The organism is Methylomonas sp. 2F7 (assembly GCF_057126975.1).
The window spans coordinates 1,498,616-1,612,627 of record NZ_CP195203.1 but is presented as its reverse complement, the minus strand read 5'-3'; the positions used below and the strand labels follow the sequence as shown (position 1 = coordinate 1,612,627).

Here is a 114,012-nt window from a genome sequence, read left to right as displayed (position 1 = left end):
CTTTACCGTGCCTTATAAGGACACGCTTGAGTTGTCGTTTAGCATAGACCGGGACACCTACAGCGGGGCAACGCCGGCATTTAGTATGCCGGCAGCCATGGCAAACCAGCTCAATTACGATGATGGCGTGTTAAGCCTGGTGGATATTGTCTCGGCCGCTTCGGCCGGAGTTAGCGCGGCAACACTCACCACCCCAGCCGGGCTAAACAATTTCCAAGCCTTTAAGGATGTTTACGATCCAGGACAGGCGCAAATTTTATCCACGATTAATGCACTTAAAGATCAGGCGGGGCTTTCGATAGCGCCATCGCCCAGCAACGGCACTTTAAACTTCGATGGTATGAGCCAAGCGGCTTACGGCGGTCATGCCAATATTGCCGCAACGGGCGTCTGCACGGATTGCTACGCAGAGTCCGGGTTTGTGACTGGCGTGGTCAGCGATGCCAATCCAACCAACCATCTGCATCAGGAACTGAATAATTTTGCCGCTGACGGCGTCACTCCACTCTATGAAGTGGCTTATCACAACGACTCTTCAGGAATTTATATTCGCGCTCAGGACGGACAGGCGTTCGATTTAAACTCCATGAGTTTTTCCGCACCTTGGGGGATAGCAAATGGCAATAGGAGAACAGGTGCTTGGGAAATTTTAGGCTTCAGCCAAGCGCAAAATGTCAATTTATCCAGTGGAGACGGCACCAACTATGCGACACGGGCAGCTTACAAAAGTGTTAACAATACCAGCGCGGACAGCTTTAACGGCATCATGGTGCTTGGGAACGACTTTAAAAACATTTACGCGGTCTGGATTCATTTTGTTGGCGAGCCTGATTCATTTGTAACCCCCGGACTGCCCTACAAAATGCGCCTCGATGACGTCAGTTATTCCCGGCTGACTGGGGCCGACGCCGCGACAATTGCCCAATACAATCAACAAGTCTCAGCGATTAATGCCATGCAGGCCAACTTGTTTCAACAGTTGGTGATCGATGCGTATAGAAATGTCCTGAATCGGATGATTCCGCCGATGTCCTCCATCGTCCAAAAATATCAACAACAACCGCTGGAAACCCGCACCATGCCGACTTTCAGCGGCAAATATTATTTTGACGACAACACCCTGGCGTTTTCCGGCGGCATGTCCGAAGAACCTGACTTTATTTCCAATTTCGGCTCAGTGACTTTAAGCCACGAATTTAACAACAAACTAAGTACCGTATCCGCCGGTTACAATGTTTCCAGCAATCAAATTACGCGAAGCACTGACGCCGCCCACGGCGCAGCCGACGAACACACGCATGGCGACAATGACAATTCCCCCAATTATCAAGCACTGAATGAGACCAGCGCATCCCATGGTTTTAATCTAGGTTTTTCGCAAATTTTAAGCAAAAACACACTGTTCCATTCGTCTGCCAGCTACACGCGGCAAAACGGCTATTTGAGCAACCCGTACAAATACGTGTACATCCGCGGCGAAGTGACGCCGGAAGAATACTATCAAATCTATCAAGGCTCTAATGGTGCGTCCATCGACTGGAACGCCATCACCAAACTGGAAATGGTCGGTACCGAGCTGTTTCGGGAAGTCAGACCGGACCTACGCAATCAATGGTCTATTTCCAACCGCATCAACCAATATATTCCCTCCCTGGATGCCTCGGTGCATTTTGATTACCGATTTTACGCGGACGACTGGGGGGTAAATTCGCACACCGCGGAGCTCAAATGGTATCAATCCTTACCGATGGGCATTACCGTCACGCCGAGCTTTCGTTATTACTCACAGTCGCAAGCCGAATTTTTTGCGCCGTATTTTTTGGCGCCGCGCGCTGATGGACATTATTCCAGCGATTTTCGCCTGGCGGATTTTGGCGCGTTGAGCGGCGGGATTACCTTCAGCAAACAATTCAATAAAGGTGTGACACTGGATGCCGGCTTTGAGTATTACACCCGGCAAAGCAGTTTGAAATTAGGTGGAGGTCTGGATAACAGTTACGCCGACTACAGCTATTACATGGTACACGGCGGATTGAACGTCAACCTGTCCGCGCTAAGCTCGCAAGCCGGCGAACATGCCCATCACCTGCATCATAACCACGGCGCACCACTACCCGCCGGCGTTATGTTCGGCCATATGATGAATACGCCCGGTGAGCTGATGGTCGGCTACCGGTACGCCTACACCAATCAAACCGGCGGCATGCAATTTGGCTCGAGCACGGTGGACGACGCATCTTTGTTGAACTCAGCCTGCGGCAACTACCAATGCGCCTCGCGTCCCAGTGAAATGAGCATGAATATGCACATGCTGGACATCATGTATGCACCCACCGATTGGCTGAATTTGATGTTGATGCCGCAAATCATGGACATGAAAATGTCGCTATCGAACATTCCCGGTTCCACCGCTAGTAATGAACATGGCAGCGGCCATAGTAGCGGCGGCCTGGGCGATACCATTATGACCGCCATGTTCAAAGCCTTCGACACGCCCAACCATCACCTTCATGTAGGACTCGGCGTCAGCGCTCCCACCGGCAGTAACGAAGTCACCGTCGATGGGCAAGACGCCCTGACCAGCCAAGTCCAGGATTATGGGATGCAGCTCGGCAGCGGCACTTGGGATTTAAGACCCAGCTTGACCTACACCGGTCAATTTGCAGACTGGTCTTGGGGCGCACAAATGAGTGGCATCAAACGCCTGCAAGATAGGAATCGTGTTGGTTATGCTCTGGGCGACGCATTCCAATCCACCGCTTGGGGTAGTTACAAAATATTAGATTGGCTTTCTACATCGGTTCGCGGCATTTATTCCGAACAAGGTGCGATCAAGGGTCAATTCAACCGCAGTCATTCGCTGAACTCGACAGTGGACCATCCCGGCAACTATGGCGGACGCTTTTGGGACGTCGGTTTGGGTTTAAACGCCACCCTGCCAGACGGCCCACTTGCCGGCCACAGTTTCAGCATCGAGTGGCAGCAACCGATTGCTACCGATTTCAACGGGCACCAACTGGAAAGGGAAGGCACCTTGAATGCGACGTGGACTTTCGGCTTTTGACCGTGCCGCCCGATTAGCCCCGTTTTACACCCTGGGTCAGATACCCCGATATTTCTCACAAAAATCATAACCGTTCGCTAGGCAGCTTGCTAAAACACCCTTCAGCGAGAACATGAATAGCGTTCCTGTTGAAATTAGGCCATTTCACGCAAAGTGCGGCATATCACACACCTCAAACAGCAAAAGGCGTTTATTTTCTTATATTTCATTATGTTACGAATGGCACACTATGTGCTTTGAACGCAATGTGTCTAACCCAGACACATTGCTTAGAAGACATAAATTGTTCGTCGTTGTTAATAAGCTTTTACAACAGCTTCAGCGCCGCCATACATGCTTCTAAATATACCTAAGGCCGGCACACCCTCCCCCTTTCCAGTCGGCAAACATATTTTATTGCGAGGAATTACATGCTAAAAACCAAGTTATCTCAGGCCATTGCTTTTGCTATGACCGGCATCGCCATCACCGCTGTTTCCAGCTCAGACGCCGCCGCGGCCACTGTCTCTTATAACGCGTTCAACCATGACCGTTCCGCGCCTAACGCGCTGGTGTCCGGTGGCAACGGAACGGATGGCTGGATGAGAACCGGCACTAATGCGTGCGGTACAGCCGGCAGCACCTGCGGCAATGGCCCTACTACCAGCAACAACCCAACAAAAATCACCTCTGGAGGCGCAGGCAATGCGGCCGTGCCCTGGGTTGGTAACGATGCGCGTACCGATGCGAACTTCAATTATTCAGGCACACAGACATTAAACTGGACGGCGGTCATCGGTGCCGGCGAAACCGCAGTAGTATCCAGACTGGATTCCAACACCCGTTACGGCGGCACAGTCCTGTCGGACGGCACGACGTTCAACTACGCGGATATCGATACCGCAAAAGGAGCTTGGCATGACGGCGCCAGCGACGGCTGGAAACACGACACCGACATCGGTTTGTTCAAGTCCAACGTCACTCAGACTGTTACCCTTTCGATTTCCAGCCTGCTGGGTAACGGCTCCCTTAACGAAACGCCCGATTATGGCTTTACGGTGTTTGAAGGCAAAAATACCGGAACTACCAACTATTCTCACCACGGTGCATGGCATTCGATAGACCCAGCCAGCGCGCAAGCCGTAGGTAATAATGCTACCCAAATTACCGACCCCAATCCATTTGGCGGCAGTGGACTCACCGCTCTGATACTGGATGATGTTGTAGGAAATAGTGCTACATTCACCGCCGAGGCCGGCAAAATATACACCATCATGTTGGGCGGCTTTCAAGCAGGCGACTGGATAGAAACCCGCAACGACTATCAGCTGACAATTGCGGCCGTTCCTGTGCCGGGCGCGGTATGGTTATTTGGTAGCGCGTTGACTGGTTTTATTGGCCTGCAACGTCGTAAACGCGCACTGGCATAACACTAAAAGCCATTAGACGGTATAAACCTGTTCGGCCGGCCCCATGCGCGGCCGAGCAGGTATCTGCGCAAAAATCATGACATAACAAAGTCGTCAGAATCATTTTTCATTGGCTCTTACGCCTGAGTGACACACGCTCCCGCCCCTAAAGTAAAATATCAAAAACAAATGGGAGGTATTCACCGAACGCCATCTCACAAACCTTTTTTGAAGCTTGAATTAGCAAACCATACTCATCATGACCCCATTCATGCAACTCGGCCAAGCCGCCGTCCAACAGAAGAACTTCAGCGAAGCCGTGGCATGGTTTAGCAAGGCGGACGAGGATAGCCCTAAAGATCCGCAAATCAAGGCTTGCCTGGGACAATCGCTATGCTGGCTAGGGAAGCGCGAGGAAGGTTTGGCACACCTTCATCAGTCCGGGCAACTGCTTTTAAAAAAAGCCCGGAAAAGCCGCGACATCGGTTTGGCCCTGGATATGGTCGACCAATTGCAGTATTGGAATGACTTTCCCGGTGCGCTGGAACTATGCAAACAAGCCGTGCAAATTAATCCGGGGCAATTGCGCGGCTATCAATTGCTGGCCTTGACCTACTCTCGTCTAAATCAGAAAAAACCCGCCCTCGCAGCCGGTAGACAGGCATTGAAATTGGCGCCGAACAGCGCAGTACTGTCGATTTTACTCGCCACTCTGGAAGCTGCCGATGGCCTGAACCAAGAAGCCAAACAACGTTTGGAAAAGGTATTGCAAAACGCCTTATTGACCACCGAAGAAAGGTTCCGAGCCAATAAAGAGCTGGCTCGGATTCTGGACAAACTTGGACAATATGATCAGGTTTTCCCGCATTTGCATGCAGCCGCCGAACAGGCGCCGCGCCTGCCGGAAGTAAAACGCCAAGACGCCAGCTTAGTTCCAAAAATGCTGGAAACACATAAGACGGAATTTGATAGCGAACTACTGGGACGCTGGACCCATACCGAGTTTCCAGCCGACCAACCCGCGCCGGTTTTTCTGTTGGGCTTTATGCGTACCGGCACTACCCTAACCCAGGAAGTGCTGGCCGCCCATCCGGAAATTTTTGTTGCGGACGAAACCGATCTGGTTATCTCGATGGCGAAGGAACTTAAGCGAATGTCGAATGGACAAGGTCACGTCGCCGAGCAACTACGCAAACTTGATTTAGCAGGCGTACAACACTTACGTGCGTTTTACTGGCACCGGGCCCGCGCCTTGTACGGCGATAAGATCGGCACCCGATTATTGCTGGATAAGACGACGATGAACACCATCGATCTAGGCTTGATCAACTGCATTTTTCCGGACGCCAAACTGGTATTTTTGCTGCGCGATCCGCGCGACGTTTGCTTGAGCTGCTTCATGCAAACCATGTTGCCGACGCCATCAACGGTGCAATTACTAAGCTGGGAAAGTACTGCCCGGTTTTATGCGCAAGTCATGGACTGGTGGCTGACTATCAGACCGAAATTAACGATGCGTTTTATCGAGTTCCGATACGAAGACGCGGTATTTGATTTCGAACCGGCATTCCGAAAGGTGTTTGATTTTATTGGTTTGGAGTGGGATCCGGCGGTCGCCGAATTCCATAAAAAAGCAGGCGGCAAGTACATCGCCAGCCCCAGTTTTAGCCAGGTCGCGCAACCTTTATATTCATCATCAGTTGGCCGTTGGCAGCATTATCGAGCGGAATACACCACCATCCTGCCTGAGCTGCAACCATTCATAAACGAGTTTGGCTACGAAAACTAGCTTAAATTAAGGGCTGGGAAACGGGATTCATGTCCCGAAACCCCGGCCTACTCAAAGCGATTAATTTTCCAGCCATTAATCGGGAACAGCCGATCCACGTCCACTGAAAACAGTTGCGCCGCAAGCCACTCAGTCCGACCGCAGAACTTCGAGCATCTGTAATTTAAGGTAAATAACCCATTTTCCGACACGCTAAATAGCCAAAACGCGCCTACCGGAGGAGTCCACACCCAAAAACCGGAGAAATCATGCTGGAATTTGCAATACAAAAAAATATTTCCTGTCAAAAGCCTCTAAAACATACTGTTTAGCGAAAGCTTAAAGTACTTATAGCGTCGGCAATCTAAATGACTGTGTCATATAACACAGATATAGGGCATATGACCCATTTATCCGAAAGCTAGAAGTTTGACATATCGAAAAAATCATCTAGCGACCCGCTCATGCTTGTTCACGGCTGATAAAACCAGAACTCAATAACTTCTTATCATTGATTTATATGGTTTTTTTCTATCGGCTTACTATAAAACACAATCAGGCATAGCTATTGCTTTTGCCTGGGGGATGCCGCGCTGGAACACAATTTAATTGGTTACCATGATCAGAAACATCCGGAACCGTGCTTTCTATCAAATCCCGTCGTTGTCCGCCGCATCAGCCTTATTTAGCTCAACCCAGGATTATAAGCATGAAAAAACAATTAAAAATTCCTTTGGCTTTTGTCGCCGCAATCGCCTTGGGCTACGCTCTCACCCCCAAACCGGAAGCCCCTTTCACCGGCCACGGCAATGTCGATGCGTTAAGTAAAGTCTACGAGCGCTGGAAAAGTGCGCACGAACAACAAGGAAACTTAGAGGTTTTGCGTGTCGGCTTGGGTTTTTCGCGAGCGCAATCCAGGCAATTTACCGCTGCCAATGGTGAAGCGGCATTGAATCTGGTGAATGGCCAATTAAGAGTGGCGGTCAGCGGCTTATCCAATCAAGAAGAATACGATGTTTGGCTGCTGGATAACCACAAATCCGGCAATAACCTAAACGACAAAGCGGTCAAAATCGGCCCATTGTCAGCCCATGAAAATAAACACTTACTGACAACCCAACTGGACCGCGACCGCTTCACCGGCTTTACGATGGATGCCGTCGCGATTGCCAAGGCCGGAGAGACACCGCAAACCGGCGGCCTGTTATTCGGCTCGCCAAGCTTACTGCAACGGCTATATTACACCGAGCGCTATTGGCCGGCGGCAACGGTAGGCTCCGTAACGACAGAAGAGAACGCCCGTCCCGCACAAGCGGCGTTCGAATTTTTATTACCCAAAACCGCGCAAGCGGCTGTGACTGCCTCGGCTGCCACCTCTCCAGAACAACTGACACAACTGATCGCCGCCGGGCAACAGCTGTTTACCGAACAAACCTTTAACGGCAACGGTCGTACCTGCGCCACCTGCCACAGGCCGGACAACAACCATACCATCGATCCCAGTTACATCGCCAAGCTGCCGAAAACCGATCCGCTGTTTGTAGCCGAAACCAATCCGGTATTAGCCGATCTGGAAAAACCTGCGCTGCTCAGACAGTTTGGCTTATTCGTGGCCAATGTCGATGGCTTCGATAGACCACCGGTACTGCGTAGCTCGTCGCATCTGCTGGGTATAGCCAACACCTTAACCTTTGAAAAAACCATCAACCCAGGCTACGGCAACGGCGAATTCACTCAGGATACGGATTATTTCAACGCTCACGACCCCGAAGCACAGCAATCCGGTACACATACGCATGCTATTGGTTGGTCGGGAGACGGCGCACCCGACGGCGGGTCGCTGCGAGATTTTGCTAAGGGCGCCATCAAACAGCACTTACCGAAAACCCTGATTCGCGCTGAAAACATCGACTTTAGAATGCCTACCGAAGCCGAGCTGGATGCGTTGGAAGCTTATATGCTGTCCCTGGGCCGCAGCGAAGAAATCAATCTTGCCAATATGTATTTCAAGTCGCCGCTGGTGCAAAACGGCTTGTTATTGTTCAACACTAAAAACAATCCGAAACTTGCCGACGGTACGGTGTTATTCGGCACCACCGGCAACTGCAATGGCTGCCACTCCAACGCCGGCGGCATCAGTTCCACCACCAATGCCAATCCAACGCGCGACACCGGCGTAGAGCGCATGCGCGACCAGTTGCATCATTTGGCCGATCCAAATCTGGCATACGATGGCGGTTTCGGACAAACACTACAAACCGATTGTGGTCCGAACTTTAACGAAACCTGTTACAGCGACGGCAGTGTCGCACCGGCCGGCACCACCACGCGCCCCGCAGGTCACCATGGTTTGAATCGCTTCAACACCCCATCACTCATCGAAGCTGCCGATACCGCGCCGTTCTTCCACAATAACAGTGTGACCACACTGGAAGAGACTGTGGCGTTTTACAGTTCCGATGCATTTAACAGTTCGCCGGGCGCATTCACCTCGAGTAAAGCCAACCGCCAAGGCAAACTGGATTCGTCGCAAGTGATTGCCGTCGCTTTATTCCTGCGCTCCATCAACGTGCTGGAAAACATCCGCAGCTCTAATCTTTTGGACCAAAAAGCGATGGCGTTGAGCGGCGATCAAAGCGTCAAAACCTTGAAACTGGCGATTGCCGATACTCAGGACGCTATCGACGTGCTCAAGGAAGCTGTGATCAATCCCTATCCGGATGCGTTGGACAAATTGCAGCAAGCGCTTTATTACGAAACACAAGCAACGAATAAGTTTTATCCAAACCGCTCTACGCTCATGCAAAACGCGATTAATCTGAAGAATCAGGCGCGGGCCATGATAGTCAGCGGCGGTTAGCTTCTGCTGCCGGGACTGACATGTTCCAGTCCCGGCATTACGGCAAGCTATTCACCTGACCTTTAAATAAAGTCTCCTCTGCGAGCGCCAAAGCCTAGTTGCGGACCTGGATTCCAGTTTTTACGGGAATGGCGACACCAGGGAATTTAAAGACCGACTTAGCAAAACCCACTCGCCCGGCAACTGCTACGCCCGCCGGGCCGGAGTGGTCTCCTATTCAATATGAACCAAAACAACGATGAATAAGCAGCTCAAAAAATTAGTTAGAAACAGCCTGACCGCACTTATCCCGTTATGTGCAGCCAGCAACGCTCACGCCGCAATACTTACTTTTAGCCTCGATTACAGCGGCTTAGCATTCGGAAACGCCGCCACAGCGCAAGGCCTTATCAGCTTGGATGACCAATTCATTCCCAATCCAGGCTCGACTTTTCTTGATTTCAGCAACAATGATGTGATCAAGGCTTTCACATTGACCGTTTCCAACGCCACGGGAGGCCTAGGAAACGGCACATTTCAGATGATGGATTTCGATTTTGCCACCTGGGATAGCGCAGGCGAAACACTGGACTTTAGCCAACAATTGATGGGCCAGTGGACGCAAGGTGGCGGTTGGGGAACAAGCGCCAGATGGGACGGCGGCGCGGGTGAGTTTAACCTTTACGCCAAAGCCGGCTCCTCGGCACCAACCAGCTCCGGTTACTTTACCTTGGCGGCGAACAACGATTTTCTAAATGGCGATTTGTTGAGATTAGTGTCGTTCAAGCCCGTGTCCGGCTCTGTTCAGCCAGTTCCGCTGCCTGCACCAATTTGGTTATTCGGTAGCGCTGTCGGCGTGTTCTTGAGCAGAAAAGCAGTGAAGAAAGACCGTTGTTGATTTGCCTGTTAAACGTCGCTCCCGGGAAGGCGGGAGCCAATCGGCTACAATGATGCGCCAGGCAATTTAAAAGCTCCCGCCATCGCGAGAATTTAGAGGTATAAACTTGGAGATTTTCAACAGACATAAAAAAACCGGATGGAGCACGACTCCATCCGGTTTAAAAAGCCCAAAAATTTTAAGCTTGAACGGCCGTTTTACGACGACCGGTATACAGGAAGCCCATCAAAGCGCTTGTCATAAACCATACCGATGCGGGGAGAGGTACGCTAGTGACAGGATTTTGATTAGCAGCGGCTTTCAGATCGAATCCAAACAGAAAGCTCAAGTTGCTGGTGACCACGCCTGGTTTTACAAAGGTCAACAAGAACGTATTAGGAGCACCCAATTCATAGTTACCGACTTCGCTAACCCAACCGCTTGCTGTCCACAGACCCAATTTAAACGGGCTAGCAGAGGCAAATGTGCCTACACCGTTAAAAGTGTAAACAGGTGCATCAATAGCCAGATCAGCGGTAGCAGAAAAGATACCGAAGGTGTCACTTGAAGTAAATGGGAATGAACTGGAACCGAAGGAGATAAAATTGCTATCGCCGTCAGTAGATTCCCAAATGATGCCTGCCGAACTTACAGTCGAAACTGCAAATAGGCAAACAGCAAGCCAAAGTTTTAAAGATAAAAGCGTTTTCATGGATATTCCCCATTTAAATTAACGTTAACAATTGGTCATCCTTTTGACCACCTTACTCCGTAGTTGAAATTGTTCCTCAATGCCAACTAAGAAGGGGGGTGGATATATACAAACACCCACCCAAACAGGTTAATGCAAATATAATGCCATAATTAAAAACATTTTTTTTCAATAAGTTATATCCACAACAATCGCAAAGTGTAAATATTACCGACACGTTACGAGTGATTTTTGCCTTTTGCGTAAAAAAGTCACCAAATCGGTGCGTTACGCGTCTGGAACTGAGACAAGGTAATTTTTCGGACATAAAAAGTCGGATGAAGCTAAATTTGTTTCATCCGGCGCAACGACCGTCAAAGCATCTGTAGCAAATGCGGTCAGCGTCGGGCGCTTATTTCAACGCATTTCCACAGTCTAAATCGGCCACACGCGTGTAGCCCACGTTCTTGAAAATTGCGCCATGGCCCCCGACGAAGCGAATAAACAATTCATCCCGGAGTTTATTGCGCTGCCTTATTTCCGCTTTTACGCCTTGCTCGGCCAATTGATTTTTAAATAGCGTTGCGCGCTGCCGATCATTGAACACGCCGAGCGATATTGCCCCTTTGATATCACCGTCGGTTACCGGCCAGATATCGTTAAATCCTTTGGCCTTTAACATCATTTTATTGATACGGATTTGCTCGGCATCTTTTCCAGCAGGGTAATAAACCTGGAAGTCCGACGCCACAATGGTCGACTTGTTTACCGCTTTGAACGCAGTTAAACGCTCGGTATTGGCCCATCGCCGCAACGCTTCCTGATCGCTGAACGGCCCAGCCTCGTAGCAATGATGGATCTCGGCTTTCTGCCTTTCGGAAACAGTTGGCTTAGGCGTATGAGGGCTTGTTTTGAGGATCAAAGCAGCTTGGGGCGGATTCAAGCGCTGCAAAATATCCTTCGCTTGCTTAGCTTGTATTTCAGCGGCGGCGTTGTCCAGATAAGCAGAAATTTGTGCTCCACGCCTAGCCGATTGTCTTTCGCTGACCGTTAGCAAGGCCGGAATGTGGCTGACTGGCTCGAGCGATGGCGTCAGCGCACCAAAATGTAGCTTCCAGAAAAAAAACAAGACATTCAGCAGACATAACAAAAAAAACAGCGCTTTCATGAGACGTTTTCATTTCGGCAATAATTGAGCAAGCCTTTAAAGACCAAATCGCCGTCTACAATGCTTGGAACGGCCAGGTGTCGAGCTAAGGTCTCCCCATCGCCGCCGCTCAATACCAACTGATACGCTTTGGGCTGACGCGCCAAGGCAGCCTCTACCAAGCCAGTCGCAGCTAACAAAGTACCGTTATTGATAGCTGCAGACGTGAAAACCGCCAAACTTGTATCTGCCTGATCTTCGCTAAACGGTAGCGCGGCGGTATTGTCTGCCAAGGATTTTTTCATCAGCAACAACCCCGGACTAATTAAACCACCCAGATGCCTGCCATCGCTCTCGACGAAATCTATTGTGATAGCGGTGCCACAATCGACGACACACGTATCCCCGGGATAATAACGATTTGCCGCCTGCAATCCCAACCAGCGGTCCACACCCAACTTCTCCGGCTGAGCATATGCATTTTTGACGTTAAAAGCGGTTTGCGAAGACTGCGGAATGATTACTTCAAGACCTGGCCATATTGACCGCGCCATTTCGACCAGCAACAAGATCAAAGAATTTTCCGATACCGACGCAATAGCGATTTGCTTGGGTGCTGGGATATTCAGCCAATATTCACGCAAGCCTTCAGAGAAATCCGGCTGCCGATAATCCATGAACTGAGTCGGCTGAAGCCGACCGGCCTCAGCCTGGGTCCATTTCAGCCGGGAGTTGCCAATATCGACCAGTAAAATCATAATCGCCGGAAACTGACTTCGCCGGACGCAAACACGCGGGTTTGGCCGTCCGCGAGTTCCAGCAACAACAGGCCTTGATCATCAATGCCCGCCACCACGCCGCTAAAGCTCTGCTCGTGCATAAAAATATCGACCTGTTTGCCCTGCATGGCATCGTAGCCACGCCATTCGTCGAGATAATGCCCCAGCGCACGGGTCTCGTACTCTGCCAGCACGGGTAACAACTGATTTAATAACTCGCCCACCAACCGATTGCGTTTACCATGAAACGACTCGGCCAAAATGGCGTGCAAATCGACCCAATCCTGCTCGATAGCTTGTCCTTCATGGGCCGGCAAATACACATTTAAACCCAAACCTATCACCGCGTGGCAAGGTCCGCTGGTTTCTCCCGAGACTTCTATTAAAATCCCCGCCAATTTACGTTGTCGCCAATAAATATCGTTCGGCCATTTCAACCCCACATCAACAATCCCGAAACCTCGCAACGCGCGGATTACCGCTACCCCGACCGCCAGACTCAACCCGTTGATCGCAGCCGGCCCACCCTGGAAGCGCCACAAAATCGATAAGTAAATATTGTGACCAAACGGCGAAACCCAATACCTACCGCGCCGCCCTTTCCCGGCGGTTTGCCGTTCGGCCAGACAGACTGAGCCGATGCCAGCGCCCATCCGCGCCTTTTCCAATAAATGAGTGTTGGTAGAGTGAATCTGATCGTGAATTTCCAGCTCACCCAACAATGATTTTGCATTTCCATCCAAGTGCTGATCGATCTGCTGCTCATCTAACAACTGTAAAGGGTGTTGCAAGCGGTAACCTTTACCCGAAACCGCTAGTAACTCGATACCGAATTCGGACAACGCACTTAAGTGTTTCCATACAGCCGAACGACTAGCGCCCAGCAAGCCCGCCAATTCGGTCCCGGAGTGGAATTGACCATCCGCCAGGACGTGTAACAACTGTTTGAGTTTAGGAGAGATCAATCGCCAACCTGCCGAACGCTCTGTAAAACTGCACTACGCAGCTAAAACTCGTTTTTATCACGCAATTGTTGCAGTTGTTTCTTGACGACATGCTTGATCAAAAGTTCTCTATCGTCTTCAGTGAGATTGACGTACTCGACGCAAATGGAAAACGGCCGCTCCGGGCTTTCTCCTGAAATATCCTTACACTGTACGACGCTCGCGTAGGCCACGATCACCGCCATACACGAAGTCAACAGCATCCGCAGTTCCAGTAGCTCGCCAACCTCTATGGGTGTTTCATTACTAAAAGCCAAGCCAGTCGCGCTGAGACTTACTTCGCGGGTATCGTGTTCGGAAAACTCTTCGCTCTGCGCGCTAATGGCTTGCGCGATCAGGTTGATTTTGGTGTCGATGATCTTCAGATATTCGAACATTTCCGGATCGCGTCGTTCCAGGCGCGGCGACAACATTCGTGCTTCCTGCGCCAAAACGTCCAACGCGGATGTCAATGAACAATTTCCCAATACATCATTGGAGACATGACTCAAGGCATCGACATGTTTTTTGTCGATGACTTTATGCAGCAGATTTATCGTGTCGTTGACTCGAAAATAACGCCTTTTTTCTTCAATTTCATCCGCCATGGTGTGCTCGTCCTCGATCTACTTAAGTGGGGTAATATTACGAATAAAGAATTTTAGCTTAAGCGGCTTTAACTGTTTAATTCCGCAGCGTCAATCGGAAATAGTAAGGTCGTAACTACGCATCAAGCCGCTAACTTCTGCGCGCGGCAGACGGACGGCAGGCAAGATCAAATCCATGGATGTTAGTCCGGCCAGCTGCAAAGATTCTTCTTCTACGTACAAATCGTTAACGTCGTAAATTTGCAAGGCCTGGAAAATTGCCGAGGTATCCTTTAAATCTAATCCAGCAGGTTGCTGCTGATTTTTCAATTGCCAAACGGCATCGTCGACAAATAGTAATGCGACGTGCTGATCAAAGGCCGCGGCCGTCAAAATTGCGTCCAGAGTTTCTTGCAGATGACCACCGCTGTAAGGCAAGCGGCGCATGATGAATAAATAGCGTTTCATTGCACAGTTAACAGAAGACAATACTGCGGTCAGCCAACAATGTGGCTTCCAGCCATTGCCCTAAACCGGCTATCCGAAACCCTGGCGCCGTGTCGTCATCCTGCTTACCCTGCCGCGCTGCCTCATCAAGACACAATAAACCCCGGCGCTGTGCCGCCGAGATGCATACCACTAAATCCACGCCATATTGCTCAGCTAAAGCCGACCAATGTCGAGTAATCGAGAATTCGTCCTCCGGAGGCTGAGCATACCGAAAAGCATGATAGACACCTTCTTTGTAAAAAAATACTCGCAGAATTTGGTGCTCGGCCGCCAACGCCGCCTGAATAAACCGGTAGGCATTCAGGCCGGCATTGCTGGCGTAAGGACTGGCATTAACTTGTACGGCATATTTCATCGCGCTGTAAAATAATCGTTAAACTCAATATTCGGCGTATTTTAATACGAGCACACTCAAGCTGCCCGTTTTTGCCGCACATTGTTTTGCCATTGAACCAAATTTACTGCTTCCAGTCCGAGCTTCCATGACAATTAAGCCTCTTATTTTCAGCCTTGGCCTGATCCTGTTCTGTTCGTCGCCGCGCGCCTTGGACATCGAAAAAATCCAACTGCCGGACATGGGCGATTCGGCAGGGGCCATCATTTCACCCGCTCAGGAAAAGGAATTCGGCGAAGCATTTTTTCGTAATTTGCATCAACAAGCCGAGATTAATCAGGATGTGGAAATTCAGCAATATATCCAAAGCATAGGTCGGCAATTAGCATCGCATAGCGACACGCCGTCCAATCCCTTCCACTTTTTTGTCGTGATGGACCCCAATATCAACGCGTTTGCCGGCCCGGGCGGATACATCGGCGTCAATTCCGGCTTGATTCTGTTGACCGAAGCAGAAAGCGAACTGGCGTCGGTAATGGCTCACGAGATTGCCCACGTTACTCAACGCCACTTATACAGGTCGATTGAAAAAGCCAGTAAATTGTCGATCCCGACCGTCGCCGCCACGTTAGCGGCGATTTTAATCGGCACCCAGTCACCCAATATGGGTCAAGCGGCTTTAATGGCAATCCAAGCCGGCAATATTCAATTTCAAATCGACTTTACCCGCGACCACGAAAAAGAAGCCGACCGGGTGGGCATGCAAACCCTGGCAGGCGCCAATTACGACCCGCGCAGCATGCCGACTTTTTTCGAACGCTTGCAGCAATCCACCCGTTATTACGGCAAAGGCGTACCTGAATTTTTAAGAACGCATCCGGTATCCGAGAACCGCGTCGCCGACACCCGCGGCAGAGCTGAAATCTATCCGTACCGACAATATCCGGACTCATTAGCGTATTTGTTGACCAAAGCCAAGCTTGCCGTACTATCTGCGCAGGACAAACGCACTCCGCTACAGCATTTCACTACGCTCGAAATGCAAGGCACGCCGGAGCAAAGAGCAGTTGCCCGCTACGGCATGGGTTTGGTGTATTTGGAAAATCAACAATACGCCGCCGCCAGCGAAATTTTTCAAAAACTCACCGAGCAATATCCACGGCAACCGCAATATATATCGGCGCTGGCCCGCACGGCCATGGATGCACACGACTACGAAAAAGCCGGCAAATTATTTGAAAAAGCGATTAATACCTTCCCCAGCAACGACGCGCTGAAAATCCAATATACCCGCAGCCTGGTCAAGAACGCTCAACCGCAACGCGCAAAACAAGTGTTACAAAGCTTGTCGGACAGCGAGAAAGACCAGCCGTATTATTACGAACTGCTCGCGCAGATTTTCGCAGACCTCAAACAGCCTGGGGAATCGCATCGCTACATGGCCGAATACTATTACGCCAGCGGCGAAACCGAAGCGGCAATCATGCAAATCAGATTGGCAAAACAACAGAACGATCTCAGTTTTCAACTACAGGCCATCCTCAACGAACGGCTAAATTTCTTTCTCAGCGAGGAAGAATCGCGCCGAGCGGAGCGCTAATTTTCAACATTAGAAAAACCTGATGCTAGCTAAGTTTCTGTTTAAGAAAATTAATTTCGTGGCGAAACCATTTCCCGAAATAAAACTGTTTTTTTTGTTGGACACCCGGTTTTTTTTAAAATACACTTCGCCCACCTTGAATACGGAGTGCGTTCAACCTTAACAGGTTGTATCTTTGAGGGGGGAGGGAAACAGCCAGTAAAATGGCTGATAATAATAACTATAAAATAGTAATTGCTTGACTAAACTGCCCTAAGGCAGGCGTCCAACACTATAACAATAATAATTACAACAAACAGGACGGGCCCGCGTATAGCGGGCTTTTTATTGCCTGTCGTTTTACACTCCCCACCTAGCCGCTTGCAGCCTCGATTGGCCTAAGTGCGTCATTTATCTTATAATTCAACCTTGTCCGCTCGATACTGTTACAGTCTACCGGGCAAAGCTCCCCCGCAAACTCAGATAAGGTTTAATCATGGCACGCGTTACCGTTGAAGATTGTTTGGAAAATGTTGAAAACCGTTTCAAATTGGTGTTACTCGCCAGCAAAAGAGCACGGCAGTTGGAAAAAGGCGCCGATGAATTCATTCCGCGCGGCAAAGACAAAGACACTGTCCTGGCACTTCGTGAAATTGCCGCTGGCTTTGTTAACGAAGAAAATATCGATCGTTTGCATCGCGCGGGATACGTTTCGGAAACCCACCTGGAAATCTAACGCCCATGCCCGAGATAGCTGTCAAACCCGCACCAGCGCTACCTGCTATCGAGCATCCTGAAGAAAAACTTCTTCACCAGCTCTGCGAGATCCTGCGCAGCTATCTCGACCAAGAACAAATCAACGATGTGATCCGCGCCTACCATTTCGGCGCGGCCGCTCATTCCGGGCAATTCCGCAGAAGCGGCGAAGCCTACATCTGCCATCCGGTCTCTGTTGCTATTACACTAGCCAGCATGCACATGGATCACCATGGCATCATGGCGGCCATTCTGCACGATGTCATCGAAGACACCCCTATCAGCAAGGAACAACTGGGGGAACAGTTTGGCGTCGAAGTTGCCGAACTGGTTGATGGCGTGACCAAACTCTCCAAAATCGACAGCCGCTCCCGTGCCGAAGCGCAAGCGGAAAACGTCAGAAAAATGTTTCTGGCCATGGCGCAAGACCTACGAGTAATCGTGGTTAAACTCGCCGACCGTTTGCACAATATGCAAACCATGGGCAATATGCCGGTCGATAAAAAACGCCGCATTGCCAAGGAAACCCTGGAAATTTACGCTCCCATCGCCAATCGGCTGGGCATGAACGACGTGCGGCATCAGTTGGAATCGTTGGGCTTTAAAGCGCTCTATCCCAACCGCTATACGGCTATCAATAATGCCGTGAAAAAATCGCGCGGTAACCGCAAGGAAATCATCGACACCATCCAGAATGCCATCCAAAATCGTCTAAACGAATCCAACTTGGACGGCGCAGTAGCGGGCCGAGAAAAAAACATCGCCAGCATTTATCAAAAAATGCTCAGTAAACGGATTTCCTTTACCGACGTTTTTGATGTCTACGCTTTCCGCATTTATTGCCATCAGGTAGACGACTGTTACCGGGCTTTAGGTTGCGTGCACAATTTATATAAACCCGTTCCCGGCCGCTTCAAGGACTACATAGCCTTGCCCAAAGCCAACGGTTATCAATCGCTGCACACGATATTGATAGGTCCCTACGGCGTGCCTATCGAAATTCAGATTCGCACCCACGAAATGCACCGTCTCTCGGAATCTGGGATTGCCGCGCATTGGCTATACAAATCCGACAACGATAAAAGTGAAACCATCCAGGCCCGCGCCAACGAGTGGCTGCGCGATTTGCTGGAGATTCAAAAATCCGCTGGTGATTCGCTGGAATTCATCGATAACCTAAAAGTCGATCTGTTCCCGCAAGAAGTTTTCGTGTTTACCCCCAAAGGCAAAATCATCAAGCTGCCGCGCGGCGCGACTATTGTCGATTTTGCTTATCTGGTACATACCGATGTCGGCAACGCCTGTATTTCCGCGCGCATCGACAAGAAACTGGTGCCGCTGCAAACCAAGCTGGAAAACGGTATGACGGTGGAAGTCATTACCGCCACTTGGGCCAGACCGAATCCCCTTTGGCTGAACTACGTCACCACCGCCAAGGCCCGCAGCTGCATCCGCGCCTACCTGAAAAACTTCAACCAGCAGGAAGCGATCAATCTGGGCCGCCGCCTGCTGGAAAAAGAATTGCAAAGTCTGGGCATTCAACTGGAAAATGTCGATAACACCCGTATCATCCAGGTATTGCAGGTATTGAAAAAACACTCGATGAACGAGTTGCTGGAAGACATCGGCCTGGGTAATCGCATGCCCTTCCTGGTGGCCAAACGCATCAGCCAAACCGACGTTAACGCGGCCGTCAAACTCGACGACAACGAATCCACACACAAAACCCCTTTAATCATCAAAGGCACCGAAGGCATCGTCGTGAGCCTAGCCAAATGCTGCCGGCCGATTCCCGGCGACTCGATTATCGGCTTCTTCAACCCCGGTAAGGGCATCGTCGTCCATCATCACGAATGCCGCAACAGCAACGAAGTCAGAAAAAAACAGACTACCTGGCTGGATGTGGAATGGAGCCCGGAAGCCAGCGGCGAATTCCCCGCCGAAATTCGCATCGAATTGTTAAACCAACGCGGTTCGCTGGCCACCATCGCCTCGACCATCTCCAGCATGGATTCCAATATCGAAAATATTACCGTGGTCAGCCAGGATGATCGGGTCTCGGTGGATTTGCTGACCTTAGCCGTGAAGGATCGCGTGCATCTGGCCAATATCATCCGCAAGCTGAAAAAACTCTCCATCGTTTTAAAAATTACCCGCATCAAGGCATAGCATGAACAAGGAAATCATCTCGACGCCATTGGCCCCGCAAGCCATCGGCACCTATTCGCAAGCCGTCAAAGTCGGCGAGACGGTTTATTTATCGGGGCAAATCCCGCTTGATCCGGAGACCATGCAAGTCGTCGACGGCGACATCGCCTTGCATATCCGCCGGGTATTCGACAATCTGAAAGCTGTAGCCGAAGCTGCCGGTGGCGATTTCAACGACATCGTCAAACTGAATGTGTTTCTGACCGATTTAAGCAATTTTCCTATCGTCAACGAAATCATGGCCGAATACTTCAGCCAACCCTACCCCGCTCGCGCCGCGATTGGCGTTGCGGCATTACCCAAAGGCGTCGGCGTGGAAATGGACGGCGTGATGGTATTGCGCAACGAATACTACTGATAAAGCCAACGGGGCGCTTTAACTGGCCTCATTTGTGTATTCATGAATCATCCGGAACCGCATAAACAGCCTGTCACCACGCTGACAGGCATCGGTTCCCAATCCGCCGACCGCCTGGAAAAACTGGGTATTTATACGCTCCAAGACCTATTGTTCCACCTGCCCTTGCGTTACCAGGACCGCAGCCGTATCGTCCCCATCGCTCAATTGTTGCCGGGCATGACCACGTTGGTCTGCGGTACGGTCGAATTTACCGACAGCATCCAGCGTGGCCGGCCCAGCGTGATTTGCCGCATTGCCGACGACAGCGGCAATTTGTCGATCCGGTTTTTTCACTTCACCGTCCAACAAAGCCAACAACTTAAACCCGGCACCCTGCTCGGCTGTTTCGGTGAAATCCGTTACGGTTACAACGGCCTAGAAATGGTGCATCCGGAATACAAAATCGTTTCTGCTGCCGAGCAACTCCTGGAAACCACGTTGACACCGGTTTACCCGCTGACCGAAGGTATTTCCCAATCCGCATTGCGTAAAGCCATCAAACAGGCATTAGCACTATGTTTGGCAAGCGACAACGCGATCACGGACTGGCTACCGGCCAATTTGTTGGCCGAGTATGGCTACCCTACGCTGAACGATGCCCTGCAAACTCTACACAATCCGCCACCGCAATTATCGGCGGAGATCATCAGCGGCGGCTCCCTGCCCGCCTTAAAACGCCTGGTTTTTGAGGAATTTTTAGCCCACCATCTGGCGCTACTGCAAGGCAAATTGGCTTATAAGAGCTGGCAGTCGCCGGTTTTTGAAATAAACCAGGCTGCCAAACAGGCATTTCTGCAAGGCCTGCCGTTTCAACTGACCGCAGCACAGCAGCGCGTGACCGCCGAAATCGAAAGCGATTGCCGCCAAGCACAACCCATGCTGCGTCTCGTACAAGGCGATGTGGGTTCCGGCAAGACCGTGGTAGCCGCTCTGGCCAGTTTGCTGGCATTGAACTCGGGTTATCAAGTCGCGATCATGGCGCCAACGGAATTATTGGCCGAACAACACTTTCGTAACTTCAGCCTATGGTTCGCCGAGACCGGCTATCAAGTGCTGTTTCTGACCGGCCAATTAAAAGGCAAATCCCGGCAAGCCACTTTGGAAGCGCTAACCGACGGTTCGGCGAACATCGTGATTGGCACACATGCGCTATTTCAAGACAGCGTGCATTTTCATAAACTGGGTTTGATCGTCATCGACGAACAACACCGCTTCGGCGTCCATCAACGTTTGGCCCTGCGCGAAAAAGGCCAACATGGCGGCTTAAGACCCCACCAGTTGATCATGACCGCCACGCCCATTCCGCGCACCCTGGCGATGCTGCAATATTCCGACCTGGACATTTCCATCATCGACGAGCTGCCGCCCGGCCGTAAACCCATCGCCACCAGCGTGATTTCCTCGGCACGCCGGGAAGAAGTCATCGGCCGCATCGAACATTGGGTCGCGCAGCAACGTCAGGCGTACTGGGTCTGCACCTTGATCGAAGAATCGGAAGTTCTGCAATGCGAAGCTGCCGAGAAAACCGCGGCCTATCTGTGCCAAGCTTTGTCGAATGTGCGTGTCGGACTGGTGCACGGCCGGATGAAAGCCGCTGAAAAAGATGCGGTAATGCAGGCCTTTAAAAATCGCGATTGCGATTTATTGGTCGCCACCACCGTGATTGAAGTCGGCGTGGACGTACCCAACGCCGGCTTGATGATCATCGAAAATCCGGAGCGTTTGGGCTTGTCGCAGTTGCACCAGTTACGCGGCCGAGTCGGCCGCGGCAATCAGGACAGCTACTGCCTGTTGCTGTATCAATCACCGCTCTCACAAGCCGGCAAGCAACGCCTGGCTATCCTGAAAGAAAGCAACGACGGCTTCGTCATCGCCGAAAAAGATCTGGAGCTGCGCGGTCCCGGCGAGGTGATGGGTACCCGCCAAACCGGGCAGATTCAGTTCAAAATCGCCGATTTAAGCCGCGACAGCGACTTGCTGGAACTTATCCCCGCCGCCGCGCAATTGATCCATCGCCAACACCCCAACGCCATTCAACCGCTGATCCATCGCTGGATCGGCCATAGCCGCCATTACGCCGAGGTTTAGCGCTTGCCCGACAAAAGTTTTTTATTCAGCCGCCCGCCCGTTTGGAAAAGCCACGAACAGAGCAGTCAACGGCAATTACCGGACGACCTGCAATCCTGGCTCTATGAAACCGGCTCACTGACCAAACGTCTGCGCGGCATACACGGCAAGCGTTTCGGCGTAAAAGTGTTATTTCACCGCTGGAAGCCGGCTTTCATAGACGAATGCCGGCTGTTGGGCTTGCCGCCCTGCCGCTACCAATTGATCCGCGAAGTGCTGTTGCACGCCGATGGCGAGCCCTTGGTGCTGGCCCGCACCATTCTGCCGGAACCCACCATAGAAATCGCCCACCGCAATCTGTCCCACCTCGGCACGCGGCCCTTGGGTGAAGTGATTTTCGCTTATCCGGATTTGGAACGCCGCCAGCGGCAATTTAGTCGGGCCGACAGCGGCATTTGGTCGCTAGGTTTGCAAGCAGCGGTTGGTGTTGATGAGGCTATTTGGGGACGTCGAACAGTTTATGCGATTCATAGGCAACCGCTACTGGTGGCGGAGTTTTTTTTACCTGCGGTATTGGCACCGGCAGTTAAACAGCCGCCAAAAATCGATAAGCCGTTTATTCAAAAATCTTGAATATCACTTCGGCTACCGACGCCACTAAATCGCCATCCACGCTTTGTTCGCCGTAATTTTGTTGCGGCCTGGAATAGTCTTTCCGAAAAGCTTTTTTGAATTGCTCGGCACTGGCTTTTTCTTGTTTGACAGCGATTTTTTGCCGATTCAAAATCTGGCCGCCGGCTTTTTTCCACTCCAACAGGTGGCTGATTTGCCCGCCGTCCAGCCAGATGCCATGGCTTCTGCATTGGTCGATAATCACACCGCTGCGATAGCCGTAGATCACCCGATTCATTAACACCTGGCACACCGGGCATTTCAGATATTTTACCGTAGCATTTTTCGGATACCGGTCTTGGTTGATGTTGCTCAGCAGTTCTAAATTAACGGTAACAACCGGCGCTACCGCGCTATCCAGCAAGGTTTCAATTTCACCGGGATCGAAAAATAAGCCATAGCAGTTGGCGCACCGCTCAATATGCAAGGCACCAGCGGCATCCAGACTGATAGTTTGCAGGCTTTGTGCGCATTCCGGGCACACGCGCTCGCTGGTGGAATCGATGACTTGATAGTCGTGCTTGCCTTGCAAGTCAATATCGTTGCGGACCCCGCAATAACTGCAATATTGCGTGTTAGCGGGTAAAGGCGCGGAACAACTGGTGCAATTGGCCATGCTAAAACTTGGCCAATATTTGTTGTTTCTTGGCGGCGTATTCGGCCTCGGTTATCAGCTGCGCTTCGAATAGCTGCTTCAATTCGGTAAGCTTGGCGACGGTTTGATTACTATCGGTAGCAGCCTGATTAGTCGTCGCGCCCAGCGATTGAGCCATGCTTTGCCCCAAGCCGATGCCGGCCCCCATCCCCATGCCAAGCCCGGCGCCGCCGCCCTCATTGCGGGCAGCTTCGCGCAAGGCATCCAGCTGTTGCACCTTGGCGTAATCCAGACCCACCGCTTGCGCGGCTTGCGCTTCAGCGGTCAGATCGGCAATCCGATTGATGCGGCGCAAGGTATCTTCATCGAAATCGGTACCTTCGATGCGAAAATCGCTAATGCTAAAACCCAGCTTACGGAACACGATAGCCAGCTTAATGGCTATGCCACGGGCGATTTCGTCACGGTTGGCGTCGATGTCTGCAAAGCTATGCTGACATTCCGCCAGATAATCGGAAATCGGGTTGATGATTCGCGCGGAAAGAATGTTGCGGAAATCGTCTATGCGCATTTGGTTGTGACTGCCGACGATGTTGACGAAGAAATCGTTGGCATCGGCTATTTGGTAGCTGTAGTTGCCGTAGGCTTTTAACGCGACCGGGAAATGATATTTCGGGTCCTGATATTTGATTGGCGAGGTAGTGCCCCACTTCTGATCGAGAATCTTGGTTTTACGGAAGAAATAAATCCCCACCTTATGTTCACTCTCGAAAAACTGCATGAATTTCTTGATCGTGGTCCAGAACGGCACGTTATCAGTCTCTAGGTTGATCATGCACTGTTCTTCGATAATTGCCTTAACCTGGCCCTGATACACAAAAATACAGCCCTGTCCCGGACCGACGATCAATTTGGAGGCATTTTTGATTTCGTCGCCGTTTTCAGTCCATTGCGCCAACAACAGATCGGGGTCGGGATTTTCCCACTCGATAACCGAACGCAGTTGCCGTTTGATACCGTCTATGAATGCCATTACTACCCTCGCAGGACTGGAGAAGAATCGATTAATTGCGTAACATCGTAGTTTAATTATGGCAAAAAACTGGAGTTGCGGTGGCAATCAGAACATATAAGGGCAAACAGCCCAACCTCGGCAAAAACGTTTACATAGATGAAGCGGCGGTCGTGATAGGCGATGTGACAATTGGCGACGATGTATCGGTGTGGCCAACCACGGTGATACGCGGCGATGTGGAAGCCGTCAGCATCGGCGACGGTACTAACGTTCAGGACGGCGCGGTATTGCACGTCTCCCACGCCGGCGACTATTCTCCACAAGGCCATCCGTTAACAATTGGTAAAGGCGTAACCATCGGTCATCGTGCCGTGGTGCACGCCTGTACGATAGGTAATTATTGCCTTATTGGCATAGGCGCTATCGTTATGGACGATGCCGAATTGGGGGATTATGTGATGTTGGGTGCGGGAGCGCTGGTGCCGCCCGGCAAGAAGTTGGAAGGCGGTTATTTATATGTTGGTGCTCCGGCCAAGCAGATGCGGGCACTTACCGACGAGGAAAAAAATTTTCTGGAATATTCCGCCAAACATTACGTGAAGTTGAAAAACGACTATTTAGTCTAATCAGCGTGAATTTCAAACTACATAGACTGTATCGGTGTTTTGCGTCCAACAGCCTATTTTTATAACTAGCCGGCGTTACTTAAATACCGGCTAGCTCGTTCCGGGCATAGATTAATGAATGTGCACTTCCCGCGATTTTGATTTATCACTCCTTGCCAACGTGTAGTCGTCCTGGTCGCCGAGCATGGGCGTACCATCACTATTGAGCTGTATCAATGTCCCTTCGTCTTTGATGCTGAATTTGCGATTCAGATCGTTTTTATTGGAGGTTAACGACAGTATGCGAGTTTTGTCATCCCAGTCGTACTTACCTTTCTCGTAAAACTCTCTGGAAGAGGCTTTTGCGTATTGGGTGACCAATAAATAATTGTTCTTTTGTTTCAAGGACAAGGTCATTTTAAAGCCATCACAATCTTTTTCCTTACACGGCAAGTATCCGTAAAAAACTCCACGAAATCCCTCGGTGTTTTCTGCCAGATTGGCATGAGCAGAGTGATCCATATCTTTCTGATGAATCATTTCCCGCGCTTTGAGGGTTTTTTCCTGGAGTTGCTTGTCGGATTCCGCCCAAGCCGGGTTGAGCGCCGGAAGCAATGCACCTAAAAAAATCACCGTCACATTTTTTTTAATTTTTCTAGTCAATGTTTGCATATGAGATTTTTCTATTCATGTGATTAAAGTAATTAGACAAGATCAAAACCGAAGACTACCAGGATAATCGTCAATTTCAACTTCGCGAGTATTTTATCGCCGATATACACTCCGTTTTCCAAACTTTTCAAATAAAAGGCCGCCGGTTTTTCAAGCCAAACCGCGCCTGGTCAGATTGGGAAAGCAGATGATAGCGCATAATCCAAGCGCTATTTGCGGACAGTCTTTGCGAAAACAACGGCAAACGTATAATATTGATACGATATTTGTTTGACAAGCCCGCTCATTTCTTTTATTGTTTCGATTCGCTACCATGAAGCGGTTCGGAAATGCCTAAATCAGGCTTTTTCAATCTGGCACTGCTTATATGGAGGTGTAACGCAATTCCTGGCTGATGCATTCAATGCTTTCAGCGAAATATTCGATCTGGCTCGGCGGCATGCCTTTGGTATCGGAGAAATCGCTGTAATTGACGTCAAATCAGTGCCGGCCCCGTTATAGGGCGAACAGGTTTTTCAATACAAATTCGGTTCGGCACTGACCGATTTACTATTACAAGAGGTAAAACCATGACAGAAGTAAAACAAGAAAAAGATAACTTCGTGTTGTATGTGGTGCTGGCTACCGCAGTTGTTGTTGGCGCCATCCTGGCGGTAAAAATGAGCGAAAACGAAAAATTTGCCCCCATCAAGGACCAAATTGCCGAAGAGAATCGCTTAATGAACATCCGCGTCATCGGCAACCGCGAGGATTAATTATGATGAAAACAATGTTTATCGGCACCCTGTTAGCCTCTTTGTTGTTGACCAGCCCCGTCCAAGCTACCGAATATATTTATCGAGACATTATGGCGAACACTCTAGCCCCAGAGCATTGCCAAGTTGAGAGCAAAGCTAAGGAAAATGCTGCCAAAAACTACAATATCGACAGATTCAGTAAAAAGTTCTGCCAATCCCAAGGTTACGGTTGGCATGTTGATGAGATTAAAAGCGCTGGCAATACGGTTTGCGACACATGCAGCAACCCACAGGAAGCCAAATGCCGTCAGCAAGATGTCGTAGTTAGTTGCAAACGGATTAAACCGGGTACGGTCGGTATGCTGCCCGGCAAAGGATAATCTAAAAGCACGCCCTAGGGATCGGTAATCCCGGATTTTCCACACCTGTCGCCGCCGGAAAACTAAGTTTACCGGCGGCCCAGCCAGCCTGAGTCAAGGCTGCAACCATTCGATAATATGATCTTCCATATCGGTGACTTGCGATTCCTTAATCGCATAACTGCCGATAGACACCCCAGCCTCTTTCACCGACTCGCTAGTCCCGCTAATCAAAGGATGCCAGTTGGGCAATGGCTCACCGTCGGTTAACAAACGATACGCGCAGGTTGACGGCAACCAGTTGTATTCTGCGAAATCGTGTTGCTTCAAGTCGATGCACTCCGGTACCAGCGTGCAGCGCTCGCTGTAACGGGTACAACGGCAGCTCTCCAAATCGATCAAATCGCAGGCCACGCTGGTAAAGGCAATTTCGCCGGTGTCTTCGTCTTCCAGCTTATTCAAACAACACTTGCCGCAGTTATCGCAGAGCGATTCCCACTCTTCAGTGCTCATTTGCGCCAAAGTCTTGGTTTCCCAGAAATTCATTGGCTTATTGCGGCTTAAGTTGCCGCAACTGATAGTGCAGCACGGCCCAGGAGCCGACTACCGCCAACACGGAAGAGATCATCAATAGCAAAATAAACTCCGAGAAACTCAAAAACAGTAAGTCAAATGAACTGTTATACAAGGTCGATAGTTTCTCCACCGGTGTTTCCAGGATCAACAGCATGATCGTCATAATCAGCCAGCCTAGAAAACCCGAGATAAAACCCAGCCAAAAACCGGTGTACAAAAATGGCCGTTGAATAAAAGCATGGGTAGCACCGACCAATTTGGAAATAAACACTTCGTCCTGGCGATTCTGCAATTCCAGCCGAATGGTATTGCCGGTAATGAATGTAACCGCAAAACCCAGCAAAAGGCTGACCAACATCACGCCACGGCTGGCGATCAGCATGATGGTTTGCAAGCGTGCCACCCATTGCATATCGACCTGCACGAAATCGACTTGCGGGAATTGCTTAAAATCAGACATCAATTTCTCGATATCTTCGTTGCTTTCCAGCGCATTTTTCGGCACTACCTGAATCACGCTCGGCAAGGGATTGCGTTCCAGCGCATTTAACGCATCGCTGAAGCCGCTATTGGCTTTGAACTCCTCCAACGCCTGTTTCTTGCTGATGAATTTGACTTCCATGACACTACCGTTTTGCTGAATTTGCTCGGCGAGTTTCTGCCCGGCCGCGTCGGTAATGTTGTCGTGCAAAAATAGGGACATCTGATTGCTGGACTCCAGATTACCCGTCAATTGCTGAATGTTGGCGACGACGATATAAAAGCTGCTGGCCAAGGAAATGGCAATAGCTAATACCAGTATGGTCATGGTAGAGGTAAACGGCGTGCGACTCAATCTGCCCAAGCTGGAAAACAGGCCGTGAGCATGATTGAGCAGATAGGCTTGAAATAACTCGACCAGCCTGCTGCCAGCTTGTTTGCGGTGATTCTGTTTCATCGTCAACTCGCTATCAAATGGCCTTTATCGAGCGTCAACACTCGATGGCCGAGATGATTAATCAACTCTATATCGTGGCTGGCTATTAACACCGTGACCCCGACTTGTTTGAATTGTTCGAACATGAACATCACTTCGGCGGACAGATCCGGGTCCAGATTTCCCGTGGGCTCGTCGGCCAAGATTAATTTAGGTTTATTGACAATCGCCCGGGCGATACCAACGCGCTGTTGCTCCCCACCTGATAGGGCTAAGGGATGCTTTTTTTCCTTACCCAACAGTCCCACTTTATCGAGGGATGCGCGCACCCGCCTCGCCACTTCCTGATGGTTGTAGCCGGACACTACCAAGGGCAAGGCCACGTTATCAAACACGGTTCTATCATTCAGCAATTTGTAATCCTGAAAAATCAGGCCTAAGTTGCGACGCATATAGGGGATCTTCCGCTCGCCGATGCGAGTAATATCCTGGCCGTCAAGCAATACGCTGCCGCGCGTGCATTGCTCCATCATCGCGATTAACTTCAGCAAGGTACTTTTACCGGCGCCGGAACGGCCGGTTAAAAATGCCATTTCGCCCCGATGCAAGTGAAAACTGACATCTGTCAGAGCTTCACCGGCATCAGGATAGCGTTTGCTTACGTGTTCGAATCTCAACATGGAATCAGTCTGTTACGTGTCATTCTTGAACAAATAGGGCATCAACGAAGTTTTGCGCATTGAAATCCTGTAAATCGTCAATCTGCTCACCCACACCAATAAAACGAATCGGAATATGTAGTTGATTAGCCAACGCAAAAATAATGCCGCCCTTGGCGGTACCGTCTAGTTTGGTTAAGGCGATACCGGTCAGTTCCACCGCTTCGTTGAATAGTTTAGCCTGCGACAAGGCATTCTGTCCGGTGCCAGCATCCAGGATCAGCAACACTTCGTGAGGCGCGGACTCGTCCAGCTTGGTCATGATGCGTTTGATCTTCTTCAATTCATCCATCAGGTTGGACTTGGTGTGCAAACGGCCGGCGGTATCGGCGATTAGCACATCAATCCCCTTAGCTTTAGCAGATTGCAAGGCATCGAAAATCACCGACGCGGAATCGGCCCCGGTGTGTTGGGCCACGACTTGAATATCGTTACGCTCACCCCAGGTTTGCAACTGCTCGACTGCCGCGGCCCTAAAGGTGTCGCCCGCCGCCAGCATCACGCTATGGCCTTGTTGCTGCAAGCGTTTGGCCAGTTTACCGATCGAAGTTGTCTTGCCTGCACCGTTAACCCCCACCACCAGAATCACGAACGGCCCATCCTGCTTGGGAACTTGCAGCGGCAAACTGCAAGGCTCCAGCATGGCTAATAAGTTTTGCTTCAAGGTTTGGCTTAACACCTGACCATCTCTAAGCTGATCACGCTCCAGACTATCGGTCAGTTGCTTGATCAATTGCGTGGTGGTTTCGATACCCAAGTCGGCCATCAATAACTGGGCCTCGATGTCCGCCAATAACTCCTTGGTAACCGCTTTTTGCCCGAATGCCAAACTGCTCAGCACCCCGCCCAAGCCGCTTCGGGTTCTTTTCAGCTGAGTGGTTAAACGCAGATATAAAGAATCTTCGCTACTTACCTGAGGTGCTTCCGCAGGCGCCTGTTCAGTTGCGACAACCTCGACGGCTTCTAAGGCTAGACTTTCGTCATCTGTTCCCGTGTTATAACGGCTATAAAACAAGATTCCCAGCAACGGCAACATCAGTAACGCGGCAACCGCATTATGCGCAACGGCCAAAGCCAGAGGCAGCTGGTACTTGACGCTAAAAATCCCCAGTGCGATCTGCACCAATAACAGCATACTTAGAATGTTTCCCGCCAAACGTACCGGTTTTGGATAACGTTCCGAAGTAGCGGACAACATCAAGGCACTTAAGACCAGGAAAGTAAAAGCCGCCAACACACGATGCAGCGCTTGAATCGCCATTTTTGCATCGGCCGAAAGACCGCTGTCTCTGAACAAATCCAAAATGCTCAGATAATCGGCGCCCGGCAACCATTCGCCGTTACAACGCGGAAAATCGCTGCACGCCAATCCTGCATAATTGCTACTGACCCAGCCACCCAGCACAATCTGCACCAGTAAGACCAGCATCGCCAATCCGGTAAATAAAACCGGGCCGCTACGAACCGGCCTTAGCTCGGCAGCCGGGTTAAGTCGTAAATAACTCCAGCCCAAGGTCCAAAACGTGAAAAACCCTAGTAACAGATGCGCCGTTACGACGCCTGGTCGCGTGCCGGAAGTAACCGCCCACATACCCAAACCAGCTTGCCCGGCAATCAAAAGCAATACCAAGGCGGTCAGCATCACTGCGGGCGAACGCGGTTTTTCCTTCCACGCCAAGCCAAACCAAATCAACACCAATATCGCCAGCCCACCCGCTAAGTAGCGGTGAGTCATTTCTTTCCAGGCTTTTGCAGTATCCAAGGCATATTGCGGAAATCCTGCGGCAGCGTCGGCTTTGAATTCGGCGCTGTCACTGACGAAAGCCTTGCCGTAACAGCCAGGCCAATCCGGACAGCCCAAACCAGCGTGGGTTAGTCGGACATAGGCGCCGACGATAATGACTAGCAGCGCCAAAAACGCGCAGCACAGAGTTAATTTTCTGAACATGTTTCTAACCGATTTGTGAAATTCTGAGTAACTTGTTTAAGTCGCTTTTGACTTGATAAGGATCGTAACCTGGGGCGTATTGCATCATGAGGTTCCCCAGTGGGTCCATGATGATCAACATACCTTCCGGAAAAGGCTGTGCGCTTAGTTGTTTTAATTTTTCCTGCAACGTCGCGGCTGGCAAGGCTTTTAATAAACGACCGTCGTCGCGCCATTCGGCAGGCAGCTGATACGTTTTGTCGAACAGCACGGCCAAGCGCCGGATCCGGGCAATATCCTTACCCATCATTAATGTCAGTTGATGCGTTTTGTACAAGGCATCGCGACATGTTTCCTCGCAATTCTGCGGCACCGGATTGACTAATACCCAGTGGCCTTTCAACTCCTGCATGTTTTGCGCGGAAAATGTATCGTAGCCGGAGAACTCATCGGCTGAGGTAACTTGCGGTGGATTGATCAGCGCGCCATTGTTGGTGCCTAATTTAACTATCTCGGGATTTTTTGCCAAAAACCAAGCAAACCCAAAGGGCACGATTGACATGGCAAATATCACTATGATGGTGATGCGGTTTTTTTTATATTGCTTATCCACGGTTTATTTTTCGACTACTGATCCAAATAAATAGGGCTGTTAATGTCAGCGCCAATCCGAACCATTGTACTGCATAGGCTCTATGTTTTTCAGGCGGGATTGCGACGGCGATCTTCCATTGCCGTTGGTAGCCCTCGGGCTGCGCCGGATCAAGCTCGATCTGATAATCGGCCAACGCATATCCCAACTTATCCGCCAAGAGTTTGCTATCTAAAACTTGTACCCTGACCGGCCAAATCTCCCCTGGAATTTCCGCACCCTTTAATTTCAGACCAGGCTCTGGAAAACGGTTGATTCTGCCACGTACTTGCTGCGCGACCATGCTGATACTAATGTCCGGCAACACGTCACGGGAGGCGCCTAACGCGACCCAGCCGCGGTTAACTAATATGCCAGGCTGGCCGCCGTCGGGCAAAAACGGCGTTAAAACCAGGTAGCCGGGTTTACCGTTCAGCATTTGGTTATCAATCAAAATCTGATGGACAGCATCATAATGACCGCTCACTAAAACCGGTCGATAACGTAAGGAATCGCTATCGATTCCGGTTTGCCGCGTTAAATCCAGGGCATCGGCACTGCTAGCTTCTTGCTGTTGCGCCAGTAAAATCGTCTTCTGCTCGCCTCGACTCAGTTGCCAAAACCCCAAGCTGCACAACACGGTGAATAACAGCAGATATCCACTCAGTGCTGGTAGCGAACAGCGGAATTCGATACCGCTCGTACTCAATTTGATCATATGTGAAAGCTCCAGTATGAATATGCGCTATTGGCAAGCGTACCCGAATCGCCGAGAATGCAGGTTTTTATTTCTTAACGCCGCCATGCTCATCAAAACGCTCACCATCGTCGCATTCCTGGCCATCGTCATCAGTCTTGGCTCCGCGCTGTTTCATATTGTCAAACACAAGGAAGACAGCGATTCGGCAAAGACTGCCAAGGCGTTGACCATGCGGATCGGCCTGTCGCTGGCTTTGTTCATTCTGTTGTTCATCGCCTACGCCACCGGGATAATTCAACCCCACGGCATCGGTGCCCGCATGCATGCCAATCAAAACCCGCCAACAACAATGTCAAACCCCTAAGAACCGACAAAAAAAAAGCGCGATCTGCACAGACCGCGCTTTTTCCGTTGTACTTAACAGCTTTTACATCATGTAAACGAACACGAACAGACCCAACCAGACCACGTCAACAAAATGCCAATACCAAGCAGCGGCTTCAAAGGCAAAGTGGTTTTCCGGAGTGAAATGACCTTTCCAGCTTCTGAACAACACCACCGATAAAATAATTGCACCGACACAAACGTGGAAACCGTGGAAACCGGTCAACATAAAGAAGGTTGAACCATAAATGCCGGAACCCAGTGTCAGACCCATTTCGTGATAGGCTTCGTAATACTCGGTTGCTTGAAATCCCACGAACAAAAAGCCCAAACCGACGGTAGCGATTAAACCTTTGATCAGTTGGTCGCGATTTTTAGCTAGCAAGCCGTGATGCGCCCAGGTGCAGGTTACGCCACTAGACAACAGCAACAGGGTATTCAGGAACGGTAAACCAAAAGCGCCCATCGGTTCGAAATCACCACCCACCTTACCGGGACCATTAGTAGGCCAAACCGATTGGAAAGCCGGCCACAAAGTATCGTGTGTCGAACGGCCCGGTCCACTGGGAAAGCCGGTTTCACCCAACCAAGCCACTGATAGATTACGCGTATACCAGAGGGCGCCGAAAAAAACGGCGAAGAACATGACTTCGGAAAAAATGAACCACATCATACCCATCCGATAGGAAATACCAACGCCATGGTTATACATACCGGATTCGCTCTCGGTTGATTGCAGCGCAAACCACAAACCCAGCATCACCAAAAAAATTACGAAACCGGTCAACATCATTCCGGAACCTATAGACGAACCGTTCAAATGATTGGCAAAGCCCGCCAGCGTCATCATCAAGCCGCCAGTCGCCAAAACCGGCCACACGGCTTTATGCGGTATGTAATAACTATCGTGTGTAGACATATCCTTCCCCTCTATTTTTTACTGATGTTAGTGTTATCAAAAAAAGTGTATGCAAGCGTGACGGTCTTATAGCGTTCGGGTAACGTCGGTTCTACAACGAAACGGACCGGCATGGTTTTTCTTCGTTCGCAGCAAAGGTTTGTTCGGTAAAGCAAAAGCACTGGGTCTTTTTAAAAAATTCTGCGGCCAGGCCCGGCGTAATACTGGGTATGGCTTGCGCAATCATCGGCTGATTAGTGGTATTTTTCGCATAAAAATTAACCGTGTAGTATTCACCCGGATGCACTTTCATACTTTTCACTTCTGAGCGGAACACCATAGGTGTGGACTCGTTTAAGGACGTGAGAAACTCTACTGTCACCTCCCTACTTTTATCCACCTCATACGCCGTTTCTTGAACGGCTTGACCTTCAACCTTACCGTTCAAGCCGGTCAAATCGCAAAGCACATCGTAAAGCGGCACCAAAGCATAACCAAAACCAAACATGGCAATTGCGACAAGCGCCAATTTACGGACCAACTTGGTATTTTTTTGCCCAAGATCCTCGCTCATTGCGAGATTGCCTTAATGACCGCAAATACGTATATCGTGAAGGCCACAGCAAACAACACCAAAGCCGTCAAAATGTTTTTCTTTTTTGTATCCATTTCATTACCCAATAAGCCATGTCAAACGACATGGCTTATTTCAGTCACTCATTTCAAGCTTTAAAAATGCTCGGTAGGGATTCTCGCCGGAGGCGTGCTGAAGGTGTGATAAGGCGCAGGCGAAGGCACTGTCCATTCCAGACTGTGTTTGCTAGCATCTTCCCAAACCTCGTCGCTCACTTTTTCGCCGGTTCCACCACGAATGGTGTCGATGACAATGTACACGAACAACAGCTGGCTAAAACCGTAGATGAACGCACCAATACTGGACACCATATTCCAATCGGCGAATTGAATCGCATAATCGGGGATACGACGCGGCATGCCAGCCAAACCCAGGAAATGTTGCGGGAAGAACAAAATATTCACCGATACCGCCGACAACCAAAAATGCAGTCTGCCGATTTTCTCGTTGTACATATTACCGGTCCATTTTGGCAACCAGAAGTAACCGGCAGCCATCAGGATGAAAATAGACGCAGGCACCAAGGTGTAGTGGAAGTGGGCAACGATGAAATAGGTATCGTGGTATTGAAAATCCACCGGCGCTACCGACATCATCAAGCCAGTGAAACCACCCATGGTAAATAGCACTACAAACGCAATCGAAAACAGCATCGGCGTTTCGAAGGTCATAGAGCCCTTCCACATGGTCGCGGTCCAGTTGAACACTTTTACGCCGGTCGGAATCGCAATCAACATGGTGGCGTACATAAAGTACAACTCACCGGCGACAGGCATACCTACGGTAAACATGTGGTGAGCCCAAACGATGAACGACAAGAACGCAATTGCGCCAGTCGCATACACCATAGAGGCATAACCAAACAGCGGTTTACGGGCAAACACCGGAATGATGGTAGACGCCACACCAAAAGTCGGCAGAATCATCACATACACTTCAGGATGACCGAAGAACCAGAAAATGTGCTGATACAACACCGGGTCGCCGCCGCCAGCCGCATCGAAGAAGCTGGTATCGAAGAACTTGTCAGTCAACAACATGGTTACCGCACCGGCAAATACCGGCATGATAGCGATCAACAAAAACGCGGTGATCAACCAAGTCCAGACGAACAAAGGCATTTTCATCAAGGTCATGCCAGGTGCGCGCATGTTAAAAATGGTGGCGATCACGTTGATTGCCCCCATGATCGAAGAGATACCCAGCAAATGCACAGAGAAAATAGCGAAAGGAAACGATTTACCGTTTTGAAAAACCAACGGTGGATAAAAAGTCCAACCGCCGGATGGTGCACCACCTTCCATGAACAAAGTGCTGGCCAACAACAATACGCCGGCCACCAACATCCAGAAGCTCATGTTGTTCATCCGCGGCAAGGCCATATCCGGCGCGCCGATCATCATCGGAATCATCCAGTTGGCCAAGCCGACGAATGCCGGCATTACCGCGCCGAACACCATCACCAAGGCGTGCATGGTGGTCATCGAGTTAAAGAAGTTGGGATCGACAAATTGCAGGCCAGGCTCGAATAATTCGGAGCGAATGACCAATGCCATGGCACCGCCGACAAAAAACATTATCAGGCCGAATACCAGATACAAGGTGCCTATATCTTTATGGTTGGTGGTAAATATCCACCGTAAAATGCCCTTTTCGGGGCCGTGATCGTGGTGATCGTGATGATCATCATGTTCAGCTACGACAGCAGTCATACTTTATACCTCAGCAAAAATTAGAAAATGAGTTCATTGCGAAAATCAGTGAATTACTCATCATCGTCCCATTTGGGTGTGATTTTATTAGGCTGAATCTCATCACCCACGTTGTTACCCAATGCCGGCGCGTTTCTGATGTAAGTAATCAGCTCTGCCAACTCGTCGTCCGGCAATTTTTTGAAGGCCGGCATTTTGCTCGTACCTGCCTGAATAAAACCAATCAGCTGATCCATATTGCCGGTGACTTTCGCGCTGCCTCGCAAAGCAGGGAACCAACCGGAGATACCGTTACCATCGATCTGGTGGCAAGCCACGCAGTTTTTCAGGTAAACAGATTCACCTTTTGCCATCAGCGTATTGCGGGTTTGGTCACTCAAATCAGGTTTCTGATTTTGCTTTTCCAAAGTCGCTTTTACCCAGGCATCGTATTGATCCTGTTCCATCGCAACCACCACCACCGGCATGAAACCGTGGTCACGACCGCACAGCTCAGTACATTGACCACGGTAAGTGCCGGGTTTATCGACTGAGGTCCAAGCTTCGTTCACAAAACCGGGGTTGGCGTCTTTTTTCCAGCCCAGATCCGGAACCCACCAGGAGTGAATCACGTCTGCCGCAGTAAACAGAAAGCGGATTTTTTTACCAACCGGCACCACCAGCGGCTTATCAACGTTCAGCAGGTAGTTGGGGACATTACGCGGATCCATAGAACTAACCCTGTGGGTTTTTTCGCTGGCCTCGTCTAAATGGCTTTCGAAATGCACGCCGCTATCCAGGTATTCATACTCCCAATACCATTGTTTACCGGTGACCTTGATGCTCATCTCTGAGTCCTGCACCTTGTCCAAATCGATCACGGCTTTGGTGGCAGGAATCGCCATACCCACCAGAATCAGCGTGGGAATGATGGTCCAGATGATCTCGACAGTCGTATTCTCATGAAACTGCTCGGCTTTATGACCCTTTGATTTACGATGATGATAAATCGAGTAAAACATAGTGCCGAACACCGCGATCCCAATAAACACACAGATCCACAGAATCAGCATGTGCAAATCGTAAAGCTCGTTACTGAGTTGCGTCACGCCCTTCATCAGGTTGAGTGTATAGTCCGCATGCGCAGTCCCCAAGCCTAAAGCCATCAGGACCAGACAAGCGAGCAGTTGCTTTGTTTTCTTCACGGAGCAGCCTCCCCATTGGTAGTTATAAACTTGTATGCGTTATATCTTCGTAATATCGTCGCAAGACCATTTAACCGGCGAACAATTCCATTTACTGATAATTATCATAAATTAACTGGGCAATTTTAACCCATGACTCACCCACAAACCAGAAGAGGTTTTCCCGTTTGTAAAAAATACACATAAAAAAGGCTTGGGAGCATCGCTGCTCGCAAGCCTTTTGTTGCATATTAGAGACAGATTTATGCTGTCATTACTTCAATGCATCTGCATAAGCCATGTCGAATTTCGGAATGTGGTTATCCAGCCAGCCTTTCACCAATTGACCGACGTCCTCGGTGACTTCCGCTTCACCGGCATGGAATTTTTTCTGCAAATCCGCGCAGATACCGATCAATGCTTCATGCTCGGCTTTGTGTCTATCATAACCGCCAAAGCCTTTAGCAACCATTTCCCTTTCTTCGTGCGCAAAGTGATCGACCACATAGGTAATCAATGCATCCAGCGAAGCGCCAACAGTAGCGCGCGCCGCGCCGCCCGTGGCTTCATCGTACAGTTTATTCAGCAAACCGAACAAGGTTTGATGTTCTTGGTCGGCAAATCCGACATTAGTGCCATATTGAGCCGCAGTCCAAGTAATTAAAGCCATATAACGTCTCCTGGTTGTTTTTGTAATGGAGTCGTCATTTTGAACATCTGTTCATCATTTTTTTTGATGTACATCAACTTTTTGCCAGTTTGGCAAACTCAATTTAGAAGCTAACACATCAAAATCGCCGGCGGCTGAAAACGGCAAAACCCCCAACAGAGGTGTATCTATAAGCTCACGTAGATAAGTCAGATTGCCATCAAAACCAGGCATGGCCTGATCAATTTGCACCGCCACCCAACCGGCGCAGGACAAACCGCTCCGGCGTATGGCCGACATCGTCAAGCGCGCGTGATTGATACAACCCAACCTGACACCCACCACCAGAATCACCGGCAACCGTAACGCTTGCGCCAGACCGGCATTGTCCAAATCACTGCTCAACGGCGAATACCAGCCACCCGCCCCTTCGACCAGCACTACATCAACCCGTTGTTGTAATCGGACAAATCCGTCCGCAATAACATCCATCGAAACTTCAACGTCACCACATGCCAGATGCGGAGAAATTGCCGCTTCAAAAGCGTAGGGATTGATTTCCCGGTATTCCAGTGGCACTGAAGCGTATTGCTGCATCAGTAGCGCATCGGAATTTTTCAGCATGCCGTCATGCCATTCACAGCCGGCGGCCACCGGTTTCATACCCACCGCAGTCAAGCCTTGCATTTGCAGACAGCGCATCAAGGCAATAGTCGTCCAGGTTTTGCCGACATTTGTATCGGTACCGGTAATGAAGAACGCAGATTTCATGACCTTGCCCGCACGAAGATAATTTCGTAGCTGGCCACTATTTCGCCGTTTACCATGCTGTTTTCATACTGCCGCATCATTTGCTGCAATTGCGAACGGGTGGTGAGCCGCCGATTTCTGGCATCACTAACGTTATGCGCCCCAAGATCTTTTAGCTCATGCATCAAAGCCATCACCGAAGGGTAAGATAAACGATACATCACAGTGTCCACATCGACCCGCGCTAAACCGGCAGCTCGTAAAAAACCGCAAATCTGCCCCGCACTATAAAAATCGTTAACATGAGCAAAGTCGTCGACACCAGTCCAAGCCGCTTTCAGCTCTCTTAAGGTCTCCGGACCGAAGGTTGAAAATACCAGTTGCCCACACTGGCGCAATAATCGCCGCACATCGGCAAACACCGCCGGCAAGTCCTGACACCACTGCACGGCCAGATTCGAATAAACCTGTTGCAGACTGTTATCCGCAAACGGTAGTTTTTCGGCATCGGCACAAACATATTCGACCGGTAAAGCACCGTTGTTCCGTCGCGACGCTTGCAGCATAGGCAATGCAATATCCAATGCCAAACAAGACTGATTCAGACAATCTAACGGCAAACGGCGCGTCAAAAAACCGGTGCCGCACCCAACGTCCAGCACCCAACCCGGCGCGGATTGCAACGGAAATTTTTGCAGCAAGGCCGATCCCACCTGGCGTTGCAACATCGCCGCCGAATCATAACTTCCAGCCGCCGCCGCAAATGAACGCCTAATTTTGGCTTTATCCAACACGGCAAAACTCATTCAGCCGCGGCAACGATGTCGCATAGCTGCTGGGCGTGCGATAAAAATGGCACATGTCCGGCACTTGCCAGAACATGTAGTGTGACGCGTGTGTTTAAAGTCTTTACAGCTTGCCCGGTTTGCACCGGAATCAAAGTATCTTTATCGCCTTGCATGACCGTGATCGGACAGCGCAACCCCACGACGGACTTGCGCAAATCGCTATTTTTCAGAATTTGCAAACCACCTTGCAACGCATCGCGCGTCGGGGCATCGCACTCCTGCACGGCCAAGCGCAATTGCTGTAACAACTGCCGGCTCTCAGGCAAGCCTTGCACTTGCAAACCCAAAAAGCGTTGCAAGGTCAATTTCGTGTCATCACTAAGCTGGGCGACAAAACCATCCAACACCTCCGGCCTCACTCCCGGCCAATCGGCAGTCTTAACAAAATTCGGATTGCCTGATAACAAGAACAGCGACTGCAATCGCTCGGGACAGCGCGCCGCCATATCCAAAGCCACCGTCGCGCCCAGTGACCAGCCCAACACGCTAAAGCGATTGACCGGAATCGCATCGAATAACGCGGAAGTAATAGCCGGTAGATCATACGCATCCAACCCGGCACTGCGACCGTGACCGGGTAAATCCAGGCAAATCACCTGGCGATGCCGAGCCAACTGCCTGGCAAAATCACGCCAAATGCCGCTATGCATCGCCCAACCGTGCAGCATGACTAATGGTCTGCCCTGGCCGTATATTTCTCTATGAATTCCAGTCATGGCAAAGCCTTAGCCAATGCCTCCAACAAGGCATCGATCTGTTGTTCGGTGTGATTAACGGAAAAGGTGATCCTCAAGCGAGCGCTGCCGGCCGGCACGGTCGGCGGTCGAATCGCACTGACCCAAAATCCTTGCTCCAGCAAACGCTGACTAGCCGCCACGGTTTGGCCGCTGTCGCCAATCAGAACAGGTTGAATCGCGGTAAAAGAGTCCATTAGTCGCAGGCCTTGTTGTTGCGCACCTTGCCGGAAACGGGAGATTAGATTTTGCACCTGTTCGCGCCGCCAAGACTCAGCTTGCAACACCCGCAAACTGGCGCGAGTCGCCTCGGCAACAGCCGCAGGCAGCGCGGTAGTAAACACATAACTCCGGGCTTTTTGAATCAACATCTCGATAAAGTTATCGGAACCGGCCACAAAGGCACCGAACGTCCCAAACGCCTTGCCTAAAGTGCCAATCAGAATAGGTACGTCATCCTGACTCAAACCGAAATGCTCGACAATGCCGCCGCCGTTTTTACCGAGTACGCCAAAACCATGGGCATCGTCGATCAGCAAACCGGCATGATGCTGTTCGGCCAACGCCACCATGTCCGGCAGCGGTGCCAAATCGCCATCCATGCTGAACACGCCGTCGCTGACCACCAAAGCCTTGCCCACAGCATTCGACAGCTTAGCCTGCAAGTCTTGAACATCCGCATGCCGATAGCGCTGAAAGCGCGCCCGCGACAATAAACCCCCATCCAGCAGTGAAGCGTGATTCAAGCGGTCCTCCAACACAGTATCACTGCGACCCAGCAATGCGGAAATCACACCCAGATTTGCCATATAGCCAGTGGAAAACAGCAAGGCCCGCTCCCGCCCGGTAAAAGCCGCCAATTCCTCTTCCAAAGCATGATGGGCAGCGCTGTGCCCACAAATCAGATGTGCAGAACCACTACCAACGCCGTAGCGATCCACACCCAATTTGAATGCTGCCGCGACCTCGGCATGATTGGCCAGCCCCAGATAGTCGTTACTGCAAAAATTGATTAATTGTCGACCATCGACATTCTGCATGATGCCTTGCGGACCATCGACTACCCGGCGCCGCCGATACAGATTATCCTGCTCCAGCTGCCGCAGTTCGGCGGTAAAATCGTAGAAAGCGTTGGCCATTAGGCGTAACTGGAACCGCCCATCCGCACTCCCAAACGCTCGAACAACTGCTGGTCGTGGTTGGTCATCGGGTTATCGGTGGTCAGCAGCTTATCGCCGTAGAAAATCGAATTGGCGCCGGCCAAGAAACACAAAGCCTGCATCTCGTCGCTCATGGCTTTGCGGCCAGCTGACAGACGTACCCGCGATTGCGGCATTAGAATTCTAGCGACGGCGATGGTGCGTACAAACACGATAGGATCTAGCGCTTCTATTCCGTGCAACGGCGTACCTTCCACCTGCACCAACATATTGATAGGCACACTTTCCGGATGCTTGGGCATATTGGCTAGTTGCAACAACAACTTGGCGCGGTCAGTCTCCGACTCGCCCATACCGACAATCCCGCCGCAGCAGACGTTGATACCGGCATCGCGCACCCGCTCCAGCGTATCCAAGCGGTCTTGATAGGTACGGGTGGTAATGATTTCGGAATAATAGTCTTCGGATGTATCCAAGTTGTGGTTGTAATAATCCAGACCGCCGTCTTTCAAGGCTTGAGTCTGTTTATCGCTGAGCATGCCCAACGTGACGCAAGTCTCCATACCTAGCGCCTTCACGCCCTGCACCATTTCTACGACTCTCTCGATGTCCCTGTCCTTGGGGCTACGCCAAGCGGCGCCCATGCAAAACCGCGATGCGCCCTGCTCTTTGGCTTGCTGTGCGGCTTTTAATACCGCATCCACCGGCATCAGAGCTTCTGGACTTAAATCAGAATCGTAGCGCGCGCTTTGCGGACAATAGCCACAATCCTCGGAACAGGAGCCGGTCTTGATGCTCAACAGACTGCTAACCTGTACCTCGTTAGGATCGAAATACACTCTATGCACGCTTTGCGCCTGATAAATCAGGTCGTTAAACGGTAGCGCCAGCAAAGCTTCGACTTCGGGTAACTGCCAGTCGTGACGGATGGTAGCCATTGGTTCCAAGGGTTTCTGGCTTGCAGACATTCTGATAATCTCCGAGAGTGAGGACAAAGCCGTGCCAAGCAGCGACTTATCAACCTATATTTAAAATTATGGTAAACAACTGGCTGAACATTATACAGAAGAAATTGCTGCCGCCACGTTGTGTGTTATGCGCAAGTCCGGGATACGGCAATTTGGATTTATGCCTGGGCTGCTTAACCGACCTGCCGCGCAACCTGTCTTGCTGCTACCGATGCGGGGAACACTTCGAGACCGCAATAGAGGTGCCGCAACTCTGCGGCCGTTGCCTGAAAAAATCGCCCGCCTTCGATGAGACCTATGCGCCGTTTTTGTACCAAAGCCAGATGCGCTATTTGATCGGCCAATTAAAGTTCGCCAACGATTATAAAAACGCCCGCTTAATGGCAGCCTTGCTGGCTCAACATATTGCCGATAGTGCGGAGCTGCCGGATTGCCTGTTACCCGTACCGCTGTATCCCAGGCGCTATCGGGAACGTGGTTTCAATCAGTCGATAGAAATTGCCCGGCATTTGTCCAGGGAACTCGGCATTCCGCTGGATTTAAATAGCTGCGCTCGCCAGCGCGATACCGGCCATCAAACCGGCTTACCGGCCAAGCAGCGCCGGAAAAACATGCGTTTGGCGTTTAAGGTCGTTAAACCATTAAATTTTCAACATATTGCAATCATAGACGACGTCATGACCACCGGCGCTACCGCCTCTGCGCTGGCGGCAGCGCTAAAGCAAGCCGGGGTCGGCAAAGTTGATGTCTGGGTTTGCGCCCGCGCTTAAAGAACTACCTCAATTATCCCGGACGGCCGAGGCTGGGAGTGGCAAACCGGAGTTTTGCAAGGCGTTGAGAACAGTCAGCAACTTTTCTCGCCGCGAACCCAGCAATTGAAAGCCATGCATCAGCATAGTGATTTCATCCTGCAAATTTTGTTGATCGACGCCCATGACATTTAAAGCCTCGACAGCGGATGCCAGCGCCAGTTCGTGCCGGCTTTGGTAAGGCCGCTTGAAACGCGCCTGAAAGCCGTCCCGCAATTTTTGCAGCAATGCCTCGAAACGCTGTTCGGTGAAGTCATCGGCTTGCATGCGCTCCAGCAGGACCTGTTCGGCATCGAAGACCTCTTCGTGAAAAGCCTGCCGATAGGCCGTGCATAGCTGCTCCACCAACTCGCGATGCGGCCCCTGCTGCCCTTGCAGTTGCGCAACCAATCGAGCCGCGTTTTCTTCCAGGCTAAACATCGGCCGTTGATAACGCATCGCATGCAAAGCCTCCAAGGTCGTCAGCAATTCGACCAATCTAGGCTCGGCATAATTTTCAGTTTCCAGCCAGCGATAAAACAGCTGTTTGAAGGTATTCGGAAAACGGCCGAACTGCTCGCAGTAGGCTTCTACAAATTCGCCGGTAAAACGCTCCAGCTCCGGTTGATCGAGCAATTGATGTTTCATCGCCGACAACAGCCGCCGGCTCAACTCGCTGACACTAAGCTCCGTTTTATCGGCTGCAAGCCAGGAATTAATCGCCGCAGTCGGTTCGCTATCGGAAATATCGGCCACCGTATGTTTGAACGGCGCGGGGGTTAACAAGGCTTGCCAGTAATCCAACAGCCCATTGCCGGCCGTTTCGCTGCCGATATGCTTGATAATATTGTCCGCCAACGCAAACAAACAACGGCTAGCCGGAGAATTGGCGGCTAAATCCACCACCGACATTTGCAAAGCGACGGCTTTAGGCAGATTTTCGTCGCGAATGACAAAGCCGCCGTACTCGACTTTTAGTTTCAAACATTTTTCCGCCACGGCGGCAAAGCGTCGATAGGTATCGGTCGCGGCCGGATAATCAACGGCCTGATTGACAACCACGCGCAGGCTGCCCGAATACTGACGGGCATTCAAAGCCTTCAGCAGCGCAAAGGCATCGGTTAGCGCAGCCGGATCACCGCTGACCACTAAAAACGTAGATTGCGCCAGCTCGATAAAGCGCAGCACGGTTTCGGTATGCGTCGCAGCGGTGTCGATCAAAAAATAATCGAATTGCGCTTCCAGCTCGGTCAATACTTCCGACAGCTTATTCATCTGCGCGGCAGAAACAGGTATACCGCCCATTAAACTTGCGGCGGACACCACGCCCACATCCTCGCCGGTTTTCAGCAAAACCTCAGCAATCGTTTTTTCGCCGGATAGCACCTGCTCCAAACGGTGCGCCGGCCGCAGCCCGAGTAATGTGTTGATATTGGACAAGCCGGTATCGACATCGAACACACAAACGCGCTTGCCGCGCAATGCCATCGCTGCCGCTACATTAGCCACCACACTGGTTTTACCGACGCCGCTCTTGGCCCCGGCAAACGCAATAATGTGCGGTTTTGATTGAGCGTCAGCGCTGTCCTGTTCTGAAAAATGTAAACTGTCCATCGTGGCAATGAAATAGGCTGTTTAGGTCGGATTTAGATCGGCAAACCAAGCCAGCCGAATTCAAACGATATTGTAAGCCCAATCTTACAAATTCATGAATTCATAGCATAAACCTAGGTTGCACATATCGGGGCCTTAGCGGCGAGCGGTCGATTCGCCGCCATCTTCACGTATAATGCACCATCCACAAAACTACTACATACCCCATGACCACCCCTCGTCTCGCCTGGGCCATTACCGGCTCCGGGCACTATATAGAAGAATGTCTTGAATACATGCTGACGCTGGACAATGTTGATTTGTATTTGAGCCAGGCCGGTGAGGAAGTCTTGAAAATGTACGGTATTCGTCTGGAAGACGTTAGAGCCAAGATGCCGGTATATCGCGATAAAGCCGCCTCCGCGCCGCCGGTGGGCTTGTTTTATAAGGGCTATTACCACACCTTTGTGATGGCCCCCACCACCTCCAATACCATTGCCAAATGCGTGCTGGGCATCGCCGATTCGCTGGTCACCAATCTGTATTCCCAAGCCGGCAAATGCCGCGTGCCCAGCATCGTTTACCCTTGCGACACCCAGCCGGAAATCGAAACCACCGCGCCCGGTAAGAAAAAATTCATGGTCTATCCGCGCCCTATCGATCTGGAAGCCACCGATAAAATCCGTTCTTTTCCTTACACGCAAGTGGTTGATGATGTCGAGCAACTGATCGTCGCGGTCAACGCCCGGCTAGCCAGCTTATGACCGAGCGCATTCTATTCGTCACCGGTCGATTGGCGGAAAAGCAAGTTAGGCAGGTATTGGAAAAAATGCAGCCGGAATTTCAATACAAAGTGTATGTGATGGGCGTAACGGTGGCCGCGTTGATTACCAGCGACATGATCATCCGCCGCATGCCCGACGCGCAAGGCGCTGATCGGGTGATCTTACCTGGCCGCTGCCGCGGCGATCTGGAGGCGCTGGGCCAGCACTTTGGCGTGCCGTTCGAGCGTGGTCCAGAAGAGATCAAAGATCTGCCCCAGCATTTTGGCATGGCCGCCCAGCATTACGACCTGAGCCAATACCAAACCAAAATTTTCGCGGAAATTACCGATGCACCCAGCATCAGCGTCGAGGCGGTGATCGAGCGGGCTTATTACTACAAAGCCAACGGTGCCGACGTGATCGACATTGGCTGCCTGCCCGGCACGCCGTTTCCGCATCTGACCGAGTGCATTCGCACCTTGAAACAAGAAGGCTTCACCGTCAGCATTGACTCCTTGGAAGACGCCGACCTGCTGGCCGGCGGCCAGGCTGGGGCCGATTACATGCTCAGCTTGACCACCAAAAGCCTGTGGATAGCTGAGGAAGTGGCGACCACGCCGATTCTGATTCCGGAAACGCACGGCGACTTGAGCACGCTGGATAAAGCCATCGAAATCTTGAGCGCGAAAAACCGCGCCTTCATCGTCGACCCGATTCTGGACCCGATTCACTTCGGTTTCACCGACTCCATCGTCCGCAATCATGAATTCCGCCGCCGCTATCCGCAGGTAGAAATGATGATGGGGGTCGGCAATCTCACTGAACTGACCCACGCCGACACCTCGGGCATAAATGCGATGTTGCTGGGGATTTGCTCAGAGCTGAATATCAACCATATTCTGGCTACCGAAGTGAGTAAACACGCGCGGCGGGCGATCAAGGAAGCCGACAGCGCCCGCCGCATCATGTACACCGCCAAGCAGCACAATACCCTGCCCAAACACATCGCCCCGGATTTGCTGACCGTGCATGATAGCTCGCCGTTTTTGAATAGCCGCGAGGAAATCGTAAGTTTGGCAGCGGAAATTAAAGACCCCAGCTACCGTATTCAAGTCAGCAGCGAAGGCATTCATGTGTTCAACCGCGATGGTCTGCACACGGCGCAAGACCCCTTCGATTTGTACCCTAAGTTGCACGTGGAAACCGACGGCGGCCACGCCTTTTATCTGGGTGTGGAACTGGCGCGCGCCGAAATCGCCTGGCAGTTGGGCAAACGCTTCACCCAGGATCAGCAACTAAGCTGGGGCTGCGCCGCGCAAGGCACCGAGCCCAGCGTGGATTTACATACTTTCAAACCGGCTGGCAGCACCCTAAAAAAGCACGAAGACTAAACCGTTTGTCAGTGGCAATTGTTGCAAACTCGACAAGCCGCTACGCTTTTCTCCGCATTGATCCTCGCTAAAACCCCGTAATTAAGGCCCTAGCCGCATTTGGTATTGCTCTTGCTTGGGTTTAACCAAACCTAATCAAGAGCCTCTTACATGAAATCTAAACAAGCGAATGCGCATGACTGAGTTCCCTTTAAAACTGGCCGTCGCCACCAAAGACAATATTTCCATCAACGAACATTTCGGCCACGCCACAAAATTTTCGGTGTATAGCGCCAGCGAGACCCGCTGCGAGTTACTGGAAACCCGCGAAGTAGCCAACTACTGCCTGGGCCAACACGCCGACGAGTCCGCAATGCCCGGCATTTTGGAAACCATTAAAGACTGCTATGCGGTGTTCGTGGCGCGCATCGGTGACGGTCCGACCGCAAAAGTTAACGCCATCGGCGTCCGCGCCGTATCGGAATATGCGTATGCAGCGGTCGAGGAATCCTTGCTGGACTATGCTAAACGCACCGCCGCCGGCGAGGAGATCGGATGACGCCCGAACACGTCGCACAATGGGTGAACAGCCATCCCCTAAGCCCCATCCACGTCGATTGCGCGGTAACGGTGATGCTGAAAATCATCGACGGCAAATGCAAAATGCGGCCGACGGAAAAAGTGGTGATGGCGCTACTTTACGACTGCGTCAAACACTTGCCTGGACAAATTCTGCAAGCTGATCTGCATCCTTTGATCGAGACAGCCCGCGCCGACGAAGACGACGAAGCTTTGAAAAACTTGATATACGAAAAACGCCTGATGGCGGAAACCGCAATTTCTCGGCCGGTGATGAAAGGTTTTAAAGCCATGATCCGGGAGCAAGGTTTGCTGGAACGACGGGATGAGGAGGAAATCGAAGTGTGACTTTGGGGTCAATCGAAAAAATCGAAACTCATTTGTCCGCCTAAGTTTGGCGGGCGAAACAAATCGCTGCGTAGCGGTGGCAGCGAACGGGTTAGTTCCAGCTTTTTGGTAATCAACTTGAATCGTTGCGCAATCAAATCGGCATAACTGCCACTGCCCGTTTGGCGTTGATGAAAAGCCGCATCATAGGCTTTACCACCCCTGCTATCCCGCACCCGATTCATTACATGCTCGGCTTTTAAGGGGTAGTTTTGTTGCAGCCATTCTTTAAATAAATCCGCAGTTTCCAAGGGCAGACGCAGCAGGATGTATTGCACACTCTGTGCGCCGGCTTGATGGGCGGCGCCAACAATGCTTTCCAATTCGTAATCGGTCAGCACCGGAATCAGCGGCGCCACCATCACCCCAACCGGAATCCCCGCTGCCCGCAAGCGGGCGACAGCCTCCAACCGCCGCTGCGGCGCCGCAGCCCGCGGCTCCAAGGTTCGCGCCAGCGTTCTATCCAAGGTGGTAATCGACAGATAAACGGACACCAAACCCTGCCCGGCCATGTCCGCGAGAATGTCAATATCGCGCTCGACCAACGCCGACTTGGTGACGATGCTGACCGGATGCCGGGTCTCGGATAACACTTCCAAGATTTGCCGCATGGTTCGCTGCTGCCGTTCCAGGGGTTGGTAAGGATCGGTGTTGGTACCCAAAGCAAGCGGCGCACAGCGATAACTGCGTTTGGCTAGTTCCTCCCGCAGTAATTGGGCGGCATTGGGCTTAACCAGAATTTTACTTTCGAAATCCAGTCCGGCGGAATAACCCAGATAAGCATGGGTCGGCCTGGCAAAACAATAAATACAAGCATGCTCGCAGCCGCGATAAGGATTTATCGACCTGTCGAACGGTATATCCGGCGAATCGTTGTAAGTAATCACCGATTTGGTGCTATCGATGATCACTTCGGTCGGCAGCGGCGGTAGTGCCGCATCCAGACTGCCCCAACCATCGTCCTCAGCCACCGGGCTTTGCCGTTCAAAGCGCCCAGCGACATTACTGATACTGGCGCGACCTTTGTAAATTAATGGCGTAGACATAGCTTCATCTGCAAGCAGCACATAATTTGGGTAAGGGGATTATACCGATCACGCGCGAATCCAAGCTTCATGGGTTTTTCGAAGCAGTCCGCCCATGGCATTGGGTAGCCGGGTCTGAGGCTTAGCCGAAGATTTAGGCTAATAGGAAAAATGACCGTGCAAAAAAAGCTCGCATCGCTGCAAGCTTTTTAAAATCAGGCCTTTGGTTTATCGGGACCACTAATTGATCAAAAACTCCGAAAAGAACACGTCGCGAAAGCCGTCGCTATTTTGACTCTTGGTCAACAAATCGGTGATCAATTGTTTGGTCTTCATTCGCAGCGCTTCACGCTGTTCCATGGTTTGCAAATCGGCGCTTTTCATACCGCTCAGCATCATGATCATCTCATGGCGTAAAACCGGCATATGTTTTTTTATTTTTTCAACGTGCTCGGCGCCTTCCGCCAATAGTTGCACATTCAGCATCAAATATTTTTTAGGCTCGGCCAGATTGACGGTGAACTTAGGTTTCATCTCCACATACTCAATAACCGGACCCGCACTCTCGTCGGCTTTCTTCTCGCCGGAATTGGCCCAAGTCATCGTCGGTAACAGCATCAAACTGATCAACAATATAAATGTTCGCACGGTTTCCTCATATAATGTGATGGTTAGACCAAAAGTATATTCCATTTTCACCATTTATCACCATGAAACCACAAGCTATCGGCCCGGTCATGATAGACATTGAGGCCCACAGCCTCAGCGCGCTGGACAAAGAAAAAATTGCTCACCCCAATACCGGCGCCTTAATCCTGTTCGCTAGAAATTACGACAGTCCTCGGCAAGTCGCCGATTTGATTAAACAAATCCGCGCCGCGCGTCATGGCGACATTTTGATCGCCGTCGATCAGGAAGGCGGTCGGGTGCAACGCTTTCAAACCGGCTTTACCCGCTTGCCGGCGGCAGCATTTTACGCAGAGCAACCCGAGTTGGCAGAAGCTGCCGGCTGGCTGATGGCTAGTGAACTGCTGGCGGTGGATGTGGACTTTAGTTTCGCGCCGGTGCTGGATGTGGATTGCGGCGTTAGCGAGATCATCGGCAACCGCTCATTTTCCCAAGACGCGAAATTAGCCGGAGAACTGGCCGGCGCGTTTCGACAAGGCATGCGTAGCGCCGGCATGGCGGCCACCGGCAAACACTTTCCCGGCCATGGCGCGGTGGCGCTGGACTCGCATTTGACGCTGCCGGTCGACGAGCGCGACTTGGAAACCATCCGCCGGCAAGATCTATTGCCGTTCAAACAACTGATTGAACAAGGCCTGGAAGCCATCATGCCGGCTCATGTGGTTTATCCGCAAGTGGACCGCTATCCGGCCGGTTTTTCCAGCTTCTGGTTACAGACCATTCTACGCGGCGAACTGGGCTTTGATGGCGCCATTTTCAGCGACGATCTAAGTATGGAAGGTGCGGCGAGCATAGGCGACTTCACCGAACGCGCCGGTCTTGCCCAGCAAGCCGGCTGCGATATGCTGCTGGTTTGCAACAATTCGGCAGCCGCCGAACAAGTGCTGGACAAGCTGCCTATCAGCCAAAGCAGTAAACGCGAACAACGCTTACAAGCCATGCGCGGTAAATGCCTGCTCGACAAGGACGCCTTGGTAAAAAATGACAAATGGCAAACCGTTTCCAAACAAATCACGGAGTTTTATGAATCCCATGCTTGAAGAAATCGGCATCGTTAAACAACACGCGCTGTTGCTACACAGCGCCGAGGAAGTCGAAGCGGCGTTGGATGGCATGGCGGCGGCGATCACCGACAAACTGCAAGACAGCAATCCGTTGGTGTTATGCGTCATCAACGGCGGCATTATTGCTACCGGCAAATTACTGCCCCGCCTGGACTTTCCGTTAAATCTGGACAGCGTCCACGCCAGTCGTTACCGCAACACCACCTCCGGCAGCGACATACATTGGCTGTTTAAACCCACGACACCGTTGGCCGGCCGTACGGTATTGGTGGTGGACGATATTCTCGACGAAGGCCATACGCTGCATGCTATTGTCGAATATTGCCGGGAGCAAGGCGCCAGCGCCGTTTATACCGCTGCGCTGTTCGACAAAGATTTGCAAGTTACCAAGCCCATTGAGCCGGACTTTATCGGTCTCACCGTCGCCAATCACTATCTGTTTGGTTACGGCATGGATTACAAAGGTTATCTTAGAAACGCGCCAGGCGTATTTGCCTGCAAGGACGTGTTATGACATTAGCTATCATCGGCGGTACCGGCCTCACCCAAATCGAAGAACTCACCATCACTGGTGAAGAACGCCTGACCACGCCTTTCGGTGAACCATCCGCGCCTTATCTGCTTGGTGAGCTAAATGGCCAGAAATTGGTTTTCCTGGCCCGCCACGGCAATCCGCACCGGATTCCGCCGCACAAGATCAACTACCGAGCCAATATCTGGGGTTTAAAACAGCTGGGCGTTTCCGAGATTATCGGCGTCGCGGCGGTCGGCGGTATCGGCGCAAAGATGGCACCGGCCGTTATTGCGATTCCGGATCAATTGATAGACTACAGCTATGGTCGGGAACATACGTTTTTTGCCGACGATCTGGAGCATGTCACACATATCGATTTCACCGAGCCCTACACACCGTCGCTACGCGCCCGCATTATGCAAGCCGCGCAACAGGCAAATATTTCGATAACTCCCTCAGGCACTTACGGCTGTACCCAAGGGCCGCGGCTGGAAACTGTAGCCGAAATCAAACGCATGGCTAACGACGGTTGCGACTTGGTGGGCATGACCGGCATGCCGGAAACCTCACTGGCGCGGGAACTGGGTTTGGCTTATGCAAATATCTCGGTGGTAGCCAATTGGGCGGCTGGTGTGGTGGAGGGTGAAATCACCATGGCCGAGATCGAGAAAAACTTGGAAGTTGGCATGGCCAATGCGATCGCCTTGCTGAAAGCAACGGTATTGTTCAACGACTAGCAGAAACAGAAACGGATTTTGACGGGGCCCGGATGCCCCACCAAAATCCGCAAATTTGGGAAACGCAGATTACATTTCCCGAAACGCTGAAAAGAGCTTATCTTTTCGCGCCACCGCTGTGAAGTACATCATTGCGGTAAGCTGAGTTGGCGGAGTCTTCGGCGATATTTTTTGCCGCGGTAGCATATTTATCATGCTCGGCATTTTTTACCATCAGTACAGCGCCAGCCGCCAAGACGACAGCAATGACGATATAGAGCCAGAAATTATCTTTTTCTTGTACTTCACTCATTTTGTACCTTCCTTTTGTTGTTTGTGATGGTGGTGCTGAAAAAATTTCAACGGGGCAAAAGATAACAAGCCGAGGCTTAAATTTTTTGATATACATCAAACTTTTTATGGTTATTAAAATTTATGCCTAGTCGCCGCCTATTTCTAAAGCACTCCGGTATTTTGCTGGCCGGGGCTTTGTTGGCGAGTAAGTCCGCCAGCGCACTTGCCGAGAGGTTGGCAAAGCACTTTGCCGCCGACGACTTCATCGCCCTCTACACCCAAATTATCGATCAGCGAACGGTGATTAATAGCGATAAACTCAATTTGATCCTGCCCGAGATTGCCGAAGATGGCGCAGTGGTGCCGGTGAGCATTGCTAGTGAGCTGGACGGCATCGAGAAACTGTATCTATTCGCCGATAAAAATCCTACGCCGCTGCTGGCAGAATTCGAACTCACGCCGCTAGTAGCGCCCTTCCTTAGCGCGCGGATTAAATTAGCCGAATCTTGCAATGTGATTTTGCTTGCCGAACACGGCGGCGAATTACTGCGCACCAGCCGCTGGGTCAATGTGATGCGCGGCGGCTGCGGTACAGGTTGATATGGCTAACAGTATTAAAATCAGAAGTCAGCGGCGCGACGGTTACACGGAAGCTAAATTACTGATCACGCATCCGATGGAAAACGGCCGCAATCGCGACGCTAACGGCGAATTGATTCCGGCGCATTTTATCGAGCGGTTGGTGGTTAAATTAAACGATCAACTAATCCTAACCACCAACATGGCCGGCAGCATCTCCAAAAATCCGTTTTTTACGTTTAGATTGATAGCAAACAGCGGCGATAGGCTCAGCGCCGAATGGGCTGACAATAGACAAAACCAAGATCACGCGGAGCACGTGCTCGACTGAAGCAAAGGCTAGTTAAGAATAATTTCGGCGGTCTGATTCCGGGCGCTGGCCACCAAAAAACTTAACGGCGATGCGGCGAATTGCCGTTCCAACTGCGCCAGCAACTCTGCCGCTCGTTGCGGATTGGCAACCGCGCAAAATCCGGTCGGCCCCCACGAGGTCTGGCCTATCGCCACGGCCCCTTGCACTGCGAGACTAGCCATTGCCGCCGCGACATCCGGGCTGGTAAACACCCCGCCCTGTACCGGCGCGAAATGCTCACCCACCGCCTGCTGCAGGGAGGTAATCACTTCGCCGAATTTATCAAGATCGCATTCCGCCAGAGCCGGCAAACCCTGCATCAACAGTAAGTAACATAAACGCTCGGCCTGGGCTTGCGGAAACGGCGGCAATTGCTGAAAAGCGCTGACTTCCTGTTCGCCATGTAAACCTTGGCCGCGTTGATCGAACACCAAAATAAATCGCCAGTCTTCCGGCACCGCCATTTGCGCGACCATAGGCGGGGTTTTGGTGTCCGGTCCGCGACCGCCATCCACTACCAAGCCGCCTGTTTCGAAGATACCGATACCAATACCGGAACGCGCGCCGCGATCGGAAAGTTGCGCTATTTCCCGCACCGACAGACCCAAATCGTAAAAAGCATTCAACGCGGCACCAACAGCCAAAGCCATTTGCGTACCGGATCCTAATCCAATGTGTTCAGGGATGGCATTATCGATAGTGATATTGAGTGCATCGGAAACGCCCAGCAATTGACAAAATTGCCGGGTACATTTCAGGGCGCGCTCCGCTGACGGACCGCTGACTTGCAGGCTATCCGCCGCGCTTATGGTGAGCCTGGTATTGATTTCGTTCAGCGCCAAACCGATGCTACCGAAATGCCGCCCCAACGCGCCACTTAAATCGATAAAGCCCATATGTAAGCGAGCCGGAGCTATGACCGTCACTGATTGGTACCGCGCTTTCACCACCTGGATTCCGTCAAATACTAAGGAGCCGGCATTATAGCGGATGATGTTGGCGGGCCGAGATAAAATCGGCCACTTGGTGTAGATCTTCCATTAGAAAATCGGCGTGTTCGACAGCCCAGGCATCCGCCGGATGGAATGACGGCACGAAGACGCAGGGCGTCCCAGCGGCTAGAGCGGCGCGGACGCCTGTCGGCGAATCTTCCAGCACCAAACAGTCCTCAACCGGTTGTGCCAGTTCTGCGGCAGCGCGCAAAAAAATATCCGGGGCCGGCTTTGCCGCGGCGACCATATCGCCGGCAACAATATATGAAAAAACATCCGACAATCCGGCCCAGGCCAAGCACTGTTGCGCCGCCGCGAGCGGGCTATTTGTTGCCAGACAGAACGGCAAACCGTACTCAGTCAACACGTCCAAAACGGCAAAAAAACCGGGTTTTACGGCGATACCGTGGTGCTGAACATGAGCGAGCCAATAAACGCTACTTAATTGCTGAAACTTTTCCAGATTGAAACGAATCCCGCTTTGCTCCTGCAAACGCCGAGTCACCGTCATTCCGGAGCAACCGGACAAGCCATCCCAAAACTCCGTCGGCATCGCAAAGCCAAGCTCATCGGCAGCGGCCTGCCACGCTTTAACATAAGTCGGCTCACTATCCAAAACCAGACCGTCCATATCAAAAATAATCGCCCGCCAGCGCCGTTCCTTCACCGGATGACCTTAATAAATTCGCCTATGGCTTCCCGATTCGAACCGACTACTATGCGCTGGACACCGTCTTGATCGACTTCTAACTGCCCGGCCACGCGAATCCGTTCGCCGACTTGCGCCTGACCGTTATAAGTCGCGGTAAAACACACTACGCTATCGACTTGCGGATGCTTAATAACAAACCGAGCGGGATAATCGAAACTGAATTGGTCTTCACACACTTCGGCGTCGATAGTGACAAAGCCCAGTTTACGGTAACTTCTGTCCTGTGCTTCCGGGTCGGCAATCGCCAGCGACAAATCGAATTTACGCCCATTGATCATGCCCTTGTTGTATTTGCGCTGCTCATGCCAGACATAGTCGTCAAAGGCAAAATCGCAGGCTCGCCGCTGGTAAGCCTCCAACCAATCTTCATCGTTTAATGCTTGGCAACGATCTTCGGCAATCAAGGCTTGGACGATATTGCGCGCACGATGAAACTCGCCGCGCTCGTAGCAAACCAGATCAATATCGGAACTATGTTTTTGCATACCCACCAGCAGCGAGCCGGTCACGCCGAATCGGCTAAGTGCCAAGCCATTGGCCCGCAACAAGGCGCACAGTTTATGCAAATCGGCCAATACCGGGTCGCCGGGTTCGTCAGCCAACAAGCGTTGCAAGACTTGTCGAGGTTGGTAATGCCGAACAATAGCGGCGCTAGGCACGGCGTGTAAATGCGCATCGAGCAGTGCCGAGTAATGCAGATATTGCGGGCAATATTGCTCAAGATGGCGGTTCGCCAGCGCAGTGTCGACCTTACGCCAAACGCCCGCCAGACAGAGGTAGCGCAGAAAACATAAAACCTTCCCATTTTCCTGGCCCTGAACAACGACCGCGAAAATCAATCCTTCCGCAGTTTCTATAAAATCTTTGGCTCGATACACGATTTAATTGACTTCCACCCGGTTACGACCGCTTTGCTTGGCCTTGTACAAAGCGGCATCCGCCGCTTCCAACATCTCCAGCCCAGTTCTATATTGGCCGACATAGGTTGCCACCCCCAAACTCAGGCTAATACACTGAGTCTCAGTCTCGCCGTAAACGAAGTTTTTTTCAAAAACTTGCCGGCGAATATTTTCAGCAAGTACACGAGCATGTTGTAACGATGTATCGGGCAGGATCGCTACGAACTCCTCACCACCGTAACGGCAAATGAGATCGCTGCTACGCTCCAATTGCTCCGTGAGAACTTTCGCCACTGCAATTAAACACCCGTCGCCTTGCGGGTGCCCTAAGGTGTCGTTGTATTTCTTAAAGTAATCGATATCGCAAATAATCAAAGACAACGGCGCTTTATTGCGGCGGGACAGCGCAAACTGCATGGATAGATTGCTATCGAAATGGCGGCGATTGCCCAAGCCGGTTAATTGATCGCGCAATGATAAACGCTCCAATTCCAGATTGGCTGCCTGCAATTCGCGCTGGGTTGTTTGCAGCTTTTGCCGCATCACATAAATCCGCTCCATCGCGATCACTGTCAATCGCAAACGGGTAGGATTCAGCGGTTTAGGCAGGTAGGCATCGCCGCCGGCCAAAATGCCGTTGACGAACGATTGATCATCGTCATGCATGGTAAAAAAAATGATGGGAAACCAATCAGCCTTTTTTAACTCGCGGATTGCTTTAGTGGCCTCTATACCGGTTAGCAAGGGCATTTCCACATCCATCAGAATCAAGTCCACATCGTGGTCGGCGACATATTGCAAGGCTTCGGAACCGTTTTCCGCATAGGACACCGCATGCCCCATTTCTTTTAGGCACTCCGCAACCAGCTGCCTGATCACTTTGCTATCATCGACCACCAATATTTTCATTGTTCTTCTAGTTGGCTTAAGCAGACTCTAGGATTCTAGCGTAATTCGCTGGGCTCACAGAAAACAATTGATAAAACCGGTTCAATCCCCTATCCTCGCCCGCTGGCTTTTCAGCCTAATAACCGTCCGTTATTCCCCTCCAAACCTTAGGAGAAATCATGAAAATCGGTGTTCCAAAAGAAGTTCACGACGGCGAAAAACGCGTCGCTACCACGCCAGAGGCCGCTGAAAAAATCATCAAACTAGGTTTTGAAGTACTGGTGGAAAGCGGTGCCGGCGACAATGCCAATATTTCCGATGACGCTTATCGCGCGGCAGGCGTACAAGTCGTCGCCTCGGCACAGGAACTATGGCAAAACAGCGACATTGTCATGAAGGTCCGCGCTCCCGAATTTCATCCGCAATTGGCGATAGACGAAGCCGATTTACTGCGCGAAGGTCAGCAATTGATCAGCTTTATCTGGCCGGCGCAAAATGAAGCATTAATGCAAAAATTGGCCGCGAAAAAAGTATCCGTACTGGCCATGGACAGCGTACCGCGCATGTCCCGCGCCCAAAAAATGGACGCGCTCAGTTCCATGGCCAATATCGCCGGTTACCGGGCCATCGTGGAAGCTGCGCAACATTTCGGCCGCTTCTTTACCGGCCAGATCACCGCTGCCGGTAAAATCCCGCCCGCCAAGGTATTGGTGATTGGCGCCGGCGTCGCCGGTCTGGCCGCGATTGGCGCAGCGAAAGGTATGGGCGCCATTGTCCGCGCCTTCGATACCCGTCCGGAAGTGAAAGAACAGATCGAAAGTATGGACGCCGAGTTTCTGATGCTGGATTTTCAGGAAGACGGCTCGGGTAGCGGCGGTTACGCCAAAACCATGTCCAAAGAATTTATCGAAGCGGAGATGGCTTTGTTTGCCCAGCAAGCCAAGGAAGTAGACATCATCGTCACCACCGCTTTGATCCCTGGCAAGCCCGCGCCCGAGCTGATTACCGCCGAGATGGTGGCGTCGATGAAACCCGGCAGCGTCATCGTGGATTTGGCCGCCGAACAAGGCGGTAACTGTGCCTTGACCGAGAAAAATCAGGTAGTGGTCAAACACGATGTGACTATCATTGGTTACACCAATTTACCCAGTCGCTTGGCCAATCAATCCAGCCAGCTTTACGCCACCAACCTGCGGCATCTACTCACAGACCTAACCCCAGGCAAAGACGGCAATACCGTTATCAACATGGAGGATGAGGTGATTCGCGGCGCGACCGTGATTAAGGAAGGCAATATCACCTGGCCACCACCACCGCCCAAACTATCTGCCGCGCCCAAACAGGCGACAGCGACCGAAACGGCAGCCACTGTCGAAACTAAATCCTTAATACCGGAACCGATAAAACAATGGCTGCCGATAGCACTGGCTGCTCTGGTGTTCATTGCGGTCGGCGCGACGGCACCTACCTCGTTTTTGTCGCACTTCACGGTATTTGTGTTGGCTTGCTTTGTCGGCTACCAGGTGATTTGGAACGTCTCGCCATCGCTGCATACGCCTTTGATGAGCGTGACCAATGCCATCAGTGGCATTATCGTCATCGGTGCGCTGGTGCAGGTGTCCTCACCTGACTCCATAATCGGCATTTTGTCCGCAGTGGCGATTCTGATCGCATCCATCAATATTGCCGGCGGCTTTCTCGTGACGCGCCGCATGCTTGAAATGTTTAGAAAATAAGGAGAGCTACATGTCAAACGGTCTAGTTACGATGGCATACATCGCAGCCTCGATTCTATTCATTCTCAGCCTCAGCGGCCTGAGCAAACAGGACACAGCGCGGCGCGGCAATTATTACGGCATGACCGGGATGGCGATTGCGATTGCAGCCACGGTATTCGGCGGCAGTGTCACTGCCTACGTAATACTCACGATTGCCCTGCTGATTGGTGGCTTCATTGGTACCAAAGCCGCCGCGAAAGTGGAAATGACACAAATGCCGGAATTAGTGGCATTGATGCACAGTTTGGTCGGTATGGCCGCCGTGTTAGTCGGTTACGCTAATGCGATGGATCACTCCAACAGTTTGGTCGGCGCCGAAAAAACCATCCACGAAGTAGAAACCTACATCGGTATATTTATCGGTGCGGTGACATTTTCCGGCTCGGTCATCGCCTTCGGCAAGCTCTGCGGTCGCATCAGCGGCAAACCGATCTTGCTGCCGGCGCGGCATTGGTTGAATCTGGCCATGTTAGTCATTACCGTGATATTAGGCGGCAGCTTTTTGAGTGCGGCGGAAAGCGGTGGCGGGATGATGCCGCTGGCGATTATGACCGTAATCGCCCTGGTTTTTGGCGTACACATGGTGATGGCCATCGGCGGCGCCGATATGCCGGTGGTGGTATCGATGTTGAACAGCTATTCCGGCTGGGCCGCGGCCGCTACCGGCTTCATGCTCAGCAACGACTTGCTGATCGTCACCGGCGCCCTGGTCGGCTCCAGCGGCGCAATTCTGAGTTATATCATGTGCCGCGCCATGAATCGGCACTTTCTTAGCGTCATAGCCGGCGGCTTTGGCAGCGCAGGCGGTGAAGCGGCGGAAGTGGTCGGCGACGTGCAGCCCATTGAAGTCGAAGAAACCGCGCAATTGCTGCTAGACGCCAAAGACATCGTGATCATCCCCGGCTACGGCATGGCCGTGGCGCAAGCGCAGCACACAGTCAACGAAATCACCAAATTGCTGACCGGTCGCGGCAAAAAAGTCCGGTTTGCGATCCATCCGGTCGCCGGGCGGATGCCGGGGCATATGAACGTCTTATTGGCCGAAGCGAAAGTGCCGTATGACATCGTCTTTGAAATGGACGAAATCAACGAAGACTTCCCGCATGTCGATGTCTCCATCGTCATCGGCGCCAACGACATCGTCAATCCCTCCGCTTTGGACGATCCTAACAGCCCGATAGCCGGCATGCCGGTGCTGGAATGCTGGAAAGGCGCCACCACCATCGTCCTGAAACGCTCAATGGCCTCCGGTTACGCCGGCGTTGGCAACCCGCTGTTCGTGCATGAAAACACCCGCATGCTGTTCGGCGATGCCAACGACAAATTGCAGGGGTTGTTGAAGGCTTTGCAGGGTTAAATCTGAGGTAACTTATCGACCCGTAATTGCCAACTTTAGTTGTTGGCAATTACGTCAAACAAAATGGCGGGCTTTATCTTTAAATATTGGGAGGATTATTCAGCCTTCCCGGAATGCTTTCCATTGCCGCAATATGAATTGACCAAGGTTCGGCACAGGAGTTGATACTCTGTTCCGCTCATGGGACATTCAAACTGCCATGGCTAGATAGACCCAAAGCCATCTGACGATTTTGACGGGCAAATTTCGACCCATTTTTGCCACTCGGTTTCTCCAAAGCCGCCAGTCGACCGAAGCCAGACTCTGCGAACTGGAGGACTACAAAGGCGACGTTGTCGACCTCAACCAAACGGCCAAATAGCAGCCTTTGGCCGCTACTGTTATGCTCTTAATTTCTCCATTCATTTGAGATTCTAATGACTATCGTCAAATGTTGAATCCTCTCAATTTCCTAGCTACCAAACCCAGGAAAGCAATCCAGGAAAAATCGCTAAGAGTGATCGGGCCAGTGAGGTTGTTTACTCCAATTAGTGTGCCAATCAAGCATTTCCTCAGCAGGCATGGGTTTGGCTATGCCATAACCTTGTGCCAACTCACAGCCGAGTTGCAGCAATAAGTCCCCATGTTTCTGACTTTCAACGCCTTCGGCAATAACCTGCTTACCAAAAGCGGCGGCTAAACTAATGACGCCATTCAAAATGGACAGATCGTCAGGATCGTCAAGCATGTCGCGCACGAAGCTCTGGTCAATTTTCAGCATTGCGACCGGCAAACGTTTCAGATAGGTTAGAGACGAATAACCGGTGCCAAAATCATCCAGAGCGAATGCCACCCCCATCTCGCTACAGGCGTTAATGACATCGGAAACATGGCTAATGTCTTCTAGCGCACTGGTTTCCAGTACCTCAAGCTCTAGGCTATTGTGACTAATTGCTGTATGGGCCACCAGCAACTGTCGCAGACGGTCGACAAAGTCCTTTTGCTGCAACTGGCGGGCACCGATGTTGACGCTAACCGGTATTTTCAACCCGGCGTTGTGCCAGATCTGTATTTGGGTTAGCGCCGTGTCTACTACCCATTCGCCAATTTCGACAGCCAGCGGATGCTCCTCGATTATCGGCAGAAATGCGGACGGTGGGAGCAGGCCGCTTTCCGGATGTTGCCAGCGGATTAACGCTTCCGCACCAATGACGCCTCCAGTACGAAGATTCACCTTGGGTTGGTAATACAACACCAGCTCATTTGCAACTAAAGCCTGCCTGATACGATTCAGTGATTCATGATGATTGCGTATACTGATGTCTTGGTCGGCATCGAACATATAAAATCGGTTTTTGCCGGCCAGTTTGGCCTGATACATGGCCTGATCGGCTTGACGTAGGAGTTGGTCGGCATCGACATCGTCGACCTGTGGAAAAAAGGTCACACCTAAGCTGGCCGAAACAGTAAACGCAATATCATCAGTCTCTATCGGTTTGGAGGCGGCGCCTAACAACCGGTTTAGCATGGGGATACTCGACGCCGTATCGGGCATATTCGGTAACACCGCGACGAATTCGTCGCCGCCAATTCTGGCCAAGGTATCTACTTCGCGCAGGGTTTGTTTCATCCGTTCGGAAACAGCCATCAACAACCGGTCGCCGGCCGCATGTCCATAGGTATCGTTAATGGCCTTGAAACCGTCTAAATCCAGATAGACTATCGCCAACAACCGTTGATCTCGATCCGTCTGCGCCATGGCCTGCCGCAGGCGGTCGGCTAACAGCACGCGATTGGGGAGGTTGGTCAGGGCATCGAAGTGCGCGATATGTTCCAGTTTTTTTTCATGCTCCTTGTGGGTGGTGATGTCAGAGAATAAGGACACGTATTGGCAGACATTGCCTCGAGCGTCTCGTATCGCGCTGATGTTTTCCATTTGGGCGTAAACTTCGCCATTTTTGCGTCGATTCCAGACCTCGCCATACCAGTGGCCGTTCTCAAGCAATTGACGCCAAAGCCTAGTATAAAAGTCACTACCATGGATACCGGAACTTAGAATGCGCGGGTTACGGCTAACCGCTTCTTCGCGACTGTAACCGGTAATCAGAATGAATGCATCGTTGACATCAATGATCGTCCCGTCTGTCTCGGTAATCATGATACCCTCCCGAGCATTCGCGAAAACACTAGCGGCAAGCTGCAGTTTCTGTTGGGCTTGCTTACGCTCGGTGATATCGGTATGCGTCCCAATCATTCGCAATGGTTTGCCGTCGTGGCTCCGACTTACCAGCATGCCGCGCGCATGAATGTATTTATAGCTGCCATCCTTGCATTTCATCCGAAACTCTATGGAATAATTCGAGGTCTGGCCAAGCAGATAATCCTGAAGCATTGCGGTGACATCGGCTCGATCATCAGGATGAAGCCGATCAGCCCATTCCTGTTTAACCGCGCGAATGTCTTCGTCGGAATACCCTAACATCTCCTTGTAACGCTGGGAAAAATTCACCTCGTCCGTGACGATATTCCAGTCCCAAACGCCGTCGCCGGAACCTTCGATTGCGAATTTCCAGCGAAATTCGCTTTCGGCCAGTTGGGCCTCTGCGTGTTTACGTTCGGTAATATCCCGTGCCGTAGCATAAGTCACTCCGTCGACTCGATCAAAATAAGCCGTCCAAGACAAATAAACCAACTTGCCATCTTTGCAAAGGTAACGGTTTTCAAAAGCCATGGATTTTTGACCCAATATCTGGTGTGTCATTTCATCCTCGGTTTTTTGTCTGTCCTCGGCAAACACAAAGTCTATAAAAGGCTGGGTCAACAACTCGCTTTCGTCAAAGCCTGTCAGCGAAATAAATGCGGGATTGACTTGCTTGAAACAACCTTTGGGATCGGCTATACACATCGGCTCCGTGGTGAGTCGGAAGAATCGGAAATACTGCTCCCTTTCTTGTGCAAGGCGCTCTCGTTCGACGATTTCCGCCTGAAGCTGCTCGGTAAATGTCTGTAAGCGAGCCGTCATCGCATTGATAGAGGCAGCAAGCTCGCTAAATTCATCCGTACCGTCGCAGATAATACGGTAATCCAGATTGCCCCCGGCAATCCTCTTAGCTCCTTGATGCAAGGGCAATAATCGCTTGTTGATCAACCTACTGAGTCGCATCGAGCTTAGAATAGTGGTCAGTGCCAACAGCAAGGCGAATAGACAGACAATGCCAACCAAATATTGGTAACTTTTCTCAACCCGCTGGGCGCTGATATCCAGTAAGGCTGAAGCCAAATTAAGGCTCTTGGTGGACCTTAGCAGTAGTTGACTAACGAGTCGATGATCTAATTCCTCATAAATGCGTCGCTTATCGGTTACGCTTTTTAATGACTCGCTGTTTTCGACAATGCGCTGAAAAATATTTGCGGATTCGCCAAAACTCCTGCGCAACTCCTTCAAAACAGGCTCATCTTCTTGGTGGCCGTGTTGAGCCGAAATCCGGTCTATCACCTGGTTGACTATTTCCTTGTGGATGTCCCATTCCCCTCGCGCCCGCTCCTCGCGATACAGGAAATATTGGTCCCTGAAGACAGTCAGGTCGAAAAAACCATGATGGAGTTGGTCCATCAGCACGTAGTCGTTTTTTTCATGCTGGTAATGCACGAACGCCCAGAACAGGATTGGCAACAATACGATCACTGCGGTGATGGTTGAAGTTGACAGGATTTGTAAGCGTTTGATGACCCGCATGCTGGTCTAACGGTATAGGGTTAAGATTGCAGGTTTGATGGCCGCTAGACTATCCATATGAATAGATTGCTGGTAGTTAGGCATCGCGACTTGATCGGTTAGCCGGTTTTTCATTGCCCATCGGGTTTCATCTTCCAGGGTAATCAGCAGAGTTTGATCGAGTGTCAGCTCATAACTGAAATCGTCCCAGACACTCTTGATCAGCCCCAACTCGACCTTAGTTGCGCTTGCCATGATGGTTTGAGCCGCATCCGGTTGTTCGGCCACGAAACGTTCGGCCTTGAGCAAAGCGCGCAGAAAACTTTTGATTGTTTCGGGCCTTTTTTCGATATACGCTTGCAGGACAGCGATATTGAAAGTTTCGGTGTAGATGTCCCGGTCGTAAAAAACCATCACAGCAGAGCCGAGTTGTCGTTGAATTTGTATCAGCGGGTAGTTCCAGGTGCAAACTGCATCGACCTTTTTGAGGGTGAGACTCTCCTGCATTTCCTCGGGGTTTAGGGCGACAGGTTCAATCTCGGATCTCATCAGGCCGGATGCGGTCAAAATTGAATCCAGAAAAAATTCGGATGTGGTGCCGGGAGTAAAGCCCACGCGCTTGCCCTTTAAGTCCGAGAGTTTGGAGATGCTGGCATCTTGTCTGGCCGCAATCGCATGATTACTTGAACTGGTGACGATGTTGGCGATTACGGCGACCTTTTCTCCACGCAATATACTGAACATCAAGGGCGTTTCCGCGACGGTTGCGAAATCGGCTTTCCCCTCAACCACCGATTGTAAGGCGGCCTTGCCGAAGCTATGTATTTGAGGTTCAACTTCCAATCCTTCCTCGGCAAAATAGCCTTGCGCCATGGCGACATGCATCAGCACGGATTCCGGTTGATAAGTGAAGGCTACAGTGATTCTGCTGACGGACTTTGGGTTTTGTGGCGACGATTCTTGGCAGGCGGCCAATAGCGTGCAGTAAATTAATATGAGGAGGGATTTTGCCAGGATAGAGCCGCCGTGTGTGACATAAAACACTAGTTCAATACTCTCAAAAACGATCAAATTTGGTCAAGCGGCAAGGAGATAATAGCGGACCTGTTATGGCGTGCGACTGCTGCCGCGCACCTGTTATACAACAACTCGCTTGGTTAACCAAACACTTTCAGAAAAGGATTAAACGCCCTAAATTGTTGATTACCTTGGGCGTTAGTGCGTCTTTGCATCGGTCGGCAGCCGAATTGATTGAAGGTGGATTTAGTTGCTTAGTTGAAATCGGCTGGTCCGCAATTGGATAATAAGCTGAATCTGCGTTCGTGGAAGTAGTCTGGTTTGAATGATAATGAAACCCAACTAGAAGCCATTTAAGCTGGGTACGCTACCGCTCCACTCAGCCTACGGCCCTGCCAATCGGTATAGCTCGGAGTAGTATGAAATGAAGACGACAGGAATCGGGCGTATCGTGCTTTGGCGTGGAGGAAGTCTGTGGATCGGTCGAGCTGGTGAGCCCACGGATTTTCATTCCCATCATGCAGTCCAGATCACGTTGTCATTCTCCGAAGGCGGGGTGCGATTTCGGCGCCCCGACGGAAACTGGAATGCCTATAATTCGGCAATCATCGCTGCGCACCAGCCTCACGCATTCGAGGCGCGTGGCGAGTTTGTTGCGATGATCTTTGTTGAGCCGGAGTCACGCGAGGGACGGGTGCTACACCAGTTATATCTCGGTGAGGGGATTTCGGCGCTTGCCTTTGGAACGCTTAAACTCGAACGTGCAGCCCTCGCCGCCTCCTACATGGAGGGCGCCCTAGATTCAGAACTCGCCTCCTGCGCACGATTCGTGATTACCAAACTTGCCGCAATGACCACGGTTCCGGTGGTAGCGCTGGATAAGCGAATTGAATATGCTGTGGAACTATTGCGTGAGAATATCGGTGAAACGGTTCAGCTTGCCGATATTGCTAATGCCACCAGTCTTTCTCCAGATCGCTTTCGCCATCTCTTCATTGAGCAAACAGGTATGCGGTTTCGGCCCTACCTGCTGTGGCTGCGCATCGAAATCGCGCTCACTGCATTAGCATCTGGCAGCAATCTGACCGAGGCTTCGTATGCCGGCGGATTTGCAGACTCCGCGCATTTTTCGCGGACGTTCAAGCGCATGTTCGGGATTGCGCCTTCTAGTTTCCAGCGCGAATAGCCGTTTCGTTCAAGCCGTAGCTGATGTGAGTTCGTAGACTAGGCCCCGCATCAAATCAATTTGAAAGGAAACATCTCATGAATAAAGCCTATGAAATTCTCTGTCACTGCGCCCCCTGTCCATGTTCGGACTTTAGCGTTGGCAGCCGAAAAACCATAGAGCAAAATATTTTTGCCCGCAGTTCGCTGGTCGGGTGCGCAACAAGTGTCCGGACAAGTCTGATTAGCTGATATGAGCCCCAAGATACCATTCATGGACGCTGAAAACATTCATCAAGTATTTGACTGGCTCTGGACTTCCGGCCAATTATCTGAAAGGGACATTGCAAGTCTGACGGACCTTGGAATAGACGCCGTGATCAATTTGGCTCCCCCAACGTCATCAAACGCCCTATCCGGTGAGGCTGAATTTGTTACACGGCAAGGAATTACCTACATTCATATTCCCGTAGCTTGGGAGCAACCCGAGCTTCATCGGCTAACGCAGTTTTTCAGCACACTCAAGGCCCTCGAAAAGCGCAATGTTTGGGTGCATTGCGCAAAAAACATGCGGGTATCGGTTTTTATATACCTCTATAGGAGATTATGTCGCCTAGAGAGTGAGGAAGAATCAGCCCATCCAATGCTGGAGGTTTGGGTGCCCAATCAGACATGGCAAACATTCATTCGTAATGCTTTGAGTATGCACTCTAACCCTGCATTAAAGTTTTTATATCAGCCGGAATCTTCATCTCATGAACACACTTGAACTCAAAATTCCTCCCGTCGCTTTGTCACTTTTCTTTGCAGGCACAATGTGGCTTGCATCAGTGCAGTTTCCGGTCATGTCCTTCGTCATACCCGGGCGTCTTATCATATCGGTTGCATTGTGCGGTATTGGCATCGTCTTCGCTGTTGCCGGCGTAGTTGCATTTCGTGCTGCCAAGACAACGGTTAATCCAACACGACCAGGTGCCGCGTCTACCTTGGTTAGCTCGGGCATCTATCGTTTCAGTCGGAACCCCATGTATGTCGGCTTCTTATTTACGCTAGGTAGCTGGGCATTCTTTCTTGCGCATACCTCGGGATTTATCTTCTTGCCAGCTTTTGTTATCTATATGAATCGCTTTCAAATTTCACCCGAGGAGAGGGCGCTGTCTATAAAGTTCGGCAAACATTTCGTCACCTACACGCAGTCCGTTCCGAGATGGCTATAAGACATGACTCGACGGTCACTAAATTCAAACATTAGATAGCTGGAACCAAAATGGAATATCTCGCAGGTATTATCATCGCCTTAGTTGTTTCGTTGTTCGCTTCACTCGTCGGCTTTGACAAGGAACGTAGCTTCTACCCAACCGTGTTGGTAGTGATTGCATCCTACTATGGTTTATTTGCGGTGATGGGCGGCTCGTTTCAGGCTGCCCTTAGCGAGTCAGTCGTAATGGCCGTATTTTTAGGTGCCACTGTTCTTGGCTTCAAACGCAATTTGTGGTTTGTCGTTTTTGCGTTAGTTACCCATGGCATATTTGATTTCTTTCACGGCCATCTCATTTCCAATCCAGGCGTCCCTAATTGGTGGCCAATGTTTTGCCTGACCTACGATGTGGTGGCCGCAGCGTATCTCGCCTATCTTTTGCGGCATTCAAAAGTCATTGCAAATGCGCATTGACCAATGATTGAGGAAAGCAAATGAAGTGTTCCGCTTTGATAAAAATTACCAGTTTCGCGATAGTGCTGCTTGCAGCGTCAACGTACTACACGCGATCATGTCTGGGCGCAGAATCCGCACATGCGAACATCGCTGAACTGACGAAGAACTCGCTCACCCTTCCAGCGCCGAAAGACCGGCGTTTACGTCCGCTGGTCGTCATACTTGCCGACAATGCCGGTACAGAAACCACTGATTTTGTAATTCCTTACGGAGTCTTGAAGGAATCCGACGCAGCAGATGTGGTGACGGTTTCGACTGAGCCGGGCACGGTTGAGCTGATACCTGCGCTGCGGATACGCGCGGATATGACGATAGGGCAATTCGACGAATCAACCCCGAACGGAGCCGACATTCTGATTGTTCCCGCCATGGATAGAGCGGAAAATCCGGTGTTGCTCAACTGGGTGCGAGCCCAGTCCGAAAAGGGCGCGACAGTGGTATCGATTTGTGAGGGCGCACGAGTTATCGCGCATGCAGGACTACTCGAAGGCAAAGCGGCGACCACACACTGGTCTGGTTTGGAGGAAATGGCTAAAGCATTTCCTGGTACGACATGGGTGCATAACCAACGCTTCGTTATTGACAGACAGGTGATGACGACCACTGGTATCAGCGCTTCCCTGCCGGCATCGTTGGCGCTGGTCGAAGCGATTGCCGGTCGGCATGCTGCCGAGCTTACTGCACAACGACTGGGACTGAGCACTTGGAAAATCGATCACGATACGTCTGCGTTCACTCTAACCGCAGACCGCATCTTTCTCGCAGCCGGCAATTGGCTCGCCGTGTGGCGACACGAGGTTGTCGAAATACCCGTTGACGGCGGTTTCGATGAAATTTCCGTGGCACTCATGGCGGATGCGTGGTCCCGAACCTTTCGCTCCGAAGCATTGGCGACGAATGTAAGCGGTGCGGTGCGATCCCGCCACGGCTTGCTCATGGAAACTGAGGCCGGCTCCGAGTTGGGTCGATATGTCCTACCCGTTTATGCCGGCACTTCGGCGAGCGCATTGGATGCGGCAATAGAAGGTATTGCCGGACGCTATGGTGCGCCGACTGCCGATTTTGTGGCCCTGCAATTCGAATATCCGCGACGGTAGTTCAATGCCTCATGCCTAACTTTTTAGACTCTGATGTAACTGATGTGAGTAGCTGGTTAATGTAAACATGACTTATAGTAAACTTTAAGGGTCAGGCTGCGGAAAACTGCGCGTCCAAGGAAAAACTGCTTCGGTTTGACGGCCAGTTAGCTTGCTTGGAATTGGGGCGATTATCGGCCGAAACGCATTGCTCGGCACGAAGTACGGAAGGCCCAGACGAAGAAAAATCTGATTATCGACTATATGAATCCGTTGCAGCGTTTGGCCGCTGGACGCCCATATCAATTCCTCCATTAGTCATAGAAAAATTGAGATTTGCCTGAATGAGGGCTTAGGAACATCGTTAGCCGCTCGCGATCTACGATTTGGTGACACCTTTTGGCCAGGTCGAGCCAAAGAGGACGTAAGGTTACTTGCCGAAAAGCTGCCATTCGCTGAATCAGAGGCCGGTTTTGGCCGAATGGGAGCATTTGAACTGGATAGCCATCAGCCCAACCAAACGGCTCGTCGGCATTGCGATCAAATTTAAATCCGTTAACAAATCAACCCCTCTTAATATTAGAGTTCGGATAGGTTTGAATCCTTGCCGATTTTCCACTACACTCAGCCGGCAACCGGTAGGCGAATCATTATAGACGTTTATTAGTTATGCTTTGCTGATCGGTTGTTTAAATAGGCGGTTTAAGCATGCAGAGACTGCTATCTCTCTACCCTCCCCTTTAATTACTGGGATTCGATCCGTTCGATACAAACATCGACAGGCATCCCGGTATCAATTTTTTTGACAAGGAGCGATTATGAACAACGATTTAGTCAAGGGCTAACTCTCCGCCGACCAACAGAATGCCGTGATGGGTTTGATCGGTCAAATTCAAAACCTGTTACCGTTTTTGATCGACTTAAACGCCGACGAGCGCCGGGCCTTGCCCAAGCTGGGCGATAAGAGCCGGGCGTTTGTGGACCAGGGCTTGGTGTTGGCCGTGCAAAATCCGGGCATCTTGCCTCGCAATTTCGATTTGGACGAATATCAGCGCGACGTGACCTTAGTCAGGCAGTTAGAACCGCTGGTGTTGGCCTTGGGCCAACTGCAAGGCCGGCTGGAGGATACGTTTTTGGCGGCAGGCAGCGATGCTTACAGCCAGACTTTACTGGTTTATCAAGCGGCGAAACTGGCCGGCAAGAATGGCGCGCTAGAACAACACCTGGACGGTTTGAGTCGCCGCTTCGCCAGAAAATCGACCAGCGCGACCGCCGCAGCAAATCCCCCGTCCGCTCACTAATCGCCCTCCCCGATTCGACTTATTTTCTTGGCCATTGGACAAATTTTCTGCAACGGCCAAGTTATTTTCTCCATCATTGGACAAAATAACGCCAACATTTTAGCTCGGAGCTTGAACGATGCAGTTCTGAGTGAGAATGATCGAGAAAATAGCTCGGCCGTTCTAGCTCAGAGCTCGATCAATTGAGAAAATTTCTCGGCCAATTGAGCTCCGAGCTTGATCGTTCAAGAAAATTTCTCGGTCATCCAAGCTCCGAGCTTGATCGATGCAGAAAATAACTCGAACATTGCTGATTGGAAACGATCACGGACTCTCCCGCCGGAACCATTCTCAGTAAACAACAGCTGTTCACCATTTGTCGGGGAGAATAGGCATAACGGCAAATTCGCTAGAGATAAACAAGCTTTTCGGATCGAATTATCCTGATTACCTCGACCGTTTAGCATGGTGGATTGCCTATAGGCAAAATGGCGGAACGCCTGTCAGCTAGTCCGCGGCAAACATACGCGAAAGCAAGTGCCCTTACCGAGTTCGCTCTTCACTTCTATCCGCCCGTTGTGCTTTTTAACAATCCCATAGGATAACGATAGACCCAGGCCTGTGCCCATGCCGACCGACTTGGTGGTAAAAAATGGGTCGAAGATTTTTCCGAGCTGTTCGGGTTTGATGCCCTTGCCGGTATCCTCCACCTCAACCCAGACGCTTTGCTCGTCATAAGCGGTGCGAAGCGTAATTCGGCCATGATCCTCGATAGCTTGCACCGCATTGATCAGCAGGTTCATAAATACCTGGTTAAGTTGGGAGGCGATGCAGTTGATTTCCGGGATTCCGCCATATTCCTTAACGACGTCGGCTTTGTACTTGATTTCGTTCCATACCACGTTAAGCGTGCTGTCGAGACCCGACTCAAGATTCGCCGATTGCTGTTCCAGTTCGCCAACGTGAGAGAAATCCTTCAGATCTTTAACGATGCGCCGCACTCGCTGCAAGCCGTCGAGCGATTCCGCCAGAAGGTCGCCAATATCTTCGCGCAAATAGCCGATATTAATTTCCTGTTTGAGGTGCGTAATATTTTGCAAGGCCTCATTCACCAACGACCCTTCGATCCGCTCGTAAGCCGCCAACAGTCTGAGCATCCCATCGACATACTCCTGCAAGGTACTCAAGTTGGAGTTGACGAAGCCAATGGGATTATTGATCTCGTGAGCCACGCCGGCAGCGAGCTGGCCTATCGAAGCCATTTTTTCGGATTGCAGCAGTTGCATCTGAGTTTCTTCAAGCTGCCCGATAAGCTCCTCTTGACGTGCCTTCTCGGCCAACAATTGCGTATTCGCCATTTGCAGAGATTCAGTGCGCTTTCGCACCTGCTCTTCAAGTTCGTCTCGGGAATCGCGCAACGCTTCCTCGGCCCGTTTGCGTTCGGTAATATCGTTGAAGCCGAAGACGCGGCCGATGATGTGCTCGCCTAGATATTGCGGCCGCGATCTGCATTCGAAAATTCGACCATCATTGAGACTCAGGATATCTTCGGTTTCGCTGTTGCCGACGAGTTCCTGTAGGCGAATACGCAATACTTCCGGTTCGGCAACCAGCCCGGCAATGAACTCGAGAATATCCGCTTCCTCCCTCTCCAGCAGCAACTCGTCGGAAATGCCCCACATGCTGCTGAACTGGCGGTTCATGTTGGCGATCTTGCCATGCCAATCGATGACCAGAATGCCGTTGCCTGTCGATTCCAGCGTTGCCCGCAGTTGCGACAATATTTGGGCCAGGGCATCCTCGGCCTTGTGTTCGTTCTGTACGTCCCTGGCCTGAATCAGAATCAGAGGGCGCCCTTCATGGTGAATGACCTTGACGGATTTGGTCACCGTCAGCATCGAACCGTCGGCGCATTGGTAAAGTCCGTCCTGGGTATCGATATCCTGGTATTGGCCGTTACGGACGTCCTCCCAATAAAAGACGTCTTGCAACGAACTTTCGATATTCGTGATGGCCATAGCCAGCAATTCCGCTTCCGAATAGCCCAGCATCTTCTCGACCATCTTGTTGGCAATGATGATCCGCAACTCACCGGGTTCAACCAGCAACATCATATGCTGGCTGTAATCAATCATCAGATGTTCGAGGCTGCTCATCTGGCGCTTTGCTCCTGGCCGGGATTGTTCGGATCGAAATAATAATTGACCCGTTTGCGTGGACTGAGATAGTTGTATATTTCCCGCGGAACCTGCGCCGGTCTGATCGCCTTCGCGATATTCGCATCCGCTTCGCACGCCATGTCCACCAGGATCGCTTCATCCCTGGGAATATCCGCATCGTAAATCAGCACCAACGGTTTCATCGGCTTGGCCGTATTGACGGTAACGACCATGCCGATCACGCCATTGGAAAACTGCACGATCGTGCCGGGCGGATACACACCAAGACAATGGATGAAGACCTGAAGCAACTTCTGATCGAATTTGTTTCGCAACTTGGCGAACATCGTCGACAGAGCCTCATGAGGTGTCAGCGCATCGTTAATATTCATCGGGTTGCACAGTTCATCGTAATGGTTGGCAATGACGACAATGCGGGAAAGTAAACTGATCGCTTCGCCTTTCAATTTACTGGGGTAGCCGGTCCCATCGAACAGTTCGTGATGTTCGCGGATGATGGCCAAGACGGCAGGTGCAAGCCCCAGTCGCCGGCCGATATCCGCGCCGTACTGGCAATGCATTTCGAATAAATGACGCTCAGCCTGATTGAGCGGCTCCTTTTTCATCAGGATCTTTGACGGAATCTCCTTATGACCAATATCGTGGAACAGCGCGCCCAGCCCCAAGGTGCCGACCACCTCTTGGGGCAATTCGATGTCGCGCGCCATCATCAGGGACAGCATGGTGACATTTAAAGAGTGGTAATACATTTCCTCGGCCCCCGCCTTGCCTATCATGACGTGTATAGCAAGTTCCGGCGCGCAAAGTAGCGAGTCGACAATTTGGTCCACCAATTGTGTCGCCTTTCGCACGGTCTCTGCCGGCATGGTATACAGGCTTTTCTCGATACCGTGTATCGTTTTAGCGGTATCGATAAAGGCATTTTCGATCCGTGCCGCCGCCTCTCGCTGCTGCTGGATTCGCTCGACTAGCGCCAGTTTGGTCGCCAGCGCCGGCAAAATATCCGGCTTGGTTGCAACCTGTGTTTGATCTACCTGCTGTGGTTTTTTTGGCAGTGGATTGACATCGCTGAGGGCCGGATCGTAACGAATTGACTTCAGCCCAAGACTCTGGAGGGTCTTGATCTGTGCCTCGTTCTTTATCTTGAAATGGCTGAACGAGAATGGGTGATCAAACCACTTGAGATCGAGGTGAATATACAACCCGATTCGCAGCTGATCCACGGTAATGTTGAAGTCATCTTGCATCGGGATGGGCGGTCCGATCAACTTTTGTCAAATGGAAGAATGCCGAATTCATACCGTCTCTACCAATACTCTGCCCCAGGCCAATCCCAGCTTTGCGATCATCTTCAAACGGATTAGACGCGCCCTCGGTGTGTTTGGCCAAAAGCGTATGGGAAATAAAGAAAATAAGCAAACCAGGGAACTGAATAGCAAGTAATTCTCCTCTCAGCGATCCGCTAGGGAATTGCACCATGCGTTGCTATTCCTTCTGCATCCATGCGTTGGTGCATCAGCAGATAGCTACGAATTGCCGGCTATTGCGTTAGCAATTACAAGAACGTGTTTAGCTTGATTTGTGGGAACTACCGGGATCTTTTATCCCGTTCCGGTTCCAAATATTTATGCCGTAAATCGACATAATTGCCGCCTATCCATTGCCAAAATGTCGCCGCTGCTTCCGGGTCGGTGCTGATTAATTTCACGGCTATCGCGCCGTTGCTGCTGATATCGGTAATCTGTGCGTCGATGTCGATGCTGGCTTTGGTTTTGACAACGCGTCTGTCGGTATCGACCCGAAAAGTCACCGGCTCGCCCACTTGAAAGAGGATGTCGCGTTTTAAGCCGCCTAGAAACTTTAAGCGATATTCCGGAACGGATTGAAACGGCAATACAAACTCGGCATGCCAACGAAACGGCGGACACTGGATAGGTCCGGCGTTTTTGGGAAAGTGCACGGTGTAGCCGTCATCGACTTTGGCTTTAACCACCCCCCGAGTATAAATTTCGTGGCAATTGGTCAGTACCGCATCGCCCGGCTCCAGACCGTATTTTGCAGCGTGTGCAGCCAAGCTGTTGAAAGCCAGGACAAATCCCAAAACGATTATTTTCATGCTGCTCTCCTGATTATTATTGTTAACTTTCATCCCTAAACGTTCAGTTCTCTCACCGACACTGAGCCGCGAATTTTACCCTAACTTGACTTGCCGGTTGCGCAGTCAGTCTGTATCGGGCACAGCGCGTTGTCAATATTTGCTTGGAATCAAGTCCCGCAGGCCGAATACCAAACCAAAACCCTATCTCGGTTGCGGCGTGCTCGGTTGATATGGGCCAAGCAGGCTACGCACCAAGGTATTGGTTTCGTCAATATCCACAGTGATCATGTGCCCTGTATTAGTACCTAAATAGGCTTGCATTGCCGCCGCCATATACGGGAACACGAGGCGTAAGTCATTGCTGGAACCGTTACTTTGCACGCTGGTTTTCCATAGCTGTTTGCGTTGTTGCTGTTGCAAATAGGCTTCTTTATCACAGGCTTCCAGCACCAGATAGCGCCGAAATGTCGTATAGGATTCGGTCCGTTGCGAATAGCCGCCGACGCCGAAACCCGGATAATAGCCGTTGTAAAATCTGGACATTCGGTACGGATAGTAATAACCCATGTCGTTCCACAACGGTACCTCGTAAGTGTATTGATGCACTTCCGGGGCACCGACACCGTAACTCAGGAACATCACCAAGTTGCTGTCCTGGATACTGTTGGCCTTGCTGTAACCGCGATTAGCCAGGACTTTTTCGATATAGGTTTTGAACTCGATAAACTGCAAATCCTGTTCGTTTGCGCCGGCATTGCCCGGCAATACGACGAATCGCATATTGCTTTGCGGAGCGCTTACGGCGACTAGCGAATCGATTTCCGTGCGGAATTGCAGCGGACGCGGTGTGGTGCTGCAAGCCGCCAGCAAGCCGGTCAACAGCAAAACCAACACCCGGTAACTTACACCTATCAATTTATTGCTCTGCATGATCACTCCCTGTTTCGTTCGTTGAACTATTCTCTTGCCATAAGCTTTGCGTGCGTTGCTGCAAGCGAATGTCGGCAAGTACCTTTTTATCGTGCAATTCCGCCTGATGGGTCAGTTGTTCTGTAAGTTGCTGACTTTCTGCAAGCCTTTGCCTAACCTGCTGGGTTTCCTGGGCCAGCAACTCCGCTTCCAGACGCATAGCCTTTAATTCGTTTTCGTGGCGTAGCTGTTCGGCATACAAACGCTTCTCAAGTTCCAGTTGCTGGCTAAGCTGCTCTTGTTTGTCTTCCAGCAAGCGCCGCTGTTTTTCCGCTTCCTGAGCCTGCATCTGCAATTCCAGCTCGGATACGCGGCGCAAATGTTCCAGTTGCAGGCGCTTTTCGTGTATTTCCTCCTCTTCCAGCAACCGCTGCTGCCGGGATAGCTCTCGGGTGCGTTCTTCATTCAACTCAAAAGTCTTTTTCAACACGTTCAGATAAACACTGTCGCGGCCCAACTGCACGCTCGGAAATTCGTTAAAGCTGGCAGTGAGACTACAGAGGGCTTGCGATTGAATATGCTGTTGCATCAACACTTGGTTAATAGCCAGCGCAATGCGTTTCTCGGTGTCAATTAGACCGGTTTGAATCCAGTTGCCATCAGCCAGCGTTTGCAGTTCAAGATTAACCACATCGTCGATAATGTCGGCATACAACTGCTTGATGTGTTGGTTAATCGTGGGCAGCATTTCACTATTCTTCAACACATAAGCCAAAGTAGCCTGAAAGCGCAAATCTAGCGCCAAGTCCACCGTGCAAAAATCGTCGAACATACTCAGCTGCCGCCGGTATTGCCAGCTTTCTATCGTCAGAGGGTGAATGTGGTGATAGAAGCGTTTGACGAATTTCTTCGGACGTAAAAAAAGTTTTTTATACGGCCCGAGTTTTAGCTGCACCACTTGCCGGTCGGCGTCGAAACCGGCGATCCATTGCTCCGCCGAATCGGCAAGCGACTCTTCGAATAAATCGCCGCCTGCCAGCCAGATTTCCAATTCGCTACCGGTGCTATTCATGGCTCACAACACTGGCTGCGGCAACCGCTTTTTGTTTAAGCGCGGCGATTTTGTCGGACATTTTTTCCGCAATCAGCGGGTAAAGATTCGGCGCAAACTCCACGGTTCTATCGTCCACTTTACGCAAGAAGCCGCGACTGAGCAGCAAGCCGACCACGAACATGCGCGACCAATCCGAATAGCGCCGGGCTTTTTCCAAGTCGGACTTTTCGATGACCATTTCCAGTTCGTCGTTTTCGTTGATCCGAAACTCGGTGAATTGCCGTAGGCATTCAAACACCAGTTCTTCTTCCTGGATCGTTAACGGTCCGGGTGCGGTAAATTCCAAGCGGTAAGACAGTAATACCGTGAAAAAATCCACCATCGCCGCACAGGCAAACGCGAACCAGGAAAACCCGCGCCACATCGCGAACGATGGCTTAACTTCTTCGACAAACTGTTTATAGGTCATTAGCAAGGGCGCGTCGGGTAAAGTTAAGCCCATGCTGCTGGCCAGTTGATTCACGCCGAGTTGAATATCCTGATAATTCTTTAAAAATTGTGAATAAGTGGCTTCCTTGTCGTTAGTCACATCCAGTTCATTCAGGTTACTTTGCAGCAGCCTAATATTGCTGTCCAAGGTTTGAAACGCTTGTTCCTGCTGTTGCAAGGCCTGCTTTTTTTCTTGATAAATCTGATTGTAGTGGCGCCAGAACGGCCCTTCTCCCACCTGATTTTTATAGCCGGGTCCAATTTGATTATGCGTGCCAAAATACGCCTGACTGGCATCCAGCGAAGCTTTTTCCAGATCAAGTTTTTGTTGGTGCAGCATCTGGCTTTTAACTTGCAGAATGCCGTCCACATAGCTTTTAGTTTGCTGTCTTAACTCATTCAGCCTATTGATATGCAGGGTTTCCTGCTCGGATATTTCGTAAAACTTGAAATAGGAAAAAGTCACCGAAGCGGCAATCGCCACCGCTAGAGACGCTACCACAGTAAAGTAGCGCATCCTGTTGGCTTTCCAATGGATGCCCGCCATTTCCAAAGAACAGATAACGATGATGGATTGAATGGCGACGGTAATCACCAACGCAATCCAGGGCGTAATAAAATGCGATAAACCGTAATAAGTGGTAAAGCCGGACGACAGGCTAAGCATCAGGACGATGGGTATCGTCCAGATACGCAACATGCTGACAAACAGGGTTTGAATGCGGTTGATAAAATAACCGAGTCCGGTGGAACGTATTTTGATGCTGGGATTTGTCATTGTTATTTTTTTTTGCTCCAGCAGAATGCGGGATAAAACGGCGTTAGCTCATACTCAAATAGCGCTCACCGGTATCGTGAATAATGGTCACCACGGTTTTACCGGCACCCATCTGCGCCGCGACGCGTACCGCCGCGCAAACAGTGGCACCGGAAGAAATACCGGCCATAATGCCCTCTTCTTCGATCAGCCTTTTGCGCATCGTAAAGGCTTCCTCGGTCGTGACCAATTCGATACCATCCAGCAGATCGACTTCCAGATTCTTGGGCACAAAACCTGGCCCTATGCCCTGAATTTTGTGCGGTGTATGAGTGCCGCCCGAGATGACCGGGGATTCAGCCGGCTCAACGGCAATCACTTGAAACTGCGGTTTACGGTTCTTGATCACGTCGGCAACCCCGGAAATGGTGCCGCCGGTACCTACTCCGCAAACAAAGGCATCGAGTTGGCCGCTGGTAGCCGACCAGATTTCCTGGGCGGTGGTTTGTCTATGAACTTCAGGGTTAGCCGGATTTTCGAATTGATGGGGCATAAATGCCCCCGGTGTCTGTCTGACTATTTCCTGCGCCTTGGCAATTGCGCCGGTCATGCCTTCAGCACCCGGCGTCAACACGATTTCCGCACCATACAATGCCAATAATTGCCGGCGCTCGATCGACATAGTGTTCGGCATTGTCAAAATACAATGATAACCGCGGGCGGCGGCAATCATGGCTAAGGCAATACCGGTATTGCCGGAGGTCGGCTCCACTATAGTGCCACCGTTGCGTAAGCGACCCGCTCTCTCGGCGGCTTGTATCATGGCCAGACCAATTCTGTCCTTGACTGAACCGCCGGGGTTTCTTGATTCCAGTTTCGCCAGCACAGTCGCGGAGTTTTCCAACACGACTTTATGTAATTTCACTAATGGCGTATTGCCGATCAATTGCGTTACATTGCTGGCGACAGGCATTGAGTTACCTCAATTATTTCTCGATTTTAAACGCTAAAAACACCGGACTGCCGTTACGTTGTACCAAAAGTGCTATCGATTTTTCAACCGGTAATTTCGCGACGATGGAATTAAACTCGGCGGCATCGCGCACCACATTATTTTGAATGCGCAAAATAATGTCGCCTGGCTGAATGCCGGCATCCATCGCAATACCTTTGTTCACTTTTTGAACTATTACACCGTTTTTTTCCACCTGTGATTGTTGACGTTGTTCGGCGGTTAAATCGGCCACGGCCAAGCCCAGACGGTTCACGGCCACTTCAGGGGTAGCCGCAGGCCCGTTAGCCAAAGAGGAGGGTTGCGCAGGCAACAAACCGATTTTCACACTAAGATCCTGCTTATCGCCTTGGCGAATGATTTTAACCTTGGCTTTTTCATCGATAGGTGTCATTCCCACTCTAGGCGGTAACTCGCCGGAGGTCTCGATTATTTGCCCATTAAACTCGACAATAATATCGCCGATTTGAATGCCGGCTTTTTCGGCCGGTCCGCCTGGAATAACTTTAGAAACCAAGGCGCCGTGCGGCCGGTCCATACCAAACGACTCCGCCAACTGCCGGGTCACGTCCTGAATTTGTACACCCAACCAGCCACGCGACACTTTACCCTTGCTTTTGATTTGGTCGACTACGTTCATCGCCACATCGATAGGAATCGCAAACGATAAACCCATATAGCCGCCGGAACGGCTGTAGATTTGCGAGTTAATCCCTACGACCTTGCCTTGCATATTGAATAAGGGGCCGCCTGAATTGCCCGGATTGATGGCGACGTCGGTTTGGATGAACGGCACATAATTGCCATCCGGCAGACTGCGCCCTTTAGCGCTGACGATACCGGCGGTGACGGATTGATCAAAACCAAACGGCGTACCGATGGCCAAAACCCACTCGCCCACTTGCAATTGCTCCGGCGAACCGACTTCCACTACCGGCAGGTCTTTGGCCTCTACCTTCAACAAGGCCACATCGGTGCTTTCGTCGGAGCCGATCAATTTGGCGATCAACTCCCGGCGATCTTTCAATTTGACGACAATCTCGGAGGCATTGTTGACTACATGGTGGTTAGTCAAGACGTATCCGTCTTTGGAAATCACAAACCCCGAGCCTAGAGAGTTAGTCTCCCGTGGGGAGTTACCACGCCCCGGCCCCTGAAAAAACCGTCGAAAAAACTCTTCCATTTCCGGTGGCATATCCTCCGGCATTTGCTGCTGATCGACGCCGGCTTGCGGGTCGGCGGCCTTTTGGGTCGTGCTGATGTTGACCACCGCATCCCCATTGGTTTTCACCATTTCGGTAAAATCGGGCAATTGCGCATAGCTTGCGTCAATCGCCAATAAAAATATCAAAACTCCATAAAACAGCTTATTAAGCATGTAATCTCCACTCATACATTTGATTTGTTACAAAAAGGACACGCTAACGTAGCGCTATGCCGTCAGCAATTAGCTCGACTGTTTTGGCGGGTACTTCGCCCAATACGGTGAATTGGGTATCGCCAATCACCTTACTGAACGAATTAACAGAACCCAGACTATGCAAACCGTTCATACCTTGCGATTCTTTGGCTTCCAGATACACCGACACCGTAGAAAAACCGTCGCTAATCAATAAATGATCTACGGCTTTTTGAGATTGCTGGATGGAATTGCGAATAAAAAATACCGGTTCAAACCCAGCCGGCCAATTCTTCAATACGAATGTGGCGTTTTCAAACGGTTCGGCTTGAGCAGTGTGGATATGTTTGACATGAAAGCTGTTGTCGTCGACATTGCCGGTGTGGGGCTCGGCTAAGGAATCGGTCATTAAATCGGTGAACACTACTTGCTCAAGGATACTGCCGTCCAAATTGTAAACTTCGACTTTCAGCGGCAAAAAATGTTGGGTATCCACCCAGATTTTTCTCGGGTAGCGAAGCGCATCGGTAGGCTCAACACTGACGATTTGCGTCGGCAACATCGCGATGGATTCCTGACCCGACAAAACTAATTGATAATTTTTTTCCAGGTTAGCGGTGTTCTGCGGCAAATTGACGATAAACGAACTATCCAGCGGATGGTGGTTGACCACTTTTTGACTGGTTTCCTTGAATGTGCAAGTCACTTCGTTCGATTTACGCGTCACTTCCCGCATCGGCGAATTCAAAGAAGCCAAGCGTTCCTGTTCGACGCCGTTTTCAACACTATGCTGATATTTCATCGTATCGAGCTGACCGTTTTTCATGAAGATCACGGTACCCCGATAGTTGAGGGTTTTCATCGCCCGGTTCATATGATCCAGCCATTGTCGGGCCGTCACTTGATCCTTCTCGGCAAAAGCGCTTTGGCAAACAACGCATAGCAAAAAAGCTTTTAAAACTCTCACGCGCTTATTCCTGCCGATAGCCCACCACCCGTGCGTAGGGTTGCCCCGCTTGCACGCTATTGACATACATCGCGTTGTCATGAGCTTCCAGATAATCCTTGAATCGAGCATGCATTTCCTCGGCTGACGCCTCTTTACCCTGAGCCACCATCTCGACCGCGCCGAAAGGGTTATGCATTTGCTTATCCACTTTAGTGCTGACCCACACCACGGCCAGTGCTACCGACGCGGCAATCGCCAACGCAGCTTTTTGCCAGTTTACCGCCGACTTTTTCCGAGGTAAGAAATAGGTAGGTTCTTGCCGAATATGTTCGTGAATCTTGTCCACAAAATCGCTGGTAACGTGAGAATATTCGCCACTCCTCATGACTTGACTGGCAATTTGATAGCGACGCAACTTGTCTTTCAGCAAACCGTCGTTCTGCAAAGTTTTTAATAGCGACAGTGCTTGCTGACTATCCAGTTCGTCGTCTATCAGTTGAGAAAGTTTTTCGTTAAGTTGTTCTTGCATCGATACACCTTTAGTCGAGCAATGGGTTTAATTTTTGGTCTATGGCTTCGCGAGCCCTAAAAATCCGCGAGCGTACCGTCCCGATGGGGCAATCCATTGCTTCCGCGATTTCTTCGTAACTCATCCCTTCAAACTCCCTGAGCGTAATTGCAATCCGCATCTCTTCTGGTAACCTCTCGATAGCCGATTTAATGACCGCCACGATTTGTTCGTTCATCAACAAATTTTCCGGCGTTTCTATATCTTTTAGTTGTGGCGCGTTTTCTACTTGTTCGGCATCTTGAACATCAATCTCGTAATCAAAATGACGGCGCGAACGCGACAACAAATAGTTTTTGGCGGTATTAATCGCTATGCGATACAACCAAGTGTAAAAAGCGCTGTCACCGCGAAAATCTCCCAAGGCCCGGTAAGCCTTGATGAAGCTATCCTGCGCCACATCCTGAGCTTCGCTCGGATCTTTGACGTACCGATTCACCAAGTGGACGATCTTGTGCTGGTATTTGATCACCAAAAGATCGAAGGCGGATTTATCGCCTTGCTGCACACGGCGCACCAGCTCTTGATCCAGATCTTCGGTATTCGTTTCTTGTTCGTTCACTGCGCTATTTTGATATTGAAGTGGACAGAATTAAACCTCATTAGTTCTGGCAACACAAAAAAAATTACCGCAAGATTAAAACCAGATATTATTCAAAAACGCTAAAACTATTCATCCGGCCGCAAAGTTGACCACACTGACAGCAAACCAACCCAACCATACCGCTGATTCCTATTATGACATCCTTATCGCCGGCAGCGGCGGCGCCGGCCTGAGTCTAGCGCTGCATCTTGCCGACACCTACAAGGTCGCGGTGCTCGCCAAATTCGCACTGACCGAATGCAGCACTTATTACGCCCAAGGCGGTATCTCCGCGGTATTCGACGAAGAATACGATTCCATCGAATCGCATATAGAAGACACCTTGATTGCCGGCGCCGGCCTGTGCGACCCGGAAATCGTCAGACTCACCGTCGCTCAAGGCCGTCGAAGCATCGAATGGCTACGTCAACAAGGCGTGAACTTTACCGAAGAGCGTAACGCCGACGGCGCCAAACAATTGCATTTAAACCGCGAAGGCGGCCACTCGCACCGCCGCATCGTTCACACCGACGATGCCACCGGCAAAGCGGTATCGCTATCGTTGATCGAACGCGCCCAAGCTCACCCCAACATTACCCTGCTGGAATATCACAACGTTGTCGAATTAATCACCGCCAACAAATTAGGCGCGAGCGAACAACGCATATGCGGCGCCTATGTGTTGGACAGCAAATCAGGCAGCATCAAATCCATAGCCGCGAAAGTGGTGGTACTGGCGACCGGCGGCGCCAACAAGGTTTATCTGTATTCAACGAATCCGCATATTTCCAGCGGCGACGGGATTGCGTTGGCCTGGCGGGCCGGCTGCCGGATCAGCAATATGGAATTTATGCAATTTCATCCGACCTGCCTGTATCACCCGACCGCGCGTTCGTTTTTAATCAGCGAAGCGGTGCGCGGCGAAGGCGCACATTTGATTTTGCCGGATGGTGAGCGCTTCATGCGCCGCTACGACGAGCGCATGGAACTGGCCCCGCGCGACATCGTCGCTCGCGCCATCGATAGCGAAATCAAGAAACACGGTATCGAATGCGTCTATCTGGACATCAGCCACAAATCCCGGGAGTTCATCCAGAAGCACTTTCCCACAATTTATATGCAGTGTTTGGAACTGGACATCGACATCAGTCAGCAACCGATTCCCGTGGTACCGGCGGCGCATTATACCTGCGGCGGCGTATTAACCGACGCCAACGCCCGAACCGACATCCCCGGCTTGTACGCCATCGGCGAGGTCGCCTGCACCGGATTGCACGGGGCTAACCGCATGGCCAGCAATTCGCTGCTGGAGTGTTTAGTATTCGCCGAACAAGCCAATCAGGACATTCGCCGCACATTCGCGCAATTACCGGAACCGCTGCCGCTGCCGGATTGGGACGAATCCAAAGTCGGCGACTCGGATGAGGAAGTGGTGATCGCGCACAATTGGGACGAATTGCGCCGTTTCATGTGGGATTACGTCGGCATCGTTCGCACCAATAAACGTCTGGAACGAGCGATGAACCGCCTCGTGTTGCTAAAAGAAGAAATCGCCGAATACTACGGCCAATTTCGCATTACCAGCGACTTGCTGGAACTGCGCAATCTGGTCATCGTCGCCGAACTGATCATCCGCTGCGCGCAGCAGCGCAAGGAAAGCCGGGGCTTGCATTACACCAAGGATTATCCGGATCTGGACAATAGCCAGCCGCCGCAAAACACCGTATTGACACCCGATAAACCCGGCCGGAAAGCTCACTGATTATCGTCGTTGTTGTGTGAAAGCACGACTAAAAACGGGTTGGATAACCTCTTTCGGCCCGCCAACATCCGCTACCTAAACCGCAATTTTTTCAAAGAATAAACCACACCAACAGCCTGCTCTGCCGTTTGGGGCACGTCGTTTACGGCTTATCAACCATTGGCTGACAGGCTTTTTCATCAGCCTGCGGCTGACATATTTCTGACATATTTGCCCACTAGAATCGCCGCCATACTCCTTTTTCCAGGACACTGAGCGATGATCGATGCTGAACGCATTCTGCAAGAAACTTATCCCGACTTTAAATTTGGCAAAGACAATAAGCTGGTTGTACAAGCTTTAAAAAAACTGATCCACGAAGACGATTTCAACGACGTTATTCGCAAAAACCAACACCTGCGCGGCTTCGCCTTTCTCGACAAGCTACTGAATTACTTCAAATTCAATTATCAAGTCAGCAACGATTGCTATAACAATATTCCCTCCGAAGGCCGTCTGCTGATCGTTGCCAATCACCCAATTGGAACCCTGGACGGCTTGGCCTTGGTGAAATTGATTCGTTCCGTGCGGCCCGATGTGCGTATCGTTGCCAACCGAGTCTTGTCGCACATGGAGCCTTTGCAATCCATATTTCTGCCGGTCGATGTACTGTCCGATAAGAAAAAGCTAAAAGACGTTTATAAGGTGATGCTGGATGCGCTGGAAAACGAAGAAGCCATCATTTTCTTCCCGGCCGGCGAGGTTTCGCGCATCACACCCAAAGGCATCCGCGACGGCGCCTGGCAATCCGGCTTTATTAAACTGGCTCGCAGAGCACAATGCCCTATCCTGCCGATCTTCATCAAAGCCAAGAACTCGGCCTTGTTCTACAGCGCCTCTACGCTATACAAACCATTGGGTACGATGCTGCTAGTGAAGGAGATGTTCAACAAGAAAGGCCAGGAAATCAAATTCATGGTCGGCGCGCCGGTACCTTACCAAGTTATTGCCGATAGCGAGGAAAGCAATAAACAGCTCAGTCAGCGCTTTCGCAAGCACGTCCAAAACCTGGGCAAGAAAAACAAACCGGCGCTATTCGAGACCGTCGCCACCGTGGTGCATCCTTCCGATACCAAAGCGGTGAAGAAGGCCTTGTACCAATCGCGTCTGCTTGGCGAAACCCGCGACGGCAAAAAGATCTTTTTATACCAATTTCAAGACGATTGTCCGGTGATGCGGGAAATCGCCCGTTTACGCGAACTGACATTCAGAACCGTCGAAGAAGGCACCGGCCTAGCATTGGATCTGGACAAATTCGACATTTACTACAGCCACATCGTGCTGTGGGACGATAACGATCTGGAAATCGTCGGTGCCTACCGGGTCGGAGACGGCCCTGCCATTATGGCCAGTCATGGCATAGACGGTTTTTATACGCAAACCCTGTTCGATTTACGCAACGAATTCGAAGCTTATCTACCCCACAGCATCGAGCTAGGCCGCAGCTTTGTGCAGCCGCGTTATTGGGGGCAACACAGCCTGGATTATCTTTGGTACGGTATAGGCGCCTATTTGCGCGAACGGCCGGACATAAAATATCTATTCGGCCCGGTCAGCATCAGCAATGCCTACCCGCAGGCCGCAAAAGAACTGATTATCGGTTTTTATCAACAGCAGTTCGCTTCCGACTTACAGAACACCAAGGCCAGAACGCCCTTCGTGATGTCCCAACAGTGCAAAGCGTTCGCGGCCACAGAATTCAGCGCTGACTACTCCACCAGTTTCAAAATATTGAATAGCGAACTAAAAAAATTGGGCGTCAAAGTCCCTACTCTTTATAAACAATACGTGGAATTATGTGTCGATAAAGGCTGCCATTTCGTCGCCTTCAATATCGACCCGGACTTTAACAATTGTATCGACGGCCTGATCATGGTGGAGGTCGATAAAATCGCGCCCAAGAAAAGACAACGCTACATCGAAAAATCGCTGGCCGGTTAGAGTTGCGCGAATTCATGGAAAATCGTTCATTCCCGGAGCTGGAACAGCTGGAAACGCTGATCGAGCAATTCGGCGACCGCGCCCGTTGCGAAATCGTCGAGCAAATCACCTATAAAGACAGGCAATTTCCAATCCATTGCCTCAGCCTGGGCTCAACCAGTCCGGATGTTCCGGTATTGGCTTTTTTCGGTGGCGTGCATGGCCTGGAGAAAATCGGCTCGGAAGTCATACTGGCGTACTTACAAACCATCCTGCAATTATTGGATTGGGACGAGGAATTTAACGCTCGTTTGCAACATTCGCGGCTGGTATTCGTACCCATTGTCAACCCGGTGGGCGTCTATCGAGGCACGCGCTGTAACGGTCACGGCGTAGATTTGATGCGTAATTCGCCCATCGAAAGTATCGGCAACACCCGGTTATACAGCGGCCAGCGTTTCAGCGCCAAACTACCTTGGTATCGCGGCGATGAATCGAAAATGGAAAAAGAAGCGCAGGCATTATGCCGAGTGGTACATAAACATCTGTTCAATGCACCGTTATCGATTGCTATCGATCTGCATTCGGGGTTTGGCATCCACGATAGATTATGGTTTCCCTATGCATCCTGTCAGACGCCGTTTCCGGGCATAGCAGAAGCTTATGGCTTAAAACAATTGTTTGATCGCTGCTACCCGCATCATTTCTATAAAATCGAGCCCATGAGCCAGGAATACGTTATCAGCGGCGACTTATGGGATTATCTATATGACGATTTTATCGACCGGCATGGCAAACAGCGGGTGTTTCTCCCTTTAACCCTGGAGATGGGCTCCTGGCTGTGGCTGCGCAAAAGTCCGACGCATTTATTTCAACGTCATGGCTTGTTCCATCCCTTGCTGCCGCATCGTCAGCAACGCATTATGCGCCGGCATCTAACCCTATTCGATTTCTTGTACCGCAGCCTGCTCTACCCGCAAAAATGGGCGGCGTTAAACAACCACCAACAAGAGCAGAATCGGCGACAAGCATTGGAACTCTGGTATGCCTGAGTCAGCCGGGCAACATTGGCTATTACTGCGTGGCCTATGTAGAGAGGCGGCGCATTGGGGAAATTTTCCGGATGTGTTGCAGCAGGCTTTTCCACGATCAACTGTCAGTACTATCGATTTGCCAGGCACCGGCCGATATTACCGAGAACCCAGCCCGGACAGCATCGAAACGATAACGGAACAAGTCCGCCGCCAGGCTTTAGCGGACGGTTTACTGGCAAAGCCTGTCACGCTAATCGCATTATCCCTTGGCGGCATGGTGGCCTGGGAATGGTTGCAGCGCTATCCGCGCGACATCGCCGCAGCCGCCATGGTTAATACCAGCTTTGCAGGCTTAAGCCCGTTTTATCGGCGCATGCGTTGGCAGAGTTATCCGCAGTTTTTTGAGTTATTGCTAGAAAGGGATTTATATAACAGGGAACTGGCAATTCTTCAGCTGGTTAGTAACCGGCAAGACCTCTACGCGGAAACGGCCAAGGCCTGGAGCGCCATACAGCAAGTTCGGCCTATCAGCCTTGCTAATGGTGTCAGACAGCTGAAAGCAGCGGCACGCTATCGACCTAGCCAGAGAAAACCGGAAACACCATTGCTGTTATTGAATGGCCGGGGCGACCGTTTAGTCGCACCGGCTTGTTCCGACGCCATTCATAACAAATGGCAAATCGACATCTTCACGCACCCGTGGGCGGGCCATGATCTATGTTTGGACGATGGAGCCTGGGTAGCAAACCGTTTAAAAGACTGGATAAACCAGACTACGGTTTAAATCCGAAGATTATTTGATTTCAAACTCAGCTTTACTGCGACCGGAAGCCAGCAATTCCTGCATCCATTTCGGCGCCAATCCACGGCCAGACCAGGTTAAAGATGCATCGTCAGGACTACGGTACCTAGCCGCAACTTTACCGGTTTTTCTTTCGGATTTCTTCTCGCCGTCTTGAATATCGACAGTTACGCCAATAGAAGCCGCCAATTCCTTTATTTGCGCAATAACTTCCTTGCGTTTACTGGATTGTCTTTCTTTTAATGCTTTTTCGGCATTATCAATAACAGCCTGTAATTCGGCTTCGGATAGTTTATTAAAGTCAGTCATATTTTCCTCGTTAATCAAAAAACGCAATCAATTCTATCACCCGGCGTTTCTAAATAAAACTATTATTCAGAATTTACTGAAAAATTGACTTCGGAATATACCTTGCCTTTCTTATCCGTCAACTGTACTTGCCATTCGCCCTTATCTTTGGCAGACAGGGTTTTACTAGACCATACCTTGGTTATTTTATCTTTCATATCCAATTGTTTTTGATGCACGATTTGACCGTTACGCGACCATCGATGAAACAAAGATCTACCCTTCATGTTTTTTATCTCACTAAAATAAAAAACTTCCTGGGATTGGTTAGGAATAACTCTCAGCGGCGACTTAATCGGCTCACCGGGTTCATCATCCTTGGGCTCGGTATTTAAAGATGCTCTGATAACCTTTCGGTCCAATATAATCGCCGCCGGCTTTTTAACACTGTCGATTTTTTTAACACTTTCAGAGTGGGCTGCTTCCTTAGGCACTATCGCCGGCACTGGCTTTTCTATTAGCGCCGACTCTTGCCGTTCAACAATTTCAGCATCCGGTGTATTAAATTTTTGAACTTTTTCCGTGGTATCGATCAGAGTATCACTATCTTCGTCAGCGCCGCCAAACCATGAAAACAATACTATTAGCATCAAAACTAACACCAGAACCGCAACCAGTATCCTGCGAATATGCCAAACCGTTACCGTTTGCGGCTCCGTGCTTATGCCTGGGTGTTTCTTATCATAATTAATTTTGATAACTACTTTATTATCAGCCATGTTTTTTCCCGATATTGAATCAACCAAACGAAACTGGAATCATTTGATGCACTAGCCCGTTACAACACATTGTCCTTGGTAATATAACATTTTAGTTCTAACATAATCGGTTCAACTTGCCGAAAACCTGGATGTTTGCATGAGTAGCCTGCTTAAACAATTCGAAGAGTCCTCCTCATTGTACGGAGGCAACGCCCATTTCATCGAGTACTTGTACGAACAGTACTTGAGCAATCCGGAATCCATCAGCCCAAGCTGGCGGCAACGCTTCGACCACATTCGCAGCGGCGCCACCGAAGACACACCGCATAGCGTGATTGTGGAGCGCTTCGAAAAACTGGCGATTGCGGAACCGGGCAGGCTGGCCAGAATGCAGGGGTTTACCGAGCAAAGCGTCAAGAAGCAATCAGCGGTAGCCCGCTTGATCAATCATTACCGGGTCAAAGGCCATCAGATAGCCTCTAACAATCCGCTTGGTCAATCGCAAAGCGTCCCTGCTGACTTGGAACCTATATATTATGGTTTGACCGATGCGGATATGAGCACGCTGTTCGACACCGGCGGCTTGTGCGGCGTTGATCGCTTACCCCTAAAAGCGATTATTCAAACGCTTAACGAGATTTACTGCGGCAGCATCGGCAGCGAATACATGCACATCGTCGATGACGAAAAGAAACGCTGGATCAAGGATAAACTGGAAGGCGCGAAACCGGATTTCAGCAGCCATCCGGAAAAACGCCAATGGCTGTTAAAGTTGTTGATTGCCGCAGAAGGCCTGGAAAGATTCCTGCACCGCAAATATGTCGGCCAAAAACGCTTTTCGCTGGAAGGCGGCGAGTCTTTGATTCCAGTGCTGGACGAATTGATCCAACGCGCAGGCGAACACAAAGGCAAGGAAATCGTCATCGGTATGGCCCATCGCGGCCGTCTGAACGTACTTATTAATATACTGGGAAAAAGCCCGGCGGTACTGTTCGGGGAATTCGAAGGCACCCACACGTCCTCGCCCGGCGTACTAACCGGCGATGTCAAATACCATCAAGGCTTTTCGTCCAATATTGCCACACCGGGCGGCCCGATTCATTTGACGCTGGCCTTCAACCCCTCGCATTTGGAAATCATCAATCCGGTGGTGGAAGGCTCGGTAAAAGCCCGCCAAGATCGGCACGGCCCGGATGGTTTTGACGCGATCTTGCCGATATTGATTCACGGCGACGCCGCTTTTGCCGGCCAGGGTATTGTGATGGAAACCTTGAACATGTCGGAAACGCGCGCCTTCTCCACCGGCGGCACCGTGCATATTGTCATCAACAACCAAATCGGTTTTACCACCAGCAATCCCTTCGATGCCAGATCCACCCTGTACTGTACCGACGTAGCCAACATGATTCAGGCGCCGGTATTTCACGTCAACGGCGACGATCCGGAGGCGGTGATTTTCATCACGCAATTGGCATTGGATTACCGTAACACCTTTCATAAAGATGTGGTTATTGACTTAATTTGCTACCGCCGTCATGGTCACAACGAGGCGGACGAACCGGCGGCTACCCAGCCGATGATGTATAAATCCATCCGCGATCACCAGACCCCGCCGCAAATCTACGCACAGAAATTAATTGCGGAAGGCGTGGTCACGGAAGACATGGTGCAGAAAATGGAGCAGGATTACCAACAACTGCTCAACGAAGGCCAACCGGTATCACGGCCGATTATAGAAAACAACGTTTATTCATACTCGGCGCGCTGGGTGCCTTATCAAAACAAACATTGGGACACGCCGGCCGACACCTCTATAAGCTTGGAGCATCTCCAATTCTGCAACCAGCGTTTGCAAAGCTTGCCGGAAGGTTTTGAACTGCATCCCAGAGTCGCCAAAGTCATGGAAGACCGCAATAAAATGGCGGCCGGCGAAATTCCAATGGATTGGGGCTTTGCGGAAAATTTGGCTTATGCGACGCTACTATTGGAAAAATACCATATGCGCTTGACCGGCCAGGACATCGGCCGCGGCACGTTCTCGCATCGCCACGCCATTTTGCTGAATCAAGCCAACGGCGAAAATTACATCCCGCTCAAACATTTAAGCGAAAACCAGGGCCGCGCACAAATCTTTAACTCCTTACTGTCGGAAGCCGGCGTGTTGGGTTTCGAATACGGCTACAGCTCCACCGAACCGAATAAACTGGTGATCTGGGAAGCGCAATTCGGCGATTTCGCCAACGGCGCGCAAGTAGTCATAGACCAGTTCATTTCCTCCGGCGAAACCAAATGGGGCAAGCTCAGCGGCTTGGTCATGCTGCTGCCACACGGTTTTGAAGGTCAAGGCCCGGAACATTCCTCGGCTCGCCTGGAACGTTATTTACAGCTATGTGCCGACCACAATATCCAAGTCTGCGTCCCCACTACACCGGCACAAATTTTTCATTTGCTGCGTCGACAGATGCTGCGCCAATATCGCAAACCGCTTATCGTCATGAGTCCGAAAAGCCTGCTACGGCACAAGCTAGCGGTATCGACACTAAGCGATTTGACCCATGGCGAATTTTTGAACGTGATAGGCGAACAGGACGATATCGATCCCTACCACGTCACGCGCATCGTATTGTGCGCCGGCAAGGTATATTTCGATTTGTTGGAAGCTCGCCGCCTGGATCAGGAGCAACTGCGCCATGTCGCGATTATTCGTATCGAGCAGCTCTATCCGTTTCCGAACGAGCAATTCAAACGCGAAATCGACAAATACCCCAATGTCGAACATATTGTCTGGTGTCAGGAAGAACCGAAAAACCAAGGCGCCTGGTACCAAAGCAAGCACCATTTTTTCGATTTGCTAGACAAGAATATCCCGATCAGCTATGCCGGCCGGGTCGCGTCGGCATCACCGGCGGTCGGCAATTACAAAACCCATCTCAACGAACAACGCGCCGTGGTAAACGCCGCGCTCTATGGCAGCAACGAAGGAAATACACATGAGCTTTGAAATACTGGTCCCCAGCCTTCCCGAATCCGTATCCGATGCCACCCTAGTCGCATGGCACAAACAGGCGGGCGAATGGGTCAACGAAGGCGACAATCTGGCCGACCTCGAAACCGACAAGGTCATCCTGGAAGTACCTGCACCAAAATCCGGAACACTGGTAGAACTGGTGGTACAAGACGGCGAAACCGTAGTCGGCGGTCAGCTACTAGCCAAACTGGATGCCCAGCCAGCCAAACCGGCTCAGGTAACCGAAAAAACCGAAGACGCCGTCCTTAGCCCTTCCGTTCGCAAATTGGTCGCCGAAAAAGACCTTGACCCGCAAGCCATCGCCGGCTCCGGAAAACATGGCCGAATTCTGAAAACTGATGTTTTGGATTTCTTGAACACACAAGCGAAAGACGCGCCACCTACTCCAGCCCCCGCGCCACCACCGGCAACGGAAACCCACTCGCCCTTATCGGCCACAGCCGTGGCCAGCCTAAGGCCGGAACAGCGGGTGCCGATGACTCGCTTGCGTGCCAAAGTGGCCGAACGCTTGCTGCAAGCCCAGCAAAACGCGGCGATGCTGACTACCTTTAACGAAGTCAATCTCAGTGCGGTCATCGATCTGCGCAATCACTACAAAGATCGTTTCGAAACCAAACACAGCATCAAGCTGGGCTTCATGTCGTTCTTCGTGAAGGCATCCATTGAAGGCTTAAAACGCTTCCCGGCGATTAACGCGTCTATTGACGGCAGCGACATCATTTACCACGGCTACTACGACATCGGCATCGCCGTCACCACACCGCGCGGCTTGATCGTGCCGATTTTGCGCGACGCTGATCAGCTGGATTTTGCCGGCATCGAAAAAGGCATACACGATTTTGGTAATAAAGCCCGCAACGGCTCGATCAGCGTTGAAGATCTCAGCGGCGGCACCTTTACCATCACGAATGGCGGAATTTTCGGCTCCATGCTCTCTACACCCATCCTGAATCCGCCGCAATGCGCGATTTTAGGCATGCACGCCATCAAAGACCGGCCGGTGGTGGAAAACGGTGAGATCGTTATTCGGCCTATCATGTACCTGGCTTTGTCCTACGACCATCGTTTGGTGGACGGCAAGGAAGCGGTGCAGTTTTTGGGCATCATCAAGGAATGTCTGGAAGCGCCGGCGCATTTATTACTAAATATCTAACTTACTGATCCATCACTCCCGCGCAAGCGGGAGTCCAACTTCCAGCCATCATCGATTTCATGCGCTACACCATTATTCCCGTCACCGCCTATCAACAAAACTGCACCTTACTGGTCTGCGAACAAACCAATAAAGCCGCTCTGGTCGATCCGGGCGGCGACCTTGATGTATTGCTGAAGGAAGTCAAAAAACAAGGCGTGGCGTTGGAATCGATACTGGTCACCCACGGCCATCTCGATCATGTTGGCGGTGTTGCGGAGTTGGCCGAAAAACTCTCGTTGCCAATCATCGGCCCGCAAATTGAAGATACCTTCTGGATCGAGGCCTTGGCGCAGCAATGCCGGATGTTCGGTTTTCCGGAATCGAAAAGCTTTACTCCTCAACGTTGGTTGAACGACGGCGATACGGTAAAGGTTGGCAACGAGGTATTACAGGTGATCCATTGTCCGGGACACACGCCGGGCCATGTGGTGTTCTTCAGCGAGGCACAGCGCTTGGCGCTGGTTGGGGACGTGTTATTCAAAGGCTCGATCGGTCGCACCGATTTCCCCAAAGGCGACCATCAAACTTTGATCGACTCGATTGAATTAAAACTCTGGCCCCTGGGCGAAGATGTGAAATTCATCCCCGGCCATGGCCCGATATCTACCTTTGGCGTGGAAATGCGCAGCAATCCCTTTGTTGGAGCCTACCGCTAATCGAACAAAACCAGCCCAAGGACAGGTTAAAACGGAGGAACTAGCATTCTGGGTAAATAGCTGCCAGCGGATTTTATTGACAACGGTAGGATGGGTAGAGGCGATAGCCGAAACCCATCGCATCAGTTTGAGGATACTTGATGGGTTTCGCTTCGCTCTACCCATCCTACACATTGCAATGCCTCAACCCTGTTTTAGCGGTACGCCATCCAAGCCACCCGGCCGGGGCCCTGGCACCAAATCGCTCAAAACCGCCTTATCCAAAGTCTGTAAAAACTGCTCTATAGCGCCGCCTAATAATCCTATCAGCCCACAATCTTTCTCCAGGGCGCAACGGCCCTGTTTTTTGGGATTGAAGCATTCGGCCATCTGAAAGTGTCCCTCCACTTCCCGTACCACATTGCCGACACTGATCTCCCGCGCCGGCCGCGATAAACGAATACCGCCGCCCTTCCCCCGCACAGTTTGCACAAAGCCTTTTACGCCCAGTTTGTGTACCACCTTGACCAAGTGGTTTCTGGAAATGCCGAAATACTCGGCCAATTCAGTGATTGTCACCAATTTCTCGGTGTTAATTGTCAGATAAATCAATACGCGCAGCGCGTAATCGGTGTGTGCAGTCAATTGCATGTCGATGAGTTCAGTTAAAGCTGTATTTGAAATAAATGTTAATGACGCTTACACTTGCCAAAAGTTGCATTTATAAACCATGTTATAAAACTGTCCGGCGGTAAATTTAATGTTGATCGAACCCGTTGCCCTGTCCGATTTTTTCCTGAGCTTTTTCAGCGCGGCGTTGATCATCTTGCTGGCTACCGTGTATGCCGCTTTATATGCCTGGTCCAAGATCAGCGGCCGCCGCGCGTTCGGGATTGCCGCTTGGGTAATCTACGCCGGGTTGCTGATTTGCGTCGGCGTGTTCAGCTACGTCAACCATTTTAACGATTATTGGCTGCTGCTGTCGTTGTTAATGGTACTCGGCTACGGCTGGATGCCGCGTCTGATCTGGAAGTTGTGTGCCGCGACGCACGACGACGAAACTCATCACTCTCATCAATCTGGAGGTCATCATGACTGAGCAAAGCCCGCCCCGCTGGGCGTCGGAAACATTCTGGAAAAAAACCGCGATCTGGGTCACCGGCGGTTCTTTTGTGTTACTGGTCATTTTAAGCTTCGATTCGATGAAACAAATCAGCGCCGGCGGTCCCCGCGTGCCGGCTTACAGCGTGATAAACAAAGACGTCAGCTACCGCTTCGACAAGGCCAAACAGCGTTACCAACCGACCATAGGCGACGACGCACCGTTGTTCGGTAAAACTTTAAGCGAAGCAGAAGCCGAAAAACTGGTCGATCATGGCAAGAAAACCGTACAAGCTAAAAACTGCATGAATTGCCATACCTTGCTCGGTAACGGTGCCTATTTCGCGCCGGACTTGACTAAAGCCTGGCTGGATCAAGGGTGGGGCGCCAAGGAATCTCGCGAACAAATGATGGTGAACTTCCTGCTCGATCCGGAAAAAAATGCCCGCACTTACGGCTCCAACCGCAAGATGCCCAATCTGGACATCACGCCGCCGGAAGCGGAAGCCATCGTGGCCTTCCTGAAATGGATGTCGTCTATCGACACCAACGGCTTTCCGCATAATTTCATCGCGCTCGGCGAAGAGGACAAATAAATGACGCTACAAGCCTATCAAGAAAAAGCCGAGGTTTGCGCGGCCAATTGCAAGCAACGCTATGCCGCATTCATGGCCAATCCAAATTTGAGCGGCGGCCAAAAACTGGCCGTGCATTATTTTACCGTGGCGATGGTGCTGTTTATGGCGCAACTGTTGTTCGGCCTACTGGCCGGGTTGCAGTTTATCTTCCCGAGCTTTCTGTATGAAATCCTGGATTTCAACGTGAACCGCATGGTGCATATCAACGCCATGGTCATATGGATGCTTTACGGCTTCCTCGGCTCGGTTTACTGGTTTCTGGAAGACGAAAGCGGCGTACCCATCGTCGGTTTGAAATGGGGCCAGCTGGCGTTTTGGGTGCTGACCGGCGCTGTCACCATTGTGGTACTGGTTTACCTGCTGATTCAAATCGGCAGCGGTACCGATACTTCATTGTGGTTGATTAACGAAGGCCGCGAATACATCGAAGCGCCGCGTTGGGCCGACATCGGCATCGTCGTGGTGATGCTGACCTTCTTTTACAACGTCGCCGCTACCTTTGCCAAGGGCAAATGGTCGGGGATTGCCGGCGTTTTAACTCTGGACTTGGTCGCCTTAGCCGGCTTGTATCTGGCCGGCATGTTTTATGTCACCAACATTTCCGTCGATCAATACTGGTGGTGGTGGGTCATCCATCTCTGGGTGGAAGCCACCTGGGAAGTGCTGGTGGGCTGCATCATGGCCTGGAGCTTGATGAAGTTGCTGGGTGTGCGCCGCAACGTCGTACAAACCTGGCTGTATATCGAAGTGGCCTTGATGTTCGGCTCCGGCATTTTAGGCTTGGGCCATCATTATTTCTGGATCGGCACGCCGGAGTACTGGTTTACCATCGGCGGCTTCTTCTCCGCGCTGGAACCGATTCCCTTAGTCGCCATGGTGGTGCATTCGATTTACGATGCCGGCGCGCATAAATTCAAAAACAGCAACCACCCTGCCCTGGCTTGGATCATCGCTCACGCCTTCGGTAACTTCCTCGGCGCCGGCGTTTGGGGCTTTATGCACACGCTGCCGCAAATCAATTTGTATACCCATGGCACCCAATGGTCGGCCTCGCACGGTCATTTGGCCTTCTTCGGCGCTTATGCGACGATCAACATCGCCTTCTTCTACCTGGCGGCGCAACAAGCGCGCGGTAATGTCTGGATGGGCGGAGAGCTAGCCAATGGCTGGCGTTGGAAAGCCGCGGCGATTTTGCTGAACTTGGGCGTGATGGGCATGACAGTGGCTTTATTGATCGCCGGCTACGAACAATCCTTTATCGAACGGGCGGTCGAAGGCTCAACCTGGGCCGGCTATTTTGCCGCACAAAATCACCCTTGGTTCATGCAAGCAATGATTTGGCGGATGGTATTCGGTTTGATGACCGCAGTAGGTGGCGTCTTATTATTCTGGGATTTACTGGAAATCGGCAAGGGCGAGCAACGGCCGGCGGCGGTTATTGACAGCGAAGCAGTAACCCATTAGATCAACGGTGCGGCTTGCCGCTGGGCAAATCCGCCTAGTCTTCGTAAGCTTAAGGCGAATACGCTGCCGTATTCGCCTTATAAAGGCTTTATCTCAAACCGGAGAACATTGCGGACACGCGGTTGGCTTGGCAAATCTCTCACCGGCCTTCTTCGCCGCACTGGTCACGCTGCTGATCGAACCCAGATAATAAATGGCCTCTTTAGCAGGTAGCAAAGAGCAGCTGGATTTATGAATCAGGTGATCGCCATTTTCTTGCGCGCTTATCTCAATAAAAAACTCTGCCATTGTCTATTCCTCTTGATATAGGTTTTATAAATACCGGTCCGAACCGGTAGAACCGTGTTCAAAAATCGAACTTCTGTAGACCATCGAACATTCGGCCTGAGCGATGTTATGAAAATGACATGAATCACAGCTAATCCAGGCCATTTTGCGGCTCAGTTAACTGGCAGCAAGAAATAGACCAGAACAGGTCATATTGAAAACCAAAACCAGCCGGTACACCAGCCCCGCTCATTCAGCGTTAAGCGACACCTTATTGGGGGTATGTGTTAAACAACATAAAGCACCCGACAAATAAGATTCCTCCTTACCGTTAACGCCACACAAACACTATTAATCCAAGCATCTGCTGATAGTCGCCCCCACGCAGACTGGCCTATCGCCTTTCCGTTATTTAAGCCCTATCTCAGTGGCTGATTGTTGCATTCAAAATTTCTTCTACAATTTCTACTCAGTTTTCACGTTATGAATACAGGGGGAATGCGTATGCTGAATCGTTTTTCGATAGCCACCAAACTTCAACTGATGTCTTGGTTTGCGTCTCTACTGCTGGCCGGCCTGGCGTTACTTGGCTATCACGCATTAAATTTTCTCGGAGATGCAGCACACCGTATGGGACAAGGAAAAGATATTGTCGCCGACATTCTACCGCCCCCTTTATTTCTGGTTGAAGCTCAGTTAATGGCCGAACAGCTTTACCATGACAAAGATAAAGAACCGAAGTATGTGCGATTAAAAGAACTGAAAATCGAGTATGACACCCGCAATCGCTATTGGGAGTCCACACAGGGTATTCCCGCCCAACTAAAACAAGCCATATTGGGCACGCAACGCGAACAAGCTGATCAGTGGTGGAAAGAATTGGAGGAACGCTATATTCCAGCAATCAAGGAAGGTGATGTAAAAACAATGGACCTGGCGATGGAACGCCTGGATCAACAGTACGAACGACATCACGAAGCATTGGAAGAAACAGTCAAAATTTCCAACCAATATTCCAATGAAACCTTGGCAAACCTTAACCAGACCGTCGACAGCACAACCTGGTATCTGGTGGGACTGGCATTACTGGGCGCAATAGCGTTCGTGATAATGGCCTACGTGATTATTCACCAAATCCGTTACAGCCTTGATCAAGCGGAAAAAGTCACTGGGGCTATCGCCGCCGGCGACCTGACGGTGGTAATTCCCGATGTAGGCGACGATGAAATCGGACAACTTCTCAGAAAGTTGGCGGAGATGCGCAAGAACTTACACAATCTAATCTCCGATATGCACAACGGCGTATTCCAACTTAATCGATATTCGGCGGACCTGTTAGAGGCCGCCGCGCAAGAATCGATTATCGCCAATAACGGTTACGAGGCAGCTTGCAGCATGGCGGCCACTATCGAACAGCTCTCGGTATCGCTCGAACAAGTCAACGGTAATGCGCTGGACGCCAAGCAGGTTGCGTTCGAATCAGGACAGCGCGCCGAGTCATCCACAAAAGTCATTAGCTCCACCGCCAAAGAGATGCAAAAAATTTCAGCCATTGTTGTAAATGCGGCCGACTACATTCGCAATCTGGAAGCAATCAGCTCGGAAATAACCAGTATTGTTGATGTGATTCACGGTGTCGCCGAACAAACCAATCTGCTTGCTCTGAACGCCGCGATTGAAGCCGCTCGAGCCGGCGAATACGGCCGAGGTTTCGCAGTGGTTGCAGACGAAGTAAGAACCCTTGCCGAGCGCACCAGCACATCCAGCGGTGAAATTAAATTAATGGTGGAAAAAATTCGTCAAGCCTCCAAAGCCGCCGTGCAGGCTATGGAAAGTGGTGTAACCGGCGTTGAATCCGGCGTGGCGCTTTCCAGCCAGGCGGGCCAATCGGTCAACGAAATTCTCGATGCCCAATACCGCGTCACATTGTCGGTAGACGGGATTAGTGGCGCACTGGGCCAGCAATCGGCTGCTACACGCGATATGGCTGATCGGGTGGAACAGATCTCGCAAAATGCCAATTCGCTGGCTAAAACTGTAGAGAAAACCAAGCAAAGCGCGGAACAATTGGCACAACAGGCGGCAAGCCTAGATAAGTTGGCAGCACGATTCAAATTGTAAGAAGACTGTGCTTTTCAGACGCAAACTTAAAATTTATCCAAGCTTGGGGCACTTGGATGCACGTTAATCTTAGCCTGCAAAACCTCAAACTGAAGAATCTCACTTAACCAACAATACCCGTCCCAGGAGGCTTCCATTTTCCAGAGCCATCGTTGGCCCGGCACCGCAACGCTCGATCAACCCTGCAAGTTGCTGCCCCAGCACTTCATGCCGTTGTTGTTCGCCCAACATCGCCTGTTTGATCTCCGCTCTCACCTCCGCCAAAGCCTGCTGCAAACCTTTCTGTAAGCCTTTCAACGCCGCTTTCTGCAAGGATGGCTGGATTTTTTTGTGCAAGAAAAACGGAATAAGCCAACTCAAGCCAATCAGCAACACGCTATGCACCGCAAAGTCAGTACCCAAATAAGCAGTGGCAGTGGCGTCGGCGGCACTGTGGTAGTAGCCGGAGAATACTTGATAGCCCACTGCGCCCATCGCCGCCAGAGGCAAGACAGTTTCGCAGATCGCGGTGAATTTCAACAGGAAACGCTGAGCGCCGTTGCCGGGCTGCAATAACGCCTGTCGGCCAGCCAATTCGGTTTGGGCGGTGAGATTTTTGTCGGTGTGCTCGCGCACATTTTGTAACGCGTTCTTCAAGGGCTTGCTGGGAATATTGGCTTGCGCGGCTTGCAACACCAATTCGTCCAGCAAATCGTTCAGGCGGTTCTGCGCCCAGTCGTCCCACAATTTGATGTCCGCTGTTTGGCCCAAGTTCTCCGCCCAGAATTGCGCGAGTTGCTTGATCGGCCAGGCTAGACCTTGTTGCAAGCTGGCTTCGGTATGCTGCCATAGTGCATCGAAGTTCTGCTGTAATTGCACGTAGTCTTGCGCGGAAAAATCCTCGGCCAGTTGTTGCAAGGTCTGCTTTAGGTGCTGGCGGCGCAATTGTTCGCTGCGCTGTTCCAATTGGGCGACGCTATGCTGTCCAGAGAGTTGCCGCAACTGCTCCAGCAATGCGGCGAACTCGTCGCCGTCCGGTTCGCTGCAACTGGTGCGAAAGATTAAAGGATCGGTAAAACCGGCCTTACCCAGCTGCTGTTTAAAATCGTCGTATTGCACCGACTGGCCACGATCCCACTGATTCATCACAAACAGCCAGGCGTGTTTCGCACCTTCCGCCAGCAGCAGCTGCCAGGCTTTGTTATCGCGGTAGCGCTCTGGGCTGACTACATAGAGTAAAGCGTCGATATGCGGCAGCCATTCCAGTACCAAACGTTTGTTGCCGAGTTCAACGCTGTCGAAATCCGGCATATCAATCCAGACGATATGGCTGTTTGCCGCATCGTTGTGCTGGCTGATCTTGATGCTGTCCAAGGGCAGCCCGGCCGGCAACTTGTTAATCGCCAGGCTTTGATGGTGATACAAGGTCACTTCCCGCGAAGTGGGGCGCTCGATGCCGGCCCGGGCAATGGCTTGCCCTGCCAAACGATTCAACAAACTGCTTTTACCGACACCGGTGCCGCCCATGAAGGCAACAATCAACGGTCTGCTATCCGGATCGGATTGACTCGCGGCAAAGAGGCTTTCCGTACTGCGTGCGTCTATCGTGGTCAATAATTGCGCCCGTTCCGCACTCAATCGGCCTTCGGCTTGCGCGGCTGCGGCCCATTGCCGGGCTTGAGTCAGCAATTCAGAGTAATCGTAAGCCATGTTTCTTCTCTTTCAGCGCCAGTTCCGCGGCGTGGCATTGTTGTTCGGAGATATTAAAGCGGGTGGGCGACAGCACGCCTTGCGGCAACAAATACAAGCGCTGTTTCAGGCAGGCCTCGAACAGCGCGGTTTTCACGGTATTGAGCTGATGCTGTTTTAATTCGGCTTCGACCTTATGCATGTAGCTGCCGATGGCGCTTTCGGCTAATAAGGACGTAATGGTCAGCATCAATGGGGTAATCACCAAATCATGAATACCGATACCGCCGGCCTGGATCGCCAGCAATAAAGCGCCGGCATCCGTGGTGACGCGGGTAGCGCGCAGGCTGTTCAAAACCATAGGCTGTTCTTGCAGTTTTACGTATAAACGCTGCGCCGAGGCTTCTACATCCTGTTGAAAATCGCTGTGATAATCCGTCACCGCCTGGCGATAAATCTGTAACAAATCGCCGCGTTTTTGTCTCAGCGCCATCGCGGTTTCTTTCCACCAGCGACTATCGGCCGGCTCGGTTTCGGTTTTCTCCAGCAAACGGTCGGCGATTTGAATCAACAGATGCTCGCCTAACTGATTCAGTACCCCGAGTTCCTGATTGGGATTGATAGGTGTGCCGCCGCCCAAGGCAAATAATTTACGAAACGGCCAGGTCATGGCCCTTCGGGTCTTGCCCAAGGCCTTGGCGATGCCGGGGATTTCCAGCAAGGTCAGCAGATTTAACAAAGCGTTTTGAAAGGTTTCGTAATGATGCGGATGGTTCAGATAATCGCGCTGGTACTCCTTAACTGCCTGCGCCAACGCTTGATCGACCAGGGTTTGCCAATGATGCTGAGCATGGTGCTCGGCGAACACCGGTTGTAGCCAGTCCAGCCAATAGCGGCTAAGTAATTGCTGCTGACGAGCGGCGTGTTTATGCCGGGTAACCTTTTTCGCCAGATCCGCGAATGCGTGCGCAGCCGACTGCGGCCAGCTCGGCACGGCCGGGGCTTTTTGGAATAATAAGGGCACCACGATAGGCAAAGTATCTTGCCGGGTTTGCAGCCACTTTTGCCGCAGCGAATCCAGAATCACCGGCTCGCTGCCTTCGTTAAGTTTATTCACGCAAATCAAGGTAGGCTGCTGGAAAACCTCGATGGCTTTCATCATTTCCCAAACCGATTGATCGGCGTATTTTTCTTTACTCACCACCAGTACCACGATGTCCGCCAGCGCGATGGTGCGGATCACGCCTTCCCGATAATCAGCGGCGTCTATTGAATCGAAATCAGGCGTATCCCAGCAGACGCAAGCCGGCAACAAAGCCGAGGCGCCGGGGCTTGGACTCAAGGAATAGCAATCGTATCTTCCCGGCCGCAGCTCAGTTTGCTCCAAACGTTGAAAGCGGCCGAAATAATGTTGCATGCCGTCGCAGTCGTCGGGCGTCAGGCCGTGGCAAAAGCCTTGGGCCTGTACCGTGTAACCGGCCAGCGGACTCACGCCGGCGGCGTTGGCATCTAACAGCAGATTAACGACGGAACTTTTACCGGCCTGCGTCGGCCCGATCACGGCGATTTGCAGCGGAAAACCGGGGTTTTGGTCCAGCAGCTCGCCTTTGCGAATAAAGGCTTCGCCGTGCAACAATTGCTCTATACGTTGCTGATAATCCAGGTACTGGGGATTTTTTTTATCCAGCTGCTGTAGCACAGTTTGGTAACGCTGTTTGAGAAGTTGGATAAATTCCAGCATGTGGTAAGCTTGTGTTTTTAATTACCGAGTAATTTGGTTTGTTTGGTAACCCGCGTTGCAACCATTATAAATACAAAATTCGGGTTTGTTTATTTAGCCACTGGGGGGCTGCATCATGAAAAAAGCGTCAACTGTTTTGGTTTTTTTAACCTGTGCACTTTTGGCTGGTTGCAATAAAAGCAATCAAATCAACGGCAGCAGTTTAAAAACGGTCAATCGATCAATCAGTCAAATCAAGGAAAAATTGCCGCTAGACCAACGCATCGAGTTTGAAGTGTCTTTCTGGACCTTACGCGATGAAATCCGCAATAACAAGGAGTTTTTGGACGCTATCGATGGCAAGACACCGGAACAATTGGTGGAATCTGGCAAAGAGTTATTTGCCAAACGTAAAGCTGCCGGCAGCAAAGACTACGAAAAGTACGACAACTGGGACCAAATGATTTCCCAATACTCGCAAGAACGTATCGATCAAAACCGCAAGAAAACCCCTGACCAACGTGACAAAAACCCACCGGCACGGGTCGATTACAAAATGCACTCCATGTAATTTATCTGCGCACCGGGGCCGGCAGTTGTTTCTGTTCCACCAGAACCGCAACAAACTGGCTGGCCTCGCTGATGGTTTTCTCCATCACCTCGATCAATCTCGAAATATCCACACCAATTTCCATGAACTCGTGCCGCAGTGCAGCGATGGCATGGGCGTTCAGGTTGTGTTTTAAAAACAGCACCTGATCCTGAAACGCCGCCAATACCGGATGCATGCGGTTTTCCGCAGTTTGCAAGGCTTTTAACAACCGAGCGTATTGTTGCCGAGATTTTTTCAACTGCTGCTGGCTGCGCGCCTTCAAGGCCCGGTTGCTATATAAAGCCAGCTCGGCTTCCCATTCGTTGAACAGAGCCTCGCTAATCTCTTCCACTGCCTGAATCCTTTGACTGACTTGATCGGCCTTACCCTTGCATAGATCGTAGCGGCGCTTAAGCTGCTGATAGCGTTGTTCCATCGAACTATCCTGCACATTGACGATGCTTTTAAATTTATCCAGTGCATCGACGAATTGATCCCGGCTGTCCTTCAAGCTCTCGCAAGCCTGCCCAACCTGCATCACTACGATGTCGCGCTTTTGATGACCCAACAAGGACTCGCGGCTTTGGTAGTAAGCCTTGCGCAAACGTTTGTTCAGAATGGCTTTGATAAAATTAATCATGGTGGGACAGGAAACGGTCTTTATTAATCACTTTGATTTTGTAGTGTGCCTGGGCGGTGAAGCGTGGAAAAGCAGCGTCGAGTATGCCTTGTTGCTGTAAGCCCAGCAAACTCGCTTGCTCCGGAATCGCCGCCGATTTAACGATAATTAGCTCATCGGCGTTGATATAGCCAGCCAACCAGGCCGCCAAACTATCGGACGTTATATCCCAACTAGCGGCAATCCCGGCTTGATCTAATTGCTCGACTTGCGGAGACCAGATCAGCACCGGTTTGAGTTGCGACGCACAACGTATACTTTCCGCATCGGCGACGATTACAAACTCGGGCATTAGGCTCTGGATCAACAAGGCCATTTGCTGCATCGCCAGAATTGCCATCCGGTGTGCGGCGATATCGTCGAAACGCCATTGACTTTGCGCGATACGCACTTGTTCAGCAAACGGTCCGCCGCCGGGCACAATAACAATTGGGCCGGCGCGATTTGCGATTGCTGCCAAACAAGCGGGCAAGGCTGCTGTTTCCAGTAAGCTGCCGCCCAGCTTGATCACACAAGTCATGCGCTGAATTGTTTGAGCAACTGCAATAAGGCGGCGGCCTTGTCGAAGCATTCCTGATATTCTTCGTCCAGCACCGAGTCGTTGACAATGCCACCACCCGCCCAAAAACGTATCGTGCCGTGATTGTGGACCAGAGTACGAATCGCGATATTGGTATCCATATTGCCGTCAAAGCCTATATAACCAATTGCACCGCAATAGATGCCGCGCCGATGCGGTTCCAACTCCTCGATGATCTCCATCGCGCGGATCTTCGGCGCGCCGGTAATCGAGCCACCCGGGAAACAGCTGCGCAATAAATCGATGGCATGTTGACCGGCGGCAAGCTGGCCCGTGACGGTGCTTACCAAATGATGTACGGTGGTATAGCTTTCTACCGAGAACAGACTAGGCACCCATACCGAACCCTTCTTGCAGCTTTTGCCCAAATCGTTGCGCAACAGATCGACGATCATCACATTCTCAGCCCGGTCTTTGGTGCTGGATACTAAGTCTTCGATCTGCGCCTGATCTTCTTCCCAGTCGCTTCGACGCGGCCTGGTACCTTTGATGGGTTTGGTTTCCACCGCGCCGTCGGTAACTTTTAAAAAGCGTTCCGGCGAAGAACTTAAAACCTGCACATCCGGGAAATTGAGATAGGCACTAAAAGGTGCGGCGTTGATCTGCCGCAATACTTGATAAGCTTGCCAGGGGTCGCCCTGACAAGGGCTTTCGAAGCGCTGGGTCAAATTAATCTGATAACAATCGCCCTCTTTCAAATAATGTTTGATACGCCGAAAAGCCGTGGTGTAAGCATCTTTGTCCATATTGGCAACCGGCGCGTGCAGCACTTTAAATTCCGCAGTGTCAGCCGGTTTAGAAATCGCGCTGAATTCGGCGATTAGTCTTTGCTGCTCGCTTTCCGGTAAATCGATACTGACCAACCAGCTTTGCCGACGCTGATGATCGACAATCACCGCCCAGCGGTAAATGCCCACCGCCATTTCCGGCAGTTGTTCGGCGTCGGCGGCCATAGCCGGCAGTCGCTCTATGCGTCTGGCAAGATCGTAAGCAAAATAACCGATGGCCCCACCGTTGAACGGCAAACCGTCCACACTGGCCAACGGCACACCTAATTGCTGTTTCAATAACTCGAAAGGATCCTCCGCGCTTTCGCTAATCACGCCATCGCGCTCGATAAGGGTAATATTGCCACGCGTTTGCAGGGTTGCGATTGGGGCGTAGGCGATGATGTCGAACCTATCCTGCTTGCTATGCGGCTGGGTGCTATCCAGAAATACTGCCCAAGGCTGCTGCGCCAGCGGGGCAAATAATGTTGCACTGTCTTGAAAATAAGGCAGCGATTGTTTGATGGGTTTTGCTAAAGGCATTAAGGGGTGCTGTTAAACGGCCGGAATGTGCCGCAAGGACATGATTTGCAATACACCGATTTTACCCCAGCCACCGGCTTTAACCAAACCGGCCGGCAAGATAAGCCACGGCGGCGGCCGGCGCGCAGTCGGCAGCATCAATACCATTGGTTTTAGGGGTTGATGACAGCAAATCGTTAAAGTCCAGATACTCAACTCCCAAATCTCGAGCAATGTCCCGCGCCAAAAATCGGCCGACGCCAGCACCGACAAATTGGATTGCCGAGCGCGATTTTGCCTTTTGCAACTGCCTGACACACGCCTGACTAATTTTGTGATGTTGCTTGGCTTTAAGCTGCTCGGCAAATGCCGCCCAGAGTGCGTGATCGCTCTCACTGAACTCGTAACCGGTCAGTCGCGACAAGCGCCGGGCGCTGGCCGAAACCGACTTTTCCGCGCCATCGGCGGTATCGCTCTGATCGTGAGCTTCGTTTAAATCGCCGGTCAAGCGATACACATCGGCCATTGTCGCAAAATACTCGGCCATCAAGCCCATTTGTTGACCGTTGAATTCCGCTTCTTGCGCAATTGCCATTACCGCCGTGCGGACAATGCCGGTATACACTAGCTCGCCGCAGACCAAGCGCTGATAGTCGGTAAAGCCTTGGACTTTGAGCTGATGATTTTCGACCAGCAAAATATCGGTAGTGGTACTGCCTATATCCACAAATAAGGCATTTGGCAGGCGCTTTGCCACCAGTAACAAGCTGGCTAACCAGTTAGCGGAGGCGATGTCCATGCAATCGGCCGACTGAATTTGCGCTGCCGGCAAAAAGCCGCGCAAGCCGGCAAATACAGATACCCTCTCGGCGTTGAAATGCTCGCAAACTGCCTGAACGATAGCATTGACCCCCTGCTCGCGACTGGTAAAACAATCCACTAGCTCGCCGGTCATCGTCACGGCATGCTGGCAAGCTTGCAAATCGAATTGGCCGGCTAAATCGGCCAAGGTACCATGCAAGAAATCCACGCCCTTCCATAGCGGACAAGCCTGCTGAGCAACTGCCTGGACATGCCCGGACTCATCGAGCAACGCCAATTTGACGTGCGCACCGCCAATGTCCCAACCTGCAATCTGTTTGTTCATTCTGCTTTTTAATTGATACTGATTTGAACCGTTTCATTTCGACAGGCCTGCAACACCGGGTCGGCATGCCGCAGGCGCAAAACCTGTTCGGCGACGTTGATGCCGGTCGCTTGCTGGATACCGGCAAAGGAACTGGTCAAACGCGGATTGATTTCCAAAACTAATGGACCTAATTCGGCGTTCTCGATAACATCAATACCAACATAGCCCCACAAGCCAGGCATGGCTTCGGCGATTTGCTTTATCAGCTTATGATAAAAATCCAGCTTATCGGTTTGCATATTGACTAAACAGCCTTGCAAACTGAATCTGCCTTGCTCCAAAACGATTTCCTGGTGGTTGTAGCAGATAAGCCAGGCTTGACCATGCTTGAACAAACAAGACAAACTGGCGGCCTGACCGTTGGTATAGGGTTGTAAAACGTAATGTTGCGGCTCACTCAATCCGGCAACGGCGGTTGCCAACTGCTCGGCTTTAATTACAAAACTATCCATGCAACCAACGCCGTCGGCGATTTTCACTACGACATTATCGTCTGGGCCATCCATCCCCTGACCAAGTAAACGAGTTTCCACCATCGGAATTGCCCGTTTTACCAGCACTTGGTAGGTCGCAAATTTATCGGCACAGATTGCCAGCGTCGCTGGGTTGGATAATAAAACCTCGACGTTCGCGGCAATAGCAAGCTCGGCTAAGCTTTGCAAAACACCGTCAGTTTCCGGCGCGATTGGCCAAAACAAATCGGTTTCATAAAGTAAATCCCGCAGCAGCGCAAAGATGTCGCCATTGGCATTTACTCTTACAATTTCCACTTGCGTCAGCATATCCGGTCTGGCACAACGTTCGTCAAGCGGTATGCATAGCTGAATATTTTCCAGACACTTCAGTTCGGCGATTAAAGCCTGTAACATCATCGCGCCTTCCGTCGCCAACGAAGCAGGCAATGCCTGTCCGACCAAACCGCCGCCGGTAATATATTCAAATACTAGAATTTTCAATTCTAAAACTCGCTTGGCCTATGCAGATTATTCCAGTCATTGATTTGAAAGACGGCCTGGTGGTCCATGCCGCAGGAGGCGACCGCAGTCGTTATCAACCCGTACATCACACTTCCTCACTATGCGATAGCAGCGTGATAACCGAGGTCGTGACCCATTTTTTAAAGCTGCATCCATTTCAAACGTTTTATATTGCAGACCTAGATGCTATTGGCAGCAACGGCAATCACAACAATGCCATCGACGTCTTGCTTAGCCAATATCCAAACAAGGAGTTTTGGCTGGATAACGGCAGCAGCCCCCAAACCGTATCTATGGCCACTCAACCCAGCAAGTGCAAACCGGTCATCGGTACCGAATCGCAAATACTGCCAGTTTCTTTAAAAAACACCGATCTCATCCTGTCGCTGGATTTTAAACATAACCAGGCTTTAGGTCATCCGAGTTGGCTTGAAAGTCCTGAACTGTGGCCGGACAACGTTGTGGTGATGACTTTGGATTTGGTAGGCAGCAATAAGGGCCCGGACTTTGCAAAACTCAGCCGGCTTTGCAAGGATCATCCCGATAAACATTTTGTCGCCGCTGGTGGGGTCCGGGACGTTACAGATCTCATGCGACTAGAAACTATCGGCATTGCCGCTGTGCTATTGGCCAGCGCCCTGCATAACGGCAGTATCGACGCCGTCGCACTGGAAAAATTTAGGCAAAAAAATACCCCGGCAAGCCGGGGTATCTTCGACAGCCTTTGAAACTAAAAACTTAAACGTTGTTAGCAGCAAATGGGTGTTTTGCACCAGATTTAGCAGCAACTACTTCTTTAGCAGTTGGAGTGCCGGCAACAGCGCGAGCGATTGCTTCTTTGGTAGCTTTGTAGTTGAATTCTTCGATTTTTGCATCGTCTTCAGCCAACCAGTGGATGAAAACACCTACAGAAATGAACAAATCGTCAGCTTCATCAGCAGGAATAGTGCCGTCTTCAACGGAATCAGCAACCGCCATAGCAACAGCGCGTTGAGCTGGTCCAAACATTTGAACGGCTTGTTTTGCACCTTTGATGGTTACTTTGTTGAACAGGATGGTTGCTGGTTTAACCAACAGGTTAGGAGCAACAACAGCCAACAGAGTTGAAAAACCGTCTTTGTTGTTTGTCAAAGCGTTTGCGAAAGCAGTTTCAGCTGCTGAGCCGCGTGGGCCGATGATCAAATCGATGTGAGCAATTTCGTTGCCTTCACCAACCAAAGATTCGCCAACGCGCAAGTTATTGATTTTTGCCATTTTAAATTTATCCCCTAAAGATAAGATTGAACCAAAAAAATAGACACTTTCGTGTCTCAAGATTGTAGTTTCTGCTTAGTTCCCTCTATAACCCACCGGTTCCTTCACCGATAAGTTGTTCCAGAAGCACCACCAGTACTGTCGCTACAGTTATGTCAGCTGTTGTACCCGGATTGATCCTTTGTGCCTTAAAAGCTTTGTCCAGATCATACAATACTGGCAAAAGCTCTTCAGGCTCACAAGCTGTTTGCATTGCTCTATCGAGCTTTTGCATCTCAGCCTTGATCCACTCTGAATACCGCTCTCCATACTTCCGCTCAATATGACTATCGGGATATTGAGCCAACATTGCGGCAAAAACCGCTAACGCCGCCCAAGCACAATCGCCAGACAAAACGAAAGCACGATTATATCGTAAAACGCCGAAATCAAAAACGTCTTTAAAAATAGTTGCGTATTGCAGCGCGATTCTATCCCTGTCGGCGGCGAATGCCATGGCTTCCGTCAGCGTCACATCGGCGGGTTTCTGAACATCGTGTTGCGCGGAATCGCCCAAGCCGGCCGGAGCGGCCAAGGTGACAGCTTTAAAGACCCAATCGGCATCCCCGCGGCTGGTATTTTCCAATAATTGCCGTAAACCATCGCGCAAGTTCTCGCCGGATGCCAGCTTAGCAGCGACTTGCAACAAGGGTGCACACAACAGAATAATGCCCAAATTGGTATTGCACGCCACTGCTTCTCGGGTTGCCTTGACGGCGTAATAAATTTTTTCGCCCAAGCCGTATTCCGGATTGGTGATCGGCTCGCTACTGACGCGAGCACTGACGCGGAAATCTTCGACCGTCATATCGTCTGCGGCACTATAAACGCTGACATTGCCTGGCTTGAACGCTTGCAGCTCGATTTCACAGGCTTGCAGGTAAACGTCCATCAATTGCTGCCGACTCAGCATACTTGGTCCTGTACACAATAACGATCAATTAAATCGGCCACCAGGCATTCGGCGATATTAATATCGCAAACGCTTTGCAAGCCTTTCCAGGCCGGCACGCTGTTTACTTCAATCACCCGATAATCACCTTCGACATCCTGGATCACGTCCACACCGGCGTAATCCATTTTTAACGCGGCGACTGCAGCAATCGCCAGTTCTGCCAAATCGGGTTCCAGTTCAATACATTCGCAAGACGCGCCTCTGGCTACATTATTCAGCCAGGAAATTCCGCGCCGACGCATCGCAGCGACCGCCCTGCCGTTAATCACGAACACCCGAACATCGGAATAACCGTCGCCCGCGCATTCGACAAAGCGCTGCAAATAATAAATACCGCGACTGCTGGTCAACCACAACAAATCGGTGGATTTTTCGATACGCCGAATGCCCTCGCCTTGCGAACCGAATAAGGGCTTACTGATTAGATAATAGCCTTCACGTAACTGTTGCTCAGCAATTACCAATGCTGCGTCACGATCCCGCAACACCCAGGTCTGTGCGGTTGCCAAGCCAACGTGTTGCAATAAAAAACTGGTCATACCCTTATCGACGCTACGCTCGATCGCGCCGGCATCGTTATATACCGGCACCCCCAGTATCTTTAAGGCGTGCAAGACATCCAAATAAAACACCACCTCTTCCAGTGAACCGCCGGGCACGCCGCGCACGAATACCGCCGACGGCAATTCTTGCTCAAAACCCGGCATTAAAATGGGTAAATCGGCGACCGTTAACTGCAATTTGCAGGCAGTCAGCGATACATAGTCGGCGGCATAACCGCGCTCGGCAAAAGCCAAGCACAACTGCTTGCCATGCCAACCGGGATCATCGGTAATTATTGCAATTCGGCGCAAGGGAAGTGTGTCGAAAAAGTTAGCGATACAAGCTAACCGACCCTGCGCGGCAAGGCCAGTCAGATGTGGAAAAGAGTTAGAGCGAATTAAGCCCCGAACGAAAGGTCAAGCAAGGCATTGTCCAATTTACCGGCGCGGAAACTTTTGCCGGATTCGACCGCGGTGACGATAACGCTGGCAGGGCTGAACAACATCGCATCCACTTTGAAGAAATCATATTCGTAGGCTTTGAAAATTTCAGCAAACGGCTTGCCGTAATCTTTTGATGTCGAACTTGGCAATTCCTTAGCCAATTTTTCCGCCGCGTCATCACTGCCTTTCACGAACAAATGCACTTGGCCGGCAAACAAAATCGCGTCATTGGTACGCCCCATCGCTTTAACAAAGTTAGGATGCGGAGGACAAATCGGCGCACTGCCGGAACCGTCGACGATGTTTTCCAACGGGAAATGCAATGCATGGGCTTTGTGCATTGCCACTTCCAACACCCGGCCGACTACTTGTACGCCGCCAGCCAGACTGCTGGTTGGCGTAACGATGATGGTCAGATTGGCTGGCGATACGCCACAAGCCGCCGCGACTTTCTCGACGATTTCCACCGGTGGTAACGCATCGTTTTCGATGACTAAAGCGGTTTGTTCCGCGCTATCGCGGTATTCCAATTCCTTATAAAGCTCTTCCACCGGCTCGACCGCACCATCCTTGACTTTGGTGGCCATCGCCCGCGCCGGACCTGAACCCAGAGCATAATATTTGCCATGCGACAAACTCCAACCCGCATATTGACTACCCAGGCAAGACAGCACCGGGTTGCTCGCATGTACGTTAATGGTCAGCGGCCAGTGGGTGGTGTACGGGCTTTGCGAGATCGTCGCGGTACCCAAACCGCCCATGCAGATTTCGGTGATAATCCGTCCGGCTTCCAAACCGCCCGGCACTTTGATACCGGCATCAATGATCGTGCAGCCGTTTTCCAGCTTTTCGATACCCAACCGTAATTTATCCGCGTTATCCAGCAGTTGTTGAACCAAGGGCTGGGAAAATTTATTGACGCTTGCCTGGTATTGCATGAGTTTTAAAGACCTGTTTCCAAAAGATTTGCAAGGATGCGTTGTTGGCGATGCAGATTATCCAGCACCTGCCCCGAGTTTTTTCCGGTGGCAATAATACTGCATATCGGCTCACCTGTGGCAACAATTGCGCCGGAATTAGGCCTGTCCACTGCCCATATCGGCCATGCCAGTCGCTCGGGAATCGTGACTTTTTTTTGCGCATAAATTATTTGATAAGCATTCGGCTCCTTCGATAATTCGACACTATCGTCCAGCCGGTTTTGACAAGCGTGTAGATGTTTCAAGAGCAGCGATTTACCATAAAGCTGGGCGCTAGCGGAAATCCGCGCGTTGATTTCCAACACGTAACATGTGCCGTCACGCAGGATAAAATCCAAGCTGTTTAAACCGCGCAATCCATACGCATTAACAAGCTTATCCAACCAGTCGGCAATATCAGTCTGAATAGACATAGAAACCTGGGCATGGCTGACAATCCCCTGAAACAGAAACGATTGCCCGCCATCCGAATTTACAGTCCATTGCTCGTTAAAACCGATCAGTTCAACCCCATCACGACTCGCCGCAAACAACACGGACATTGAACGGCCTTCGATATAGCGCTGCCAATAGCCGTCGGCAAACTCGTCATTATTACAGAGTCTAATCCCCAAGCCGCCCTCGCCGCGCCAAGGCTTTAACAACCAGTCAAAACCATCCTCAGGCTTCGTAAACACCACCGGCGGATGCGGAATTGACAACGAATCGAGTCTGGCAAAAAAATCACGCTTGTCCTGGACCCGTTGAAAAATAGCTGCAGAATTCCCAATAATCCGCCAATCCTTTTCCAGACTGCTCAAGGTTTCCGGGTAAGTTTCCAAACCACTGCCGAATAACAATTCGGTTAAGCCGTAAATCTTCCGAACCGCTGCCACTGCACCCCTAACATCATCCCAGGCCAGTGAAGCCACCTGATATGTCTGCTTTGCCATTTGCCGAGTATCGCTATCGGCAAAGCAATCGATAGCCACCACTTCGAATCCGGAGTCGACGCACATTTGCACCAACATCCGCGCCGATTTGGCAATTACTAACAAACACTTAGGTACTAAACAAGATTCCATTCGGCTGCGACATGAAAGTGGAACGGCAAAAAACGCTGGATTTTAAAATATTTTCTGTAATAATACGCGGCTGTTGGAGAGCTGGCTGAGCGGTCGAAAGCGGCGGTCTTGAAAACCGTTGAAGGTTTATCCCTTCCTGGGGTTCGAATCCCTAGCTCTCCGCCATTATATATGGTTAAGGCCTTGATAAATAACGATTTATCAAGGCCTTAATTTTTTCTACCCTACTCCCTAACCTACTTTTGATTCTAATAACCATCACTGATTCCATTGCAGTGGGCGTTATTTGATAAAGAACCATTATCAGCCATTTGTCGACTCCGCGCATGATCTGAGGCAAAGCTGGAAAAGATATTTGCATCCTGCCATAACAAAGTCACAGCTACGACATCAGCAAACCAGCCTTAGCCTTATTTCAGTCTTTTAACTCATTTGATTGGGCTCAATACGCATTTTTGTGTAGGGAGCCTTCAATGGCGATTAAACAATGCCTCGCTTGCGGCCAGTCTTTTCAACCACGTCCACAGGTTCCACTGCAAACCTATTGCTCAGCGCCTTCATGCCAAAAGCATCGTAAACGACAATGGCACCGCAACAAACTGCAAACAGACCCTGATTATCAAGAGAACCAACAACGGGCTCAACAATCGTGGATAGAACGCAATCCCGATTATTGGCGTCAATACCGTGAATCTCATCCAAAGTATGTTGATCGTAATCGTACATTGCAACGGACACGCAACGCCAAAGCCAAGAATAATCGAGTTGCAAATATGGACGCGTCAATTCCAGCGCAACTGCTGCCTTCCGGGATTTACAGACTAAGTTTGGTGACGGAAACCAATATTGCAAAGATGGACGTTTGGACCGTAGAGATTACGGTACATGCTTGCGAATGTCGGCCATAAGCCAGTGTTGCAAATAGATGACTTGATCGGCAAACCAATCTGATTCTTATACCGTATTGTCAGTTCGCTCTTGGTAAACCCTGGATTTAGCTGTCCCCGCTTAGAAGATAGCCCAGGCCCACCAGTGCCTTATCGAGAGCCTAATTTTCATGCGAACGGGGATCATCAGGTTTGATAAATCAAATTGAATCCAATGAAGACCGACTAGAAACGCTCAACAAATTGCGAGCGGTGGAATATGTGCGGATGTCGACCGAGCACCAGCAGTACTCCACAGAAAATCAGTCTGACAAAATCCGCGAATACGCCGCTTGTCATGGTATTGAGATCATCCGAACCTACACCGATGCGGGTAAAAGTGGTTTGCGCATCGATGGCCGAGCTTCATTACAGCAGCTGTTGAAAGATGTTGAAAGCGGATCTGCCAACTTTTCAATAATTTTGGTTTATGACGTTAGTCGCTGGGGACGATTCCAGGATGCTGATGAGAGCGCTTACTATGAATATCGGTGCCGGAAAGCTGGTATTCAAGTTACTTACTGTGCCGAACAGTTTGAAAACGACGGTTCTCCTGTTTCCACCATTGTCAAAGGCGTCAAACGGGCTATGGCGGGTGAATACAGCCGAGAATTGTCGGCTAAGGTTTTCGCCGGGCAGTCTCGACTGATTGAGCTCGGTTTTCGTCAAGGTGGCCCTGCTGGATATGGCCTCCGCCGGGTATTACTCGATCAAAACGGTTCCATTAAAGCCGAACTGGCCAGAGGCGAACATAAAAGCCTGCAAACCGACCGTGTC

General features: G+C 51.0%; 111 protein-coding genes, 1 tRNA gene and 1 pseudogene (2 of these 113 only partly in view). 48 read left to right on the top strand and 65 right to left on the bottom strand.

Going from position 1 to position 114,012, the window contains the following annotated elements; all coding sequences use genetic code 11:
* From ACR64Q_RS07420 to ACR64Q_RS07400, 5 genes are all read left to right on the top strand, one after another.
* Nucleotides 1–3,064: the 3' portion of a DUF3570 domain-containing protein gene (locus ACR64Q_RS07420; RefSeq protein WP_313734123.1), read on the top strand. It extends 194 nt beyond the left edge of the window; 3,064 of the gene's 3,258 nt are visible here — the last part of the coding sequence; its start codon lies off the left edge, out of view; its stop codon occupies nt 3,062–3,064.
* Nucleotides 3,065–3,474: 410 nt separating this feature from the next.
* Nucleotides 3,475–4,473, top strand: coding sequence for a hypothetical protein (locus ACR64Q_RS07415; RefSeq protein WP_483823434.1), 999 nt, complete (start codon nt 3,475–3,477; stop codon nt 4,471–4,473).
* A gap of 238 nt (nt 4,474–4,711) precedes the next feature.
* Nucleotides 4,712–6,241: a tetratricopeptide repeat-containing sulfotransferase family protein gene (locus ACR64Q_RS07410; RefSeq protein WP_313734121.1), complete on the top strand. Its 1,530-nt coding sequence runs from the start codon at nt 4,712–4,714 to the stop codon at nt 6,239–6,241.
* Between the two features lie 688 nt (nt 6,242–6,929).
* Entirely contained in the window at nt 6,930–9,080 is a 2,151-nt protein-coding gene (locus ACR64Q_RS07405) for a hypothetical protein (protein ID WP_313734120.1), read from the top strand.
* Nucleotides 9,081–9,318: 238 nt separating this feature from the next.
* Nucleotides 9,319–9,957 carry a hypothetical protein gene (locus tag ACR64Q_RS07400; protein ID WP_026604415.1) on the top strand — a complete coding sequence of 213 codons (639 nt, stop codon included), beginning with the start codon at nt 9,319–9,321 and terminating at the stop codon, nt 9,955–9,957.
* Between the two features lie 178 nt (nt 9,958–10,135).
* Here ACR64Q_RS07400 and ACR64Q_RS07395 read toward each other — a convergent pair whose 3' ends face one another.
* The 7 genes from ACR64Q_RS07395 to tusD all read right to left on the bottom strand — a co-directional run bounded on the left by ACR64Q_RS07395 (nt 10,136) and on the right by tusD (nt 14,988).
* Nucleotides 10,136–10,648 carry a hypothetical protein gene (locus ACR64Q_RS07395; protein ID WP_020482104.1) on the bottom strand — a complete coding sequence of 171 codons (513 nt, stop codon included), beginning with the start codon at nt 10,646–10,648 and terminating at the stop codon, nt 10,136–10,138.
* Between the two features lie 391 nt (nt 10,649–11,039).
* Nucleotides 11,040–11,570, bottom strand: a complete 531-nt coding sequence (locus ACR64Q_RS07390) for a hypothetical protein (RefSeq protein WP_313734118.1) — start codon at nt 11,568–11,570, stop codon at nt 11,040–11,042.
* A 221-nt stretch (nt 11,571–11,791) separates the two neighbouring features.
* The gene (locus ACR64Q_RS07385) at nt 11,792–12,532 is read right to left on the bottom strand and encodes a type III pantothenate kinase (RefSeq protein ID WP_313734116.1); all 741 of its coding nucleotides are present in this window, start codon (nt 12,530–12,532) and stop codon (nt 11,792–11,794) included.
* Nucleotides 12,529–13,518 (bottom strand): bifunctional biotin--[acetyl-CoA-carboxylase] ligase/biotin operon repressor BirA, encoded by a 990-nt coding sequence (gene birA, locus ACR64Q_RS07380; RefSeq protein ID WP_313734115.1) that lies wholly within the window; start codon nt 13,516–13,518, stop codon nt 12,529–12,531. The genes ACR64Q_RS07385 and birA overlap by 4 nt, the downstream gene beginning before the upstream one ends.
* A gap of 41 nt (nt 13,519–13,559) precedes the next feature.
* Nucleotides 13,560–14,144, bottom strand: coding sequence for a PilZ domain-containing protein (locus ACR64Q_RS07375; RefSeq protein ID WP_313734114.1), 585 nt, complete (start codon nt 14,142–14,144; stop codon nt 13,560–13,562).
* Between the two features lie 90 nt (nt 14,145–14,234).
* A complete protein-coding gene (tusC, locus tag ACR64Q_RS07370) occupies nt 14,235–14,591 on the bottom strand; it encodes a sulfurtransferase complex subunit TusC (protein WP_313734113.1) in 357 nt (118 codons plus the stop codon).
* Nucleotides 14,592–14,598: 7 nt separating this feature from the next.
* Nucleotides 14,599–14,988 carry a sulfurtransferase complex subunit TusD gene (tusD, locus tag ACR64Q_RS07365; RefSeq protein WP_313734112.1) on the bottom strand — a complete coding sequence of 130 codons (390 nt, stop codon included), beginning with the start codon at nt 14,986–14,988 and terminating at the stop codon, nt 14,599–14,601.
* 127 nt (nt 14,989–15,115) lie between these two features.
* Here tusD and ACR64Q_RS07360 point away from each other — a divergent pair, with 127 nt between their 5' ends.
* The 6 genes from ACR64Q_RS07360 to ACR64Q_RS07335 all read left to right on the top strand — a co-directional run bounded on the left by ACR64Q_RS07360 (nt 15,116) and on the right by ACR64Q_RS07335 (nt 22,610).
* Entirely contained in the window at nt 15,116–16,567 is a 1,452-nt protein-coding gene (locus ACR64Q_RS07360; protein ID WP_313734111.1) for a M48 family metalloprotease, read from the top strand.
* Between the two features lie 475 nt (nt 16,568–17,042).
* A complete protein-coding gene (gene rpoZ / locus ACR64Q_RS07355; RefSeq protein WP_020482113.1) occupies nt 17,043–17,282 on the top strand; it encodes a DNA-directed RNA polymerase subunit omega in 240 nt (79 codons plus the stop codon).
* Between the two features lie 5 nt (nt 17,283–17,287).
* Nucleotides 17,288–19,471 carry a RelA/SpoT family protein gene (locus ACR64Q_RS07350; protein WP_020482114.1) on the top strand — a complete coding sequence of 728 codons (2,184 nt, stop codon included), beginning with the start codon at nt 17,288–17,290 and terminating at the stop codon, nt 19,469–19,471.
* Between the two features lies 1 nt (nt 19,472).
* Entirely contained in the window at nt 19,473–19,868 is a 396-nt protein-coding gene (locus ACR64Q_RS07345; RefSeq protein WP_313734109.1) for a RidA family protein, read from the top strand.
* A gap of 42 nt (nt 19,869–19,910) precedes the next feature.
* Nucleotides 19,911–21,998, top strand: coding sequence for an ATP-dependent DNA helicase RecG (gene recG / locus ACR64Q_RS07340; protein ID WP_313734108.1), 2,088 nt, complete (start codon nt 19,911–19,913; stop codon nt 21,996–21,998).
* 3 nt (nt 21,999–22,001) lie between these two features.
* Nucleotides 22,002–22,610 (top strand): chorismate--pyruvate lyase family protein, encoded by a 609-nt coding sequence (locus ACR64Q_RS07335; protein WP_313734107.1) that lies wholly within the window; start codon nt 22,002–22,004, stop codon nt 22,608–22,610.
* On the opposite strand, the gene ACR64Q_RS07330 is transcribed toward ACR64Q_RS07335, so the two are convergent.
* Together ACR64Q_RS07330 and ACR64Q_RS07325 are read right to left on the bottom strand one after the other, a co-directional pair.
* Nucleotides 22,594–23,265, bottom strand: coding sequence for a TFIIB-type zinc ribbon-containing protein (locus ACR64Q_RS07330; RefSeq protein ID WP_313734106.1), 672 nt, complete (start codon nt 23,263–23,265; stop codon nt 22,594–22,596). The genes ACR64Q_RS07335 and ACR64Q_RS07330 overlap by 17 nt on opposite strands.
* A 1-nt stretch (nt 23,266) precedes the next feature.
* The gene (locus ACR64Q_RS07325; protein WP_313734105.1) at nt 23,267–24,277 is read right to left on the bottom strand and encodes an SPFH domain-containing protein; all 1,011 of its coding nucleotides are present in this window, start codon (nt 24,275–24,277) and stop codon (nt 23,267–23,269) included.
* Nucleotides 24,278–24,357: 80 nt separating this feature from the next.
* On the opposite strand from ACR64Q_RS07325, the gene ACR64Q_RS07320 reads away from it, so the two are divergent.
* Nucleotides 24,358–24,885 (top strand): gamma carbonic anhydrase family protein, encoded by a 528-nt coding sequence (locus ACR64Q_RS07320; RefSeq protein WP_313734104.1) that lies wholly within the window; start codon nt 24,358–24,360, stop codon nt 24,883–24,885.
* Nucleotides 24,886–24,996: 111 nt separating this feature from the next.
* Here ACR64Q_RS07320 and ACR64Q_RS07315 read toward each other — a convergent pair whose 3' ends face one another.
* On the bottom strand, nt 24,997–25,536 hold the full coding sequence (locus tag ACR64Q_RS07315; RefSeq protein ID WP_020482121.1) for a copper resistance protein NlpE: 540 nt from the start codon (nt 25,534–25,536) through the stop codon (nt 24,997–24,999).
* A 569-nt stretch (nt 25,537–26,105) separates the two neighbouring features.
* Here ACR64Q_RS07315 and ACR64Q_RS07310 point away from each other — a divergent pair.
* Together ACR64Q_RS07310 and ACR64Q_RS07305 are read left to right on the top strand one after the other, a co-directional pair.
* The gene (locus tag ACR64Q_RS07310; protein ID WP_020482122.1) at nt 26,106–26,291 is read left to right on the top strand and encodes a hypothetical protein; all 186 of its coding nucleotides are present in this window, start codon (nt 26,106–26,108) and stop codon (nt 26,289–26,291) included.
* Between the two features lie 2 nt (nt 26,292–26,293).
* A complete protein-coding gene (locus ACR64Q_RS07305; protein ID WP_313734103.1) occupies nt 26,294–26,653 on the top strand; it encodes a hypothetical protein in 360 nt (119 codons plus the stop codon).
* A gap of 93 nt (nt 26,654–26,746) precedes the next feature.
* Here the strand turns inward: ACR64Q_RS07305 and ACR64Q_RS07300 are convergent, their stop codons facing one another.
* From ACR64Q_RS07300 to ACR64Q_RS07275, 6 genes are read right to left on the bottom strand one after another with little or no spacing between them, the layout of a single operon-like run.
* Nucleotides 26,747–27,178 carry a YcgN family cysteine cluster protein gene (locus ACR64Q_RS07300; RefSeq protein ID WP_313734102.1) on the bottom strand — a complete coding sequence of 144 codons (432 nt, stop codon included), beginning with the start codon at nt 27,176–27,178 and terminating at the stop codon, nt 26,747–26,749.
* Between the two features lie 4 nt (nt 27,179–27,182).
* The gene (gene ftsX, locus ACR64Q_RS07295; protein WP_313734101.1) at nt 27,183–28,145 is read right to left on the bottom strand and encodes a permease-like cell division protein FtsX; all 963 of its coding nucleotides are present in this window, start codon (nt 28,143–28,145) and stop codon (nt 27,183–27,185) included.
* 2 nt (nt 28,146–28,147) lie between these two features.
* Entirely contained in the window at nt 28,148–28,804 is a 657-nt protein-coding gene (gene ftsE, locus ACR64Q_RS07290) for a cell division ATP-binding protein FtsE (protein ID WP_026604400.1), read from the bottom strand.
* Nucleotides 28,805–28,823: 19 nt separating this feature from the next.
* Nucleotides 28,824–30,791: a signal recognition particle-docking protein FtsY gene (ftsY, locus tag ACR64Q_RS07285; protein WP_313734100.1), complete on the bottom strand. Its 1,968-nt coding sequence runs from the start codon at nt 30,789–30,791 to the stop codon at nt 28,824–28,826.
* A 4-nt stretch (nt 30,792–30,795) separates the two neighbouring features.
* Nucleotides 30,796–31,332 (bottom strand): hypothetical protein, encoded by a 537-nt coding sequence (locus ACR64Q_RS07280; RefSeq protein ID WP_313734099.1) that lies wholly within the window; start codon nt 31,330–31,332, stop codon nt 30,796–30,798.
* A 43-nt stretch (nt 31,333–31,375) separates the two neighbouring features.
* On the bottom strand, nt 31,376–32,119 hold the full coding sequence (locus tag ACR64Q_RS07275; protein WP_313734098.1) for an SURF1 family protein: 744 nt from the start codon (nt 32,117–32,119) through the stop codon (nt 31,376–31,378).
* A 16-nt stretch (nt 32,120–32,135) separates the two neighbouring features.
* Between ACR64Q_RS07275 and ACR64Q_RS07270 the strand changes: the two genes are divergently transcribed.
* Entirely contained in the window at nt 32,136–32,465 is a 330-nt protein-coding gene (locus ACR64Q_RS07270) for a twin transmembrane helix small protein (protein WP_483823296.1), read from the top strand.
* Between the two features lie 63 nt (nt 32,466–32,528).
* Here ACR64Q_RS07270 and ACR64Q_RS07265 read toward each other — a convergent pair whose 3' ends face one another.
* The 10 genes and pseudogenes from ACR64Q_RS07265 to bioB all read right to left on the bottom strand — a co-directional run bounded on the left by ACR64Q_RS07265 (nt 32,529) and on the right by bioB (nt 42,001).
* A complete protein-coding gene (locus ACR64Q_RS07265; protein WP_192395918.1) occupies nt 32,529–33,404 on the bottom strand; it encodes a cytochrome c oxidase subunit 3 in 876 nt (291 codons plus the stop codon).
* Nucleotides 33,405–33,415: 11 nt separating this feature from the next.
* A pseudogene (locus ACR64Q_RS07260) lies at nt 33,416–33,957 on the bottom strand (cytochrome c oxidase assembly protein).
* A gap of 155 nt (nt 33,958–34,112) precedes the next feature.
* Nucleotides 34,113–35,729 (bottom strand): cytochrome c oxidase subunit I, encoded by a 1,617-nt coding sequence (gene ctaD, locus ACR64Q_RS07255; protein ID WP_313734096.1) that lies wholly within the window; start codon nt 35,727–35,729, stop codon nt 34,113–34,115.
* A gap of 53 nt (nt 35,730–35,782) precedes the next feature.
* Nucleotides 35,783–36,913, bottom strand: coding sequence for a cytochrome c oxidase subunit II (gene coxB, locus ACR64Q_RS07250; protein ID WP_313734095.1), 1,131 nt, complete (start codon nt 36,911–36,913; stop codon nt 35,783–35,785).
* Between the two features lie 253 nt (nt 36,914–37,166).
* The gene (locus ACR64Q_RS07245) at nt 37,167–37,562 is read right to left on the bottom strand and encodes a bacteriohemerythrin (protein WP_020482136.1); all 396 of its coding nucleotides are present in this window, start codon (nt 37,560–37,562) and stop codon (nt 37,167–37,169) included.
* A 54-nt stretch (nt 37,563–37,616) separates the two neighbouring features.
* Nucleotides 37,617–38,312, bottom strand: a complete 696-nt coding sequence (bioD, locus tag ACR64Q_RS07240) for a dethiobiotin synthase (protein ID WP_313734094.1) — start codon at nt 38,310–38,312, stop codon at nt 37,617–37,619.
* Nucleotides 38,309–39,097, bottom strand: a complete 789-nt coding sequence (bioC, locus tag ACR64Q_RS07235) for a malonyl-ACP O-methyltransferase BioC (RefSeq protein ID WP_313734093.1) — start codon at nt 39,095–39,097, stop codon at nt 38,309–38,311. The genes bioD and bioC overlap by 4 nt, the downstream gene beginning before the upstream one ends.
* Complete coding sequence (bioH, locus tag ACR64Q_RS07230; protein ID WP_313734092.1) at nt 39,094–39,855, bottom strand: pimeloyl-ACP methyl ester esterase BioH; 762 nt, start codon at nt 39,853–39,855, stop codon at nt 39,094–39,096. The genes bioC and bioH overlap by 4 nt, the downstream gene beginning before the upstream one ends.
* A complete protein-coding gene (gene bioF, locus ACR64Q_RS07225) occupies nt 39,852–41,012 on the bottom strand; it encodes an 8-amino-7-oxononanoate synthase (RefSeq protein WP_313734091.1) in 1,161 nt (386 codons plus the stop codon). The genes bioH and bioF overlap by 4 nt, the downstream gene beginning before the upstream one ends.
* Nucleotides 41,012–42,001 (bottom strand): biotin synthase BioB, encoded by a 990-nt coding sequence (bioB, locus tag ACR64Q_RS07220; RefSeq protein ID WP_313734090.1) that lies wholly within the window; start codon nt 41,999–42,001, stop codon nt 41,012–41,014. Before bioB ends, bioF begins: the two co-directional genes overlap by 1 nt.
* Before the next feature lie 68 nt (nt 42,002–42,069).
* On the opposite strand from bioB, the gene ACR64Q_RS07215 reads away from it, so the two are divergent.
* The gene (locus tag ACR64Q_RS07215) at nt 42,070–42,771 is read left to right on the top strand and encodes a ComFC family protein (RefSeq protein ID WP_313734089.1); all 702 of its coding nucleotides are present in this window, start codon (nt 42,070–42,072) and stop codon (nt 42,769–42,771) included.
* A 9-nt stretch (nt 42,772–42,780) separates the two neighbouring features.
* On the opposite strand, the gene ACR64Q_RS07210 is transcribed toward ACR64Q_RS07215, so the two are convergent.
* Nucleotides 42,781–44,403, bottom strand: a complete 1,623-nt coding sequence (locus ACR64Q_RS07210; protein WP_313734088.1) for a nucleotide-binding protein — start codon at nt 44,401–44,403, stop codon at nt 42,781–42,783.
* Between the two features lie 206 nt (nt 44,404–44,609).
* On the opposite strand from ACR64Q_RS07210, the gene ACR64Q_RS07205 reads away from it, so the two are divergent.
* The 4 genes from ACR64Q_RS07205 to ACR64Q_RS07190 all read left to right on the top strand — a co-directional run bounded on the left by ACR64Q_RS07205 (nt 44,610) and on the right by ACR64Q_RS07190 (nt 47,443).
* Nucleotides 44,610–45,146 carry a flavoprotein gene (locus ACR64Q_RS07205; protein ID WP_313734087.1) on the top strand — a complete coding sequence of 179 codons (537 nt, stop codon included), beginning with the start codon at nt 44,610–44,612 and terminating at the stop codon, nt 45,144–45,146.
* Nucleotides 45,143–46,537 carry a DUF6513 domain-containing protein gene (locus ACR64Q_RS07200; protein WP_313734086.1) on the top strand — a complete coding sequence of 465 codons (1,395 nt, stop codon included), beginning with the start codon at nt 45,143–45,145 and terminating at the stop codon, nt 46,535–46,537. Before ACR64Q_RS07205 ends, ACR64Q_RS07200 begins: the two co-directional genes overlap by 4 nt.
* A 175-nt stretch (nt 46,538–46,712) precedes the next feature.
* Nucleotides 46,713–47,075 (top strand): NifB/NifX family molybdenum-iron cluster-binding protein, encoded by a 363-nt coding sequence (locus ACR64Q_RS07195; RefSeq protein ID WP_313734085.1) that lies wholly within the window; start codon nt 46,713–46,715, stop codon nt 47,073–47,075.
* Nucleotides 47,072–47,443, top strand: a complete 372-nt coding sequence (locus ACR64Q_RS07190) for a hypothetical protein (RefSeq protein WP_313734084.1) — start codon at nt 47,072–47,074, stop codon at nt 47,441–47,443. Before ACR64Q_RS07195 ends, ACR64Q_RS07190 begins: the two co-directional genes overlap by 4 nt.
* Before the next feature lie 8 nt (nt 47,444–47,451).
* Here the strand turns inward: ACR64Q_RS07190 and ACR64Q_RS07185 are convergent, their stop codons facing one another.
* Both ACR64Q_RS07185 and ACR64Q_RS07180 read right to left on the bottom strand, forming a co-directional pair.
* Complete coding sequence (locus ACR64Q_RS07185) at nt 47,452–48,528, bottom strand: PA0069 family radical SAM protein (RefSeq protein WP_313734083.1); 1,077 nt, start codon at nt 48,526–48,528, stop codon at nt 47,452–47,454.
* Between the two features lie 219 nt (nt 48,529–48,747).
* On the bottom strand, nt 48,748–49,155 hold the full coding sequence (locus tag ACR64Q_RS07180) for a flagellar basal body-associated FliL family protein (RefSeq protein WP_313734082.1): 408 nt from the start codon (nt 49,153–49,155) through the stop codon (nt 48,748–48,750).
* Nucleotides 49,156–49,217: 62 nt separating this feature from the next.
* Here ACR64Q_RS07180 and nagZ point away from each other — a divergent pair, with 62 nt between their 5' ends.
* The 3 genes from nagZ to ACR64Q_RS07165 are packed head-to-tail and all read left to right on the top strand — an operon-like array spanning nt 49,218 to nt 51,509.
* The gene (gene nagZ / locus ACR64Q_RS07175; protein ID WP_313734081.1) at nt 49,218–50,234 is read left to right on the top strand and encodes a beta-N-acetylhexosaminidase; all 1,017 of its coding nucleotides are present in this window, start codon (nt 49,218–49,220) and stop codon (nt 50,232–50,234) included.
* Entirely contained in the window at nt 50,227–50,772 is a 546-nt protein-coding gene (locus ACR64Q_RS07170) for a hypoxanthine-guanine phosphoribosyltransferase (RefSeq protein WP_313735067.1), read from the top strand. Before nagZ ends, ACR64Q_RS07170 begins: the two co-directional genes overlap by 8 nt.
* Nucleotides 50,769–51,509 carry an S-methyl-5'-thioinosine phosphorylase gene (locus ACR64Q_RS07165; protein ID WP_313734080.1) on the top strand — a complete coding sequence of 247 codons (741 nt, stop codon included), beginning with the start codon at nt 50,769–50,771 and terminating at the stop codon, nt 51,507–51,509. Before ACR64Q_RS07170 ends, ACR64Q_RS07165 begins: the two co-directional genes overlap by 4 nt.
* Nucleotides 51,510–51,606: 97 nt before the next feature.
* Here ACR64Q_RS07165 and ACR64Q_RS07160 read toward each other — a convergent pair whose 3' ends face one another.
* Nucleotides 51,607–51,801: a hypothetical protein gene (locus ACR64Q_RS07160; RefSeq protein ID WP_020482153.1), complete on the bottom strand. Its 195-nt coding sequence runs from the start codon at nt 51,799–51,801 to the stop codon at nt 51,607–51,609.
* A gap of 122 nt (nt 51,802–51,923) precedes the next feature.
* Here ACR64Q_RS07160 and ACR64Q_RS07155 point away from each other — a divergent pair, with 122 nt between their 5' ends.
* Complete coding sequence (locus tag ACR64Q_RS07155; protein ID WP_313734079.1) at nt 51,924–52,382, top strand: thiosulfate oxidation carrier protein SoxY; 459 nt, start codon at nt 51,924–51,926, stop codon at nt 52,380–52,382.
* A 1-nt stretch (nt 52,383) separates the two neighbouring features.
* Complete coding sequence (gene soxZ, locus ACR64Q_RS07150; RefSeq protein ID WP_313734078.1) at nt 52,384–52,692, top strand: thiosulfate oxidation carrier complex protein SoxZ; 309 nt, start codon at nt 52,384–52,386, stop codon at nt 52,690–52,692.
* Nucleotides 52,693–52,700: 8 nt separating this feature from the next.
* On the opposite strand, the gene ACR64Q_RS07145 is transcribed toward soxZ, so the two are convergent.
* Genes ACR64Q_RS07145 through ACR64Q_RS07130 form a run of 4 tightly spaced genes read right to left on the bottom strand, consistent with a single transcriptional unit; the run spans nt 52,701 to nt 56,225 of the window.
* Nucleotides 52,701–53,639, bottom strand: coding sequence for a beta-ribofuranosylaminobenzene 5'-phosphate synthase family protein (locus ACR64Q_RS07145; protein WP_313734077.1), 939 nt, complete (start codon nt 53,637–53,639; stop codon nt 52,701–52,703).
* Nucleotides 53,640–53,694: 55 nt separating this feature from the next.
* Nucleotides 53,695–54,372, bottom strand: a complete 678-nt coding sequence (locus ACR64Q_RS07140; protein WP_026604375.1) for an HAD family hydrolase — start codon at nt 54,370–54,372, stop codon at nt 53,695–53,697.
* The gene (locus ACR64Q_RS07135; RefSeq protein ID WP_026604374.1) at nt 54,369–55,295 is read right to left on the bottom strand and encodes a hypothetical protein; all 927 of its coding nucleotides are present in this window, start codon (nt 55,293–55,295) and stop codon (nt 54,369–54,371) included. Before ACR64Q_RS07135 ends, ACR64Q_RS07140 begins: the two co-directional genes overlap by 4 nt.
* A gap of 3 nt (nt 55,296–55,298) precedes the next feature.
* A complete protein-coding gene (locus tag ACR64Q_RS07130) occupies nt 55,299–56,225 on the bottom strand; it encodes a GGDEF domain-containing response regulator (RefSeq protein ID WP_313734076.1) in 927 nt (308 codons plus the stop codon).
* Between the two features lie 158 nt (nt 56,226–56,383).
* Between ACR64Q_RS07130 and ACR64Q_RS07125 the strand changes: the two genes are divergently transcribed.
* Nucleotides 56,384–57,940: a Re/Si-specific NAD(P)(+) transhydrogenase subunit alpha gene (locus ACR64Q_RS07125; protein ID WP_313734075.1), complete on the top strand. Its 1,557-nt coding sequence runs from the start codon at nt 56,384–56,386 to the stop codon at nt 57,938–57,940.
* A gap of 10 nt (nt 57,941–57,950) precedes the next feature.
* Nucleotides 57,951–59,339, top strand: coding sequence for a Re/Si-specific NAD(P)(+) transhydrogenase subunit beta (gene pntB / locus ACR64Q_RS07120; protein WP_313734074.1), 1,389 nt, complete (start codon nt 57,951–57,953; stop codon nt 59,337–59,339).
* A gap of 490 nt (nt 59,340–59,829) precedes the next feature.
* Here the strand turns inward: pntB and ACR64Q_RS07115 are convergent, their stop codons facing one another.
* Both ACR64Q_RS07115 and ACR64Q_RS07110 read right to left on the bottom strand, forming a co-directional pair.
* Nucleotides 59,830–63,054, bottom strand: a complete 3,225-nt coding sequence (locus ACR64Q_RS07115) for an EAL domain-containing protein (protein ID WP_313734073.1) — start codon at nt 63,052–63,054, stop codon at nt 59,830–59,832.
* A 6-nt stretch (nt 63,055–63,060) separates the two neighbouring features.
* A complete protein-coding gene (locus tag ACR64Q_RS07110; protein ID WP_313734072.1) occupies nt 63,061–64,077 on the bottom strand; it encodes an ABC transporter substrate-binding protein in 1,017 nt (338 codons plus the stop codon).
* Nucleotides 64,078–64,474: 397 nt separating this feature from the next.
* Between ACR64Q_RS07110 and ACR64Q_RS07105 the strand changes: the two genes are divergently transcribed.
* From ACR64Q_RS07105 to ACR64Q_RS07080, 6 genes are all read left to right on the top strand, one after another.
* Nucleotides 64,475–65,236, top strand: coding sequence for a helix-turn-helix transcriptional regulator (locus ACR64Q_RS07105; protein ID WP_313734071.1), 762 nt, complete (start codon nt 64,475–64,477; stop codon nt 65,234–65,236).
* A gap of 252 nt (nt 65,237–65,488) precedes the next feature.
* The gene (locus ACR64Q_RS07100; protein WP_313734070.1) at nt 65,489–65,983 is read left to right on the top strand and encodes a protein tyrosine phosphatase family protein; all 495 of its coding nucleotides are present in this window, start codon (nt 65,489–65,491) and stop codon (nt 65,981–65,983) included.
* A complete protein-coding gene (locus tag ACR64Q_RS07095) occupies nt 65,970–66,431 on the top strand; it encodes a methyltransferase family protein (RefSeq protein ID WP_313734069.1) in 462 nt (153 codons plus the stop codon). The genes ACR64Q_RS07100 and ACR64Q_RS07095 overlap by 14 nt, the downstream gene beginning before the upstream one ends.
* Before the next feature lie 50 nt (nt 66,432–66,481).
* The gene (locus ACR64Q_RS07090; protein ID WP_026604364.1) at nt 66,482–66,886 is read left to right on the top strand and encodes a hypothetical protein; all 405 of its coding nucleotides are present in this window, start codon (nt 66,482–66,484) and stop codon (nt 66,884–66,886) included.
* A gap of 20 nt (nt 66,887–66,906) precedes the next feature.
* Complete coding sequence (locus ACR64Q_RS07085; RefSeq protein WP_313734068.1) at nt 66,907–68,025, top strand: DJ-1/PfpI family protein; 1,119 nt, start codon at nt 66,907–66,909, stop codon at nt 68,023–68,025.
* Nucleotides 68,026–68,873: 848 nt separating this feature from the next.
* Complete coding sequence (locus tag ACR64Q_RS07080) at nt 68,874–69,305, top strand: hypothetical protein (protein WP_197026998.1); 432 nt, start codon at nt 68,874–68,876, stop codon at nt 69,303–69,305.
* A 482-nt stretch (nt 69,306–69,787) separates the two neighbouring features.
* Here ACR64Q_RS07080 and ACR64Q_RS07075 read toward each other — a convergent pair whose 3' ends face one another.
* The 12 genes from ACR64Q_RS07075 to rpoE form a co-directional block, all read right to left on the bottom strand.
* Nucleotides 69,788–71,440 (bottom strand): ATP-binding protein, encoded by a 1,653-nt coding sequence (locus ACR64Q_RS07075; protein WP_313734067.1) that lies wholly within the window; start codon nt 71,438–71,440, stop codon nt 69,788–69,790.
* Nucleotides 71,437–72,711 carry a cyclic di-GMP phosphodiesterase gene (locus tag ACR64Q_RS07070; RefSeq protein ID WP_313734066.1) on the bottom strand — a complete coding sequence of 425 codons (1,275 nt, stop codon included), beginning with the start codon at nt 72,709–72,711 and terminating at the stop codon, nt 71,437–71,439. The genes ACR64Q_RS07075 and ACR64Q_RS07070 overlap by 4 nt, the downstream gene beginning before the upstream one ends.
* A complete protein-coding gene (locus ACR64Q_RS07065; RefSeq protein ID WP_313734065.1) occupies nt 72,701–72,943 on the bottom strand; it encodes a hypothetical protein in 243 nt (80 codons plus the stop codon). The genes ACR64Q_RS07070 and ACR64Q_RS07065 overlap by 11 nt, the downstream gene beginning before the upstream one ends.
* A 109-nt stretch (nt 72,944–73,052) precedes the next feature.
* Nucleotides 73,053–73,580, bottom strand: coding sequence for a hypothetical protein (locus tag ACR64Q_RS07060; protein WP_313734064.1), 528 nt, complete (start codon nt 73,578–73,580; stop codon nt 73,053–73,055).
* A 183-nt stretch (nt 73,581–73,763) separates the two neighbouring features.
* A complete protein-coding gene (locus ACR64Q_RS07055; RefSeq protein ID WP_026604357.1) occupies nt 73,764–74,492 on the bottom strand; it encodes a hypothetical protein in 729 nt (242 codons plus the stop codon).
* Nucleotides 74,479–75,543 (bottom strand): hypothetical protein, encoded by a 1,065-nt coding sequence (locus ACR64Q_RS07050; RefSeq protein WP_020482176.1) that lies wholly within the window; start codon nt 75,541–75,543, stop codon nt 74,479–74,481. Before ACR64Q_RS07050 ends, ACR64Q_RS07055 begins: the two co-directional genes overlap by 14 nt.
* Nucleotides 75,536–76,792 (bottom strand): hypothetical protein, encoded by a 1,257-nt coding sequence (locus tag ACR64Q_RS07045; protein WP_313734063.1) that lies wholly within the window; start codon nt 76,790–76,792, stop codon nt 75,536–75,538. Before ACR64Q_RS07045 ends, ACR64Q_RS07050 begins: the two co-directional genes overlap by 8 nt.
* Before the next feature lie 43 nt (nt 76,793–76,835).
* Entirely contained in the window at nt 76,836–77,744 is a 909-nt protein-coding gene (gene cysK / locus ACR64Q_RS07040; protein ID WP_313734062.1) for a cysteine synthase A, read from the bottom strand.
* Nucleotides 77,745–77,757: 13 nt separating this feature from the next.
* Nucleotides 77,758–79,161 (bottom strand): DegQ family serine endoprotease, encoded by a 1,404-nt coding sequence (locus tag ACR64Q_RS07035; protein ID WP_026604353.1) that lies wholly within the window; start codon nt 79,159–79,161, stop codon nt 77,758–77,760.
* A 43-nt stretch (nt 79,162–79,204) separates the two neighbouring features.
* Complete coding sequence (locus ACR64Q_RS07030) at nt 79,205–80,149, bottom strand: MucB/RseB C-terminal domain-containing protein (protein ID WP_026604352.1); 945 nt, start codon at nt 80,147–80,149, stop codon at nt 79,205–79,207.
* Nucleotides 80,150–80,153: 4 nt separating this feature from the next.
* Nucleotides 80,154–80,660: a sigma-E factor negative regulatory protein gene (locus ACR64Q_RS07025; protein ID WP_313734061.1), complete on the bottom strand. Its 507-nt coding sequence runs from the start codon at nt 80,658–80,660 to the stop codon at nt 80,154–80,156.
* Nucleotides 80,661–80,670: 10 nt separating this feature from the next.
* Nucleotides 80,671–81,261, bottom strand: a complete 591-nt coding sequence (gene rpoE / locus ACR64Q_RS07020) for an RNA polymerase sigma factor RpoE (protein ID WP_020482182.1) — start codon at nt 81,259–81,261, stop codon at nt 80,671–80,673.
* A 127-nt stretch (nt 81,262–81,388) separates the two neighbouring features.
* On the opposite strand from rpoE, the gene nadB reads away from it, so the two are divergent.
* The 4 genes from nadB to ACR64Q_RS07000 all read left to right on the top strand — a co-directional run bounded on the left by nadB (nt 81,389) and on the right by ACR64Q_RS07000 (nt 86,821).
* A complete protein-coding gene (gene nadB / locus ACR64Q_RS07015) occupies nt 81,389–83,044 on the top strand; it encodes an L-aspartate oxidase (protein ID WP_313734060.1) in 1,656 nt (551 codons plus the stop codon).
* A 258-nt stretch (nt 83,045–83,302) separates the two neighbouring features.
* On the top strand, nt 83,303–85,024 hold the full coding sequence (gene olsF, locus ACR64Q_RS07010; protein WP_020482184.1) for a bifunctional ornithine lipid synthase OlsF: 1,722 nt from the start codon (nt 83,303–83,305) through the stop codon (nt 85,022–85,024).
* A 14-nt stretch (nt 85,025–85,038) separates the two neighbouring features.
* Nucleotides 85,039–86,055: a M14 family zinc carboxypeptidase gene (locus tag ACR64Q_RS07005; RefSeq protein WP_020482185.1), complete on the top strand. Its 1,017-nt coding sequence runs from the start codon at nt 85,039–85,041 to the stop codon at nt 86,053–86,055.
* On the top strand, nt 86,048–86,821 hold the full coding sequence (locus tag ACR64Q_RS07000; RefSeq protein ID WP_313734059.1) for an alpha/beta fold hydrolase: 774 nt from the start codon (nt 86,048–86,050) through the stop codon (nt 86,819–86,821). Before ACR64Q_RS07005 ends, ACR64Q_RS07000 begins: the two co-directional genes overlap by 8 nt.
* A 9-nt stretch (nt 86,822–86,830) precedes the next feature.
* On the opposite strand, the gene ACR64Q_RS06995 is transcribed toward ACR64Q_RS07000, so the two are convergent.
* Both ACR64Q_RS06995 and ACR64Q_RS06990 read right to left on the bottom strand, forming a co-directional pair.
* A complete protein-coding gene (locus ACR64Q_RS06995; RefSeq protein ID WP_020482187.1) occupies nt 86,831–87,148 on the bottom strand; it encodes an H-NS histone family protein in 318 nt (105 codons plus the stop codon).
* Nucleotides 87,149–87,210: 62 nt separating this feature from the next.
* Nucleotides 87,211–87,906 carry a DUF2914 domain-containing protein gene (locus ACR64Q_RS06990; protein WP_026604346.1) on the bottom strand — a complete coding sequence of 232 codons (696 nt, stop codon included), beginning with the start codon at nt 87,904–87,906 and terminating at the stop codon, nt 87,211–87,213.
* A 139-nt stretch (nt 87,907–88,045) separates the two neighbouring features.
* Between ACR64Q_RS06990 and ACR64Q_RS06985 the strand changes: the two genes are divergently transcribed.
* The 3 genes from ACR64Q_RS06985 to ACR64Q_RS06975 are packed head-to-tail and all read left to right on the top strand — an operon-like array spanning nt 88,046 to nt 92,767.
* Nucleotides 88,046–90,889, top strand: a complete 2,844-nt coding sequence (locus ACR64Q_RS06985) for a 2-oxoglutarate dehydrogenase E1 component (RefSeq protein ID WP_026604345.1) — start codon at nt 88,046–88,048, stop codon at nt 90,887–90,889.
* Nucleotides 90,879–92,069, top strand: coding sequence for a 2-oxoglutarate dehydrogenase complex dihydrolipoyllysine-residue succinyltransferase (odhB, locus tag ACR64Q_RS06980; protein ID WP_026604344.1), 1,191 nt, complete (start codon nt 90,879–90,881; stop codon nt 92,067–92,069). Before ACR64Q_RS06985 ends, odhB begins: the two co-directional genes overlap by 11 nt.
* Nucleotides 92,070–92,128: 59 nt before the next feature.
* Nucleotides 92,129–92,767 carry an MBL fold metallo-hydrolase gene (locus ACR64Q_RS06975; protein WP_026604343.1) on the top strand — a complete coding sequence of 213 codons (639 nt, stop codon included), beginning with the start codon at nt 92,129–92,131 and terminating at the stop codon, nt 92,765–92,767.
* A gap of 183 nt (nt 92,768–92,950) precedes the next feature.
* Here the strand turns inward: ACR64Q_RS06975 and ACR64Q_RS06970 are convergent, their stop codons facing one another.
* Nucleotides 92,951–93,397, bottom strand: a complete 447-nt coding sequence (locus ACR64Q_RS06970; RefSeq protein WP_026604342.1) for an Rrf2 family transcriptional regulator — start codon at nt 93,395–93,397, stop codon at nt 92,951–92,953.
* Nucleotides 93,398–93,506: 109 nt separating this feature from the next.
* Between ACR64Q_RS06970 and ACR64Q_RS06965 the strand changes: the two genes are divergently transcribed.
* Genes ACR64Q_RS06965 through ACR64Q_RS06955 form a run of 3 tightly spaced genes read left to right on the top strand, consistent with a single transcriptional unit; the run spans nt 93,507 to nt 95,949 of the window.
* Nucleotides 93,507–93,845: a hypothetical protein gene (locus ACR64Q_RS06965; RefSeq protein ID WP_020482193.1), complete on the top strand. Its 339-nt coding sequence runs from the start codon at nt 93,507–93,509 to the stop codon at nt 93,843–93,845.
* Nucleotides 93,838–94,443, top strand: coding sequence for a c-type cytochrome (locus tag ACR64Q_RS06960; RefSeq protein WP_026604341.1), 606 nt, complete (start codon nt 93,838–93,840; stop codon nt 94,441–94,443). The genes ACR64Q_RS06965 and ACR64Q_RS06960 overlap by 8 nt, the downstream gene beginning before the upstream one ends.
* A complete protein-coding gene (locus ACR64Q_RS06955; RefSeq protein WP_026604340.1) occupies nt 94,444–95,949 on the top strand; it encodes a cbb3-type cytochrome c oxidase subunit I in 1,506 nt (501 codons plus the stop codon).
* A 93-nt stretch (nt 95,950–96,042) separates the two neighbouring features.
* On the opposite strand, the gene ACR64Q_RS06950 is transcribed toward ACR64Q_RS06955, so the two are convergent.
* Nucleotides 96,043–96,237: a hypothetical protein gene (locus ACR64Q_RS06950; RefSeq protein ID WP_020482196.1), complete on the bottom strand. Its 195-nt coding sequence runs from the start codon at nt 96,235–96,237 to the stop codon at nt 96,043–96,045.
* Nucleotides 96,238–96,720: 483 nt separating this feature from the next.
* On the opposite strand from ACR64Q_RS06950, the gene ACR64Q_RS06945 reads away from it, so the two are divergent.
* On the top strand, nt 96,721–98,337 hold the full coding sequence (locus ACR64Q_RS06945) for a methyl-accepting chemotaxis protein (protein WP_026604339.1): 1,617 nt from the start codon (nt 96,721–96,723) through the stop codon (nt 98,335–98,337).
* 99 nt (nt 98,338–98,436) lie between these two features.
* Here ACR64Q_RS06945 and ACR64Q_RS06940 read toward each other — a convergent pair whose 3' ends face one another.
* Together ACR64Q_RS06940 and ACR64Q_RS06935 are read right to left on the bottom strand one after the other, a co-directional pair.
* On the bottom strand, nt 98,437–100,026 hold the full coding sequence (locus ACR64Q_RS06940; RefSeq protein WP_026604338.1) for a GTPase: 1,590 nt from the start codon (nt 100,024–100,026) through the stop codon (nt 98,437–98,439).
* The gene (locus ACR64Q_RS06935) at nt 100,007–101,746 is read right to left on the bottom strand and encodes a GTPase (RefSeq protein WP_026604337.1); all 1,740 of its coding nucleotides are present in this window, start codon (nt 101,744–101,746) and stop codon (nt 100,007–100,009) included. The genes ACR64Q_RS06940 and ACR64Q_RS06935 overlap by 20 nt, the downstream gene beginning before the upstream one ends.
* A 115-nt stretch (nt 101,747–101,861) precedes the next feature.
* Here ACR64Q_RS06935 and ACR64Q_RS06930 point away from each other — a divergent pair, with 115 nt between their 5' ends.
* Nucleotides 101,862–102,296 carry a DUF6694 family lipoprotein gene (locus ACR64Q_RS06930; protein ID WP_020482200.1) on the top strand — a complete coding sequence of 145 codons (435 nt, stop codon included), beginning with the start codon at nt 101,862–101,864 and terminating at the stop codon, nt 102,294–102,296.
* A gap of 1 nt (nt 102,297) precedes the next feature.
* On the opposite strand, the gene ACR64Q_RS06925 is transcribed toward ACR64Q_RS06930, so the two are convergent.
* From ACR64Q_RS06925 to ACR64Q_RS06905, 5 genes are all read right to left on the bottom strand, one after another.
* Entirely contained in the window at nt 102,298–102,957 is a 660-nt protein-coding gene (locus ACR64Q_RS06925; RefSeq protein ID WP_026604336.1) for a DUF2959 domain-containing protein, read from the bottom strand.
* Nucleotides 102,950–103,516, bottom strand: a complete 567-nt coding sequence (locus ACR64Q_RS06920) for an amino acid kinase family protein (RefSeq protein ID WP_026604335.1) — start codon at nt 103,514–103,516, stop codon at nt 102,950–102,952. Before ACR64Q_RS06920 ends, ACR64Q_RS06925 begins: the two co-directional genes overlap by 8 nt.
* A complete protein-coding gene (gene pabB / locus ACR64Q_RS06915; protein WP_026604334.1) occupies nt 103,513–104,886 on the bottom strand; it encodes an aminodeoxychorismate synthase component I in 1,374 nt (457 codons plus the stop codon). The genes ACR64Q_RS06920 and pabB overlap by 4 nt, the downstream gene beginning before the upstream one ends.
* 79 nt (nt 104,887–104,965) lie before the next feature.
* On the bottom strand, nt 104,966–106,012 hold the full coding sequence (locus ACR64Q_RS06910) for a hydantoinase/oxoprolinase family protein (protein ID WP_026604333.1): 1,047 nt from the start codon (nt 106,010–106,012) through the stop codon (nt 104,966–104,968).
* An 8-nt stretch (nt 106,013–106,020) separates the two neighbouring features.
* Nucleotides 106,021–107,010 (bottom strand): ATP-grasp domain-containing protein, encoded by a 990-nt coding sequence (locus ACR64Q_RS06905; protein ID WP_026604332.1) that lies wholly within the window; start codon nt 107,008–107,010, stop codon nt 106,021–106,023.
* A gap of 20 nt (nt 107,011–107,030) precedes the next feature.
* On the opposite strand from ACR64Q_RS06905, the gene ACR64Q_RS06900 reads away from it, so the two are divergent.
* Entirely contained in the window at nt 107,031–107,759 is a 729-nt protein-coding gene (locus ACR64Q_RS06900; RefSeq protein ID WP_026604331.1) for a HisA/HisF-related TIM barrel protein, read from the top strand.
* A gap of 10 nt (nt 107,760–107,769) precedes the next feature.
* On the opposite strand, the gene fae is transcribed toward ACR64Q_RS06900, so the two are convergent.
* From fae to ACR64Q_RS06875, 5 genes are all read right to left on the bottom strand, one after another.
* Nucleotides 107,770–108,285: a formaldehyde-activating enzyme gene (gene fae, locus ACR64Q_RS06895; RefSeq protein WP_020482207.1), complete on the bottom strand. Its 516-nt coding sequence runs from the start codon at nt 108,283–108,285 to the stop codon at nt 107,770–107,772.
* 85 nt (nt 108,286–108,370) lie between these two features.
* Nucleotides 108,371–109,237, bottom strand: a complete 867-nt coding sequence (locus ACR64Q_RS06890) for a triphosphoribosyl-dephospho-CoA synthase (protein WP_026604330.1) — start codon at nt 109,235–109,237, stop codon at nt 108,371–108,373.
* On the bottom strand, nt 109,231–110,133 hold the full coding sequence (locus tag ACR64Q_RS06885) for an ATP-grasp domain-containing protein (RefSeq protein ID WP_026604329.1): 903 nt from the start codon (nt 110,131–110,133) through the stop codon (nt 109,231–109,233). The genes ACR64Q_RS06890 and ACR64Q_RS06885 overlap by 7 nt, the downstream gene beginning before the upstream one ends.
* Before the next feature lie 86 nt (nt 110,134–110,219).
* Nucleotides 110,220–111,203: a methenyltetrahydromethanopterin cyclohydrolase gene (gene mch, locus ACR64Q_RS06880; protein ID WP_313734058.1), complete on the bottom strand. Its 984-nt coding sequence runs from the start codon at nt 111,201–111,203 to the stop codon at nt 110,220–110,222.
* Nucleotides 111,204–111,208: 5 nt separating this feature from the next.
* Nucleotides 111,209–112,309, bottom strand: a complete 1,101-nt coding sequence (locus ACR64Q_RS06875) for an ATP-grasp domain-containing protein (RefSeq protein WP_313734057.1) — start codon at nt 112,307–112,309, stop codon at nt 111,209–111,211.
* 75 nt (nt 112,310–112,384) lie between these two features.
* On the opposite strand from ACR64Q_RS06875, the gene ACR64Q_RS06870 reads away from it, so the two are divergent.
* Nucleotides 112,385–112,474 (top strand) — tRNA-Ser (locus tag ACR64Q_RS06870).
* Between the two features lie 315 nt (nt 112,475–112,789).
* Here the strand turns inward: ACR64Q_RS06870 and ACR64Q_RS06865 are convergent.
* A complete protein-coding gene (locus ACR64Q_RS06865) occupies nt 112,790–113,035 on the bottom strand; it encodes a hypothetical protein (RefSeq protein ID WP_313734056.1) in 246 nt (81 codons plus the stop codon).
* A gap of 353 nt (nt 113,036–113,388) precedes the next feature.
* On the opposite strand from ACR64Q_RS06865, the gene ACR64Q_RS06860 reads away from it, so the two are divergent.
* Nucleotides 113,389–114,012, top strand: the 5' portion of a protein-coding gene (locus tag ACR64Q_RS06860; RefSeq protein ID WP_483823295.1) for a recombinase family protein. It continues 945 nt past the right edge of the window; only the first 624 of its 1,569 coding nucleotides appear in the window; the start codon lies at nt 113,389–113,391; its stop codon lies off the right edge, out of view.

What these genes read in the sequence shown, in the direction of transcription:
- ACR64Q_RS07415 (WP_483823434.1), top strand. Translation starts at nt 3,475, where the DNA reads ATGCTAAAAACCAAGTTATCTCAGGCCATTGCTTTTGCTATGACCGGC.
- ACR64Q_RS07410 (WP_313734121.1), top strand. Translation starts at nt 4,712, where the DNA reads ATGACCCCATTCATGCAACTCGGCCAAGCCGCCGTCCAACAGAAGAAC.
- ACR64Q_RS07405 (WP_313734120.1), top strand. Translation starts at nt 6,930, where the DNA reads ATGAAAAAACAATTAAAAATTCCTTTGGCTTTTGTCGCCGCAATCGCC.
- ACR64Q_RS07400 (WP_026604415.1), top strand. Translation starts at nt 9,319, where the DNA reads ATGAATAAGCAGCTCAAAAAATTAGTTAGAAACAGCCTGACCGCACTT.
- ACR64Q_RS07395 (WP_020482104.1), bottom strand. Translation starts at nt 10,648, where the DNA reads ATGAAAACGCTTTTATCTTTAAAACTTTGGCTTGCTGTTTGCCTATTT.
- ACR64Q_RS07385 (WP_313734116.1), bottom strand. Translation starts at nt 12,532, where the DNA reads ATGATTTTACTGGTCGATATTGGCAACTCCCGGCTGAAATGGACCCAG.
- ACR64Q_RS07375 (WP_313734114.1), bottom strand. Translation starts at nt 14,144, where the DNA reads ATGGCGGATGAAATTGAAGAAAAAAGGCGTTATTTTCGAGTCAACGAC.
- tusC (WP_313734113.1), bottom strand. Translation starts at nt 14,591, where the DNA reads ATGAAACGCTATTTATTCATCATGCGCCGCTTGCCTTACAGCGGTGGT.
- tusD (WP_313734112.1), bottom strand. Translation starts at nt 14,988, where the DNA reads ATGAAATATGCCGTACAAGTTAATGCCAGTCCTTACGCCAGCAATGCC.
- ACR64Q_RS07360 (WP_313734111.1), top strand. Translation starts at nt 15,116, where the DNA reads ATGACAATTAAGCCTCTTATTTTCAGCCTTGGCCTGATCCTGTTCTGT.
- rpoZ (WP_020482113.1), top strand. Translation starts at nt 17,043, where the DNA reads ATGGCACGCGTTACCGTTGAAGATTGTTTGGAAAATGTTGAAAACCGT.
- ACR64Q_RS07350 (WP_020482114.1), top strand. Translation starts at nt 17,288, where the DNA reads ATGCCCGAGATAGCTGTCAAACCCGCACCAGCGCTACCTGCTATCGAG.
- ACR64Q_RS07345 (WP_313734109.1), top strand. Translation starts at nt 19,473, where the DNA reads ATGAACAAGGAAATCATCTCGACGCCATTGGCCCCGCAAGCCATCGGC.
- recG (WP_313734108.1), top strand. Translation starts at nt 19,911, where the DNA reads ATGAATCATCCGGAACCGCATAAACAGCCTGTCACCACGCTGACAGGC.
- ACR64Q_RS07330 (WP_313734106.1), bottom strand. Translation starts at nt 23,265, where the DNA reads ATGGCCAATTGCACCAGTTGTTCCGCGCCTTTACCCGCTAACACGCAA.
- ACR64Q_RS07325 (WP_313734105.1), bottom strand. Translation starts at nt 24,277, where the DNA reads ATGGCATTCATAGACGGTATCAAACGGCAACTGCGTTCGGTTATCGAG.
- ACR64Q_RS07315 (WP_020482121.1), bottom strand. Translation starts at nt 25,536, where the DNA reads ATGCAAACATTGACTAGAAAAATTAAAAAAAATGTGACGGTGATTTTT.
- ACR64Q_RS07310 (WP_020482122.1), top strand. Translation starts at nt 26,106, where the DNA reads ATGACAGAAGTAAAACAAGAAAAAGATAACTTCGTGTTGTATGTGGTG.
- ACR64Q_RS07305 (WP_313734103.1), top strand. Translation starts at nt 26,294, where the DNA reads ATGATGAAAACAATGTTTATCGGCACCCTGTTAGCCTCTTTGTTGTTG.
- ACR64Q_RS07300 (WP_313734102.1), bottom strand. Translation starts at nt 27,178, where the DNA reads ATGAATTTCTGGGAAACCAAGACTTTGGCGCAAATGAGCACTGAAGAG.
- ftsX (WP_313734101.1), bottom strand. Translation starts at nt 28,145, where the DNA reads ATGAAACAGAATCACCGCAAACAAGCTGGCAGCAGGCTGGTCGAGTTA.
- ftsE (WP_026604400.1), bottom strand. Translation starts at nt 28,804, where the DNA reads ATGTTGAGATTCGAACACGTAAGCAAACGCTATCCTGATGCCGGTGAA.
- ftsY (WP_313734100.1), bottom strand. Translation starts at nt 30,791, where the DNA reads ATGTTCAGAAAATTAACTCTGTGCTGCGCGTTTTTGGCGCTGCTAGTC.
- ACR64Q_RS07280 (WP_313734099.1), bottom strand. Translation starts at nt 31,332, where the DNA reads ATGTCAATCGTGCCCTTTGGGTTTGCTTGGTTTTTGGCAAAAAATCCC.
- ACR64Q_RS07275 (WP_313734098.1), bottom strand. Translation starts at nt 32,119, where the DNA reads ATGATCAAATTGAGTACGAGCGGTATCGAATTCCGCTGTTCGCTACCA.
- ACR64Q_RS07270 (WP_483823296.1), top strand. Translation starts at nt 32,136, where the DNA reads ATGAATATGCGCTATTGGCAAGCGTACCCGAATCGCCGAGAATGCAGG.
- ACR64Q_RS07265 (WP_192395918.1), bottom strand. Translation starts at nt 33,404, where the DNA reads ATGTCTACACACGATAGTTATTACATACCGCATAAAGCCGTGTGGCCG.
- ctaD (WP_313734096.1), bottom strand. Translation starts at nt 35,729, where the DNA reads ATGACTGCTGTCGTAGCTGAACATGATGATCATCACGATCACCACGAT.
- ACR64Q_RS07245 (WP_020482136.1), bottom strand. Translation starts at nt 37,562, where the DNA reads ATGGCTTTAATTACTTGGACTGCGGCTCAATATGGCACTAATGTCGGA.
- bioD (WP_313734094.1), bottom strand. Translation starts at nt 38,312, where the DNA reads ATGAAATCTGCGTTCTTCATTACCGGTACCGATACAAATGTCGGCAAA.
- bioC (WP_313734093.1), bottom strand. Translation starts at nt 39,097, where the DNA reads ATGAGTTTTGCCGTGTTGGATAAAGCCAAAATTAGGCGTTCATTTGCG.
- bioH (WP_313734092.1), bottom strand. Translation starts at nt 39,855, where the DNA reads ATGACTGGAATTCATAGAGAAATATACGGCCAGGGCAGACCATTAGTC.
- bioF (WP_313734091.1), bottom strand. Translation starts at nt 41,012, where the DNA reads ATGGCCAACGCTTTCTACGATTTTACCGCCGAACTGCGGCAGCTGGAG.
- bioB (WP_313734090.1), bottom strand. Translation starts at nt 42,001, where the DNA reads ATGTCTGCAAGCCAGAAACCCTTGGAACCAATGGCTACCATCCGTCAC.
- ACR64Q_RS07215 (WP_313734089.1), top strand. Translation starts at nt 42,070, where the DNA reads ATGGTAAACAACTGGCTGAACATTATACAGAAGAAATTGCTGCCGCCA.
- ACR64Q_RS07210 (WP_313734088.1), bottom strand. Translation starts at nt 44,403, where the DNA reads ATGGACAGTTTACATTTTTCAGAACAGGACAGCGCTGACGCTCAATCA.
- ACR64Q_RS07205 (WP_313734087.1), top strand. Translation starts at nt 44,610, where the DNA reads ATGACCACCCCTCGTCTCGCCTGGGCCATTACCGGCTCCGGGCACTAT.
- ACR64Q_RS07200 (WP_313734086.1), top strand. Translation starts at nt 45,143, where the DNA reads ATGACCGAGCGCATTCTATTCGTCACCGGTCGATTGGCGGAAAAGCAA.
- ACR64Q_RS07195 (WP_313734085.1), top strand. Translation starts at nt 46,713, where the DNA reads ATGACTGAGTTCCCTTTAAAACTGGCCGTCGCCACCAAAGACAATATT.
- ACR64Q_RS07190 (WP_313734084.1), top strand. Translation starts at nt 47,072, where the DNA reads ATGACGCCCGAACACGTCGCACAATGGGTGAACAGCCATCCCCTAAGC.
- ACR64Q_RS07185 (WP_313734083.1), bottom strand. Translation starts at nt 48,528, where the DNA reads ATGTCTACGCCATTAATTTACAAAGGTCGCGCCAGTATCAGTAATGTC.
- nagZ (WP_313734081.1), top strand. Translation starts at nt 49,218, where the DNA reads ATGAAACCACAAGCTATCGGCCCGGTCATGATAGACATTGAGGCCCAC.
- ACR64Q_RS07170 (WP_313735067.1), top strand. Translation starts at nt 50,227, where the DNA reads ATGCTTGAAGAAATCGGCATCGTTAAACAACACGCGCTGTTGCTACAC.
- ACR64Q_RS07165 (WP_313734080.1), top strand. Translation starts at nt 50,769, where the DNA reads ATGACATTAGCTATCATCGGCGGTACCGGCCTCACCCAAATCGAAGAA.
- ACR64Q_RS07160 (WP_020482153.1), bottom strand. Translation starts at nt 51,801, where the DNA reads ATGAGTGAAGTACAAGAAAAAGATAATTTCTGGCTCTATATCGTCATT.
- ACR64Q_RS07155 (WP_313734079.1), top strand. Translation starts at nt 51,924, where the DNA reads ATGCCTAGTCGCCGCCTATTTCTAAAGCACTCCGGTATTTTGCTGGCC.
- soxZ (WP_313734078.1), top strand. Translation starts at nt 52,384, where the DNA reads ATGGCTAACAGTATTAAAATCAGAAGTCAGCGGCGCGACGGTTACACG.
- ACR64Q_RS07130 (WP_313734076.1), bottom strand. Translation starts at nt 56,225, where the DNA reads ATGAAAATATTGGTGGTCGATGATAGCAAAGTGATCAGGCAGCTGGTT.
- ACR64Q_RS07125 (WP_313734075.1), top strand. Translation starts at nt 56,384, where the DNA reads ATGAAAATCGGTGTTCCAAAAGAAGTTCACGACGGCGAAAAACGCGTC.
- pntB (WP_313734074.1), top strand. Translation starts at nt 57,951, where the DNA reads ATGTCAAACGGTCTAGTTACGATGGCATACATCGCAGCCTCGATTCTA.
- ACR64Q_RS07115 (WP_313734073.1), bottom strand. Translation starts at nt 63,054, where the DNA reads ATGCGGGTCATCAAACGCTTACAAATCCTGTCAACTTCAACCATCACC.
- ACR64Q_RS07105 (WP_313734071.1), top strand. Translation starts at nt 64,475, where the DNA reads ATGAAGACGACAGGAATCGGGCGTATCGTGCTTTGGCGTGGAGGAAGT.
- ACR64Q_RS07100 (WP_313734070.1), top strand. Translation starts at nt 65,489, where the DNA reads ATGGACGCTGAAAACATTCATCAAGTATTTGACTGGCTCTGGACTTCC.
- ACR64Q_RS07095 (WP_313734069.1), top strand. Translation starts at nt 65,970, where the DNA reads ATGAACACACTTGAACTCAAAATTCCTCCCGTCGCTTTGTCACTTTTC.
- ACR64Q_RS07090 (WP_026604364.1), top strand. Translation starts at nt 66,482, where the DNA reads ATGGAATATCTCGCAGGTATTATCATCGCCTTAGTTGTTTCGTTGTTC.
- ACR64Q_RS07085 (WP_313734068.1), top strand. Translation starts at nt 66,907, where the DNA reads ATGAAGTGTTCCGCTTTGATAAAAATTACCAGTTTCGCGATAGTGCTG.
- ACR64Q_RS07075 (WP_313734067.1), bottom strand. Translation starts at nt 71,440, where the DNA reads ATGAGCAGCCTCGAACATCTGATGATTGATTACAGCCAGCATATGATG.
- ACR64Q_RS07070 (WP_313734066.1), bottom strand. Translation starts at nt 72,711, where the DNA reads ATGCAAGATGACTTCAACATTACCGTGGATCAGCTGCGAATCGGGTTG.
- ACR64Q_RS07065 (WP_313734065.1), bottom strand. Translation starts at nt 72,943, where the DNA reads ATGGTGCAATTCCCTAGCGGATCGCTGAGAGGAGAATTACTTGCTATT.
- ACR64Q_RS07060 (WP_313734064.1), bottom strand. Translation starts at nt 73,580, where the DNA reads ATGAAAATAATCGTTTTGGGATTTGTCCTGGCTTTCAACAGCTTGGCT.
- ACR64Q_RS07055 (WP_026604357.1), bottom strand. Translation starts at nt 74,492, where the DNA reads ATGCAGAGCAATAAATTGATAGGTGTAAGTTACCGGGTGTTGGTTTTG.
- ACR64Q_RS07050 (WP_020482176.1), bottom strand. Translation starts at nt 75,543, where the DNA reads ATGAATAGCACCGGTAGCGAATTGGAAATCTGGCTGGCAGGCGGCGAT.
- ACR64Q_RS07045 (WP_313734063.1), bottom strand. Translation starts at nt 76,792, where the DNA reads ATGACAAATCCCAGCATCAAAATACGTTCCACCGGACTCGGTTATTTT.
- cysK (WP_313734062.1), bottom strand. Translation starts at nt 77,744, where the DNA reads ATGCCTGTCGCCAGCAATGTAACGCAATTGATCGGCAATACGCCATTA.
- ACR64Q_RS07035 (WP_026604353.1), bottom strand. Translation starts at nt 79,161, where the DNA reads ATGCTTAATAAGCTGTTTTATGGAGTTTTGATATTTTTATTGGCGATT.
- ACR64Q_RS07025 (WP_313734061.1), bottom strand. Translation starts at nt 80,660, where the DNA reads ATGCAAGAACAACTTAACGAAAAACTTTCTCAACTGATAGACGACGAA.
- olsF (WP_020482184.1), top strand. Translation starts at nt 83,303, where the DNA reads ATGATCGATGCTGAACGCATTCTGCAAGAAACTTATCCCGACTTTAAA.
- ACR64Q_RS07005 (WP_020482185.1), top strand. Translation starts at nt 85,039, where the DNA reads ATGGAAAATCGTTCATTCCCGGAGCTGGAACAGCTGGAAACGCTGATC.
- ACR64Q_RS07000 (WP_313734059.1), top strand. Translation starts at nt 86,048, where the DNA reads ATGCCTGAGTCAGCCGGGCAACATTGGCTATTACTGCGTGGCCTATGT.
- ACR64Q_RS06995 (WP_020482187.1), bottom strand. Translation starts at nt 87,148, where the DNA reads ATGACTGACTTTAATAAACTATCCGAAGCCGAATTACAGGCTGTTATT.
- ACR64Q_RS06990 (WP_026604346.1), bottom strand. Translation starts at nt 87,906, where the DNA reads ATGGCTGATAATAAAGTAGTTATCAAAATTAATTATGATAAGAAACAC.
- ACR64Q_RS06985 (WP_026604345.1), top strand. Translation starts at nt 88,046, where the DNA reads ATGAGTAGCCTGCTTAAACAATTCGAAGAGTCCTCCTCATTGTACGGA.
- odhB (WP_026604344.1), top strand. Translation starts at nt 90,879, where the DNA reads ATGAGCTTTGAAATACTGGTCCCCAGCCTTCCCGAATCCGTATCCGAT.
- ACR64Q_RS06975 (WP_026604343.1), top strand. Translation starts at nt 92,129, where the DNA reads ATGCGCTACACCATTATTCCCGTCACCGCCTATCAACAAAACTGCACC.
- ACR64Q_RS06970 (WP_026604342.1), bottom strand. Translation starts at nt 93,397, where the DNA reads ATGCAATTGACTGCACACACCGATTACGCGCTGCGCGTATTGATTTAT.
- ACR64Q_RS06965 (WP_020482193.1), top strand. Translation starts at nt 93,507, where the DNA reads ATGTTGATCGAACCCGTTGCCCTGTCCGATTTTTTCCTGAGCTTTTTC.
- ACR64Q_RS06960 (WP_026604341.1), top strand. Translation starts at nt 93,838, where the DNA reads ATGACTGAGCAAAGCCCGCCCCGCTGGGCGTCGGAAACATTCTGGAAA.
- ACR64Q_RS06955 (WP_026604340.1), top strand. Translation starts at nt 94,444, where the DNA reads ATGACGCTACAAGCCTATCAAGAAAAAGCCGAGGTTTGCGCGGCCAAT.
- ACR64Q_RS06950 (WP_020482196.1), bottom strand. Translation starts at nt 96,237, where the DNA reads ATGGCAGAGTTTTTTATTGAGATAAGCGCGCAAGAAAATGGCGATCAC.
- ACR64Q_RS06945 (WP_026604339.1), top strand. Translation starts at nt 96,721, where the DNA reads ATGCTGAATCGTTTTTCGATAGCCACCAAACTTCAACTGATGTCTTGG.
- ACR64Q_RS06940 (WP_026604338.1), bottom strand. Translation starts at nt 100,026, where the DNA reads ATGGCTTACGATTACTCTGAATTGCTGACTCAAGCCCGGCAATGGGCC.
- ACR64Q_RS06935 (WP_026604337.1), bottom strand. Translation starts at nt 101,746, where the DNA reads ATGCTGGAATTTATCCAACTTCTCAAACAGCGTTACCAAACTGTGCTA.
- ACR64Q_RS06930 (WP_020482200.1), top strand. Translation starts at nt 101,862, where the DNA reads ATGAAAAAAGCGTCAACTGTTTTGGTTTTTTTAACCTGTGCACTTTTG.
- ACR64Q_RS06925 (WP_026604336.1), bottom strand. Translation starts at nt 102,957, where the DNA reads ATGATTAATTTTATCAAAGCCATTCTGAACAAACGTTTGCGCAAGGCT.
- ACR64Q_RS06920 (WP_026604335.1), bottom strand. Translation starts at nt 103,516, where the DNA reads ATGACTTGTGTGATCAAGCTGGGCGGCAGCTTACTGGAAACAGCAGCC.
- pabB (WP_026604334.1), bottom strand. Translation starts at nt 104,886, where the DNA reads ATGCCTTTAGCAAAACCCATCAAACAATCGCTGCCTTATTTTCAAGAC.
- ACR64Q_RS06910 (WP_026604333.1), bottom strand. Translation starts at nt 106,012, where the DNA reads ATGAACAAACAGATTGCAGGTTGGGACATTGGCGGTGCGCACGTCAAA.
- ACR64Q_RS06900 (WP_026604331.1), top strand. Translation starts at nt 107,031, where the DNA reads ATGCAGATTATTCCAGTCATTGATTTGAAAGACGGCCTGGTGGTCCAT.
- fae (WP_020482207.1), bottom strand. Translation starts at nt 108,285, where the DNA reads ATGGCAAAAATCAATAACTTGCGCGTTGGCGAATCTTTGGTTGGTGAA.
- ACR64Q_RS06890 (WP_026604330.1), bottom strand. Translation starts at nt 109,237, where the DNA reads ATGCTGAGTCGGCAGCAATTGATGGACGTTTACCTGCAAGCCTGTGAA.
- mch (WP_313734058.1), bottom strand. Translation starts at nt 111,203, where the DNA reads ATGCAATACCAGGCAAGCGTCAATAAATTTTCCCAGCCCTTGGTTCAA.
- ACR64Q_RS06875 (WP_313734057.1), bottom strand. Translation starts at nt 112,309, where the DNA reads ATGGAATCTTGTTTAGTACCTAAGTGTTTGTTAGTAATTGCCAAATCG.
- ACR64Q_RS06865 (WP_313734056.1), bottom strand. Translation starts at nt 113,035, where the DNA reads ATGTACGATTACGATCAACATACTTTGGATGAGATTCACGGTATTGAC.